This window comes from Moraxella ovis (genome assembly GCF_900453105.1).
Lineage (GTDB): Bacteria > Pseudomonadota > Gammaproteobacteria > Pseudomonadales > Moraxellaceae > Moraxella > Moraxella ovis.
Map to the genome: position 1 here is coordinate 749,127 of NZ_UGPW01000001.1, position 115,343 is coordinate 864,469.

Annotated in this window: 104 protein-coding genes, 2 tRNA genes and 2 riboswitches (1 of these 108 only partly in view); of the genes, 63 read left to right on the forward strand and 43 right to left on the reverse strand. The window is 46.0% G+C overall.

From position 1 onward, the window contains the following. The 6 genes from DYD54_RS03805 to DYD54_RS03830 all read left to right on the forward strand — a co-directional run. Positions 1-779: the 3' portion of an aminoglycoside phosphotransferase family protein gene (locus DYD54_RS03805; RefSeq protein ID WP_063513814.1), read on the forward strand. 232 nt of this gene lie to the left of the window's left edge; only the last 779 of its 1,011 coding nucleotides appear in the window; its start codon lies off the left edge, out of view; it ends in the stop codon at positions 777-779. A 68-nt stretch (positions 780-847) separates the two neighbouring features. Then, positions 848-1,537: an N-acetylmuramate alpha-1-phosphate uridylyltransferase MurU gene (murU, locus tag DYD54_RS03810; RefSeq protein WP_063513815.1), complete on the forward strand. Its 690-nt coding sequence runs from the start codon at positions 848-850 to the stop codon at positions 1,535-1,537. A 184-nt stretch (positions 1,538-1,721) separates the two neighbouring features. Next, a tRNA-Val gene (locus DYD54_RS03815) sits at positions 1,722-1,797 on the forward strand. Positions 1,798-1,802: 5 nt separating this feature from the next. Continuing rightward, positions 1,803-1,879, forward strand: a tRNA-Asp gene (locus tag DYD54_RS03820). 147 nt (positions 1,880-2,026) lie between these two features. Then, on the forward strand, positions 2,027-2,269 hold the full coding sequence (locus tag DYD54_RS03825) for a drug/metabolite transporter permease (RefSeq protein ID WP_084260597.1): 243 nt from the start codon (positions 2,027-2,029) through the stop codon (positions 2,267-2,269). A 39-nt stretch (positions 2,270-2,308) separates the two neighbouring features. Beyond that, on the forward strand, positions 2,309-2,695 hold the full coding sequence (locus DYD54_RS03830; protein WP_147285065.1) for a drug/metabolite transporter permease: 387 nt from the start codon (positions 2,309-2,311) through the stop codon (positions 2,693-2,695). A gap of 245 nt (positions 2,696-2,940) precedes the next feature. Here the strand turns inward: DYD54_RS03830 and metG are convergent, their stop codons facing one another. The 10 genes from metG to rsmD form a co-directional block, all read right to left on the reverse strand. Then, positions 2,941-5,010 carry a methionine--tRNA ligase gene (gene metG / locus DYD54_RS03840; protein ID WP_063513816.1) on the reverse strand — a complete coding sequence of 690 codons (2,070 nt, stop codon included), beginning with the start codon at positions 5,008-5,010 and terminating at the stop codon, positions 2,941-2,943. A 114-nt stretch (positions 5,011-5,124) separates the two neighbouring features. Further along, the gene (locus tag DYD54_RS03845) at positions 5,125-5,508 is read right to left on the reverse strand and encodes a stringent starvation protein B (protein ID WP_063513817.1); all 384 of its coding nucleotides are present in this window, start codon (positions 5,506-5,508) and stop codon (positions 5,125-5,127) included. 33 nt (positions 5,509-5,541) lie between these two features. Continuing rightward, positions 5,542-6,195: a glutathione S-transferase N-terminal domain-containing protein gene (locus DYD54_RS03850; RefSeq protein WP_063513818.1), complete on the reverse strand. Its 654-nt coding sequence runs from the start codon at positions 6,193-6,195 to the stop codon at positions 5,542-5,544. A gap of 285 nt (positions 6,196-6,480) precedes the next feature. Beyond that, positions 6,481-9,825 (reverse strand): autotransporter domain-containing protein, encoded by a 3,345-nt coding sequence (locus DYD54_RS03855; protein WP_115265731.1) that lies wholly within the window; start codon positions 9,823-9,825, stop codon positions 6,481-6,483. Between the two features lie 262 nt (positions 9,826-10,087). Continuing rightward, on the reverse strand, positions 10,088-10,810 hold the full coding sequence (locus tag DYD54_RS03860; RefSeq protein WP_063513820.1) for a cytochrome c1: 723 nt from the start codon (positions 10,808-10,810) through the stop codon (positions 10,088-10,090). Further along, positions 10,810-12,015, reverse strand: coding sequence for a cytochrome b (locus tag DYD54_RS03865; protein WP_172459602.1), 1,206 nt, complete (start codon positions 12,013-12,015; stop codon positions 10,810-10,812). The genes DYD54_RS03860 and DYD54_RS03865 overlap by 1 nt, the downstream gene beginning before the upstream one ends. Positions 12,016-12,038: 23 nt before the next feature. Beyond that, positions 12,039-12,623, reverse strand: a complete 585-nt coding sequence (petA, locus tag DYD54_RS03870; RefSeq protein ID WP_046696830.1) for a ubiquinol-cytochrome c reductase iron-sulfur subunit — start codon at positions 12,621-12,623, stop codon at positions 12,039-12,041. Positions 12,624-13,111: 488 nt separating this feature from the next. Next, positions 13,112-13,498: a 30S ribosomal protein S9 gene (gene rpsI / locus DYD54_RS03875; protein ID WP_036361945.1), complete on the reverse strand. Its 387-nt coding sequence runs from the start codon at positions 13,496-13,498 to the stop codon at positions 13,112-13,114. A 10-nt stretch (positions 13,499-13,508) separates the two neighbouring features. Then, complete coding sequence (gene rplM / locus DYD54_RS03880) at positions 13,509-13,940, reverse strand: 50S ribosomal protein L13 (protein ID WP_036361947.1); 432 nt, start codon at positions 13,938-13,940, stop codon at positions 13,509-13,511. A 214-nt stretch (positions 13,941-14,154) separates the two neighbouring features. Next, on the reverse strand, positions 14,155-14,772 hold the full coding sequence (gene rsmD / locus DYD54_RS03885; RefSeq protein WP_063513822.1) for a 16S rRNA (guanine(966)-N(2))-methyltransferase RsmD: 618 nt from the start codon (positions 14,770-14,772) through the stop codon (positions 14,155-14,157). Positions 14,773-14,989: 217 nt separating this feature from the next. Between rsmD and DYD54_RS03890 the strand changes: the two genes are divergently transcribed. The 6 genes from DYD54_RS03890 (at position 14,990) to adk (ending at position 21,681) form a co-directional block, all read left to right on the forward strand. Continuing rightward, positions 14,990-16,300 (forward strand): DUF445 domain-containing protein, encoded by a 1,311-nt coding sequence (locus tag DYD54_RS03890; RefSeq protein WP_063514956.1) that lies wholly within the window; start codon positions 14,990-14,992, stop codon positions 16,298-16,300. Between the two features lie 190 nt (positions 16,301-16,490). Further along, a complete protein-coding gene (locus DYD54_RS03895) occupies positions 16,491-18,518 on the forward strand; it encodes a heme lyase CcmF/NrfE family subunit (RefSeq protein WP_063513823.1) in 2,028 nt (675 codons plus the stop codon). Further along, positions 18,505-19,086: a DsbE family thiol:disulfide interchange protein gene (locus DYD54_RS03900; protein ID WP_063513824.1), complete on the forward strand. Its 582-nt coding sequence runs from the start codon at positions 18,505-18,507 to the stop codon at positions 19,084-19,086. The genes DYD54_RS03895 and DYD54_RS03900 overlap by 14 nt, the downstream gene beginning before the upstream one ends. A gap of 10 nt (positions 19,087-19,096) precedes the next feature. Further along, the gene (locus DYD54_RS03905) at positions 19,097-19,591 is read left to right on the forward strand and encodes a cytochrome c-type biogenesis protein (protein ID WP_370446590.1); all 495 of its coding nucleotides are present in this window, start codon (positions 19,097-19,099) and stop codon (positions 19,589-19,591) included. Further along, positions 19,588-20,847 carry a c-type cytochrome biogenesis protein CcmI gene (ccmI, locus tag DYD54_RS03910; protein WP_063513825.1) on the forward strand — a complete coding sequence of 420 codons (1,260 nt, stop codon included), beginning with the start codon at positions 19,588-19,590 and terminating at the stop codon, positions 20,845-20,847. The genes DYD54_RS03905 and ccmI overlap by 4 nt, the downstream gene beginning before the upstream one ends. A 177-nt stretch (positions 20,848-21,024) precedes the next feature. Continuing rightward, positions 21,025-21,681 (forward strand): adenylate kinase, encoded by a 657-nt coding sequence (gene adk / locus DYD54_RS03915; protein ID WP_046699814.1) that lies wholly within the window; start codon positions 21,025-21,027, stop codon positions 21,679-21,681. A gap of 87 nt (positions 21,682-21,768) precedes the next feature. Here adk and DYD54_RS03920 read toward each other — a convergent pair whose 3' ends face one another. Further along, complete coding sequence (locus DYD54_RS03920; protein WP_063513826.1) at positions 21,769-22,431, reverse strand: hypothetical protein; 663 nt, start codon at positions 22,429-22,431, stop codon at positions 21,769-21,771. A 136-nt stretch (positions 22,432-22,567) separates the two neighbouring features. Between DYD54_RS03920 and DYD54_RS03925 the strand changes: the two genes are divergently transcribed. Together DYD54_RS03925 and DYD54_RS03930 are read left to right on the forward strand one after the other, a co-directional pair. Beyond that, positions 22,568-22,990 carry an HIT family protein gene (locus DYD54_RS03925; RefSeq protein WP_063513827.1) on the forward strand — a complete coding sequence of 141 codons (423 nt, stop codon included), beginning with the start codon at positions 22,568-22,570 and terminating at the stop codon, positions 22,988-22,990. A gap of 6 nt (positions 22,991-22,996) precedes the next feature. Continuing rightward, positions 22,997-23,476, forward strand: a complete 480-nt coding sequence (locus tag DYD54_RS03930) for a pyrimidine dimer DNA glycosylase/endonuclease V (RefSeq protein WP_063513828.1) — start codon at positions 22,997-22,999, stop codon at positions 23,474-23,476. A 106-nt stretch (positions 23,477-23,582) separates the two neighbouring features. On the opposite strand, the gene DYD54_RS03935 is transcribed toward DYD54_RS03930, so the two are convergent. Further along, on the reverse strand, positions 23,583-24,356 hold the full coding sequence (locus DYD54_RS03935) for a ferredoxin--NADP reductase (protein ID WP_063513829.1): 774 nt from the start codon (positions 24,354-24,356) through the stop codon (positions 23,583-23,585). A 169-nt stretch (positions 24,357-24,525) separates the two neighbouring features. Here DYD54_RS03935 and tsaA point away from each other — a divergent pair, with 169 nt between their 5' ends. The 3 genes from tsaA (at position 24,526) to scpC (ending at position 28,119) form a co-directional block, all read left to right on the forward strand. Next, positions 24,526-25,236 (forward strand): tRNA (N6-threonylcarbamoyladenosine(37)-N6)-methyltransferase TrmO, encoded by a 711-nt coding sequence (tsaA, locus tag DYD54_RS03940; RefSeq protein ID WP_063513830.1) that lies wholly within the window; start codon positions 24,526-24,528, stop codon positions 25,234-25,236. 77 nt (positions 25,237-25,313) lie between these two features. Then, a protein-coding gene (gene prfB, locus DYD54_RS03945; protein WP_172459591.1) for a peptide chain release factor 2 occupies positions 25,314-26,409 on the forward strand; the annotation gives its coding sequence in 2 pieces (ribosomal slippage) (positions 25,314-25,385 and positions 25,387-26,409; 1,095 coding nt in all). A 183-nt stretch (positions 26,410-26,592) separates the two neighbouring features. Further along, positions 26,593-28,119, forward strand: coding sequence for a succinyl-CoA:acetate CoA-transferase ScpC (scpC, locus tag DYD54_RS03950; RefSeq protein WP_084260729.1), 1,527 nt, complete (start codon positions 26,593-26,595; stop codon positions 28,117-28,119). A gap of 76 nt (positions 28,120-28,195) precedes the next feature. Here the strand turns inward: scpC and DYD54_RS03955 are convergent, their stop codons facing one another. The 3 genes from DYD54_RS03955 to DYD54_RS03965 all read right to left on the reverse strand — a co-directional run bounded on the left by DYD54_RS03955 (position 28,196) and on the right by DYD54_RS03965 (position 32,006). Then, positions 28,196-28,708 (reverse strand): adenine phosphoribosyltransferase, encoded by a 513-nt coding sequence (locus DYD54_RS03955; protein WP_063513833.1) that lies wholly within the window; start codon positions 28,706-28,708, stop codon positions 28,196-28,198. A gap of 127 nt (positions 28,709-28,835) precedes the next feature. Beyond that, positions 28,836-30,434 (reverse strand): carbon starvation CstA family protein, encoded by a 1,599-nt coding sequence (locus DYD54_RS03960; protein ID WP_063513834.1) that lies wholly within the window; start codon positions 30,432-30,434, stop codon positions 28,836-28,838. Positions 30,435-30,719: 285 nt separating this feature from the next. Further along, positions 30,720-32,006, reverse strand: a complete 1,287-nt coding sequence (locus tag DYD54_RS03965; RefSeq protein WP_063513835.1) for an acetyl-CoA C-acetyltransferase — start codon at positions 32,004-32,006, stop codon at positions 30,720-30,722. A 241-nt stretch (positions 32,007-32,247) separates the two neighbouring features. Here DYD54_RS03965 and DYD54_RS03970 point away from each other — a divergent pair, with 241 nt between their 5' ends. The 4 genes from DYD54_RS03970 to hpt all read left to right on the forward strand — a co-directional run bounded on the left by DYD54_RS03970 (position 32,248) and on the right by hpt (position 36,499). Beyond that, the gene (locus DYD54_RS03970; RefSeq protein ID WP_063513836.1) at positions 32,248-33,609 is read left to right on the forward strand and encodes a 3-oxoacyl-ACP reductase; all 1,362 of its coding nucleotides are present in this window, start codon (positions 32,248-32,250) and stop codon (positions 33,607-33,609) included. A gap of 46 nt (positions 33,610-33,655) precedes the next feature. Then, complete coding sequence (locus tag DYD54_RS03975; protein ID WP_046699824.1) at positions 33,656-34,534, forward strand: MaoC/PaaZ C-terminal domain-containing protein; 879 nt, start codon at positions 33,656-33,658, stop codon at positions 34,532-34,534. A 103-nt stretch (positions 34,535-34,637) separates the two neighbouring features. After that, positions 34,638-35,891 carry a serine hydrolase domain-containing protein gene (locus DYD54_RS03980; RefSeq protein WP_063513837.1) on the forward strand — a complete coding sequence of 418 codons (1,254 nt, stop codon included), beginning with the start codon at positions 34,638-34,640 and terminating at the stop codon, positions 35,889-35,891. 89 nt (positions 35,892-35,980) lie between these two features. Continuing rightward, a complete protein-coding gene (hpt, locus tag DYD54_RS03985) occupies positions 35,981-36,499 on the forward strand; it encodes a hypoxanthine phosphoribosyltransferase (protein ID WP_370446608.1) in 519 nt (172 codons plus the stop codon). Positions 36,500-36,608: 109 nt separating this feature from the next. Here hpt and ilvD read toward each other — a convergent pair whose 3' ends face one another. Beyond that, on the reverse strand, positions 36,609-38,510 hold the full coding sequence (ilvD, locus tag DYD54_RS03990; RefSeq protein WP_063513839.1) for a dihydroxy-acid dehydratase: 1,902 nt from the start codon (positions 38,508-38,510) through the stop codon (positions 36,609-36,611). Positions 38,511-39,007: 497 nt separating this feature from the next. Between ilvD and DYD54_RS03995 the strand changes: the two genes are divergently transcribed. Further along, entirely contained in the window at positions 39,008-40,642 is a 1,635-nt protein-coding gene (locus DYD54_RS03995) for a BCCT family transporter (RefSeq protein WP_063514958.1), read from the forward strand. A gap of 117 nt (positions 40,643-40,759) precedes the next feature. Beyond that, complete coding sequence (locus tag DYD54_RS04000) at positions 40,760-41,911, forward strand: AI-2E family transporter (RefSeq protein ID WP_228703593.1); 1,152 nt, start codon at positions 40,760-40,762, stop codon at positions 41,909-41,911. A 124-nt stretch (positions 41,912-42,035) separates the two neighbouring features. Here DYD54_RS04000 and nth read toward each other — a convergent pair whose 3' ends face one another. Next, on the reverse strand, positions 42,036-42,680 hold the full coding sequence (gene nth, locus DYD54_RS04005) for an endonuclease III (RefSeq protein ID WP_063514959.1): 645 nt from the start codon (positions 42,678-42,680) through the stop codon (positions 42,036-42,038). 223 nt (positions 42,681-42,903) lie between these two features. Here nth and DYD54_RS04010 point away from each other — a divergent pair, with 223 nt between their 5' ends. Further along, positions 42,904-43,503: a 4'-phosphopantetheinyl transferase family protein gene (locus DYD54_RS04010; RefSeq protein ID WP_063513841.1), complete on the forward strand. Its 600-nt coding sequence runs from the start codon at positions 42,904-42,906 to the stop codon at positions 43,501-43,503. 111 nt (positions 43,504-43,614) lie between these two features. After that, positions 43,615-44,907 carry a branched-chain amino acid transport system II carrier protein gene (gene brnQ / locus DYD54_RS04015; RefSeq protein WP_063513842.1) on the forward strand — a complete coding sequence of 431 codons (1,293 nt, stop codon included), beginning with the start codon at positions 43,615-43,617 and terminating at the stop codon, positions 44,905-44,907. A 116-nt stretch (positions 44,908-45,023) separates the two neighbouring features. Here brnQ and gcvP read toward each other — a convergent pair whose 3' ends face one another. From gcvP to gcvT, 4 genes are all read right to left on the reverse strand, one after another. Next, the gene (gcvP, locus tag DYD54_RS04020; RefSeq protein ID WP_063513843.1) at positions 45,024-47,888 is read right to left on the reverse strand and encodes an aminomethyl-transferring glycine dehydrogenase; all 2,865 of its coding nucleotides are present in this window, start codon (positions 47,886-47,888) and stop codon (positions 45,024-45,026) included. 228 nt (positions 47,889-48,116) lie between these two features. Continuing rightward, the gene (gene gcvH, locus DYD54_RS04025; protein ID WP_063513844.1) at positions 48,117-48,497 is read right to left on the reverse strand and encodes a glycine cleavage system protein GcvH; all 381 of its coding nucleotides are present in this window, start codon (positions 48,495-48,497) and stop codon (positions 48,117-48,119) included. Between the two features lie 9 nt (positions 48,498-48,506). Further along, the gene (locus DYD54_RS04030) at positions 48,507-48,959 is read right to left on the reverse strand and encodes a hypothetical protein (RefSeq protein WP_063513845.1); all 453 of its coding nucleotides are present in this window, start codon (positions 48,957-48,959) and stop codon (positions 48,507-48,509) included. A 3-nt stretch (positions 48,960-48,962) separates the two neighbouring features. After that, a complete protein-coding gene (gene gcvT / locus DYD54_RS04035) occupies positions 48,963-50,057 on the reverse strand; it encodes a glycine cleavage system aminomethyltransferase GcvT (RefSeq protein WP_063513846.1) in 1,095 nt (364 codons plus the stop codon). Positions 50,058-50,197: 140 nt separating this feature from the next. Beyond that, a riboswitch (glycine riboswitch) is annotated at positions 50,198-50,301 on the reverse strand. Between the two features lie 19 nt (positions 50,302-50,320). Beyond that, a riboswitch (glycine riboswitch) is annotated at positions 50,321-50,456 on the reverse strand. 118 nt (positions 50,457-50,574) lie between these two features. Here gcvT and DYD54_RS04040 point away from each other — a divergent pair. From DYD54_RS04040 to rplI, 5 genes are all read left to right on the forward strand, one after another. Next, positions 50,575-50,895, forward strand: coding sequence for a YcgL domain-containing protein (locus tag DYD54_RS04040; RefSeq protein ID WP_063514960.1), 321 nt, complete (start codon positions 50,575-50,577; stop codon positions 50,893-50,895). Positions 50,896-51,043: 148 nt separating this feature from the next. Next, entirely contained in the window at positions 51,044-51,529 is a 486-nt protein-coding gene (locus DYD54_RS04045; RefSeq protein ID WP_063513847.1) for a hypothetical protein, read from the forward strand. 197 nt (positions 51,530-51,726) lie between these two features. Next, positions 51,727-52,128, forward strand: a complete 402-nt coding sequence (rpsF, locus tag DYD54_RS04050) for a 30S ribosomal protein S6 (protein WP_036362029.1) — start codon at positions 51,727-51,729, stop codon at positions 52,126-52,128. 16 nt (positions 52,129-52,144) lie between these two features. Beyond that, positions 52,145-52,372, forward strand: a complete 228-nt coding sequence (gene rpsR, locus DYD54_RS04055; protein WP_036362032.1) for a 30S ribosomal protein S18 — start codon at positions 52,145-52,147, stop codon at positions 52,370-52,372. A 16-nt stretch (positions 52,373-52,388) separates the two neighbouring features. Beyond that, positions 52,389-52,865: a 50S ribosomal protein L9 gene (rplI, locus tag DYD54_RS04060; protein WP_046698015.1), complete on the forward strand. Its 477-nt coding sequence runs from the start codon at positions 52,389-52,391 to the stop codon at positions 52,863-52,865. A gap of 41 nt (positions 52,866-52,906) precedes the next feature. On the opposite strand, the gene DYD54_RS11730 is transcribed toward rplI, so the two are convergent. From DYD54_RS11730 to DYD54_RS04075, 7 genes are all read right to left on the reverse strand, one after another. Beyond that, positions 52,907-53,293 carry a hypothetical protein gene (locus tag DYD54_RS11730; protein ID WP_063513848.1) on the reverse strand — a complete coding sequence of 129 codons (387 nt, stop codon included), beginning with the start codon at positions 53,291-53,293 and terminating at the stop codon, positions 52,907-52,909. A gap of 402 nt (positions 53,294-53,695) precedes the next feature. Further along, positions 53,696-53,866 carry a lipase family protein gene (locus DYD54_RS11735; RefSeq protein WP_256594026.1) on the reverse strand — a complete coding sequence of 57 codons (171 nt, stop codon included), beginning with the start codon at positions 53,864-53,866 and terminating at the stop codon, positions 53,696-53,698. Beyond that, the gene (locus DYD54_RS11740; RefSeq protein ID WP_063513849.1) at positions 53,863-54,531 is read right to left on the reverse strand and encodes a hypothetical protein; all 669 of its coding nucleotides are present in this window, start codon (positions 54,529-54,531) and stop codon (positions 53,863-53,865) included. Before DYD54_RS11740 ends, DYD54_RS11735 begins: the two co-directional genes overlap by 4 nt. A gap of 69 nt (positions 54,532-54,600) precedes the next feature. Continuing rightward, positions 54,601-55,035, reverse strand: a complete 435-nt coding sequence (locus tag DYD54_RS11745) for a hypothetical protein (RefSeq protein WP_063513850.1) — start codon at positions 55,033-55,035, stop codon at positions 54,601-54,603. Further along, the gene (locus DYD54_RS11750; protein ID WP_228703595.1) at positions 55,014-55,307 is read right to left on the reverse strand and encodes a hypothetical protein; all 294 of its coding nucleotides are present in this window, start codon (positions 55,305-55,307) and stop codon (positions 55,014-55,016) included. The genes DYD54_RS11745 and DYD54_RS11750 overlap by 22 nt, the downstream gene beginning before the upstream one ends. 168 nt (positions 55,308-55,475) lie before the next feature. Next, entirely contained in the window at positions 55,476-56,438 is a 963-nt protein-coding gene (locus DYD54_RS04070) for a tetratricopeptide repeat protein (protein WP_146740119.1), read from the reverse strand. Between the two features lie 148 nt (positions 56,439-56,586). Continuing rightward, a complete protein-coding gene (locus DYD54_RS04075) occupies positions 56,587-57,912 on the reverse strand; it encodes an MFS transporter (protein ID WP_063513853.1) in 1,326 nt (441 codons plus the stop codon). Positions 57,913-58,058: 146 nt separating this feature from the next. Between DYD54_RS04075 and DYD54_RS04080 the strand changes: the two genes are divergently transcribed. Both DYD54_RS04080 and DYD54_RS04085 read left to right on the forward strand, forming a co-directional pair. Beyond that, positions 58,059-60,902, forward strand: a complete 2,844-nt coding sequence (locus DYD54_RS04080; protein WP_256594027.1) for an autotransporter assembly complex protein TamA — start codon at positions 58,059-58,061, stop codon at positions 60,900-60,902. A 70-nt stretch (positions 60,903-60,972) separates the two neighbouring features. Next, positions 60,973-66,012, forward strand: a complete 5,040-nt coding sequence (locus DYD54_RS04085; protein WP_063514961.1) for a translocation/assembly module TamB domain-containing protein — start codon at positions 60,973-60,975, stop codon at positions 66,010-66,012. A 164-nt stretch (positions 66,013-66,176) separates the two neighbouring features. Here DYD54_RS04085 and hemP read toward each other — a convergent pair whose 3' ends face one another. Further along, positions 66,177-66,344 (reverse strand): hemin uptake protein HemP, encoded by a 168-nt coding sequence (gene hemP / locus DYD54_RS04090; protein ID WP_080702126.1) that lies wholly within the window; start codon positions 66,342-66,344, stop codon positions 66,177-66,179. Positions 66,345-66,619: 275 nt separating this feature from the next. On the opposite strand from hemP, the gene DYD54_RS04095 reads away from it, so the two are divergent. Both DYD54_RS04095 and DYD54_RS04100 read left to right on the forward strand, forming a co-directional pair. Continuing rightward, positions 66,620-67,648 (forward strand): NUDIX domain-containing protein, encoded by a 1,029-nt coding sequence (locus tag DYD54_RS04095; RefSeq protein ID WP_063513855.1) that lies wholly within the window; start codon positions 66,620-66,622, stop codon positions 67,646-67,648. 112 nt (positions 67,649-67,760) lie between these two features. Further along, positions 67,761-69,098: a glyceraldehyde-3-phosphate dehydrogenase gene (locus DYD54_RS04100; RefSeq protein WP_063513856.1), complete on the forward strand. Its 1,338-nt coding sequence runs from the start codon at positions 67,761-67,763 to the stop codon at positions 69,096-69,098. A 71-nt stretch (positions 69,099-69,169) separates the two neighbouring features. Here DYD54_RS04100 and DYD54_RS04105 read toward each other — a convergent pair whose 3' ends face one another. Next, positions 69,170-70,072 (reverse strand): LysR family transcriptional regulator, encoded by a 903-nt coding sequence (locus DYD54_RS04105; RefSeq protein ID WP_063513857.1) that lies wholly within the window; start codon positions 70,070-70,072, stop codon positions 69,170-69,172. Between the two features lie 146 nt (positions 70,073-70,218). On the opposite strand from DYD54_RS04105, the gene DYD54_RS04110 reads away from it, so the two are divergent. The 8 genes from DYD54_RS04110 (at position 70,219) to DYD54_RS04145 (ending at position 78,122) form a co-directional block, all read left to right on the forward strand. Beyond that, positions 70,219-71,379, forward strand: coding sequence for a M20 aminoacylase family protein (locus tag DYD54_RS04110; RefSeq protein WP_063513858.1), 1,161 nt, complete (start codon positions 70,219-70,221; stop codon positions 71,377-71,379). Positions 71,380-71,481: 102 nt separating this feature from the next. Further along, positions 71,482-72,537, forward strand: coding sequence for a DUF3100 domain-containing protein (locus DYD54_RS04115; protein WP_218563639.1), 1,056 nt, complete (start codon positions 71,482-71,484; stop codon positions 72,535-72,537). Then, positions 72,538-72,783, forward strand: coding sequence for a hypothetical protein (locus tag DYD54_RS04120; RefSeq protein WP_084260602.1), 246 nt, complete (start codon positions 72,538-72,540; stop codon positions 72,781-72,783). It abuts the gene before it with no gap. 132 nt (positions 72,784-72,915) lie between these two features. Beyond that, on the forward strand, positions 72,916-74,130 hold the full coding sequence (gene cgtA / locus DYD54_RS04125; RefSeq protein ID WP_063513859.1) for an Obg family GTPase CgtA: 1,215 nt from the start codon (positions 72,916-72,918) through the stop codon (positions 74,128-74,130). 25 nt (positions 74,131-74,155) lie between these two features. Further along, positions 74,156-75,271: a glutamate 5-kinase gene (gene proB / locus DYD54_RS04130; protein ID WP_063513860.1), complete on the forward strand. Its 1,116-nt coding sequence runs from the start codon at positions 74,156-74,158 to the stop codon at positions 75,269-75,271. A gap of 35 nt (positions 75,272-75,306) precedes the next feature. After that, entirely contained in the window at positions 75,307-76,374 is a 1,068-nt protein-coding gene (gene hemE, locus DYD54_RS04135; RefSeq protein ID WP_063513861.1) for a uroporphyrinogen decarboxylase, read from the forward strand. Positions 76,375-76,475: 101 nt separating this feature from the next. Continuing rightward, positions 76,476-77,297: an enoyl-ACP reductase FabI gene (locus tag DYD54_RS04140; RefSeq protein WP_063513862.1), complete on the forward strand. Its 822-nt coding sequence runs from the start codon at positions 76,476-76,478 to the stop codon at positions 77,295-77,297. Between the two features lie 99 nt (positions 77,298-77,396). Further along, on the forward strand, positions 77,397-78,122 hold the full coding sequence (locus DYD54_RS04145) for a YoaK family protein (protein ID WP_063513863.1): 726 nt from the start codon (positions 77,397-77,399) through the stop codon (positions 78,120-78,122). Here the strand turns inward: DYD54_RS04145 and DYD54_RS04150 are convergent. From DYD54_RS04150 to lipB, 3 genes are all read right to left on the reverse strand, one after another. Further along, on the reverse strand, positions 78,117-78,347 hold the full coding sequence (locus DYD54_RS04150; RefSeq protein ID WP_063513864.1) for a hypothetical protein: 231 nt from the start codon (positions 78,345-78,347) through the stop codon (positions 78,117-78,119). The two genes, DYD54_RS04145 and DYD54_RS04150, sit on opposite strands and share 6 nt — an antisense overlap. 126 nt (positions 78,348-78,473) lie before the next feature. Then, positions 78,474-79,004 carry an inorganic diphosphatase gene (locus tag DYD54_RS04155; RefSeq protein WP_046696791.1) on the reverse strand — a complete coding sequence of 177 codons (531 nt, stop codon included), beginning with the start codon at positions 79,002-79,004 and terminating at the stop codon, positions 78,474-78,476. Positions 79,005-79,058: 54 nt separating this feature from the next. Then, the gene (lipB, locus tag DYD54_RS04160; RefSeq protein ID WP_063513865.1) at positions 79,059-79,799 is read right to left on the reverse strand and encodes a lipoyl(octanoyl) transferase LipB; all 741 of its coding nucleotides are present in this window, start codon (positions 79,797-79,799) and stop codon (positions 79,059-79,061) included. Between the two features lie 205 nt (positions 79,800-80,004). On the opposite strand from lipB, the gene pncB reads away from it, so the two are divergent. Beyond that, positions 80,005-81,219: a nicotinate phosphoribosyltransferase gene (gene pncB / locus DYD54_RS04165; protein ID WP_063513866.1), complete on the forward strand. Its 1,215-nt coding sequence runs from the start codon at positions 80,005-80,007 to the stop codon at positions 81,217-81,219. Between the two features lie 66 nt (positions 81,220-81,285). Here pncB and xseB read toward each other — a convergent pair whose 3' ends face one another. The 3 genes from xseB to DYD54_RS04180 all read right to left on the reverse strand — a co-directional run bounded on the left by xseB (position 81,286) and on the right by DYD54_RS04180 (position 84,399). Next, the gene (gene xseB, locus DYD54_RS04170) at positions 81,286-81,489 is read right to left on the reverse strand and encodes an exodeoxyribonuclease VII small subunit (protein ID WP_063513867.1); all 204 of its coding nucleotides are present in this window, start codon (positions 81,487-81,489) and stop codon (positions 81,286-81,288) included. Positions 81,490-81,647: 158 nt separating this feature from the next. Then, entirely contained in the window at positions 81,648-83,105 is a 1,458-nt protein-coding gene (locus tag DYD54_RS04175; protein ID WP_063513868.1) for an NAD-dependent succinate-semialdehyde dehydrogenase, read from the reverse strand. A gap of 202 nt (positions 83,106-83,307) precedes the next feature. Then, complete coding sequence (locus DYD54_RS04180) at positions 83,308-84,399, reverse strand: endonuclease/exonuclease/phosphatase family protein (RefSeq protein ID WP_228703597.1); 1,092 nt, start codon at positions 84,397-84,399, stop codon at positions 83,308-83,310. A gap of 288 nt (positions 84,400-84,687) precedes the next feature. On the opposite strand from DYD54_RS04180, the gene DYD54_RS04185 reads away from it, so the two are divergent. The 14 genes from DYD54_RS04185 to DYD54_RS04250 all read left to right on the forward strand — a co-directional run bounded on the left by DYD54_RS04185 (position 84,688) and on the right by DYD54_RS04250 (position 99,537). Then, the gene (locus tag DYD54_RS04185) at positions 84,688-86,133 is read left to right on the forward strand and encodes an SLC13 family permease (RefSeq protein ID WP_063513870.1); all 1,446 of its coding nucleotides are present in this window, start codon (positions 84,688-84,690) and stop codon (positions 86,131-86,133) included. Positions 86,134-86,342: 209 nt separating this feature from the next. After that, entirely contained in the window at positions 86,343-86,660 is a 318-nt protein-coding gene (locus DYD54_RS04190) for a PepSY domain-containing protein (protein WP_147285066.1), read from the forward strand. Positions 86,661-86,836: 176 nt separating this feature from the next. Further along, complete coding sequence (gene pyrH / locus DYD54_RS04195; protein WP_036362078.1) at positions 86,837-87,562, forward strand: UMP kinase; 726 nt, start codon at positions 86,837-86,839, stop codon at positions 87,560-87,562. 36 nt (positions 87,563-87,598) lie between these two features. Beyond that, positions 87,599-88,153, forward strand: coding sequence for a ribosome recycling factor (gene frr, locus DYD54_RS04200; RefSeq protein ID WP_036362080.1), 555 nt, complete (start codon positions 87,599-87,601; stop codon positions 88,151-88,153). Positions 88,154-88,286: 133 nt separating this feature from the next. Beyond that, positions 88,287-89,051 carry a polyprenyl diphosphate synthase gene (gene uppS, locus DYD54_RS04205; protein WP_063513872.1) on the forward strand — a complete coding sequence of 255 codons (765 nt, stop codon included), beginning with the start codon at positions 88,287-88,289 and terminating at the stop codon, positions 89,049-89,051. A 2-nt stretch (positions 89,052-89,053) separates the two neighbouring features. Then, positions 89,054-89,902 carry a phosphatidate cytidylyltransferase gene (locus DYD54_RS04210; RefSeq protein ID WP_063513873.1) on the forward strand — a complete coding sequence of 283 codons (849 nt, stop codon included), beginning with the start codon at positions 89,054-89,056 and terminating at the stop codon, positions 89,900-89,902. Positions 89,903-89,965: 63 nt separating this feature from the next. After that, entirely contained in the window at positions 89,966-91,189 is a 1,224-nt protein-coding gene (gene dxr / locus DYD54_RS04215) for a 1-deoxy-D-xylulose-5-phosphate reductoisomerase (RefSeq protein WP_063513874.1), read from the forward strand. Next, positions 91,186-92,550: an RIP metalloprotease RseP gene (gene rseP, locus DYD54_RS04220; protein ID WP_063513875.1), complete on the forward strand. Its 1,365-nt coding sequence runs from the start codon at positions 91,186-91,188 to the stop codon at positions 92,548-92,550. Before dxr ends, rseP begins: the two co-directional genes overlap by 4 nt. A gap of 262 nt (positions 92,551-92,812) precedes the next feature. Then, entirely contained in the window at positions 92,813-95,251 is a 2,439-nt protein-coding gene (bamA, locus tag DYD54_RS04225) for an outer membrane protein assembly factor BamA (RefSeq protein ID WP_063513876.1), read from the forward strand. Then, positions 95,251-96,270 (forward strand): UDP-3-O-(3-hydroxymyristoyl)glucosamine N-acyltransferase, encoded by a 1,020-nt coding sequence (lpxD, locus tag DYD54_RS04230; RefSeq protein ID WP_063513877.1) that lies wholly within the window; start codon positions 95,251-95,253, stop codon positions 96,268-96,270. Before bamA ends, lpxD begins: the two co-directional genes overlap by 1 nt. A gap of 67 nt (positions 96,271-96,337) precedes the next feature. Continuing rightward, positions 96,338-96,862, forward strand: coding sequence for a 3-hydroxyacyl-ACP dehydratase FabZ (gene fabZ, locus DYD54_RS04235; RefSeq protein WP_063513878.1), 525 nt, complete (start codon positions 96,338-96,340; stop codon positions 96,860-96,862). A 57-nt stretch (positions 96,863-96,919) separates the two neighbouring features. Continuing rightward, positions 96,920-97,693 (forward strand): acyl-ACP--UDP-N-acetylglucosamine O-acyltransferase, encoded by a 774-nt coding sequence (gene lpxA, locus DYD54_RS04240; protein ID WP_046696774.1) that lies wholly within the window; start codon positions 96,920-96,922, stop codon positions 97,691-97,693. Positions 97,694-97,907: 214 nt separating this feature from the next. Further along, positions 97,908-99,416, forward strand: coding sequence for a sodium-dependent transporter (locus DYD54_RS04245; protein WP_063513879.1), 1,509 nt, complete (start codon positions 97,908-97,910; stop codon positions 99,414-99,416). After that, positions 99,409-99,537, forward strand: a complete 129-nt coding sequence (locus DYD54_RS04250) for a methionine/alanine import family NSS transporter small subunit (protein WP_080945975.1) — start codon at positions 99,409-99,411, stop codon at positions 99,535-99,537. Before DYD54_RS04245 ends, DYD54_RS04250 begins: the two co-directional genes overlap by 8 nt. An 83-nt stretch (positions 99,538-99,620) precedes the next feature. On the opposite strand, the gene tgt is transcribed toward DYD54_RS04250, so the two are convergent. The 3 genes from tgt to queA form a co-directional block, all read right to left on the reverse strand. After that, on the reverse strand, positions 99,621-100,754 hold the full coding sequence (gene tgt / locus DYD54_RS04255) for a tRNA guanosine(34) transglycosylase Tgt (RefSeq protein WP_063513880.1): 1,134 nt from the start codon (positions 100,752-100,754) through the stop codon (positions 99,621-99,623). 63 nt (positions 100,755-100,817) lie between these two features. Then, positions 100,818-102,389: a DUF389 domain-containing protein gene (locus DYD54_RS04260; protein WP_115265734.1), complete on the reverse strand. Its 1,572-nt coding sequence runs from the start codon at positions 102,387-102,389 to the stop codon at positions 100,818-100,820. 46 nt (positions 102,390-102,435) lie between these two features. Further along, complete coding sequence (gene queA, locus DYD54_RS04265) at positions 102,436-103,479, reverse strand: tRNA preQ1(34) S-adenosylmethionine ribosyltransferase-isomerase QueA (protein ID WP_063513881.1); 1,044 nt, start codon at positions 103,477-103,479, stop codon at positions 102,436-102,438. A 133-nt stretch (positions 103,480-103,612) separates the two neighbouring features. Here queA and DYD54_RS04270 point away from each other — a divergent pair, with 133 nt between their 5' ends. The 5 genes from DYD54_RS04270 to dacB all read left to right on the forward strand — a co-directional run bounded on the left by DYD54_RS04270 (position 103,613) and on the right by dacB (position 108,711). Next, complete coding sequence (locus DYD54_RS04270) at positions 103,613-104,860, forward strand: NnrS family protein (RefSeq protein ID WP_063513882.1); 1,248 nt, start codon at positions 103,613-103,615, stop codon at positions 104,858-104,860. 20 nt (positions 104,861-104,880) lie between these two features. Continuing rightward, on the forward strand, positions 104,881-106,032 hold the full coding sequence (locus DYD54_RS04275) for an Mrp/NBP35 family ATP-binding protein (RefSeq protein WP_063513883.1): 1,152 nt from the start codon (positions 104,881-104,883) through the stop codon (positions 106,030-106,032). A 79-nt stretch (positions 106,033-106,111) separates the two neighbouring features. After that, entirely contained in the window at positions 106,112-106,681 is a 570-nt protein-coding gene (gene dcd, locus DYD54_RS04280) for a dCTP deaminase (RefSeq protein ID WP_036362122.1), read from the forward strand. A gap of 105 nt (positions 106,682-106,786) precedes the next feature. Then, entirely contained in the window at positions 106,787-107,074 is a 288-nt protein-coding gene (locus DYD54_RS04285) for a polyhydroxyalkanoic acid system family protein (RefSeq protein ID WP_063513884.1), read from the forward strand. Positions 107,075-107,142: 68 nt separating this feature from the next. Further along, the gene (gene dacB, locus DYD54_RS04290; protein WP_063513885.1) at positions 107,143-108,711 is read left to right on the forward strand and encodes a D-alanyl-D-alanine carboxypeptidase/D-alanyl-D-alanine endopeptidase; all 1,569 of its coding nucleotides are present in this window, start codon (positions 107,143-107,145) and stop codon (positions 108,709-108,711) included. Positions 108,712-108,765: 54 nt separating this feature from the next. Here the strand turns inward: dacB and DYD54_RS04295 are convergent, their stop codons facing one another. Continuing rightward, a complete protein-coding gene (locus DYD54_RS04295) occupies positions 108,766-109,635 on the reverse strand; it encodes a M15 family metallopeptidase (RefSeq protein ID WP_063513886.1) in 870 nt (289 codons plus the stop codon). A gap of 118 nt (positions 109,636-109,753) precedes the next feature. Beyond that, positions 109,754-110,824: a tRNA pseudouridine(13) synthase TruD gene (gene truD / locus DYD54_RS04300; protein ID WP_063513887.1), complete on the reverse strand. Its 1,071-nt coding sequence runs from the start codon at positions 110,822-110,824 to the stop codon at positions 109,754-109,756. A 323-nt stretch (positions 110,825-111,147) separates the two neighbouring features. On the opposite strand from truD, the gene DYD54_RS04305 reads away from it, so the two are divergent. Beyond that, positions 111,148-112,917: an acyl-CoA dehydrogenase C-terminal domain-containing protein gene (locus DYD54_RS04305; protein WP_063513888.1), complete on the forward strand. Its 1,770-nt coding sequence runs from the start codon at positions 111,148-111,150 to the stop codon at positions 112,915-112,917. A 106-nt stretch (positions 112,918-113,023) separates the two neighbouring features. On the opposite strand, the gene DYD54_RS04310 is transcribed toward DYD54_RS04305, so the two are convergent. Together DYD54_RS04310 and DYD54_RS04315 are read right to left on the reverse strand one after the other, a co-directional pair. Then, positions 113,024-113,308, reverse strand: a complete 285-nt coding sequence (locus tag DYD54_RS04310) for a hypothetical protein (protein WP_063513889.1) — start codon at positions 113,306-113,308, stop codon at positions 113,024-113,026. A 148-nt stretch (positions 113,309-113,456) separates the two neighbouring features. Then, on the reverse strand, positions 113,457-115,289 hold the full coding sequence (locus DYD54_RS04315) for a phosphoenolpyruvate carboxykinase (GTP) (protein ID WP_063513890.1): 1,833 nt from the start codon (positions 115,287-115,289) through the stop codon (positions 113,457-113,459). Positions 115,290-115,343: the final 54 nt, after the last annotated feature.

Below are 115,343 nucleotides of genomic sequence, written 5' to 3' on the forward strand. Positions count from 1 at the left end.
CTGATATTATTGCGCGTGACATTGAGCGAGGGTTTTTGCTGTTACAAGATTTTGGTGCGGTGGAATTTGCACATCTAATTCGTGACGATGCGGACAATGTTAATGCATATTATACCAAGGCATTGCAGACTTTAGCGGACTTACAGACTTTACCTACCGATGTTAATTTGCCTGCTTACAGTGACGAGAAGCTGTGTGCTGAGATGGATTTATTCACCGAGTGGTTCCTGCCTTATGTGGGTGTGTCTTTGACAGAAGATGCAAAGAGCATGTGGCAGACATTTAAAGATGATCTTATTGAGCAAATCAAGCTGCAGCCAAAAGTCGTCGTCCACCGTGACTATCACAGTCGCAATCTCATGGCGGATAAAGGCAGTGATGCGCTTGGCGTGATTGACTTTCAAGATGCGGTCATCGGTGCGTACAGTTATGATTTGGTGAGTCTGGTGCGCGATGCTTATGTTGATTTTCATGAGACTTGGGTTAATGCTAGGATTGGCGAATTTCACGCCATCAAAGCGCTAAATATTAATTTGGATGACTTTATCAGGGACGTGAACATCATGGGCGTACAGCGCCATCTAAAAGTGCTTGGCATTTTTATTCGCCTCTCAGAACGCGATGGTAAACATCGATATCTAGAGGATATTCCAAAAGTGATGAAAGACTTGAATGCTGAGCTAGAATGGCTACAATCCCATGGTGAGCAGAGCATCGAGCCATTTTATGCGTGGCTAAAAGCGCATGTCTTGCCATCTTATCATGCTAATTTTAACTAAAAATACAAACACTAAAGGCGATATTTCGCCTTTTTTTCAAGCTCATCTATATTAAGAAGAAAGTACACATGATCACTCAAGCAATGATTCTAGCAGCGGGCAAGGGCACACGCATGCGTCCCTTAACGCTAACCACGCCTAAGCCACTTGTGCCTGTTGCGGGCAAGCCTTTGATTGTTTGGCATATTGAGCGTCTGCGCGCATCAGGCATTACTGACATCGCGATTAACGTGGGCTATTTGGGCGAGATCATCATTGATGCATTGAGTCAGATGAGTCTTGGGGTGAATCTACACATCTCCAACGAGAGCGTGCTAACCGAGCCGCTAGAGACCGCAGGGGGCATCAAACACGCCTTGGCGAATGGTTATCTGCGCGATGAGCCCTTCATTCTGGTGAATGGCGATGTTTGGACCGAGTATGATTTTAAGCGTTTGACGGATGTTGCACTTGGCGATCGCTTAGGGCATTTGGTATTAACGGTGAATCCCGATCACAACCCAGAGGGTGATTTTGCATTAGATGGCGACAAAGCGACCCTAAAGAGCGAATCTCTGCCCAATCACACTTTTACAGGGTTGAGTGTGTTATCACCTAAACTCGTTGAATCTGTAACCGCAGGCGAGATAGCGCCACTTGCACCATTTCTAAAAAATGCCATGCTAGAAGGGCGCATCACTGGCGAGCTGATGCAGGATAAGTGGGTTGATGTGGGCACGATGGAGCGACTCGCTCAAGTCAATGAATATGTCCATTAAAACTATTAACTGTAAAAAATAATCAATAAAATCATAAATTTATAAATTATTTTACATCTTTATGAAAAAAGTGTTTGACACTACGCCAGAAATCTATATAATACGCACCACAACGAACGAACACGGTAACGTAAAAACAGCTAAGCCTGTTAAGCTCTACTAAGTTCAGCAGTTCCTAGAACATGGGCGGTTAGCTCAGTTGGTAGAGCGTCTGCCTTACAAGCAGAGGGTCAGCGGTTCGAATCCGTTACCGCCCACCATGTTCGCAGCGGTAGTTCAGTTGGTTAGAATACCGGCCTGTCACGCCGGGGGTCGCGGGTTCGAGTCCCGTCCGCTGCGCCATTTTTTATAGTGAACTCTTTGTAGTTTCACTTTTTCCCCAAGTATCCCCTGTCTTGGGGATTTTTTTGTCCAAAATTTCTATTAAACTATTTCCTTTTATTTAAATGGTGGCAAGCCATAGATCAAAAGGCAGCAACTTTAATCGGCATGACATCCATCGTCTTATGGGCGTCGATGGTGGGCTTGATCAAGCAGGTATCGTCATTGCTGGGTGCGTCGCTCGGTGTTGCACTCGTCTATACTGTTAGCGCATTACTGCTATTGCTCATTTTTAAGATTCTCAAGATTCATCAAGTATCAAAGATTTTCTTATGGGTATCCGCCGCACTGTTCGTATCGTATGAGCTTTGCTTTTCGTTTGCTGTAGCACATGCTCGCACAGAGGCGTAGGTGATCGAGGTTAGCATCTTAAACTATCTACGGCCGTGCTTGACGATTATCGCGCTTGTGCTGGCAAAGGGGCTTAAGTTTAATGCTGTAGTGCTCATGGGGCTCATTGTGTGCTTATATGGCGTTGCTGTGATACAGATGGGGCTGTCGCTTGATATCGCGACGCTACTGCGTAATGCTGCCAGCAATCCTGTCAGCTATCTTCTAGCGACGGTGGGTGCGGTGATATGGGTGGTTTACTGTGTGATTATTAAGAAGATAAGTGGTGGTTATAATTTGATCGCGCTATATTTCGTCTTGACAGCGCTGATGATGTGGCTGAAATACATACTGTTTGATCGTAGTGTGCCAGATGAGATAAGTCTGATGTCTATCCTGTATGTGCTGGCGGCAGGTGCTGCGATTGGTCTTGGCTATGGCGCTTGAAATTTTGGTATCTTAAAGGAAATGCAACGGCGATGGTGGTTGTATCGTATTTTACGCCTGTACTGTCTTCTGTGATCGTGGCGATATTGCTGGGTGTATCTCTCGTCGTCGTTTTGGCTGGGTGTGGCATTGGTGTCAGGCGGCTCGTTGGTCTGCTATCTGGCGACCAGCAACTTAATAAGCCTCAAAAAATAATCACTCACGCAATAAAATAAGGGGTCATAGCCCCTTATTTTTTATGCTCATTAGGCTAGCGTCGCCCCCGCCACCATGCTATCAGGCAGTATTACAACGGTTAATTGTCCGTCTTTTTCAGCTGATAAAATCATGCCCTCACTGATACCAAATTTCATCTTACGGGGGGCAAGGTTGGTTACACAAATCACCGTTTTACCTTGTAGTTCTTCGGGCTTGTAAAACTTAGCAATACCGCTAAATACGTTGCGAGTTTGCTTTTCGCCTTGTTCATCAGTATCGCCTACATCAAGGGTAAATTGCAGTAATTTATCCGCCCCTTCAACGTGATTGCATTCTAGCACTTTGGCGACTTTCATTTCAACTTTGGCAAAATCATCAATGCTGATAAAGGTGTTTTGGTCGGTGGTTTCCATAGGCTTACTCTCTTTTTTGGATTTTTGGGCTTTTTTGGTGTCGGTGGGTTGTAGGTTTTCTTTTGAGTCATCAACCATGGCTTGCACTTTTTTGGGGTCAATGCGTTGCATAAGTGGCTTAAACTCATTGATAGAATGCGTTAGGACATGAAAGCGTTCATCAAAATTCATGCTCTCCACGTTCAAAAATTCTTTGGACTGTTCGGCAAGTGTCGGTAGCACAGGCGACAGATAAACCATGATTTTGTGGAATAGGTTTAGCCCCACAGAGCAGATGTCTTGCACGTCCTTACTGTTCGGGTTTTCTTTGGCAACCGCCCACGGCTTTTTGTCGTCAATGTACTGATTGGCAAGGTCGGCAAGTGCCATAATTTCACGAATGGCGGTACTAAATTCACGGCTTTCGTAGTGCTTGATGATACTGTCGCCAGCTTGGATAAATTTGTTTACCAATTTAGGCTCGGCACAAGTGGCGGACAATTTATTATCAAATTGGGTGTTGATAAATTTAGCACAGCGACTGGCGATGTTCACGACTTTACCAACAAGGTCGGAGTTGACTTTGGCGATAAAATCATCAAGATTAAGGTCGCTGTCTTCTACTTTATCGGACAATTTGGAGGCAAAATAATAACGCAAATATTCAGGATTTAGGTGGCTCAAATAGGTTTCGGCTTTGATGAATGTGCCACGAGATTTGCTCATTTTTTCGCCATTGACGGTCAAAAAGCCATTGACAAATAGGCTTGTTGGCGTGCGATAATTTGCCCCAGAGAGCATGGCAGGCCAAAATAAGGCGTGGAAATAGACAATGTCTTTACCAATAAAATGATACACTTCGGCGGTGCTGTCGGGACTCCAATAATCATCAAATGACACATCAGGGCGGTGGGCGGTCAAGTGGTTTTCAAAACTTGCCATATAGCCAATCGGAGCGTCCACCCACACATAAAAATATTTGTCGTCCGTGTCAGGGATTTTAAAGCCAAAATACGGAGCGTCTCGGCTGATGTCCCAGTCGACAAGCCCAGCCTCAAACCATTCGTCCAGTTTATTGGCGATAGAGATGGGCAGTCGTCCGTCATCTCGTGTCCATTTTTGCAAAAATTCGGTGAAGTTTGGCAATTTAAAAAAGTAATGGTCGGACGTTTTTTCCACAGGCGTTGTACCGCTTAGGGTGGAGCGTGGATTAATAAGTTCGGTGGCGTTGTAGGTCGTGCCACACACTTCGCATGAGTCGCCATATTGGTCGTCCGCTTTACATTTTGGGCAGGTGCCTTTGATAAACCGGTCGGATAGGAACATCTCTTTTTCAGGGTCGAATAGCTGAGTTACGGGCTTGACAGCAATGTTGCCTGCCTTGTGATTGGCAAGGTAAATCGCTTCGCTGTGCTTGCGGTTGGTCTCGCTATGCGTGCTATCATAATGGTCAAAGGACACGCCAAAACGGTCAAAATCTCGTTTATGCTCTACTTGCACGCCTTTAATTTGCTCTTCGGGCGTGATACCGTTTGCTTCGGCGCGGAGCATAATCGCCGTCCCGTGAGCGTCATCGGCACAGACATAAATCACGTCATGCCCCATAGACCGCATGGCACGCACCCAAATATCGGCTTGGATGTAGCCCAAAAGGTGCCCCATGTGGATAGAGCCGTTGGCGTAGGGTAGGGCGTTGGTAACAAGAATTTGGCGTTTGGCTGTCATGATGTACCTTATAAAGTTATATAATAAAATGGTTAATTCTACCGTAAATTGCCCACAAAATCACGTAAAAATCAAGCCAAGGAGAGCTTGGCTTGATCTAATAGGAGATTGAGTTTAATCAACGAATTTTAGACCTGAACGCGTTGGTGGCTCTGGGTCTGGTGTTGTGATGTTGGCATATTCGCTAGGGTCAAAGAAGAATCCTTCGCTGGGGTCTTCCTTGGCATAGATGCCAAGCACGGCCGCCATCGGGATCCAAACATCTTGAGATGCCCCACCAAAACGCGCTGCAAAAGAAATGGACTCATTATCGATGTGTAGGTCTTTGGTTGCTTGATAAGATGCTGCTAACACCAGACGACCTTCTTGGGCATAATCAAGTGGTGCAACCACGTCGCCATGCGTGGCATCAATCATGAGATAAGCGGTCAATTCGTTATCCTCAAGCCATTCGTGCATCGCTCGAATCAGGTAAGGGCGTTTTGGTGTGAAAGTCATGATGGCTCCGTCAGTTGATTTAAAGAGGTGATGTTAAATGAGTTGGTCTGATTTATCCAGAAAGTTTGGACGGCTCGTTAGGCTGTTTTTAAAACTTGGGCGTGAAAACAGCCGATCTTGGTAGGCTAACAGCGGCTTGCACAGCGTGCTTGGCAGCTCAATACCCATGCTCGGTAATCGCCAAAGTAAGGGGGCTAAGATGACATCGCACCAACCAAAGCTTTCGGACAAAAAATACTTATGCTTGACAAAAATGGGCGATAGAGTAGTCAAAGAGTCTGACAGCGATTTTTTGGCGATGAGGGCGGTTTGTGGGTTGAAGCTGTCTGGGTGAGTCAATAGCGTTCTACCCAGCGTCAGCCAGTCGGTCTGTAATCGCCATGCCAACTGCCTAACTATCGCCCGCTCTTTGGGTGTGTCGGGTAATAGTTTGCCTGCGCCGTGTCGCTCTTCTAGGTATTCAAAGATGGTATTGAGTTCATAAAGCGTGAGGTCTCGCCCAACCAAGATGGGAAGGGTGGCGTAAGGATTAAGCTCGGCAAGCTCGTCTGGGCGCTCGTCCTTGACCAAGGCAAGCTCGTAGGACAGTTGTTTTTCTTCCAATAGTAATCGTATCACATGGCTGTCATAGCCATCATCGCCATACAGGATGAATTGTGTCGGTAGAAGGTGAGAAAAGTCCGCCATACCATCAGGTGATATTATTAAATGAGTCTTAGTTTAGCAAATTTTTCTGCTCGTGTGTGGATTTTTCTGTGTTTTTCTCAGTGAGTGCCAAAAATCATTTATAAAAAATACCGACCAGTTGGTATGTTTTTTTTTGAGTATGATGATTCGACGCTCTGCTGATGTATTCAAAAAAATAAAGACTGAACTGCATGATGGAGTCCAGCCTTTTTAAGTTGTATTTAGTGCTAATTCTGGCAGGATTTCTGACAGCGCTTAGCACTGGGTGAATGGTGTGAGGTTGAATTAAAACTTCATCTCAAAGCCCAGTGCAACGCCTTGATTGTCGTAATTTTTACGCCATTGACCTTGGTAGTTTAAAGACAGCGTACTGTTGGCGGTGGGTTGATATGAAATACCAAGCCCTGCACCAGTGATGATCTTACCAACCTCATGACCTAGCACGCCAAAGCGCTGACCTTCAAAGCCTGCGAATGTGGCGCTGATGTCGCTACGGTGATCGCCATTATCCAAACCTACTGATGCCACTCCTGTGATGGCAAGTCGAGGTGTAATATTGGCAGATCCACGCACGCCGACTGTGCTGATTAGGCTTTCATAGGTGGCTTTATCTACGGTCAGACCATAAGCACCTGCACCCGTCTCGGTGTAGCCATCTGATTTAGCCTGAATAAAGTCGATTTTGGCAAAGGGGATGATGTGTCGTTCTGCCGTGCCGATTTGATGAGCCACGCCAAGACTTGCTGTGATGACATCAGCATCATAATTAGAATGAGCGATTTGGTTGTTAATAACATAACGCTTGCCCTCAATGCTGGCAACGCCTGCGCCAATATGAGCACGGGCAGTGGTTTTACCTGATGCACCTGCGACTGTATTGGCATAAATATACGCCATCTTGGTATCGATATCGGCATGATGATTGACAAAGCCTTGGTTATTCACATCATTTTGGCTGTATGCCAAAGCCAGACCGATATTGCCCCGATCAACCCGAGTGTCTGCGCCGACGATGACGCCCGCTTCACGACTGTCAAAGCCCGTCAGACCGCTGGCGTGCTGGTCAAGATTGCTTTGATTGCCGATGGCTTTTACCCAAACGGTCTTTTTCAGGTCAAAATCTCTGGTAGAGAGGATGCTGCCAAATGTGTTACCGCTGTCCGCCACAATACGATTGACCGAACCAGATAGTAGTGGCTGCAGGTTGATGGCCAGATTGGCAAGATCAGCTTGACCATAATTGATGGTGTCAGCAATGAGACTGTCCGCCAAGTCATTGGCATTGCCCAAGACTCTGTCTGCCACTGCACGATCTAAAATTTGTGCTAAATTTTGCATAGAATGTTGGGTTTGGCTATTGACAGCGTTTTCAAAAGCGCCGACAATGCCTGGCTCAGGCGTTGGCTCAGGCGTTGGCTCAGGCGTTGGCTCAGGCGTTGGCTCAGGCGTTGGCTCAGGCGTTGGCTCAGGCGTTGGCTCAGGCGTTGGCTCAGGCGTTGGCTCAGGCGTTGGCTCAGGCGTTGGCTCAGGCGTTGGCTCAGGCGTTGGCTCAGGCGTTGGCTCAGGCGTTGGCTCAGGCGTTGGCTCAGGCGTTGGCTCAGGCGTTGGCTCAGGCGTTGGCTCAGGCGTTGGCTCAGGCGTTGGCTCAGGCGTTGGCGTTGAGCCTTGCTGTGCCAATTTTAGATGTACTTTATTAGCATCACTATAATCTGCTTCAAAATCCACAAGTGGACTGTTGTCATCTAAGCTGACAAATTGACCATTTAGTGTACCTGCTGATACCACATCACGCCAAACGCTGTCTTTTGGAGAGTTTTTGATAAGATCTTCGACATATACTTTTAGGTTGCCGTTGGCAATGTCGGCAGTGCCTGTTACGACAAGTTTGCCATGTTCGTTTGTGGTATCTAGTACGCCATCTTCATTCCAATCTAAAATGCCAATAACAAGATTTTCACCATTCATGGTGTAATTGCCATTGATTTTTAGTACACCTTGTGTAACAGCAATGTCCCCTGTGAACTTTTTAGAATTTTCATTGATTTCAAGCGTGCCATCACCATATTTGCCAAAACTGCCCACTTCAGGATTATCAAAACTGAAGCTACCCACATCGCCTGTCAAGACAGCATTGGGGTTGATGACGACATGAGTTCCCGCTTGTTCTTTTCCAATTTGACGGGTTTCAAAGATAACGCCTTTATTACCAAGCTTAATTTTATTGTCTTTGGTAAAATTAGCAAATAGGTTGGGTTGGTCGGCAGTAATGCCGACCTCAGCACCGTTGATGTAGATGTCTGATTGCTGTGAGGCGGCATTGCGGCTGATTTGGTTGGTATACAGCCCTGTCAGATAGTCATCGGTATTTTCTGCTTCGAGGCGAAGTGTGCCACTGCCTGTGTTGCCAACAATAACTTCTTTGGTAACAAGCGTGCTGTCTGTTAGGGTGAGTGTGCCAGCGCCGCCTTGTACTTGCTCCATGTCGCTGCCACCAATATAGACTGTGCCTGCTTTGGTGTGTCCGATATGATAAGGGGAATTCTTATTGATGGTCAAATTGCCTGTACCGCCCCCACCAACAATCAAATTGTCAGCTTGCACAGATGAGATGCCATTAACAGTCATATCACCGTGACCGCCAGTAAGCTGCCCGATGATTAGCGTAGGCGTGCTTAGTAGATGACCATTTAGGGTAACGCTGTCTTGAGTGCTGTCAAAATTAAGTGAGCCTTTGCCACCACCGCCGACGCTGATTAGGCTACCGCTTCCTAGAGATGTGTTTTTTAGAGTGGCTGAGCCGACCGAGTTTGCTTTGTCTGCTATAACAAAATTTTGTTCTAGCTCAATTTTACTACCATCAGCATTCAAAGTGCCTTTGCCTGACAATCCTACTACCAAATCACTTCCCGTCAATTTACTGTCTGCCATTGTCATGGTGCCAACGCCAGTAGCACCACCACCTACACCAGTTTGCTTGGCAGTAATGTTGGCTTGATTTTTGACAGTCAGAACGCCTTTGCCAAGCTCGCCCACTCGGATGGTGCTGGTACCATTTGTATTGGGTGTAACAGTAAGAGTGGTTGTCGAACCATCAAGTTCTACTTCACCCACTCCCCCAAATTCATTACCAATACTCAATCTACCTTGAATGGCGATGCTTGCACCATTTTTACCAATTAGTTTGCCATTTGCACCCGATCGAACGCCAAGTGCGACCAGCCCACCACCTGATAAAGTGGCATCATCGACCGTGACGGTTGCATCATTGACTTCGCTGATGGCGGTTGATTGTTCAGCTTGTAGGATGGCTTTATTACTGATGATGGCGTTGGTGGTTTTGGGTGTGCTGCCATACGAAGTGCCAAAACCAGCTTGATCAGAGACGACTAATTTTGTATTCGGGTTGGTGATGATAACATCGCCGTTTAATCCTGCTGAGCCTGTAATGGTTGTTGTTTTGCCGTCTTTCAACTCAACATCCGCCGCCATTATCTCGCCACCCATGACAAGCGAAGTCGCTACAACCAACGCCTTGACCGACCTGGTTTTGCCTTTTGCTTTGGCAAACTCCGACACACATTGATACACGCCTGTGGCATGATTAAAGATAACTCGGTAGCTTTTATCCATAACAAAATCCTTAATATTTGTAAAATAATGAAACCATATGTTAATTTTTATACCATCACAAAATTCAAAAAAAAAAACGATTTTTTTTTCTAAAAACCTAAATAAGATCTGTCTTTAAAAGTGTATTTTTAAATGACTCTGATAATTTTAGAAGCTTGTCCTGTCTAAGCTTATGTGTTTTTGAGGTCTAACGAAGTAATCATATTCTTAAATAAAAATAAAAAAGCCAGTGTATTCACACTGGCTTTATAATCGCTTGGGATTATTTTACATCTTTCCAGAATTCTTTGTTGAGTAGATATACTGGAATCAGTAGGATAAGCAAGAACAAAATCACAAACGCGCCATAGATTTTACGATCATGACGGACAGGCTCTGCCATCCATGCCATGAAGTTAACAAGGTCACCAACACGTGCTTTATATTCTTCTTCACCAAGCTCTTGCTGTAGGTTATGAAGAACGTGTGGCATTGCTGCATTAGCAAGTACTAGGTTGTTCGCACCCCAAGGGCGGCTTGGATCTTCGTAGAATGATAGTAGGTAAGTATATACCCAATCATCACCACGCAGACGAGTCTCTAAAGATAGGTCTGGAGGTGCGGCACCGAACCAAGCACCTTGTAGTTCAGGATCGATGTTCGCAGTAACGTGATCACCGATCTGATCTGATGTTACCATCAAATACTTCTCAACAAGCTCTGGCGGCACGTCCAAATCCTGTGCGATACGAGAGTGACGTACGTACTGGGCTGAGTGACAGCCCACGCAGTAGTTCATGAACATGGCAGCACCACGTTGTAGTGAACCTTTGTTTGTAAGATCGATCGGAGCTTTGCTACATTCTAGAGTGGTGCTTGTACCATCAGCTTCGGTATATGTACCACAGCCGTGACCACCTGCAGCCATTGCGCTAGGGCTTGCCACCAAAGAAGCGCCCGCCAGCAGTAGACCTGCGCCTAGTGTTTTTAGGTTAAATGCTTTCATTAGTGACCTCCCGTAACACGTTCTGGTGGTTGTTTGCATTTTTCGATAGACGTATAGAACGGCATCAGAAGGAAATACAAGAAGTATAGAATGGTGCAAATACGACCAACAATGGTAGAAGTTGGGGTAGATGCTGTACCACCTAGGTAGCCTAGAATTAGGAAACTTACCACGAAGATTGCTAGGGCGATTTTCGATAGAATGCCTTTGTAGCGAATCGAGCGTACTGGTGAGCGGTCAAGCCAAGGCAATACGAACAACACGGCAATCGCTGCACCCATTGCGATAACACCACCTAGCTTACTAGGAACGGCACGCAAGATTGCATAGAATGGCATGTAGTACCATACAGGTGCGATGTGCTCAGGCGTCTTAAGAGAGTTCGCAACTTCAAAGTTTGGTTTCTCTAGGAAGTAACCACCACCTTCAGGTACGAAGAATACCACTGCAAAGAAGCAGATGAAGAATACCACGATACCAACCATGTCATGTACAGTGTAGTAAGGGTGGAAAGGTACTCCGTCTAGAGGTACGCCATTTTTATCTTTTAGTTTCTTGATGTCGATACCGTCTGGGTTGTTAGAGCCAACGTGGTGCAGTGCAACCAAGTGCATGAATACCAAACCTACTAGGATCAATGGAATTGCAACAACGTGTAGAGCGAAGAAGCGGTTTAGTGTGATGCCGGAGATTAGGTAGTCACCTTTAACCCATTCAGCAAGGCCGTCACCAATCACAGGAATGGCAGCAGGTAGGTTAAGAATAACCTGAGCACCCCAGAATGACATGTTACCCCAAGGTAGCAAGTAACCAAAGAAGCCTTCAGCCATCAAGCATAGGTAGATCGCCATGCCGATCAGCCATACCAGCTCACGCGGTTTTTGATATGAACCATATAGCAGACCACGGAACATGTGTAGATAGACAACAATGAAGAACGCTGAAGCACCAGTTGAGTGCATGTAGCGGATTAACCAGCCGCCTTTAACGTCACGCATGATGTATTCAAGCGAGGCAAATGCACCTTCAGCGCTAGGGTTGAACATCATGGTTAGCCAGATACCAGTAACTAACTGATTAACCAACACAACCATTGACAACACGCCAAAGAAGTACCAAAAGTTAAAGTTTTTTGGTGCATAGTACTTTGACATGTGGTATTCGTAAGTTTCGGTCGCAGGGTAGCGTGCATCTACCCAGCCCATAAATTTCTTAGCGATACTCATGATTACGCCTCCCCAACGGTCAAGATGCTGCCATCAATGCTGTATTCTGGAATAGGTAGGTTGGTAGGGGCAGGTACGCCACTATAAACACGTCCAGATAGGTCATACAAAGAACCGTGGCAAGGGCAGAAGAAACCACCAAACCAATCAGCACCACCTAAGTCAGCCGCACCTACTTCAGGACGGAAGGTTGGTGCACAGCCAAGATGCGTACAAACACCCTCAACCACCAATACCTCAGGTTGGATTGAGCGAGTTTCGTTTTTGCAGTATTCAGGCTGAATTGAAGCTTCTGAATCAGGATCGCTTAGTTTTGGGGTAACTTTGCTAAGGTTTGCCACCATTTCTTCGGTGCGTTTAACGACAAAGATTGGTTTGCCACGATATTTTACAGTGATCATTTGACCATTTTCGATGCCGCTGATGTCGGTAATAACAGCAGCGCCCGCGGCTTCGGCTTTGGCGCTTGGATACCAAGAACGCACAAATGGGGTGGCTATCGCGCCCACACCAACTGCACCGATGGCAGCGGTAGTCGCGATTAGGACTCTACGGCGTTTAATATTCACGCCTTCGGCATGGCTCATTAAAACTTCCTCCAGAATAAAGAATGGGAATCTATCCCATACTGGGTGTGTGGACATGATAAAACAGTTTTATCACAAATCCACATTTGCTGTGCCTATTTTACTAGTTTACTAAACATGACTATTTTAAGCTATTTTTGTCATAAAATAAATTGTTCTCTTGCGCTAATGTGAAAAAAAGTCGCAAAATTTTTAATGAATTGACAAAAAAGTGCAGTTTTTTGTAAAAACCCTGCAATATCCAAGTAGAGCGGTGGGCATTGGTAAGGTTATTAAATTAATAAAAATTAACCTTTAATTTATTTTTACTAAAAAATAAATTGGCTGTTTTTATTAATTTAGATCAATATTTTGAGCAATTATTACCACTTGATAATTGTTAATTTATTAAGAATTTATCTTTTGGACAAATTATTTTAATCGTGATTAGCAGGTATAAAAAAACTCTCGCAAAACGAGAGTTTTTTGTAAATTCGCAATCGTAAGAATTAACGTTTTGAGAATTGTGGACGACGACGTGCTTTGCGTAGACCCAATTTTTTACGTTCAACTTCACGAGCATCACGAGTAACGAAGCCAGCTGCTTTTAGAGCAGGTTTTAGGCTTTCGTCAGATTCGATAAGCGCACGAGTGATACCGTGACGGATTGCACCTGCTTGACCGCTTGCACCACCACCAGTAACGGTGATGTATAGGTCATAGCTGGTAGCTACGTCTAGTAGTTCTAGTGGCTGACGAACGACCATACGAGAAGTCTCACGACCAAAGTATTCGTCTAGTGATTTGCCGTTGATTACGATGTTGCCAGTGCCTTTAGACAAGAAAACACGGGCAGTAGAAGTCTTACGGCGACCTGTACCATAATTGCGTTCCATGTTTATCTCCTTAGATGTCTAAAACTTGTGGCTGCTGTGCTGCGTGTGGGTGTTCAGTACCCGCATACAGTTTTAGCTTTTTGATCATCGCATAGCCCAAAGGACCTTTTGGTAGCATACCTTTAACGGCTTTGTGCAATACGTCTTCTGGCTTGTGAGCAAGAAGCTTAGTGAAGTTAGTCTCTTTGATACCGCCTGGGTAGCCAGTGTGACGATAGTACTTCTTGTCTTCTGCTTTTTTGCCAGTAACGGCGATTTTGTCAGCGTTAATAACAACGATATAATCGCCAGTATCAACGTGTGGAGTGTACGATGGCTTGTGCTTGCCACGTAGACGAGAAGCAATCTCAGAAGCTAGACGACCTAGCGTTTTGCCTTCAGCGTCCACGACATACCAGTCATGTACAACTTCAGCGGGTTTGGCACTGATAGTAGTAGTCATATAAAACCTATTTAGTTGAGTTTGAGAGTTTACAAATAAAAAATCAGCCAAAAGGCTTTATTTTACTTGCTTTAAGAGTTGGGAAACGAAGGGCTCTCAAAAAACAGTTTCGGATTATACCAAATGATATCTAATCTGGCAAGTATTTTTGATAAAAACTGCTGTAATTGCTTTTGGGGTTTTGAGGGTAAATGCATTGTTAATCTGCTTTATATTATAAGATATTTAATTGAAAAATTCCTGCAAAAACTTGCCCGACTTTGGCGGATTTTACCCAATGAACATCGAAGCTGTTTAATAGCGGTTCCAGTGCCTGATCGCTTTCCACATAAAACAGTGTATCAACATGATATAACTTGTGTGTGATGATAGCATTAATAATATCATGCCATAGGTTCAGCGAGTACGGCGGATCGATAAATATGATGTCGTAAGATGAATCAAGGATGGGTAGGGCGTTTTGGGCGGTGTTATTGATAATCTGAACATCGGACTTGGTGAGCTTTAGGGTGTCGGCTGAATATTTTAATTGGCTAGCCTGTGCGGCATTTGTCTCAATCAATGTCGCAAAAGACGCGCCACGAGACAGGCATTCAAATGCCAGCGCGCCCGAACCTGCACAAACATCCAAGACTCGAGCATCCTGAAGCTCACCCATGAGCCAATTAAAAATCGTCTCGCGTAGGCGGTCGGGGGTAGGGCGAAGACCCTCAGCATCGATAAAGCAGATGTTACGACGCTTGAACTGCCCGCCGATGATACGAACTTGATTGGTGGGTGTATTGGATTTATTTGGTTTGTTATTCTTTAGGGTTCTGGCGCTACGATTCATACTTGATATGATGGTGATTAAGATGATGCTTATTATAGCATTTATTCGATTGTGATGATGGAAAAATGGGCAAGTCTTTATATAAAATCCGTACAAGTCTTTAGCGCTTGTGGGTTGGTTTATCTTATCAGAATGTGCTGATTTATCAATCAGGAAAATCTGACAGTTCGATGAAATTGTGATAAAATACCAAAAGCTTTTATTTGATTTTACTGATATGTTTACGTCCATTTGGCAAGCTCTCGCCGAACATCCTGAATTTATAGCAATGCTAACCATTCCTCCCGTCACGGCATTCGTGACTTGGGCGCATGTTTGGATGGCGCTAGAGATGCTGTTTCGCCCGATTAAGTTTTGGGGTATTCCCATTAATGGCATACCTTTTGGCTTAAAGGGCTTGGGCTGGCAGGGCATCGTGCCGGCTAAGGCTGGCAAAATCTCAGGTGTGATTGTCGATCAGACTTTGTCGAAGCTGGGCAAACTTGATGAATTTTTTCAGGCGATGGAGCCTGAAGAGATGGCGGATTTTATCACCAGTACGGTTGATAAAAATCTTGAGCAGCTGATTGATGAGATTATGCTAGAGCGCCATCAGGGAATCTGGAATAACATGCCGTATGCGATTCGCCGCCGCATCTATGCGCATGCACATAAAGAGCTTTCGACGGTGATGAAATCCTTGGTGCTGGATCTGACTTATAATGTCGAGAGCCTAGTGGACATGCGTCAGATGATCGTCCGCAAGATGGAAAGCGATCGCAAGCTGATGGTTGATATGTTCCTAAGGGTGGGCAAAAAAGAAATTAACTTTATCTGGAAAATCAGTGCCTTGATTGGTTTTGGGTTTGGTATTATTCAGATGGGGATTTTTTATTTTGTACCGCAGCATTGGACAGTGCCATTTTTTGCGGCGATTTGGGGTGCGTTGACGAATTGGATTGCCATTTGGATGGTGTTTAATCCTATTGAACCGCGCTATATTCCCTTTATTCGCATATTCCGCCGTGATGAAGAGGGTGTGCATCTGATGCTGCCGCACATTCATCGTTATTCTTGGCAGGGGGGTTTTATGAAGCGCCAAGATGAAGTGTCCAGTGTGTTCGCTGAGATTGTGGTAAATGAGCTGGTCACGCTAGAAAATATCATGCATGAGATGATGTATGGCGCCAAGGCAGATGAAACTCGCACCCTAATGAAAAAGCACCTGTATGATCTGCTGGAATCACCTGTGGTTGCCACAACCCTAAAAATGGGCATGACAAGCCGTGAGCTTGATGAATTTAAAGATACAATCATTGATAAATCAATCGATGCGACCATGGTGCCAATTCGCAGTCCTGAATTGAACACATCGCGAGCAAGCAAGATATTTGGATTGTTTGAGAGTCGTATTCGTGCGCTGTCACCCCAAGAATTTCAGAATTTATTAAGACCTGCCTTTAAAGAAGACGAGATGACGCTTGTCGTATTGGGCGCGATCACGGGTCTATTGGCAGGATGGCTGCATTTGGTGGCAGTGTTTTTTTAAAGCGCATTTTGATTTAAAGGTGTGCAATGGGGCTGTGGCTTGGTTTTTATTTGATTTTATGAACAACTATAACAAGGCTGTTGGTGATGAGATTTCATTGACTGATGGCTTTGTTTTTTTGTGTTAATTTTGACAAAAAGCCAGCATTTGCAAGCTCGTTGTTATTAATACCAAAAAGAAGGTATGTACTATGTTAATCACAGAATTGGGCTACTTTGCGCTGATTTTGGCGTTGGTGCTTGCGTTATTGCAAGCAATTTTGCCCACCGTTGGGGTCATAAAAAACCAAGTGCAGTGGCAGCGCCTTGCGCCAAGTCTCTCGGTGGCGCAGTTCTTGACGATGATGATTTCGTTTTGTGCGCTCGTAGCAGGTTTTATTTATAATGATTTTAGTCTGGTGTATGTGGCCAGTCATTCTAATAGCTTGCTGCCTTGGTATTATAAGATATCAGCGACTTGGGGTGGTCATGAGGGGTCACTGCTGCTGTGGCTGACGATTCTTGCGACTTGGTGTATGCTGGTGGCGGTGTTTAGCCGTGCCTTGCCTTTGGATATGCGTGCTCGCGTGCTGTCTGTATTGGCGATGGTACAGGTGATGATGCTGCTTATGCTGATTTTTACCTCAAATCCATTTGATCGTACATTACCAAATATTCCTGTGGACGGTACAGATCTAAATCCACTACTTCAAGACCTTGGGTTGATTTTCCATCCGCCGATGCTGTATATGGGCTATGTAGGTCTAGCGGTGCCATTTGCCTTCTGTATGGCGGCGCTGTGGGCAGGGCGACTAGATGCAGTGTGGACGCGTTGGTCTCGCCCGTGGACGGTGGCTGCTTGGGGCTTTTTGACATTGGGTATCGCGATCGGTTCTTGGTGGGCATATTATGAGCTTGGCTGGGGTGGCTGGTGGTTCTGGGACCCTGTGGAGAATGCTTCCTTGATGCCTTGGATTGCGGTAACGGCTCTCATGCACTCCTTGGCAGTGACTGAGAAGCGTGGTGTGTTCAAGGCATGGACGATGATGTTGGCGATTTTCTCGTTTGCATTATCGCTTCTAGGTACTTTCTTGGTGCGTTCGGGTGTGATTACTTCAGTGCATTCCTTCGCGGCAGACCCTACACGTGGTCTTGCGATTTTGGCAATTTTGGGCGTGGTGATCGGTGTGGGTTTGTTGATGTTTGCTTTACGCGGATGGCGATTGACGGTTGAGAGTACTTACCAGCTCAAATCTCGTGAGACGGTATTGGTGATTAATAACATCATCCTGCTCGTGGCGACGCTCGTGGTGCTGTTAGGTACGCTCTATCCGATGCTGGCAGATGCCTTTAAATGGGGTCAGGTGTCGGTGGGCCCTCCGTATTTTAATGCGCTATTTGTACCATTGACGTGGATTTTGCTTGCCTTTATGGGCATTGGCTCAAACCTACGCTATAAATACGACAGCCGTCCACTATTAATGACCGTCATGACCTGTGCAGTGAGCGCACTTGTGCTTGGTGCTGTTGTGACCTATATGATGAGCATGCTAGAAGAATATGCGCATTTTGATTATGGTGCATATATCACAGCGGCGCTTTGTGTGTGGGTACTTGCCTTTATGGTGGTGGACATCAAGGATAAGACACGTCATGCTAAGAATCTTGGTGAAGGCTTAAGAAAGCTTACACCAAGCTACTATGGCATGCAGCTTGCTCACATCGGTGTGTTGGTCACTGCGCTTGGGGTGGCTGGCGTATCAGCGATGAGCCTAGAAAAGGACGTCGCCATGACCGTGGGCGATAGTGTGCATGTTCAGGGTTATGATTTTTATCTACAAGAATTTGATGAAGTTAAAGGGCTAAACTACGATGCCATACGAGCAACCGTACAAGTCAAAAAAGACGACAAGCTCATCACTACGTTATACCCTGAGAAGCGCAATTATGTCGTATCAATGATGCCGATGACAGAAGTTGGCATCCGTCCAAGCTTATTGAACGAGCTGTACATCGCATTAGGTGAGCCGATTGTCGATGCTGCAGGTAATGCCAGCGATGACACTTGGGCTGTTCGTGTGTATGTTAAGCCAATGGTGCGCTGGCTATGGCTTGGGGCGATATTAATGGCACTCAGCGGACTGATCGCCATGTTCGATAAGCGTTATCGTATTAAGAAACTTGATAAATCTCTCATCCAATTTCGCTCGACCACAGGAGGCGATCATGGCAGCATCTAACAAACGCGCTTGGATTTTTATTTTGCCGCTTTTGATTTTTATTTTGGCAATGGTAATGTTTTATTTCCGGCTTGGTAAAGAGACGGATGTGAAGATCACTACCGCGATGAATAAGCCTTTGCCGCAATTTAGCCTGCCTTTATTGTCTGATACCACGCGCACGATGACGAATGCAGACCTACCAAAGACGCCATTTTTGCTGAATGCTTGGGGTTCATGGTGTCCGACTTGCCTTGTAGAGCATCCTTTTTTGATGCAGTTGCACGCTCAAGGTGTGCCCATGATTGGCATGAATTATAAAGACGAGCTGCCTGATGCGTTAGGCTATCTCAATGAGCACAAAGATCCGTTCATCTATTCGATACAAGACTTAGATGGTAGCTACGGTCTTGATTTGGGATTGACGGGTGCGCCTGAGACTTTCGTTGTGGATGGGCGTGGCATCGTGTTCAAGCACGTCACAGGCGAGATTAATCAAGAGAATTGGAAAGCTCAGATTGAGCCGTGCATGATCGCACTTGCTGATGATAAGCTGACCGATGATGCTAAAATCAACACGTGCAACTAGGAGGCTGACAATGAAAAAAATCATGATGGCGACTCTATTTATGGGCGTGATGATGCAAGCGTCGGCAGGTATTGAAGTGTATGAGTTTAAGACCTCCGAAGATGAGACGCGTTACCGAGCGCTTATCGAAGAGCTTAGATGTCCTAAGTGTCAAAACCAAAACTTAGCAGGTTCTGATGCGCCGATCGCTCTAGATTTAAAGCAAAAAACCTACGAGATGATTAATGACGGTCGCAGCGATACCGAGATTCGTGGTTATATGTTTGAGCGCTATGGTGACTTTATTAGTTATAAGCCGCCTGTACGCCCATCGACGTGGATTTTATGGTTCTTTCCGCCGATTCTGCTTGTTTTATTGGTCATCGGCTGGCTTTATAAAGCCAAAAAAGGCCGCACGCCTGTTATTCAAGGCGCGCCCAATCAGCTAAGTAAAAGCGAAGAAGAGCAGCTTAATAAGCTTCTAAATAACCATCAACACAACAAAACGCCAGAGGATAAATCATGACGCCCAGTTTATTGTTATTTTTTACATTGTGCGCTCTGTTGTGTGTGCTGATTGCACTTGTAGTGATCTACCCTTGGTTAAAAGGACGCGTGGTTAATGACAACCGCCTGATGTCAGTCAATGTCGAGGTGTTCAATAGTCGCATCGCTGAACTTAATGCCGATAAAGCCGCAGGGGCGATTGATGAAGTTTATTATGAAGCCCAGTCCACTGAGCTAAAGCGCCAACTATTGGCAGCACAAGCCCAATCACAAAGTTATGCGCCTGTTGGCTTTAAGTCGCGTCTGATTGTGATGGTGTGGATTCCGCTGTTGGCAGCGTTGGCGTATTTGACCACGTCTGATCGCACTTCTGTGTATAAGCTATGGGAGGCCAAAGACTCGGTAGGGCAGGTGGCTGATGATCTATTGACGGGTAAGATTGACGTGCCACCAGAGTGGGCAACCAAGGACAGTGCTGCGCTGATCTCCGCCATGCAGACCAATGTTCATGCCAATGCCTTTGATGCCAATCGTTGGATGCGTCTGTCTGAGCTGTTTACGGCGCTAGAGGCGAAACCGCAGGCATTAGAAGCCTTGTCGCGTGCGCATCGCCTAGACCCTGATAATATTGAGATTGCCATGACTTATGCGCAGTCTAGTTTTTTTGCCAATAATGGCACGCTTGATACGACAGCGCGCAATGTCTTGATTGACATTCTGCGTAAGAATCCCGATCATGAAGGCGCGCAGATGCTGATGGCGATGGGCGAGACACGTGCGGGTAATTTTACCAATGCTAAGGCGTGGGTGCATAAACTTCGCTCAAAAATCGCCGCTTCTTCGGGTAATAGAAGCGAGGCATTGGCAAGCTTGGATGAGCTATTGGCGAACATCGAATCCCAAGAAGCCAAAGCAACCCAAGGCGTTAATGTGACGGTATCGGTATCGGATCAGATGCTGCCACAGATTAAAGAATCAGATGCGTTATTCGTATCCATCTCTTCTGTTAATGGTGGCGCGCCTTATGCGGTGAAACGCCTGCCAGTAAGTAGCATTCGAGGTGGAAGTGCGGTCGTGTCGCTAAGCGATCTGGATGCCATGATGCCAACCCGCACGCTAACACTAGGGCGAGAAAGCGATGAACTGGTGGTGAATGCGCGCATCAGCCATTCTGGTGGTGCGGTCTCTGAGTCAGGCGACATGGCTGCCAACCCCGTGGTGCTTAATAAGACCCAAAATGCAGTTAATCTGACCATCTCGCAAATCGTACCATAACCCAATAAAAAAACAGCGTTAAATGACGCTGTTTTTTTATTGTCTGTTTGCTATTGCCTAGCCTAAAGGCGAAAAATAGACAACTTATCAAAAAGCACTTGAACAATCTTAATGGGTGGTTTATAGTGTAACACTGTATTGGCGGTGAGCCGTTTTTTAATTATTTGGAGAAAGAGCATGCTTCGTATCATCTTATTAGGACCACCAGGCGCAGGTAAAGGCACACAGGCGCAACTGATTTCAAAAGAATTCGGCATCCCGCAAATTTCAACTGGTGACATGCTACGCGCTGCCATCAAAGAGGGTACTGAGCTTGGCAAACTTGCTAAAAGCGTCATGGATGCAGGTCAGCTGGTGTCTGATGAACTAATCATCAACTTGGTTAAAGAGCGTATCGCACAGCCTGACTGTGCTAATGGATGTATCTTTGATGGCTTCCCGCGCACCATCGCTCAGGCAGAAGCTCTGGCAGAAGCTGGCGTGGATATTAATCACGTGATTGAGATCAGTGTTCCTGATGATGAGATCGTAAGCCGTATGTCAGGTCGACGTGCGCACTTGGCATCAGGTCGTACTTATCACATCATTCACAATCCACCAAAGGTCGAGGGCAAGGATGATGTTACCGGCGAAGACTTGGTTCAGCGTGATGATGACAAAGAAGAAGTAGTGCGCGATCGCCTAGGTGTGTACCATGCTCAGACTGCTGCCTTGATCGGTCACTACCAATCGGTTGCAAAATCAGGCGAAAATGCCCCAGAATACCACGACTTTGACGGTACTAAAGACATCAACACCGTGCGTGATGAGATCTTCGCTGTACTAAAAGGCTAATCGCAAGCTGATAAAAAGACCTTGTAAATGCAAGGTCTTTTTTGTGGGCGGTTATTTTAATTTACCAATGCATAGCCTAAGACTAAATTAAATGCCAAACTGATCGTGATAATGCGACATGATTTTATCTTGGATGGATTGTTGTAGATATGACAGGGTTTGAGGGGAGTTGTCTTTTAGGGTATTGAGTGTGTGCGTGGTAGATAGTGCGTGCGCATTGGGCAGGCGCGTGTAGCCATCACTGGGCTCGATAATGTACTCTTCTTCGCTAAAATCTACACTGGTGAGTGTCTTGGCGGTGCTCTTGTGCAGAACATTGACGTTGCCAGCAAACACAAAATTGCCAGCTTCAGCGTTTAGTGATTGATCGATGTCTGAATGGTAGGTCGCTTGTGACTCTTTGGCGGTATTGGTGAATGATAAATGCAGCGCCAATGGGAAGTCATCACAGACGATGACGGTTGTGCCACTAATTTTTATGTGGGTGGCGGCTTGGATCGTGCCTGTGGGCAATTCTAAAATCCGGCAGGCTTCTTGGGCGGTAACTTTCTCGTTCATCATCTTTAATAAAGACAGATCAAGCGGTTTTTGTGTCTTGATGTCATCGGGTAGGCTGTCATAATGCGCCAAAAACATCATGGGAAGATTTTTTTGGATGATGAATTTATCAATTTTAACGTTATGTGTGCGAAAGATAAAATCAGGCTTGGTTAATATGTCTTGTAAGATAAAAGAAGGCGTGTCGTTCATAAATAAATACTCAAAAATCTGTTTTTACTATATCATAAAACCAAAGAATTGGTGGTAAAAGTTCTCAAAAATTTCTCAAGCGAAATTTAAAATAATTATGCTACAATGCTAAAACCAGCCCTATAGGAGAGATAAAATGAGCTATGATACCAATAATATTTTCGCCAAAATCCTGCGTGGCGAAATCCCTTGCCATAAGGTTTATGAAGATGACAAAACCCTTGCCTTTATGGACGTCATGCCACAGGCAACGGGTCATGTGCTGGTCATTCCAAAATGTGAAGCGGTGGAGCTGTCTGATTTGCCGTGCGAGTATGCCTGTGCGGTATTCAAAACCGCCCAAAAAGTCATCACTGCCCAACGCAAAGCCCTGGGTGTGGACGGTATTGTGCAGATGCAACTTAATCACGCGGGTGCAGGGCAAAGCGTGTTCCACTATCACATGCACCTAATCCCAACGCACGTCCACGAGCTGGGCAAGCACGAGAGCGTCATGGCGGACCAAAATGAGCTGGCAGAATTGGCGACCAAAATCCGTGAAGTTATTGACGGCAAGTAGGGCATTTTGAACATTTTCTACCTTGACCCTGACCCGATACGCTGTGCCATTTTTCATGGTAATAAGCATGTGGTCAAGATGATATTGGAATACTCACAGCTCCTTTGCGCTGCTCATCATCTGTGTGACAACGTCCTTTGCGATGATGAGCGGGCGGTGCTGTATAAATGCACGCACCAAAACCACCCATGTGCGGTGTGGGTGCGTGGCTCAAAGTCGCATTATGACTGGCTTTATCGGCTGTTTATCGCCCTGTGCGATGAGTACACGCACCGCTATGGCAAGGTTCATCTGACCGACCAAAAGCTCCGCCACATCCTGCTAAACTGCCCCATCTCGACCGACACGCCTTTTATCGCACCCCCACAGGTCATGCCCGATGAGTATCAAGGCGATGATACCGTTGATGCCTATCGTACCTATTATCGCTGTGGTAAGGCGGATATTTTGGCGTACACCAACCGTCCAACTCCTGATTGGTTGTGAGTGCTTAAGTATTGGAATAAAATTCAATCACAATGCTGTGAATAAAAAGCAAAAAAGACGTGCTCAACATGGCGCGTCTTTTTAATTGGCACTGCAAAGCGATGGATCAGCCTACAAATGCACGCTCTAGCACATAGTCAGCAGGTACGCCCATGCGTGGCGATACTGTTAGACCAAAATCATCTAGAATAGCAGCGGTTTCGGCATTCATCGCCATACTGCCGCAAAGCATCATGCGATCATCGTCTTTATTGATCGGTGGTAGTCCGATGTCCTCGAACAGTTTGCCTGATTTTAATAGATCGGTCACACGACCTTGGTTTTTGAATTCGTCACGCGTTACAGTAGGATAGTAGATGAACTTCTCACGTACCCATTCGCCAAAGATTTGATCATTTGGCAGCTCATTTTCAAAGAAATCACGATAAGCAAGATCTTCGACATGGCGCACACCATGCACCAAGATCACTTTCTCGAAGCGCTCATAAACTTCTGGCTCACGCACCAACGACAAGAATGGTGCTAAGCCTGTGCCCGTGGCGAGCATGTATAAGTGCTTACCAGGTAGTAGATCATCTAATACTAGAGTACCCGTGGGTTTTCTGCTGACTAGTAGTTCATCGCCAACTTTGATGTGCTGTAGGCGTGATGTCAAAGGACCATCTTGAACTTTAATGGAATAAAATTCAAGCTCTTCTGCCCATGCAGGACTGGCGATGGAGTAGGCACGCACCAATGGCTTACCGTCCACCATTAAGCCGATCATGGCAAATTCGCCGCTGCGAAAACGCAAGCTGTCGCTGCGGGTGGTTTTGATGGTGAATAAGGTGTCTGTCCAGTGGTGAACATAGGTCACGGTTTCGCTGATGAATTTTGACATGAGGATTTCCAGAATGTATAAATGAAAATGAGTTTGATTTAAAGATAAAGTTTAGCACAAAATTGGGCTAACACAAAATTTGTGCTATGATAGCGATTTTTGCCATGGACTGTTATTAACTTTTTGGCATAAGGAACTTATATTTTATCATAAACCGCCCAAAAACACCATGAACGCACACCATACTCTCCCCGTCATCGGCCATCATCATTCGCCCTTAACTCAGAAATTTGGCATCCCGCGCCAGCCGAATTTGGTCGCCATAAAAAGCTATATTCGTTTTGTTGCACCTTTTAATAATCCAGATGCTTTTGTGGGCATTGAGAATTATAGCCATCTTTGGATTTTGTGGCAGTTTCACCATAATAAAGAGCAGGTGAATTTCCGCCCGCAAGTGCGTCCGCCAAGGCTAGGTGGCAATGATAAAATTGGCGTATTTGCCACGCGTAGCATGTATCGCCCAAGCCAAATCGGTCTGTCGGTGGTGCAGCTTGATAGGGTGGAGGTTGTTGATAATCAAGCGATTCTGCACATCATTGGGGCGGACATGGCGGATGGTACACCCATCTTTGATATTAAGCCATATCTGCCGTATGTGGATGGCGTGCACGAAGCGATGGGATTTGACAAGCCAAGTGTTCGCGATGTGAAGATAAGTGAGCGGGCGGAGGGTGATTTTGAGGTGTTAATATTAAATAATACCCTACAAAACGACGACAAAGACATTATTCTAAGCCTTATCGCTCAAGATCCACGGCCCGCCTATCGCCAAAATGAAACGGGCGTGATGTGCAGCATGAGATATAAGACGGTCGATGTTGATTTTATAAGGGCTGAAGATATGCTGGTGATCGAGCACATCAGGCGGGTCAAACCTTAAAAATGCATTCTCAAAATCGCCAAGATTTGATATAATTTCTTGTTATTTATTAATTTTTTAAGCTTAAGGTAATCATCATGGAAATCGCCCCATATCAAGAACAAATTAAAGACCTAACCGAGCGTGGTCAAGACCTTCGGAGGTATCTTTGACTTCGAAAGCAAAAAAGAACGCCTAGAAGAAGTCAATCTAGAACTAGAAAACCCCGACATCTGGAACGACCCTGAGCTCGCCACTAAGATCAGCAAAGAAAAATCCGTCCTAGATAGCATCATTGGTGTTATCGAGGGGCTGGATACTGCACTAGAAGATGCAGCCGCCATGCTTGAGCTTGCGGTTGAAGAAGATGACGAAAGCCTACTGGCAGATGTGCAAGCCGAGCTTGATGACGCGAATGCTAAAGTCGAAGACTTAGAATTTAAGCGTATGTTTAGCGGCGAGATGGATGCTAATAACTGCTACCTAGACATCCAAGCAGGCTCTGGCGGTACCGAAGCCCAAGACTGGTCAGAGATGCTGCTGCGTATGTATCTGCGCTGGTGTGAGTCGCACGGTTTTAAGGCGGAAGTTTTGGAGGTGTCTGATGGTGGTGTGGCAGGCATTAAGTCAGCGACCATTTCGGTTAAGGGCGATTATGCCTTTGGCTGGCTTCGCACTGAGATTGGCGTTCATCGTCTGGTGCGTAAGTCGCCATTTGACAGTAATAACGGTCGTCACACGTCATTCTCAGCGGTGTTCGTCTCTCCTGAGATTGATGACAATGTAGAGATTGATATTAATCCAGCTGACCTGCGTATCGATACTTACCGTTCAAGCGGGGCGGGTGGTCAGCACGTTAACACCACCGACTCTGCCGTGCGTATCACGCACCAGCCTACAGGTGTGGTTGTCGCGTGCCAAAACGAGCGTTCACAGCACGCCAACAAAGACACCGCCATGAAAATGCTCCGTGCCAAGCTTTATGAGCTTGAAATGCAAAAGCGCATGGAAAAACAGCAAGCCTTAGAAGACAGCAAGTCCGACATCGGTTGGGGGTCACAAATCCGCTCCTATGTGCTTGATGATTCACGTATTAAGGACTTGCGCACAGGTGTTGAGACGTCCAACACTCAAGCGGTGCTAAATGGCGATTTGGATAAATTTATCGTGGCAAGTCTGAAGGCGGGATTGTAATTTATATGCATTTATGCATTAGTTATCAATATTAATGATTGATTTTTCTGATTGAAAATCGGTACAAATGTTGTAGCGAGCTATTTATTTTATTGCCATCTAATGCTAAAATCATCATAATTTACAGTATTTGTAAATTTATCGCCATTTTATTGGAAAATTATTATCAAGAGGACAATGATTATGTCAATCGATCGTATTCGTCACGCGGGTCTGCGTGAGAAAGTAATGAGCGCTGATCAAGCGGCTGAATTTGTTAAAGACGGTATGATGCTTGCCGTCACAGGCTTCACAGGGGCGGGCTACCCTAAGGCGCTACCAACTGCCATCGCCAACAAAGCAAAAGCGGCACATGCCAAAGGCGACAAGTTCAGCATCGGCATGGTGACAGGTGCATCTACCGCGCCTGAATGCGATGGCGTATTGGCTGAAGCGAACGCGGTACATTTCCGCTCCCCATTCCAATCTGATCCAACGCTTCGTAATGGCATTAACGCTGGTAACGTAGCTTATCAAGACATGCATCTATCGCATGTTGAACAGCAAATGCGTCAAGGTTTCTATGGCGAATTTGACATCGCCATCATCGAGGCGGCAGGCATCACCGAAGATGGCAAAATTATCTTTGCCATGGGTATCGGTCACGGCGTAGAAGCAGTTAAGAACGCCAAGAAAGTCATCATCGAGATCAACGCTGCACTAAGCGAAGGCCTAGAAGGCATGCACGACATCTATGGCGATGTTGGTCTGCCACCTCATCGCAAGCCAATCCCTATCGTGGGTGCTTTTGACCGTGTCGGTACGCCAGCACTGGAGTGCGATGCTGATAAGATTCTTGGTATTGTATTGACCAATGCAGGCGACCGTAACTCTAAGTTTGCAGAGCCTGATGATGTGTCTAAGCGCATCGCTGCCCAAGTAATCGACTTCCTGGATTATGAAGTGAAAGCAGGCCGTCTACCTAAGAGCCTACTACCACTTCAATCAGGCGTGGGTAACGTAGCAAATGCGGTAATGGCAGGTCTGCTAGATGCGCCATTTGAAGATTTGATCGGATATACGGAAGTGCTACAAGACGGTATGCTTGATCTGATCTTGGCTAAGAAGATGAAAACCGCTTCGGCGACCGCTTTGTCATTTAGCCCAGATGCGCTAGCTCGCTTCAACGAGAACATCGAATTCCTAAAAGACAAAATCATCCTACGTCCAATGGAAATCAGCAACAACCCAGAGCTTATCCGCCGCTTAGGTGTGATCGGCATGAACTCAATGATCGAAGCTGACATCTATGGTAACGTGAACTCTACCCACGTCATGGGTACTCGTATGATGAATGGCATCGGTGGTTCGGGTGACTTTACTCGTAACGGTTTCTTTAGTTTCTATGTCAGCCCATCTACTGCTAAGGGCGGTGCAATCTCTGCGATCGTGCCAATGGTGTCGCATCATGACCACACTGAGCATGACGTGATGTTCATCGTGACCGAACAAGGCATGGCTGACCTACGTGGTAAGTCTCCACGTCAGCGTGCGAAGCTAATCATCGAGAACTGCTCACATCCTGACTATCGCGACATGCTGCGTGATTACTATGATCGAGCTGAAGTGGCAAGCAAAAAGGCAGGCGGTATCCACACGCCACACTTATTGCTAGAAGCGCTATCATGGCATCAACGTTTCATCGAAACTGGTGACATGCGCATCAAATAAGCCATCTGTTTAACCAATAAAAACACCCAAGTTATCGCTCGGGTGTTTTTATTTGGTGTGCTGATAAGATAAGGGGTTAGTTGTGCATCACTCGATAGACAGGCATGCCGATGTCGTCATGAAGTGCGGTTAAGTCCAATAGAACCAATGCGCCGAGCACTTCATGACCTGCTTTTTGGCACAGAGTCTTACTTGCCTTTAATGTGCCGCCAGTAGCTAACACGTCATCAACCAGTAACACTTTAGAGGCTGGTAAATCTGCCTTAATCTCTAGCGTATCATTGCCGTATTCTAGTCCGTAACTTTCGCTAAATAAAGGTGGTGGTAGTTTGCCTTGTTTGCGAATTAGTATGAGTGACTTACCTGTGCGCCCTGATAATAAGCTACCTATCACAAAACCACGAGCTTCTGTAGCAGCGAAGCATTCGACGGTGTTCATTAAGTCGTTGGGCAAAGCCTTTAATAATTCGTCAATCAGTGCATCCACATGACTGTATAGCAGTGGCGTGATGTCATAAAAATCAATACCGTCTTTTGGGAAATTAGGAATTGTTTGAATAAACTGCCAAAATGGATGATTGTTTGTCATAAAAGTACCAAAGATCAAGCATTAAAACCGCTGATTATACCAAAATTCTGTCATGAATTTATAGAGTTATATGAGCAAGCAATAAAAAATGCAGACCTTGAAATCTGCATTTTTATGAAGGGGCTAACTAAGCTTTTGATGCGATCGGTTGATCATTCACCAGTGCATCAGGGTCGCCTGCGATGCTTTCGCGTTTCACGAACAAGAAGAACGCAGCGGTCGTCAGGACAGTCAAGCCAATACCGATATACAGTGACAGCGTGTAATCAAGACCGAAGCCGATTTTGTTGTAGGCGAGGAATGTATAGCATGCAGCGCTCATGAAGATGGCTGGTAGCGTACACACCCAATGCAACTTGCGATAGCGATACAGATAGCCTGCCGCTGTCCATAGCATCACCACAGCAACGGTTTGGTTTGCCCAGCTGAAGTAGCGCCATAGGATTTGGAAGTCTACTTTAGAGATGACAAAGCCAATCACAAATAGCGGAATCGCGATCCAAAGACGCTTCATTAGCGTGCGTTGTTCCATGTTTAGGAATTCAGAGATGATCAGACGTGCCGCACGGAATGCTGTGTCACCCGAGGTGATTGGTAGAATAACCACGCCAAGCACCGCAAATACACCACCAATCGCACCTAGGTAGCCGATAGAGCTGTCATAGACGACTTTAGAAGGTGAGCCTGCAGAGATGGCTTCTTGTAGTGATACTAGATCAGGGTAGAATGACAAACCAACTGCACACCAAATAAGGGCGATTACGCCTTCAGCAATCATCGCGCCATAGAAGATGAAGCGACCTTCGGATTCGTTCATTGCACAGCGTGCCATAAGTGGCGTCTGCGTAGCGTGGAAGCCTGACAGCGCACCACAAGTAATGGTTAGGAATAATAAAGGCCAGATTGGCAGATCGCCTTTAGGTTGGAAGTTTTGGAAGAAACTCTCTACCGTCAGACCGCCCATGCTATTAAAGAAATAGCTCTCAGCGCTACCAAGCTCGTTAGCGACCAGACCGTAAGTCATACCAAGTGACATGAACAGCAATAGACCGCCAAAGAATGGATAAACACGACCGATGATTTTGTCGATTGGTAGCAAAGTTGCAATGATGTAATATAAGAAGATGATTGCTGTCCAAGCTACGATGATACCGTCTTTGGTTAGGCCAAAGGCGGTATTGGCAACATCGCCTGCAGCCGCTGCCATACTTTCTGCATTATTGATAGATACCGTGCCTGTGGCTTGGGTGCCGAACATATCTAGCGTGATTGAGCTTAATAGCTGAGCTGGGCTGGCAACGAATACTACGCCAACCAGAATCAGCAGAACCACCGCAAGCAGGTTAATGAAATGCTTAACCGGTGCGCCTAAGTATTTGCCCGTCAGATAAGGCATACTGGCGCCACCGTTACGCACAGATAACATGCCGCACATATAATCGTGTACCGCACCGGCAAAAATACAGCCGAGAACAATCCACAGCATCGCCACCGGTCCATAAAGCGCACCTAGAATTGGGCCGAAGATTGGGCCTGTGCCAGCGATGTTTAATAATTGAATAAGCCAAATTTTACCTTTTGACATCGGAACGTAATCCACGCCGTCAGCCATTGTGTAGGCGGGCGTGTTTTTGTTTGGGTTGATGACAAAGATTTTTTCGATGATTTTACCGTAAACGAAGTAACCGATGACCAGTACGGCAACACAAAAAAAGAACCATAACATGAGTGTTATTCCTAAAGATCTATGACGATTGTCACAATAGATAACTGCTTTATCAGCGCAGTTTAATCATTGGCTAAAATAACTAAATTTTATACAATTGTAAAGCAAAAATTAACCAAAACATAACAATTTAATTAAATAATTTTTAGACTGTCTAAATTTTAGGCAAGCTCATGATATTTATCAAAATTCATGATTCAAACCGTTTGATACGAATTCGGTGATTGGATTGTCAAAATAAAAACACACACTATATTTAGTGCGTGTTTTTGGGTGAAGCATAAATCAGCGTTCTAAGATACAAGTAACGCCTTGACCGCTTGCGGCACAGATGGATATTAGTGCGCGGCCTGAGCCTTTTTGGGCAAGTAGTTTGGCGGCGGTCGCAAGGATGCGTCCACCAGTGGCAGCAAAGGGATGTCCTGCTGCCAGGCTTGAGCCATTAACGTTAAGCTTCCTGCGGTCAATCGAACCAAGTGGCGCATCTAGACCTAGGCGGTTTTGGCAGAACTTTTCGTCCTCCCAGGCTGCTAGGGTTGATAACACCTGAGAGGCGAAAGCTTCATGAATCTCATAAAAATCAAAATCTTGAAGGGTTAGGCCAGCACGCTCTAGCATCTTTGGCACGGCATAGGCAGGTGCCATGAGTAGACCTTCAGTGAGGCCTTGCTTGCCCACAAAATCAACCGCTGCCGTCTGCTGGTGTGTGATATAGGCAAGTGGTTCAAAGCCATGCTCTACTGCCCATTCTTCGCTAGATAGCAGTACGCAAGAGGCACCGTCAGTCAGAGGCGTGGAGTTTGCGGCGGTCATGGTGGGGTTGGCGTTCTTTTTGCCAAATACAGGTTTTAAGCTGGCAAGTTTATCAAGAGTGGTATCAGCTCGTAAGTTATTATCACGGCTTAGACCCTTGTAGGGACTGATGAGATCATCAAAAAAACCTTCATCATAAGCACGAGCCAAATTCTGATGGCTGGCATAAGCCAAGGCGTCTTGGTCGGCGCGATTGATGTCCCACTCTAGTGCGGTGATGGCTTGGTGTTCACCCATGGATAGGTGTGTGCGCGGTTCGCCATTTTGAGGGAAGGCGAGTAGATTTTTTGGGTTGATGCTGCTGAGTGCAGACAGACGAGATTTGGCATCTTTGGCATTGTTAAGGCGCAGTAGGGGCTTTCTGATGCCATCGCCAAGCGCGATCGGTGCGTCCGAAGTGGTGTCTGTACCGCCTGCGATGCCGCTGTCGATATGACCTAAGGCGATTTTGTTTGCAACGGCAAATGCTGCCTGCAATCCCGTTCCGCAAGCTTGCGAGATGTCGTAGGCAGGCGTGGTCGGTGCCAGAGTGGTATTTAATAGGGCTTCACGAGTAAGGTTAAGATCACGGCTGTGCTTTAGAACCGTGCCTGCTACCACTTCACCGATGTCTTTATCAGATAGTTCAAATCGGCTAACCAGCCCTTCAAGAGCAGCGCTTAGCATGTCGATGTTGCTTGCGTCAGCATAGGCGCCATTCGAACGAGCGAAAGGAATGCGATTGCCGCCTAGGATGGCGACTTTCTTAATAGTGGTCATGAATTTCTCCTTAAAATTATCATGTCGATTCTGTTCCAAATCTGCCTTAGATTAGCATTATTTTTTATAAAATGGCATATTTGACTTATTTTGTAACAATAATTTTAGCAATTTACGCTAAATGATAAATTTTAGTTTATAAAAATGTGATTCTATATGGGTGGCATTGGTGAATTTTTGTGTTAGAATGGGATACTTTCAGGTTAAATAAAGACATTAAAAACAGATAAGGATTCATGCCATGAGTGATCGTTACGGTGAATTGGTACAATCGCCACTGGGTAAAAAAGTCGCTAAAAATCTGGGTTTGCCACTACCGACCAGACTGGACCGCTACGAGGTGGGACAGCCCATCATTCGTGGCGAGGTGGTGCTTGGCGTGGCGGCAGGCGAGGATGCTTCGGTTGGTGATGCGATTCGTGAGACATTGACCGCCCTAGATGCTAAGATCACCATACAAGACAAGCTTGAAGCCAAGCTTAGCGATGAGAATGCACGATTTAAGGTGGCGATCTTTGATGCGAGCAACATCAAGGACGTGGATGGCCTAAAGCAAGTCTATGAGTTCTTTCATGTGATTGCACGTCGTATCAAGCCATCAGGGCGTATTATTATCGTTGCACGTCCTGATTGCTGTACTGGTGATGATATTGGTTTTGCATTGGCTCAGCGTGCGCTGCTTGGCTTTGCCAAATCGGTTGCCAAAGAATTCAAAAAAGGCATCACAGCGAACGTCCTATATACACAGGTTGGTGCTGAAGCGCATTTAGATCACGCTCTAAAATTCTTCATGTCTGCCAAGTCCGCCTACGTGTCAGGTCAGCCAATCTATATCAAGACAGGCGGTGTCATTAATGCAGGTGAATCCAGCGATGCTAAGCCACTACTGGGTAGAAAAATCCTAGTGACGGGCGCATCTCGTGGCATCGGTGCTTCTGTGGCAGAAGTGTTGGCGCGCGATGGGGCGGAGTTGTACTGCCTAGACGTGCCACAGAGTCTGGCTGATCTTCAGGTCGTCGCAGGTAACTTGGGTGCGCGTGCGCTACCATTAGACATCACCGCTGATAATGCCGCAAGTGAGATCTTAAGTGAGTGTGGTGTGCTAGATGGCATCGTGCATAATGCAGGTGTGACGCGTGATAAGACCTTGGCGAACATGAGCGAAGATAAGTGGGATCTGGTGCTAAACATCAACCTAAAAGCAATCCATGACATCAATGAATATCTGATCGCTAATAATGGTCTTGGTGATGATGCGCGCATGGTATGTGTGTCGTCAATCTCAGGCATTGCGGGCAACCTTGGGCAGACCAACTATGCCATGAGTAAGGCGGGTGTGATCGGACTGGTTGAAGCAACCGCCAAAACCTTTAAAGACACCAACAAAACAATCAACGCTGTCGCTCCTGGATTCATCGAGACGAAGATGACAAGCTTGATGCCATTTGCCATCAGAGAGGCAGGGCGCCGTATGAACTCAATGAGTCAAGGCGGTGAACCTATCGACGTGGCAGAGACCATCTCTTGGCTGTTATCTCCAAAGGCTGCAGGGCTTAATGGCAACATCGTACGCGTCTGTGGACAAAGCGTGCTTGGTGCGTAACGCTTACTAAATACTTTATAAATATTGGAAATTAAATAGGTAACCCATGGCAGAACAACATTTTAAAGAATTGCCAAAAATGCACACCACTTATGCCAATGTCATCAAAAGCCTGATCCCTATTGGCGATAATAAGGCGACGACATTACCAGAATCGGTGTATCAGGTGGACAGCCTTGCTATTGATGAGCATAACTTAAAGGAATATCGCAAGATCTGTGGCTTTATTAATGATGGACGTGTGCCGCCGACTTATTTTGCGGTGCTGTCTCAGACGTTGCAGATGAATATGATGGCTAAGCCCGATTTTCCTTTTGCGATGCTTGGTCTTGTGCATATCGAGAACAGTGTTACGCAGCATCGTATCATCTATGACAGCGAGACCGTCGCACTTACCGTTCGTCTTGACAACCTAAAGGCGCACGACAAAGGACAACAGTTCGACTTCATCACGACGGTGACCATCGATGATGAGCTGGTCTGGGAAGGGGTATCGACTTATCTGTCACGCCAAAAAAAGACCGCCGAAGAGCGTGCCCGAGCCAAATCCATCGAAGAGCCGCAGCCACGACTAGAAGCTGATGAGAATCATTGGGCGGAGCTCATTAACATCCCAGAAGACATCGGGCGCCGCTATGCTTTCGTGTCAGGCGATTTTAATTTGATTCATCTTCATCCGTTGTCAGCGCGTGCGTTCGGCTTCCCCAGAGCGATTGCGCATGGCATGTGGTCGAAGGCGGCGAGCATTGCTCAGTTCCATGATCTGCCTAAGGCTTATCGTGTGGATGTGTCTTTTAAGACGCCAATTTTCTTGCCATCTAAGATTGACTTCGTGGCACGCGCAGAGACCGATGGCCGTCAGTTTGCACTGTATGCTGCTGGCACGGACAAGCCGCACTTATTAGGTCGCATTACATTCTTATAATGTTCTGCCACCACCTCAAAAACTGGAGCTACTCCAGTTTTTGTGTTTTTGATGATTTAATAATCATTATTCATTATCCATAAAGATTCATAAAGAGTAAGCTATGACAGATTGGCAAGATTTTTCTGATGTTTTGAAGAGTTTGCGGTTCAATGATGCACCTGTGGGCGGTGCGCTTGTGATTTATCAAGATGGTGACGAAGTTGTAAACACCGCTGTTGGACAAGCGCTGCCAGGTCAGTCATGGTCCGATACCACGTTGTCAGTGAACTTTTCGATTGGAAAAGGGGTCATGGCGACATTAGTGGCGATCTTGGTGTCTAAGGGTTTGCTTGATTATGATGTGCCGATCGCTCGTTATTGGGAGGAATTTGGCGCTAATGGTAAACAAAACATCACGCTGCGCCACATATTAACGCACACGTCAGGGCTGTTTAATATCACAACACTCACGCAGTCGCTTGATGATTTACTTGATTGGCAAGCGATGGGTGAGCTTGTGGCAAGCATGACTATAGATACCCCGCGCGGTCAAGAGGTGCATAATTATTCCAGCGCCTACAGCGCTCTTGTCTCAGGGTGGGTGCTTGGTCATGTGGTGGAATGCGTGACGAATCTTAGCTTGCAAGAAGCGCTTGATGAATATCTGGCAGTACCGCTGGGCATTCAAGGACAGTTGTATTATGGTGCGCCCAGCGATAAAGTGGGGCAGGTCGCTAAGCCGGTACGTTATTTTGATGGCGCACCAAGTGCCAAAAGAAAACCCACTTTAAAGCCTGATACGCCCTTGATACTAGAGACATTAGCAAATCTACCCGTCTCGCCACTGTGGCAAAATGCGCTGGGCGATACACCAGTCGGGACGGCAAGTGTTAATAAGCTGTATTTTGATACTTCAAAAATGAACTTGGCAAATTACAAAAACGCACTCATGCCAAACGGGCGAGATGGTGTGGAATATCATCATCCTGATGTGTTGCAAGCCATCATTCCTGCAGCGAATGGCATCTCGACGGCGCGGGCATTGGCAACCATCTATGCCATGCATGCCAATGGCGGCAAGTGGCAGGGTGATGCGTTGATCACGCCCGAGGTGATGAGAGACTTGCGCGTGATTCGAGTGGATGGCTTCGATGCGGTGATGCCCGCCAACATGCTGTGGCGTACGGGCTTTCATCGGGTATTTAGCCTGCAAAATGCACCGAACGCTTATGGGCACATGGGTTATAATGGCTCGGTGGCGTTCTGCGACCCTGATCGCAAGCTGGCTTTTGCATTCATTCATAATTTTGACACCACGATGCTAAATGACGTGCGCCAGTTTGCTCTGTCAGAGATGGCGATAGGCTTGGCTTGATTTGCCATTAAAATGCTTGCCAATGTTTTTGGCATGCGTTAAAATATTCGTTTTTATTTTAAAAAAGAGTCCTTATGAGTAAACCTGTCATGAACGTGATGATTTCACAAGAAGAAATCGCAAATAAAGTCAAAGAACTGGGCGCGGCGATTGATGCACACTATGCTAACAGCGACCGAGAGTTGGTGTTGGTCGGCCTGCTACGCGGTTCGGTGATTTTTATGGCGGATCTTTGCCGTGCCATCGATAAGCCGCATGAGCTTGATTTCATGACAGTATCCAGCTACATCAATAAGACCACGGTGTCATCAGGTGATGTCAAAATCGTCAAGGATCTAGACAGTGAGATCAAGGGCAAGGACGTGCTGATCGTCGAAGACATCATAGATTCGGGTCGTACACTGTCTAAGGTGGTCGAGATTCTAAAGACTCGCGAGCCCAATTCTATTGAGCTGTGCACATTGGTAAGCAAGCCATCGCGCCGCGAGATTCAGATGGATGTTGGATTCTTAGGCTTTGAAGTGGAAGATAAATTTATCGTGGGCTACGGTCTAGATTACGACCAAAAATACCGCCACGTACCTTTTATTGGTGAGATCGGTCTGTAATTATAAATAAAAAACCAGCCAGTGATTGAGGCTGGTTTTTTGATGGCTTTATCATTAAAAACCCTGCTAATATACGATTAGCAGGGTTTTTCTGATGGATTGATAATAATCAGCGTTCGACTTGGCTGACATCACGCACTGCGCCTGTGTCAGCACTGGTTGCCATCGCGGCATAGGCGCGTAGGGCTTGAGAGACGTGGCGTTCACGATTGACAGGCTTCCATGCTTGACTGCCACGCTCATTCATGGCGGCACGACGACGCGCAAGCTCCTCATCTGATACATCTAGATGAATGCTGCGATTTGGAATGTCGATCTGAATGACGTCAAACTCTTCCACCAGTCCAATCGCACCGCCTTCGGCAGCTTCAGGGCTGGCGTGACCGATAGACAGACCAGATGTGCCACCTGAGAAGCGACCATCTGTCAGTAGTGCACAGGCTTTACCAAGACCTTTTGATTTTAGGTAGCTGGTTGGATAAAGCATCTCTTGCATGCCAGGCCCACCTTTTGGACCTTCGTAGCGGATGATGACGATGTCGCCTGCGACGATTTGATCAGCAAGTATGGCTTCTACAGCAGAATCTTGACTTTCAAAGATTCGTGCACGCCCTGTGAATTTAAGAATGCTCTCATCCACGCCGGCGGTCTTAACCACACAGCCGCGTTCAGCGATATTGCCAAATAATACCGCCAGACCACCGTCCTGTGAATACGCAAATTCTTTGGCGCGGATACAGCCGGATTCGCGGTTAAGGTCAAGATTGCCCCATTCTCTGTTTTGACTAAAGGCTTGAGTGGTGCGCACGCCACCAGGGGCAGCGATATAAAGATCGCGAGCGGTCTGATTGTCAGCATTCATGACATCCCATTTGCTAAGGGCGTCTGCCAATGTTGGGCTGTGTACGGTCGGAACATTGGTCTTGAGTAGTCCTGCGCGGTCAAGCTCCGCCAAAATACCAATCACGCCACCTGCGCGGTGTACGTCTTCCATGTGGTATTTTTGGGTGGCGGGAGCGACTTTAGATAGGCATGGTACTTGACGAGACAGACGATCAATATCCGCCATCTTAAAGTCAACACCTGCTTCATTGGCTGCTGCCAAAAGGTGTAGAATCGTATTGGTGCTACCACCCATGGCAATATCAAGGCTCATGGCATTTTCAAAGGCCTCTTTGGTGGCGATGCTTCTTGGCAGTACAGAATAGTCGTCTTGTTCGTAATGGCGCTTGGCAAGCTCAACGATCAGGCGGCCTGCTTCTAAGAACAGCTCTTTACGCTTGGCGTGCGTCGCTAGTAGTGAACCGTTACCAGGCAAAGATAGGCCAAGCGCTTCGGTTAGGCAGTTCATGGAGTTTGCGGTGAACATGCCAGAGCAAGAACCGCATGTCGGGCAAGCAGAACGCTCAACATTTGCCACGTCTTCGTCGCTGATCAGATCATCCGCCGCATCAATCATCGCATCGACCAGATCAAGCTTGCGGATTTTTTGACCGCTGTCGTCGGTAACGGTCTCATGCACCATGTGACCATCATGCGTATCGTTTGCCAATACCTTACCAGCCTCCATCGGACCGCCTGACACAAACACCACAGGGATGTTTAGTCGCATGGCAGCCATCAGCATACCTGGGGTGATTTTGTCACAGTTTGAGATACATACTAGGGCGTCTGCACAGTGTGCGTTCACCATGTATTCTACGCTGTCCGCGATCAAATCACGGCTAGGCAAGCTATACAGCATGCCGCCATGGCCCATCGCAATACCGTCATCGACCGCGATGGTGTTGAATTCTTTGGCGATGCCGCCGGCTTTTTCGATCTCGCGGGCGACAAGCTGACCCATATCTTTAAGGTGGACGTGACCAGGAACGAATTGAGTGAATGAGTTGGCGATAGCGATGATTGGCTTATTAAAATCGCCGTCTGTCATGCCTGTGGCGCGCCATAAAGCACGTGCGCCTGCCATGTTGCGACCTGATGTGGAGGTTTTTGAACGATAAACTGGCATAATACTTATCCTTTTAATTCAATAGCGATGGCTGTCTTAACGATCTAAAATTTTATCAATAAAATAAAAATTATTAAGAAAATAACCTATTTTACCACCAAACATCATATTGTTTTATAAAAATTTCTTACTTCCATAAAAACCAGTTATTCACTTATCTAAATATATTAAAAAACTTTATAAATAGCCATGGGTAAATTTTTAGAATTAACCTTTTTGAAGATTGTTACAGAATAATTAAATATTAAAAATATTATATTAGTCAATGATTTAAATAAAAATTTTATCTAAATCATATTGGCAATGATGATATAAATTTGCAAAAGTTTGGCTATTTTGTTAAGGTTTTCTTGCTTATTTTTAACTTTTTGCGATGAGTATTGGGTAGTTTTAATACAGATTTTAAGCGCAGTGGATTAACAAGGAGAAAAATAATGAGTGAAAAAGAGCATAAACTGCCCAAGCGGCAAGACAGGGCGCGGGCAGATAGACAGACGATGGCGGATGGATTGGATATTCAGCGGTTTTTGGTTTTTCCAAAGGTAAGCCGCCCTGTATTTATTGTATCGATGCTATTGATTGTCTTATTTATTGTATTTGGTACGCTGTTTACTGAGCTTGCTGGGCAGATATTTGGTGATTTGCAGGCATTTATTACCGAGCGCTTTGGGTTCATGTTTATTATTTTGATGAATGCAGCGCTCGTTTTTTGTGTGTATGTGGCACTAAGTCGATATGGTGACATTCGACTTGGGCAGCAGACTGAGATGCCTGAGTATGGCTTTGGCTCATGGATTGGCATGCTGTTCTCGGCGGGCATCGGCATTGGACTTCTGTACTGGGGTACGGCTGAGCCTTTGTATCATTTCGTGCAGCCGCCGACCGCAGAGCCTAGCACGATTGAGAGCGCCAAAGAAGCGATGCAGGTGTCATTCTTGCATTGGGGGCTGCATGCGTGGGCGGTATATGCGGTGGTCGCGCTGTCGCTTGCGTATTTTCACTATCGCCGTGGGTTGCCATTGTCGATACGCTCTGTGCTCTTTCCGATCATCGGTAAGAACATCTATGGCAAGTGGGGTCATGCGGTGGATATCTTGGCGGTGTTTGGTACGATGTTTGGTGTGGTGACGTCGCTGGGTCTTGGGGTGATGCAGCTTGAGACGGGACTTGGTTTGTTATTTGGTATTGAGCCAAGTTTGGTGTTTAAGATTGCGCTGATTGCAGCGATCACCGCTTGTGCTGCGTTCTCTGTGATGGCGGGTCTGGATAAAGGCGTAAAGCGTCTTAGTGACATCACCATCATCGGCACGATCATCATGCTTGTCTTTATGATGGTCGCAGGACCGACACAGTTCATTTTGGATAGTTTTGTTGAGAATATCGGTAACTATGCTGGCAATCTGATTACGCTTGGACTTTGGAACGAAGCGTTCGTGGCTACCAATTGGCAGGCGTCATGGACGATTTTCTATTGGGCTTGGTGGGTGAGTTGGTCACCATTTGTGGGGATTTTTATCGCTCGCATCAGTCGTGGCCGTACGATTCGTGAGTTTGTCTTTGGGGTGTTGTTTGTGCCGATGCTACTATTGTTCTTATGGTTTACGACCTTTGGCGGCGTGGCGATCAGCATGGAGCTCTCAGGTGGCTACGGCCTATCAACAGCGGTGCTGGCCGATACAGGCAGCGCGATTTTTAAATTCATTGAATACTATCCATTCACCCAAGGTCTGGTGGTGGTGATATTGACGATGATCGTTCTGTGGTTCGTTACCAGTGCTGACAGTGCAAGCTTGGTCGTTGATATGCTGACGGCAGGCGGTAATACCAACCCGCCAAAGATTCAGCGATTATTCTGGGTGACTTCTGAAGGTATCATCGCGGCGATTTTGTTGGCGGCAGGGGGTTTATCTGCCCTACAAGCAGCTGCGATCGTTGCAGGCTTACCGTTTGCTTTGGTGATTTTTGTGATGATGTATTGTCTGATTCGCGGGCTTGGTCGTGACCGATTGACCTTGTATCGTAACACACAATGGTACATCACCGAGGAGTCAGCCGAGCATAACAGTGCCAATGAAATGGTGGATGAGCATCTATTGCCAACCCACCCGCCTTCAAAAGTAGATAATGACTGAACTGATAAAATGCCCACCTAAGTGTGGGCATTTTTTATGATGAAAATTGATGAGTGATTACTGGTTTTGTGTTATTCTTTGGGTTTGTGATTATGATTTAATAAATAAGGAAATCGTGTGATTAAGGCGCATAGAATAAATATCTTCATGGTATTTGCGGTTATTTTTTTGGCGATGAGTCTGTATTTTTTGACTCGAGTGTGGCTCATGGTGTTCGGTGCGATATTGGTGGCGGTGCTGCTGCTTGGACTGTCGGATTATCTTAAACGTGCGCCAAAGATAGGTAAATTCATGCGCAAACTTCCCCATGCCTTATCGGTGGGGTTGGTGGCGTTGATGCTCTTGTTGGTCGTATCGGGATTCTTGGCGATGTTTGGCTCGGATCTGGTAAATCAGTTCGAAGATCTTAAAAACATGACCCCCAGAGCCATGCAGAGTATCAATGACTACCTAAAAAGCTACCCTGTCATCTATGATTGGGTCGCCCAGAGCAAGTGGATGCAGGAGTTTATCGCTGATCCAGCGGAATTCTTATCACAATACACAGGCGATGTGCTGGGCATCGTGCCTGTGATGGTGTCAGGCTTATTCGGTGGGATCGGCTCGTTTTTGATTATTTTGTTGGTGGGGCTGTTCTTGGCGCTAACGCCGGACGTCTATACCAAGAGCTTCGTGACATTGGTGCCAAAACAGCACCGAGATAAAGCAAGATACCTCCTAAAAAGCAGCTATCAAGCACTGCGCCGCTGGTTAGTCGGTCAGTTTGCGGTGATGGCTTTTGTGGGCGTGGCGACAGTGATTGCGCTGTGGCTCATGGGTATTCCGTTTGCGCTGGCGCTTGGGGTGATTGCCTTTGTGTTTGATTTTGTGCCGGTGCTTGGACCATGGTTATCCGCGGTGCCGATTCTGCTTGTGACCTTGATTGTTGCGCCTGATATGCTGCTTTGGGCGCTGTTGATGATTATCGTGGTGCAGCAGCTTGAGAGCTATGTTGTTGCGCCTGTGGTGCAGCAGAGATTGATTGATTTACCGCCTGTGGCGCTGCTGCTGTCGCAGATCATCATGGGCTCGCTGACGGGCATTCTTGGGGTGGCGTTGGCGATGCCATTGATAGTTGGGCTGATCGTCTGGGTGCAGATTCTGTATGTCAAATTCACCCTAAAAGACTACAGTATTAAAGTCATGGGACAAAACGAAGAAGATCTCGAACGTGATCCTTATTACACACCTAAGGATGATCAGCAGTTATCATTATTAAAAGATGACTGATAAGGCGGGCGGCGAATCGGGTGGTTGTTAACTGCTAATATGCTTCTGCCCAATTAACAACCAATAATAAAAAACGCAAGCGAATGTCTTGCGTTCTTTGTTTGACGTATTTAGCATGAACCAATCAAAGTCCCGCCCATTTTTCTTTGTCTTTGAACATGCATTCATCAAACACCACACACGCACCGCACTTGGGGCTGCGCGCCATGCAGGTATAGCGCCCGTGCAGGATGAGATAGTGGTGAGCATCGACCAGGAATTGGGTGGGGATGCGACTCATCAGTGCTTTTTCGACCGCTAGGACGGTCTTGCCAGTGGCAAGCCCTGTGCGGTTACCCACTCGAAAAATATGCGTATCCACTGCCATCACAGGCTCGCCAAAGGCGGTATTTAGCACGACATTGGCTGTTTTACGACCGACGCCTGCCAAAGCTTCAAGCTCCGCTCTGGTGCGTGGCACTTGTCCGTTGTGTTTATCCAGTAGGTCTTGACAGGTCTTGATGATGTTGACCGCCTTGGAATTATAAAGCCCGATTGAGTTGATGTAGCTTTTTAGTCCATCGACGCCCAGATCTAAGATTGCCTTGGGTGTGTTGGCTACCTTGAACAGCTTGTTGGTTGCGATATTTACGCTCTTGTCGGTGGCTTGGGCGGACAGCATGACCGCGATGAGTAGCTCAAAATCCGAGGAATAATTCAGCTCAGTCACAGGTTCTTTGATGTGTTCGGACAATTTTTCAAAAAAAGCTTCGCGTTTCGGTGCTGACATCGGGCGCGATGGCGGTGTATCGGCCGTCTTGGCGGTGGAGAGTTTATTGGTTTTAGGTTTTTTGGTGGTTTTGGTCTTTTGGATTTTAATGATGGAATCTGTAGAAGTCATGGCTGTTTGGCGGTCGAATAAGTCGAATAATAAGAAAAACAATAAATGGCTAGACAATCAAAAGCTGATATTATAGCATGAAATCTCTATATGAATTAAGGCGGTGCTAACAATGATTTATCTGCATCATGCGCCACTGACGCGCATCCTAAGCTTGGTCCCTAGACGCTTGTCTTTAGATGACACAAAGGCCATCAGAAGCTATCGACATGAATTATTAAGTCAATTTTGCAAGCTTAATGACGCGCCTGTGCCTGCATATGGCAGGGATGAATTGGGTAAGCCAATCTGTATCAACATCCCAAATCTGTCATTTAACCACAGTCAATGCCCTACCGATTATGCGCTGGCTTATAGCCTTGATTTGCCGAACGTTGGTGTGGACATTGAGCATACCAGCAGGGTGCTGAACTTTGAACCTCTAGCCAGACGTTTTTATCACCCGGATGAGATGGCAAGATGGCTAAACAGTGGAGATATCACGGAGTGGTTTCGTATTTGGACGATTAAGGAAGCCGTGCTCAAGGCATGCGGGCTTGGCATGCGTATGACGCTGAGCGAATTAAACGCGCAATTCATCAATGATCATCAGGGTGTAGTCAGTCATGAGCGAATCGGTGCGTATCGCTTCGAGTGCGTACAGGTGGATGGTGCGATGATTACGGTGGCATACCCAAGCGAATATGGCACGCAGGATTGGCAATGGGCTTAAAAGTTTGCTATTTTTAATATTTATAAAAAATTATTATAATAAAAATAACCGATGTGTTTTATGGGTAAACATTGCTAAAATAATGCGTTTTTATTAATTTAGATGTGCGTTATGAACAAAAATACCCTAATCATCGGCTTTATGCTCTTTGCCTTTTTCTTTGGCTCGGGCAATTTGATTTTTCCGCCCAAATTAGGCTTTGAGAGCGGGCAGTTTTTCACCCCTGCCATTTTGGGCTTTATCCTAGCGGGTGTGGGCTTGCCGTTGGTGGGCTTGATGATTGGCTCAAAATATGAGGGTGGTTATCAATCTGCTCTTGCCAAGATTCATCCTTGGTTTTCAGTGGCGTTGCTATCGGCGATTTATTTGACCATTGCTCCGTTTTTTGTCATTCCACGCACAGGGGCGGTGGCGTATGAGATGGCGATTGTACCGTTTGTGGATGCGCCAAGCTGGACAAATCTACTCATCTTCACCGTGATCTATTATGCCATCTCGCTGTGGCTATCAATTAGCCCTAATAAGCTTGTTGACCGTATCGGCTCGGTGTTAACGCCTGTGCTACTCGTTACGGTGCTGGCTCTTATCGTGATGTCTTTTGTAAAATTAGGCGGTAATCCTGCCAGCATTGCCACAGACGGCTACCAAGGTAAGGTGTTCTTTGCTGGATTCTTGGAGGGGTATAATACCATGGACATGATTGCGTCTGTAGCGTTCTCGGTGGTCGTGATGAGTGCCATCAGCCAAAAAGCAGGCAAGGGGGCAAATCTATTCGCTGAGACCACAAAGGCAGGTCTGATCGCCACGTCTGCGTTGGCACTCATCTATCTGTCGCTAGGCTGGATTGGTAATCATTTGCCCATATCGGCAGATGAGCTGACGCAAGTCGCGGACAAAGGGCAGAACATCGGTACGTTTATTTTGAATAAATCGGCAGTACTAGGCTTTGGTTCGGCAGGTGGCGTGGTGCTTGGATTGATTGCCTCTTTGGCGTGTCTGACCACGACTGTGGGGCTGACGGTGTCAGCGTCTGAATATTTCCATGAGACTTTCCCTAAGATTGGTGGCATCAACCTATCCTATAAGGCTTATGTTATTATCTTTACTCTGATTGGTTTTGTGCTTGCCAATCAAGGCTTGAGTGCGGTCATTAGCAAATCCATCCCTGTGCTATTGGTGCTGTATCCGATTACCATGACAGCGCTAATTCTATTGGGTCTAAACATCATCAAGCCCTTACCCATCATCGCCAAGCGAGTCAGCTTAGCGCTAGTTACGGTCGTGTCAGTATTGTCGGTGGCAGGCGTAAGTATTCCTTTAAAAGAATACTCTATGGAATGGCTTCCTTTTGCCATTGTAGGTTTGATTGTTGGTTTGGTGTTTGATAAATTAATGAAAAGATAAGTCAAACTAAAAAACACCCAAAGTGATCTGGGTGTTTTTTTTATTGCTAAATTACTAACAGTACCACAAGAAAATACCGCCCAAAAGAGCGGTATTTTTGATTTGATGATTAACAATCAATCTTCATAATTATCAATACTCGGACAAGAACAAATCAAATTCTTATCCCCATACACATCATCCACACGCCCCACGCTCGGCCAGAATTTATGAGCCTTGATATAGGGCAGGGGGAACACCGCTTCTTCACGGCTGTATGGGTGCGTCCATTCGCCTTCCGTTACCACAAAGGCGGTGTGTGGGGCATTGACGAGCGGGTTGTCGTCCGCCGTCCAACCGTCTGTTCCTGCCTTGACTTTTAGGGCTTCTTGTTTGATTTGCTTCAATGCCGAGACAAAGCGGTCAAGCTCGTCCACGCTTTCGGACTCGGTTGGCTCAATCATGAGCGTACCTGCCACAGGGAATGACATGGTCGGAGCGTGAAAGCCATAGTCCATCAAGCGTTTGGCAATGTCGGTTTCGCTAATTCCTGTCTCTTCTTTTAGTGGGCGAATGTCCACGATACATTCGTGAGCGACAAAGCCATTTTTGTCCGTGTACAAAATCGGATAGTCATTTTCTAGTGATTTGGCGACATAGTTGGCGTTCAATAAGGCACGTTTTGTCGCTGATAGCAGACCGTCCGCCCCCATCATCGTGATATACATCCACGAGATTGGCAAAATGCTTGCCGAACCATAAGCGGATGATGACACCGAGCCTTGACCGTCAGGGGCATTCATCACGCCTGTTACGCTGTGGCTTGGCATGAATGGGGCAAGGTGCGATTTTAGACCGATTGGACCCATACCAGGACCACCGCCACCATGTGGGATACAGAAGGTTTTGTGCAGGTTCATGTGTAGCACGTCCGCCCCCACGTCCGCAGGTTGCATAATCGCCACTTGGGCGTTCATGTTCGCCCCGTCCATGTACACCTGTCCGCCATGCTTGTGGATAAGTTCGCAAATATCACGAATGCCTTCTTCATACACGCCATGCGTGGACGGATAGGTAATCATCAAGGCACCCAAACGCTCGCTGTACTCTTCACATTTGGCTTGTAAATCCGCCACGTCCACGTTGCCTTTGTCATCGGTTCCCACCACCACGACTTTCATGCCAAGCATTTGGGCGGTTGCAGGGTTGGTGCCATGTGCCGAGCGTGGGATTAGGCAGACATCACGTCCGCTCTCGCCACGGCTTTCATGATAACGGCGAATGAGCAACAGCCCTGCATACTCGCCAGACGCACCAGAGTTGGCTTGCATACTAATCTCATCAAAGCCTGTGATTGCTCGCAGTTGGGCTTGTAGGCTTTCAATCATCTCATGATAGCCTGTTACTTGCCCTTTTGGGGCAAATGGGTGAACATTTGCAAACTCATTCCAGGTAATCGGCAACATCTCGCTTGTGGCGTTTAATTTCATTGTGCAAGAACCGAGTGAAATCATAGAACGGTTCATCGCCAAATCCTTATCTTCTAAGGATTTAAGATAGCGGAGCATTTCGTGTTCGGTGTGATAGCTGTTAAAAGTTGGGTGCGTGAGAATGTCATCTGTGCGAAGTAGTTCGCCCAAAATCACTTCTGCTTTGTCAAGCTCGCCTGTCGCCCCAAAAATTTTGCACAATTCATCAAATTCATCTCTTTCGGTCAATTCATGAAATGACACAGAAATGCCGTGATTGTCATGCTTCCAGAGATTATAGCCTTTTTTGCTGGCAAGGGCGTACAGCTTGTCGGCTTGTTCTTGATTGTCAAAATCCACAAGCACAGTATCAAAAAACACGTCATGACGTACGTTTAGCCCTGCCGATTTTACCGCCTTGGCAAAAGCGACCGCTAGGGCGTGAATGCGTGCGGCAATGCGTTTTAGACCGCTCGCCCCGTGATACACCGCATACATACCTGCTAGGTTGGCAAGCAACACTTGGCTTGTACAAATGTTTGAGTTGGCTTTTTCACGGCGGATATGTTGCTCTCGGGTTTGCAGTGCCATGCGCAGGGCGGTGTTGCCTTGTGCGTCTTTTGACACGCCGATGATACGACCAGGGGCAGAGCGTTTGTCTTTGTCTTTAAAGGCAAAATAGGCAGCGTGCGGGCCCCCAAAACCCATTGGCACGCCAAAACGCTGAGTGCTACCAAGGGCAATGTCCGCCCCCATGTCGGCAGGGGATTTAAGCAGTACAAGGCTCATGATATCGCTTGCGACAATGGAATATGCCCCTTTTTCTTTGACGTTTGCGATAATATCGGTCAAGTCCACCACGTCGCCGTCTTTACCAACGTATTGGAAAAACGCCCCAAAAAACTCGCCATTTTTGGCAACGTCAAAATCGCCCACCACCACATCAAAACCAAAATATTTGGCACGAGTACGAATGACATCAAGGGTCTGCGGATAGGTACGCTCGTCCACAAAAAAGGCATTGGATTTTGATTTGCTCACACGTTTTGCCATTGCCATGGCTTCGGCACTCGCAGTTGCTTCATCAAGCAGACTTGCCCCAGCAAGCTCCATGCCCGTTAGGTCAATGCACACTTGTTGGAAATTTAGCAGGGCTTCTAGGCGACCTTGGGCAATCTCGGCTTGATAAGGGGTGTAGGCGGTGTACCAGCCAGGGTTTTCTAGCACATTTCGCTGAATCACCGCAGGCAGGCGAGTGGGCGAGTAGCCTTGTCCGATATAGCTTTTGGCAACCGTGATTTTGTCCGCCATACCACGCAGTTTGGCAAGGGCTTCATGCTCGGTTGTGGCACTTGGCAAATCAAGCGGACGGTTAATGCGTACCGACTGGGGAACGACCGCATCAATAAAGGCATCAAGATTTTCAAAACCAACGGTTTTTAGAAGTTTGGTTTCATCGTCTTGTTTGTTGCCCAAATGACGCTCCACAAAGGCGTTTTGGTTAAACAAATCATTAAAGGTGTTTAAGGTCATGATAGAATCCTTATAATCAAGGTTGGGAATTTAATAAAAAATAGCACTTTGCAATGAGATTTTTTATTAAATTGGGCTTGAAAAGAGTGCATATCACACACCTGTTCTGAAAATTACCTCAAAACGGTGTGTTATACGCATTCTACTTTTGCAAGCTGTTTTTAAATTTGTAAAATCCAAAAACAAATCCAAGCATAAATCATCATGACTTACACTTGGATTTTTTACTTACAGGCTGTTTTCGTACTCGTCCGCAGTCATCAAGCCGTCATAATCAGCAGCGTTAGTAGGCTTGACTTTAAAGAACCACGCTTTGCCGTATGGGTCTTCGTTGGCAAGCTCTGGTGCATCTACAAGCTCTTCGTTGATTTCTACGATTTCGCCTGCGATTGGGGCATAGACATCACTTGCTGCTTTGACCGATTCAACAACAGCGATTTCTTGGTCGGCTTCTACAACAGCACCCACTTCTGGCAATTCTACAAATACCACATCGCCAAGCAAATCTTGGGCATGGTCGGTAATGCCAACGGTGATGATACCGTCATCTTCTAGCTTTAGCCATTCGTGGCTGGCGACATATTTTAGTTCGCTTGGGATATTGCTCATAAAAAACTCCTAATTTTGGGGGGTTAATAAAAAACTTAAACAACAACCAAATATAAAATAAGAAATCCAAATAATTGAGTACATTATAATTATATGTTGATTATCTGAAATAAATCCAACAACAATACCTAATGTACCAATAGAACTTGACAATAAATATAGGGTCTTTGGTATTTCAATCAATGTTTTATCAATTGCTTTTTCAAGAAAAGGAAGGCCTTCATTCATATTTTTAAATATTCTATCGAATAGAGTTAACAATCCTGCAATAATAATTACAGCAAAACAGGTAAACATAAACTCTTTTAACGTAAGATTATTTATTTTTGAGAATATGAAACTTTCTAAACCTTTCTCGTCTTGAAAAAAATTACTTATAAATACACTAATAAGAAAGAATATTGCAGATTGTACCAAGCAAGTGAACAGTTCGACTGCAATAAAACTTACTTTATTTTTCATATATCAATCAAACTGCTTTTTACCATTTCTCACAAACGGCAATTTTAATACACGCACGTCCACTTCTTTGCCACGCATGATGACTTTGGCAGTCTCGCCCTTAAAGTCGGCAGGGACACGAGCGATTGCGATAGATTGGTTAAGACTTGGGGAGAATACGCCACTTGTGGTCATGCCATTGCCATTATCGGTAACAACTTCCATACCTGCACGCAGTACACCGCCTTTGGCAAGCAATAGACCGACTTGGCGGACTTTAACACCGTCATTTTTTAGGGCGACAAGGGCGGATTTACCAACAAAATCACGGTTTTCATCTTTTAAATCCACCGTCCACGCCATACCTGCTTCAAGGGGGCTGACATCGTCCGTCATATCGTTGCCGTATAGGTTCATACCTGCTTCCATTCTTAGGGTGTCTCTTGCCCCAAGTCCGCATGGGGCGACACCTGCTTTGACAAGCTCATCAAAAAATCCAACCGCTTCATCTGCTGGCATGACCACTTCCACACCGTCTTCGCCTGTGTAGCCTGTGCGAGCGACAAACCAATCACCGCCTAAGTCCACACCGACAAAGGGTTTTAGAGTGTTTACTTTCTCCGCCCATTCAGGCTTAACGGTCAGTAGCTTGGCAATGGCGTTTCGCCCTTGTACAGCAAGCATGGCGACATCATAGCGGGGGGCGAGCGTTACGCCAAAGTCATTACCAATTTTGGCAAAGTGAGTAGAGTCTTTTTCACGGGTTGCCCCGTTTGAGACGATGCGATAAGCGGTCTCGTCTTCGTTCATGCGATAGACGATTAGGTCATCGATGACGCCGCCTTTGTCGTTTAGCATGCCAGAATATAAAGCCTTGCCGACAAAGGACAATTTAGCAACATCGTTGGCGAGCAGTTTTTGTAAAAAGGCTTTGGCGTTGTCGCCCGTTACGTCTGTAACTAGCATGTGAGAGACGTCAAACATCCCTGCGTCTGTCCGCACGGCGTTGTGTTCGTCAATTTGTGAGCCATAATTGACAGGCAATTCCCAACCGCCAAAATCCACAAGTTTGCCATTATGGGCGGTGTGAGCGTCAAATAGGGGGGTGCGCTGTGTCATGAGTGTGTTTCCTTATTTATAAAATTAACCGATGTAAATTAACTTTTGGGATTAAGATGATAATCACAAAAGTTAATTTACCCAGCAACTTCAAAATTCCTGTAAAATTCATTCCATTCATGCGATAAAACGAATTTCAACACACCCCATCTGTCCTGATACCTGAGATTTTCGTAATTCAAAAATTACTTCTTCCCTTCGGTGTTGCCACTTAAAAAATGGCAAGCTCTCCAGAGTGGTTAGCTTGTCTTTAGATAGATAAACTAAGTTTTTCAGTCCTTTTACCTGAGCGATTATAGGGGTTTTAAGATTGCTTTTGCAATTTTCAACATTACGCCTTCGGTGATTATGCGCCGATGCTTGCGATAAGCTGCGATAATTCTCTCCTGAAAAACACCTTTATTATGAAAAATAATGCTACAATTTACAAGTAAAATTTTTGGCTTTTTGTAAAATAATTCCGCAAAAGCCAAAATCGGTGAATTTTCTTTAATTGTATCAAGACGTGAGTGACGTTATGCATTGTGATGTTTATAAATTTGCAAAAAATGAAGACTGGTACGTTTATATTGCTCGCCCAGATTATCCTAATGACACCGATGAGATCAAGGATTGGTTAGGCGTGCTGCCCGCCGATATTCGTAAGAAATTAGGCTTGGGAACTTTTGTCATGCATTTGGATCTAAGCGCTCGCGATAAGTTAGCCCGAGCTGATATCAATGAAGTAAAGGCAAAGCTTGCCGAACAGGGTTATTATGTCCAAGCGCCACCTGCCGATATTTTGGTAGCGCAAGCCATGGCAAAAGCCAAAGCACTACAAGATAAAAAATACGATTAATATCAATTAGTTGCAATAATTTTCGTGGCAGAATTATGGGCAGGTAAGGCATCTGTTTTGTGGTGATTTTGTTAGCTATTGTTGTCGGAAGATAATTTTTTGGCAAAATTGTGGTAAAATAACAGTAGTTTTTTAAGAAGTTATTTGTATGGAATGGATTAAAAACCTGCCTTTAGACTCAATCAGTGAGAGTTTGGCGACTTTTTTGATTTGGTGGACGAAGCTCGTTGATGGCGTGCCTGATGCACAGTTGCCTCTATTAGTTTATGTTATCGCATCCTTGATTGTATTGTTGCTTTGGATGTTGTTTGCGCGTATTTTGCCGCGTGGCATTCGTGGTATTAGCCTAGCATTCGTGGCGGCGGTGTTGTTGGCACCTGGTAGTGCAGAAGGTGAGTCGGGTGCGCTTGCCCCTGCGATTGTGGGTGTGTTCTATGCTTTATTAATGAAAGACTTTGCGGGCATGGTGTCAGCCAGTTTGCCGATTCTTGCAACCTTTGCGGCATTTTTGGTGATTGGTGCGATTTGGCAGATGCTACGCAGCGTCATCGAAAGTGACGCCGCCAAAAAAGAAGAATTAGCACGTATCGAAGCCCAAAAGCAGCTCATGGCTGATTCTGAGCAGGTGAATTAATTCGTGAATACATAAAAAAGTCGCAATGTCGGCTTTTTTATTTAGTGATGTATCTATAAATATTCGGCTGTAGCGCATATTTAGCTTGAAAATTTTAAATTTTTGTGTATAATATGCGCCTTGTGATTTTTATTCAAACTCACATCTCCTTGCTATCATCATAAGATGGTGGCTGTTTTAATCCGTAGGGAGTCCTTATGAGACATTATGAAGTGGTGCTACTGGTTCATCCAGATCAAAGCAACCAAGTTGCCGACATGGTAACTAAATACCGTACACTAGTAGAAGAAAATGGTGGTTCTAACCATCGTTTAGAAGACTGGGGTCGCCGTCAATTGGCTTACCCAATCAATAAAATCCACAAAGCACACTACGTGCTACTGAATATCGAATGTGATGAAGCAACTCTAGCACAGCTAGAAGAGCTATTCAAATACAACGATGCGATCATCCGTAGCCTAGTTATCCGCCGTGACAGCGCCATCACTGAACAATCGCCACTGGCGAAAGAAGCAGAAGACAAGCGCACTCGCAAAGCCAACCGTCGTAACGACGTTCGCACTACTGAAAGTGAGAACGGCGCTGCTGACAGCGAATAATTTAAGGAGATAACTCATGGCACGTTTCTATCGTCGTCGTAAATTCTGCCGTTTCACAGCTGAAGGCATCACTCACATCGATTTCAAAGATGTAGAACTTCTAAAGCAATACATCAGCGAAAATGGTAAAATCGTTCCTAGTCGTATCACTGGTACTTCTAACAAATACCAACGTCAGCTAGCCGTTGCCATCAAACAAGCTCGTTACTTGGCACTATTGCCATACACCGACAATCACAAGTAATTAACGGAGAAAAATCATGCAAGTTATTCTATTACAGCGTGTCGTTAATCTTGGTAAACTTGGCGAGACTGTTGAAGTAAAAGCGGGTTATGGTCGTAACTACCTAATCCCACAAGGCAAAGCGCTACCTGCAAACGAAGCGAACATCGCTAAATTCGAAGCACGTCGTGCAGAGCTAGAAGCTCAAGAAGCTAAAGAGCTACAAGAAGCTCAAAAACGTGCTGACGCTCTAGCAGATGTTAACGTCATCATGCGCGCTAAGTCTGGCGACGAAGGTAAGCTATTTGGCTCTATCGGTACTCGCGACATCGCAGACGCATTGACTAAGTCTGGTCTAGAAGTTGACCGCGTTGAAGTTAAACTGCCTGAAGGTCCATTCCGTCAAGTAGGTGAGTACAAAGTTACCATCCAACTTCACCACGACATCTCTGCAGAGATCTTGGTTACCATCCTATCTGAAGATGCACCAGCTGCTGAAGAAGATGATGAATAATCATTGATTAATAAAAAAACCCCGAGAATCTCGGGGTTTTTTTATTCTATCGTAAGCGAATCTTGTAAAAGCTCTGTAACTTCCTCTGAAATTTCCAAATCTTTCAAAGCTTCCGAATTTTCTAAACCATTTAGGCTTTCTGATTCATTTAAAATATCTAATCTTCCTGATTCTTTTGTAATTTCCAATTCTTCTAGATCATCCATATTCTGCTCGGCAGGTGCTAAGCTGTCTTTTGGTGATTCAGGCTTATTTGCATTAGGTCTGGGTGTATCAATCTCTTCGTGTGGAATTTTGCGCAGTTGTAGGATGGTTTTTGGGTTTTCGTGAATATTGTGTCTGCCTGTGATGATGGTCTCGCTATTGACATTTTCAAGATGCGAGCTGGTATAAGGCACGATACCATCCGACAGATCTCCAGTGCGCACAGTAGCGTCATCGTTCGATGCCAGACCTTGATGATCACCAACGATGGTGTGATAACGAATACCATCTTTGATGTTGATATAGGCGGTTAATTTAACAAAGGCAGAGCGATCAGAAAGCTGATCGGCACCGTTTTGTAGGTACAGCGATCCTAATAGGCTGTTTTCGATATTGTCTTCTACGCCGATGTTTGCAATGGTTTCGGTGATGCTTTTGGTCAGATTAAGCGGCAGGCGAATGACATGACGTGCTGCACGGGTAAACCATCGGTCGGCATAATCCGTTCCGCGAAATGGCGCTGAGATAAATACAGCAGTACCGACCTGTGGCAGAGATCTTAGCGTGAATCTCTCGCTTAACTCATCGTTATAGGCCTTGGTGAGCAGTCTAGAAGCGGCGAGATTTTATTTGTGGCTCATCGCTAATTCATCGGTGTCGGTTGCAGCTTTGACGGTGTCTTCGATGATTTCGCTGTCGGACGGGTCTCTATTTTCTAATGTGCTAAGTTTTGGCAAAAGCTCATCATCGGACAGCAGCATCCTTGAGATAACACCGCCCATGCTGTGTCCAATCAATATCGCGTTCTGGCTGGCAGGATTGGTGCCCGTTGGATCAGTGTTACTGAAACTTTGATTAATGAGCTTATGGATTTGATAGCGGTTTTCGAGGATGGGTAAGTTCTTCGCATAAAAGACCTGCTACACTGATAATTGTCACGCAGAATAGGATCTGCAAGCAGATTGTTGGTTAGATTCACCCAAGTGGTAGGACTGAAGGCGAGCTCATGAATTATGATGATAACTTTTTGATTTGGGTTGTGTGGTGATAACATGAACAGCTCAGGCATCTTCGCGCTATCTTTTTTGGCGATCATGTTTAATAGACTGGCACGTTGTAGGTTATTCTCTGACAGCCATGTCGCATAGGTGGATGAGAAGCTGGTAGAAAGTGGATAGCTCTTACCCAGAATGTTCACTTCCTTAGTGGCATAAGGGTCAAAAAAATACGCATCAAATTCATCAGCGAGCAAGGCATCCTTTAATGTATTGCCCTTTGGGGTGATGATGGCGGTCAGTAGCAGATGACCCATCGGGTGAATTTGTGATTTGATGTCGTCATTATCCGCGTCCGCACTGGTGGTTAGACTGCTTAATGTCGGCGCGCTGTATCGATCTTGTAGTGAACCAACAAAGCCAACACCAATACCTGAGCGCGTACTATTCACCTGTAAATCTGTCAAGCGATAATCATAAATTGAAATAAGATCTGACAGTGCACCGACCTTGGAATTCTGTAGGTCGTGCAGCTCTTAGTGTTCTTTGGCGATATTTAGGTTGAGTGTTTGAGTGCCGCCATCTTTACTCTGAGTGGTAAGCGTAGAGATGTTGATTTGATTGAATGTTGGATTGTGCTGGTTTTTGTTTTGTTGATCGGCGTCGCCAAAAGCACCATCTTGCTGCTTATAGACCTCTTGGATGAGTGCGTTTACTGAGACGTGGTAGAGGTCTTGGGCGCGTATGTTGCTGTCAGTGATGATGGGTGGTTTTTGGGTGTTTTGGTTGGTGAAGCTATCAAAGAATAGATAGCCATAGCTAAAAGCGATGGTTTTGTACAATGCATCGCGATAGCCTTCAAGGCAGTCTTTGCGTGCTTTGGCTTGAGCCTGCTTGGCCTCTTCGTCAATGGGTGCATTGGCGTAATAGTCATCGATGGGCGGTCGATTTAAGGCAGGTTTGCACTCCATTTTTCGGTCAAATGCAATGCTTGCGTGTAGTGTAATTCTGCCAATAGTACCAATCCTTCACGGTCAAATTGATCACCAAAGAAAGCTGAACCTAAATCGTTCAAACAAGAATCAAAGTCCGCCATGTAGCTGTCTTGGGTCAGACCCGAAACTAATAATATTGAATTAGATAAGCTACTAACCCTAGGCGTGGTCGTGATGTTATTACGTGTGGTCTCAATGATGCGCGCTTGCATCTGCTTGGGTGAGGTAAGGCTTGCACACCCTGTCATGATAAGGGCGCCCAAGCTAAGTGTTAATGCTGATTTGGCGAGTTGTTTTTCATAAATTTTAATAAAAACCGATTGGCCGGTTTGTGTGTTTTGTAAAATAAAAAATCCGTCTTCGGTATGATACCCAAAGACGGATTGGTGTGTAAAGTATTATTTACTGCTACACGTTTATTCTTGGCTGACTGGCTTGATGTTCAACGGCGTTTTGTCGTTAGAGCGCCAGATATAATAGCCGCCTTCTTCGATGATGCGGAGTTGCTCAGCGATTTGGGTGTTGTCAGGGTGCTGTGCTTGTAGTTGTCTTAGGCGGTTTAGTGCGCCTTCTTTGTTGTCGGTCAGTAGGTCAGACTGAGCAAGGCTTTGCTCTGCTTCGGTGTAACCTAATGAGGCTGCTTTTTCTAGGTATTTTTTACCTTCATTAAAGCCGCCTGCCTCACTGATCATCATGCCAAGTAGGAAGTTGGCTTCAGGGTGCTCTGGGTTTAGGCGCAGGGCTTTTTGCATGTGATTAGATGCGCGAACAGAGTATTCTGCGCCGACGTTTAGGTTGCGAGCGATGCCGTTAAGTTTGGCTGCACGCAGTACCACATCAAACGAAGCGTCAGGCGCGCTGGCATAGGGCTCAATCCAATCAGCCAAGTGCTTCACGTTCTGAGTAGATAGATATTCAGTGGTTGGATTTGGGAAGCTTGGCGGATAGTGGCGTGCATTCGGCGATACCACAGTAATGAATTCATCCATGAGTGTGGTGTCTAGCAGAATCGTACCCGCTTTGTTGGCAGGGGTGTGAACGGTTGGAACGTTCTCAACGCCGCTTACCGATACGGCAGGTGTTGGCAGACCTTTGATGGGTGATGTCAGTAGGTCAGCGGCGTTATTATTAACGATCTTGGTTGTGATCTCGCTGCGCATCTTTGGGCTTTGAGGAGTGCTGACACCTGCGGTCAATTGCTCAACAGTTGGCGTATCTTCTGATACAGCTGGTGCTTCAGCTTTGGGCGCTGCTTTTTTTGCCGGTGTCTTAGCGGTTTTGGTGGTTTTTGCCTTGGTGTTTTTGGCTTGGGCGTGAGCCTGTGCACTGCCAAAGCCTAATAAAGTTAGACTTAGAGCCAGAACGGTAAGTTTTTTCATGTTGATGTCCTTAATAAACGCTAAATAATAAATTTTGCCAATCATAACAGATTTATCTTAATAAGTTCATAAATTTTTTCACAGTTTTTGGTGGCAAAATGTTGCTTAGTTGTAACTTTAAAACATGATCCACTAAGCAGATCGATACTCATAATGGCAAATCGTTATTACTTGGGGTCATGGTGTTTAGGTATTTTTTAAGTTTTTTGTATAAAAAAATTCCAAAGATGGCATTTAGAACGCCTGTGATCAAAAATAGCTGCGGCAAGCTTAATTTTAACATTGTCAAAATGATGATCGAAAATACCGCCGAGCCTACCATAAAGATGGCGTTAAAGATGTTATTCGCGCCAACGACACGCGAACGGTGGCTGACCGGTGCGTAAGCTTGCATGAACGCATACATGGGGACGATGTACACGCCACCGGCAAAGCCCAAAAAGAACAAATCAGCAAACACACGCCAAGTGCCATCCATGTCCATTAGCGCACTGATGCCGTAAGGGGTGCTTGGTGCTTGAATGGTGATGCTTGATAATGACAGATATAGGTCGATGGCAAATACGCTAAGACCTAGAATACCGATGGGTAGCAGCTTTAGGCTGACTTGGTTTTTGGTTAGGGTTTTGCATAGCAGTGAACCCAATGCCGTGCCCATCGAGAACAGCGTGAGCAATAAGATAACCACTGACTCATCGCCATGAAGGATGACTTTGCTAAATTCAGGCGTCTGAGTTAAGAAGGTTGCACCATAAAACCAAAACCAACTATTACTAATAATCACAAAGAACAGCAAGGGCAAGCTGTATAAATATTTAATAATATCAAAGCTGGTACTAAAGATGTTCCAATTAATCGCTAAGTCTTTGGCTTGCGGGGTAGTCTTTGGTAGGTGTCGTGAGGCGATGTAACCAAGGATTGCCACAAAGAGTGTCGATACGATGAGCCATAAGGTTGAATGATCAAGCTGCGTTAGCACGCCGGCCGCCATCATACCGGTTAAGATGGCAAGGCTGGTACCGGTTTGGAATAAGCCATTGGCGCCGACCAGCTCATCTTTGCGCATGGCTTCTGGCAGATAGCCGTATTTGATGGGCCCAAAAAAAGTCGATTGTGTTCCCATCAGGAATAACGCCACGAATAACAACCAATAAAGCTCAAACCAAAACCCAATCGCCGCCAACGCCATGATGCAGATTTCTAGCAGTTTGACGCCTTGAGTGAGTTTGGATTTTTCATATTTGTCCGCAATTTGTCCCGCCAACGCCGAGAATAGGAAGTATGGCAAAATAAACAGCAATGCCGCCAAATTATTCAGCAGGCTAATCTCCATGCCCATCTTGGCAGCCGCGACATAAGTCAAAATTAAAATCAATGCCTGCTTAAAAACGTTATCGTTAAATGCGCCCAAAAACTGCGTAAAAAACATGGCGCTAAAACGGCGATGCTTAAATAGAGAAAATTGCGAAGCCATAGAATAAATGGTTGTTAATATTGATTGGTTTGTTATAATAGCAGGTATCTTTATTTTAAGCTTTAATTTTTAAGAAATTTTTACATCTTTTTGATGTCTATGGCGACAATAAAAAACCACGATTTCAAAATCAAAAGGGCTACATGATGGCGATGGCAAACATCGGACGACCGAGCGTGAACCGCATAAAATCTGTGCGTACGGCAATATCTGTGTCAGTACTGATGGCATTGTCGTCTTATGCGTCGGCACAAGTTGCCATCCTCGAACAACCAGCCAATCCAAATCAGGGCGCGAATACTAATGGTGTAGCAGTTAATGCATCAGATGAGCAATTGGGCAATCAATCCAATGACAAGTCTGCCGCACCGACTCTCATCGATCAAAAAACCATCGAATCTGCACAGCTTATCGCAGAAGTGCCACTCTATACACCCGCGCAAATTGAGGCAAGATTACAAGAGGCCAACCAGCAAAACACCCTGATGGTGCGGTCGTCAAATGTCGATCTGATCTCAAGAATTGATCAAGAAAGTACGCCAATGGGGCTTGATGTCACTGCCATCACTAAGATTCCAACGCCTGATACGCTGCGGACGCTAGGCATTAACGAGGAGGGTGAGCGCACCGGAGGCATCGACCCAACGGCATACATCCCAGAATATGAATATGTCGAGAGCGATGGTGCTACCGAGGTGGTGGTTGAAGAGGAAGAAATCAAGCGCCCGAATGTCGCCAAACGTCTGTATAATCGACTGTTTAATGACGGCGTAGAAGCAGTAGCACGAGTAGAGGCTGAGTTTTATCAAAATAATACGCCCATCATCAGCAATACTGAATCGCGTGCCAAAGTCACCAAAATTAACAAGTCTACTCTAAAGCAAGAACCCTTTGCCAACATCAAGGCTGCACTAGAGGACATCACTGCTGAGAGTATTACAGACTTTAATAGCGCATTGCCGCGACTTCGTCAGACGGCGGATTCGGCAGCGCGTGCGGTAGGTTATTATGATGTGGACATGCAGATTACCAAGGTTGGTGCTGGCAAAGTTAATGTGATTATTAACGACATTGGCGAGCCTGTACGTGTCGCAACTCAAGTGCTTGAAGTGCGCGGAGAGGGTGCTGATAACCCATCTTACCAAAAGGCGATGAACGATGCCAAGCTAAACCAAGATGAGATATTCCATCATGGTAATTACGAAGCGGCAAAATCGAGCGTCCTTGATGTGAGTGCTGAAGAGGGTTATTTTGATGGTAAATGGCTGAATAATTCAGTCGATGTCATCTTGCCTGATAGCGTTGCCGATGTCAGCTTGGTCTATGACAGCGGCAAGCAATATGAATTTGACGAGGTGGTGTTTTTTACCTTTGATGATGAGACGGGTAAGCTGACCACTGATCCTGCCAAATTGCCCGTTAAATCAGAGCTACTAAAAAAACTTGTCACCTTTAATATGGGTGATGCCTATAACCGCACCGCTGTCCGTAATTTAAGTAATAATCTGCTCGCGACAGGATATTTTAATGCGGTGAATACTGAGCTGGTGCTGCCAAGCCCTGAACCTGCTAGTAACGAGGTCGCTTTTGAGAGTGCGGCGAGCAATTCTGACGATGCTGGTGAGATTGTCGATCTGGGCGATGGTGTAAGCATGGAAGTGACGCCGATTGAATTTACCACTTCTGAGGTCATTCAAGATAAGCTTGCGCGCGTCACCCAAAAGGCTCAAAGGCTATACAGCATGCCCAATGATCGCCTGCTGGTGACTGACACCCGCAAAAAATCGCGCAGCATTCTAGGGCGCATCAGTGATGCGGTGAGTAGTGTGGCGAAGATGATTTTGCCTGATGAATCGGCGGATGAATTAAACATTCCTGAAGATGTAGAATTGCCAGTGTTAGAAGGACGTAAGTCTCGGCAGGATGTCTATGCTGATAAGAAAGTGCCACTGTATATATTCGTGATGTCAGATAAACCAAGAGATGCGCAGATCGGTATGGGTTGGGGTTCTGATAGCGGTGTGCGACTCATTACCAAATTTGAGCATAATCTCATCAATAAAAGCGGCTACCAAGCAGGTGCAGACGTTCGTTTCTCGGAAAATAAAAAAGGTCTAAGCTTATACGCCACGAAGCCAATGAGCCATCCTTTAAATGATAAATTGCGGGCCTTTTTGAGTTATGACCAAGAGAAGATTGGCGGCACCTTGGGCTTTGATCTAAGCACAAGAACGCTGCAACATGGCATCAGCCGCAATATCATCAGAGAATCAGGCTGGAACAGAAGCTATTCATTGCGTTATCGCTTGGATGAGCTTGAGACGGGCGCACCTGTTGAATCTTGGGAAGATTTGCCGGTGCGATTCATTGATGGTAAGCCAACCCAAGAAGCGCTGCTGGCGGGCTTTGCGATCAATAAAACAGTTGCGGATAATCTGGTAAATCCGATGCGAGGTTATCGTCAGAATTATTCGCTTGAGGTCGGTGCCAAAGGCGTGATCAGCGATACGAACATGGCAATCTTGCGCGCAGGCGTGGGCGGTGTCTATAGCTTTGGTGATAATGCTTATGGTAAGGATCGCGCCCATCAAGTGATTGGTAGTCTCAATGCTGGCTATCTGTGGTCGGATAATTTTGATGATGTGCCATATAAGCTGCGTTTCTTCGCTGGCGGCGATCAGAGCATTCGCGGCTATAATTATGAAAGTCTATCCCCCATCTCAGATAAAGGCTATCTGACAGGCGGGCAGGCACTGGCTGTGGTAAGTGGTGAATATAACTACGAGGTACTCAATGGACTGCGTGTGGCAGCATTCGCGGATGTGGGTAACGCCTACGATAAAAACTTCAAGAACGAAACCAAAATCGGCGCAGGTCTTGGCATTCGATGGGCGTCACCGGTTGGGCAAGTGCGGGTTGATGTGGCGACAGGCGTCAAGGAAGAAGGGCGCCCGATTAAGCTGAATTTCTTTATCGGAACGCCATTTTGATGCATGGTTGAAAAACTAGGCGTCTTATGGTTTAATGGCGCGTTATTTTGACATTTTTGATGATTTTGATATGACTGACAAATCCAATCACAGCCCTGATGATCATAACGCCCAGCGCGCGCATGTGGCGGATTTGTCCACACCTAAAGAACCCGTCAGCGTGCTAGCACCAAAATCACCCAAGCCGCCAAAAAAACGCAGCTGGCTAGCGTATCTGTTTTATCTTGTTTTAACGCTTCTCGTCGTGCTTGCGTTATTGCTGGTATTGCTATTTTATGCGATGGGCACGCAAGGGGGCACCAAGTTTTTATTAGAAAAAATCGCCTTAGAAACCGGCACACAGCTCAAATACTCAGAAGGGAATCTAAGAGACGGCGTGTGGGTATCAGATGTCAAAATCGCCCAAGGCGAGAACATTGAGATCCAAGTCGATAAGGCGTATGTGCAGCTTGGTTGGCGCGCGGTGTTGGCGCGTCAAGTGCATCTGGTCAACAGCCAAATTGATACTTTAAACATCATCAATAAAAAACCACCCACTGGCGAGCCTTTTGATTATGCGACGATCGATTTGCCAGTGACGCTAAAGCTTGATAACATCAGTGCTAAGCAGATCATCTATAGCCAAGTCACCAAAAGCCCCATCTATCTGCACGACATCCATGTGCAAGATGGCACTTGGGCTGGCACGAAGATTAAGCTAAATGACGCCAAAATTCGATATGATGATGACGTTGCTGTCAGTCGCATCCATGGCGAAATCAATCTAACAGGCGACTATCCGCTCAATGCGACCGCCGATGTGGAAGTAACCGCTATCAAAAAAGCCTATTTCGGCGTGCTGCATGCCCAAGCATCAGGCACGCTAAAGCGTACATTCGGTACATTAACTTCAAAGTATAACGAACGCGACATTCAGGGCGAATTTATCGCACAAGGATTGGATGAAAATTCACCGTTTAGCGCAAGGCTCAATTTCGATGAAGTGGTGCTACCCTATGCCGACGAGCAGAACATCACCCTAAAAGACGGTACCATTACCGCTGATGGTGTGGTGAGTAATATCGAACTTCGCATTAACACAGACCTTATCGCCAAAGACATCCCTTCGGGCAGATATCGCGGTCGTGGGGTGGTACGCGATGGTGGCATGGACATTCCGTATTTGCGTGCGGACACGCCAAGCGGTGCCTTGACCGCCAAAGGCCGCATGGAGTGGTCGGATGAATTTGAGCTGCATGCGACATTAAGCGGTAATGGCTATAAAGTTCGTGAAGTCTTGCCGATTGAGTATCAAGATTACCAAGCGTACTTGCCTAAGACATTAACGGGCGATCTGGGCGTCACTTATTATTATCTAGATGATGACAATCACACGCGCTTTGAATTTGACCTGAATCAAAAAGACGGCGAAGAGATCCGCGCAACGCTGTCGCAATCACAGGATAATCCTAACTCGCCTTGGCTGATTCATGCTGATTGGCGCAATATTATTCGTGCTAATGTTCCGAATATAGATAATATTCATTCCACTCACGGCACGGCTGACATTCGCCTAGAAGAGGGGAGCACCTCCATCGATGCACGCGGTCACATTAAGCAGCTGTCTGTTGCACCGCAAGGTGATTATGTGGTGCAAGCGAACATCGAAAAAGGCGAGCGCATTCATCTAACTGACTTTAAATATGATGGCGTACTGGGTGATCTGTCGGGTGTGGGGCGTATTGATTTGGCAACTGCTCAAAAACCTTTGGCGTGGCAATTTGACCTTACGACCAATAGGTTTATTCCGAATGCGTATTTTGACACACCTGACAAAACCCCATTTCAGGCGATCTCAGGGCATGTTACTGCCATGGGTAGAATGCGCAGCAATCGTTCAAATCGCAAGCTAAACATTCACGACATCGACCTAAAACACACCGACCTGACAGCGACATTAGCGGATAACGAGACAGCATCTATCAAAGGCTTGGGCAATGCGCAAGTGCACTTGATGGGTAGTGATGTTAAATATTTTGATGCCAAATTCGACGGTGATGTCAATCAGAGCATGCTGCCACAAGTAGGGCTCGCCAAGGTGGATATCGAGGCGTCAGGTGATCTGAATCTAGTGACGATCAGTCGCTTGAATGTGGACACGACTTCTGGCAAGGCATTGGCGACTGGCAAGATTGATTTGACCCAAGGCATTGGATGGGATGTGCGCGCTCGTCTTGATGAGATTGATACGAAGAATTTTGTCGGGGATAACGCCAACCTTATTGCTGTGATTACGGGCGACTTGGTCACCAAAGGTCGCTATGACAATCAAAAACTATCAGATGTGACGGCGCAATTTGATGGCGAAGTCATCCATGATAAGCTGCCAAAAGGCGCGTTGTCTTTTGATGTGGTAGGTCAAGATGAGCGGTATGATGTGCGTTCATTTGACTACAAGGGCGATGCTGGGGGACTTCACGCAAACGGCTTTATAGACATCTCACAAGGCTATACATGGGATGCGTCTGCCACCATGAACCGCTTTAATGTCGGTGCTTTTGTGCAGGATATGCCAAGCGACTTGACGGGCGGTTTTAGAGTGCGCGGGGATTGGCGTAAGCAGTCTCAGGCGGTAAATATAGATCAGCTGGATCTTAAAGGTACGCTTCGTGGTCAGTCATTTAGTGCAGAAGGTTCGCTGATTGCAGATTTGGCATTACCAAGCGATTTGAAAGCCTACATGAATCAAATCACTGCTCAAGCCCCGACCAATGTCGATGAATTGCTGGCTCTGCGCGGACAAATTGACAATAGCGCCCGTCAAACTCAAAGCATCATCAAAAAGCTTAGTGCTGATAATTTAAACATCCGCTTAGGCGATAATGCCTTGGCGATTAATGGCGATAAATCAGAGCTGACCACCAGTGTGTCCATCACAGACCTAAGTCAAATCCTGCCAAATGCGCAAGGCGCGATTAAAGGCGGCGTGATCTTGATGGATGATGGTAATTCGCTGCCGACATTGTATGTGGATGTGGCAGCCGGTGGTGTTCGTATGGCTGATTTTGTCGCTCAGGAGGTGCGCGCCCTTGGTAAGATTGTCAATCTTGGCAATTCAGACAGTCAGCTGCTTGTTGATGTCAAAGACATCATCGCTCTGGGTCGTGTGATCCATTCAGCGCGTTTGGACTTCCGTGGTACAGAACAAAGCCATATCATGACCATCGACACGCAATCGCCTGATAATGCGGTGAATGCCAAGGTAGAGGGTGGTCTTGATCGGGCCAATGGTCGCTATCGTGGCATCCTTAGTGATGGCGCACTGCAGAGCGAGTTCGGCCTGCTTACCCAGCGTCAGCCGACAGAGTTTAGTTACGGCATTAGTGATAATAGCATTGCTTTGGCGGCGCATTGTTGGACAGCGACAGGGATGGATAATGCTGAACAAGGGTCACTTTGTCTACAAGACACCTTGCGCTATTCGGCTAATGGCGGTAATGTTAACTTGAGCGTTCAGAACCTAGACACGTCGGTATTCTCGGCGGTGTTACCTGATGACATTCATTGGCAATCTACCTTAAATGGCAGGGTGCAGGCGAATTGGCAGCAGGGCACAAACCCCACTGTTAATGCGGTGCTGTATTCGGATAATGGTCGCGTGGGATTGGATCAAGACGGCGCCTATGTTGAGATGCCTTATGAGCGTGTCTCTGTCATCGCCCAAAGCGTTACCGAGGGGCTAAAACTACGCGCAGACATCGCAGGTTCAGCAGCGCGTGGTTATGCTGATGTGGTAATCGATGCATTTCAGGAGAATCAAAAGCCAATCTCAGGCGCATTGTTAATTAATGACATTAATCTTGCGGTATTAAGACCGTTTTTCCCGAATTTCCAAACCCTAACAGGTACGGCTAATATCGCAGGCGGTCTGGGCGGCACATTAAGCCGGCCGCTATTTTATGGTAATGCCGACCTAAATAATGGTGTTCTTGCGGTGGCAGGCGCGCCGATTAACCTAAGTAACATTAATGCTAACGCTCAGATTCGTGGCACAAATGCTGTCTTGACGGGTGATTTTACCGCAGGTCAGGGCGATGGCGAGCTGTCGGGCGAGTTTGATTGGTCTCAGACGTTGCAGGCGCGCCTTCGCATCTTTGGTGAGGATTTGGACGTGAGTCAGCCGCCACTAGTAACGGCTAAGATGACGCCTGATATTGAAGTGATCGTTCGTCCTTTCGAAAAATATATTGACATCCAAGGCGTCATCTCTGTACCAAGCGCCATCATTCGCCCACCTGAAGCGACGGCAGACATCGTGAGTGAGTCTGACGATGTTACGGTGTTGGATCGCCGTGCTGCAGGCAACATCGAGCAAGTATTGGCGGTAACCGCGCCTTGGAGTATTAATGCAGACATCGGTCTTGACTTGGGTGATGATGTGACTTTCCGTGGGCTAGGCGCGCGCCTACCATTGGCAGGCGCTCTTCATATTACTCAGGCTGATCAAGGGGTGATGCAAGGATTGGGCGTGGTACAGGTGTCAGAGCGTACTACTATTGATGGCATTGGGCAGAATCTTGAGCTGAATTATGCGCAGATTCGTTTTAATGGCGATATTGCGAATCCTAGATTATCCATCGAAGCAGAAAAAGAAATCGAGAGTCAGACGGTCGGTGTGCGCATCAAGGGCACAGCCAATAATCCTGACATTACTGTATTTAATGATGCAGGCTTAACAGAGCATCAGGCCATGAACGCCATTGTGACAGGGCGCATCACCGAGTCGGCTGATAGTCAGATTTCAGAACAGGGATTCCGCTCGCAGGTCACCAATAACCTCGCTGCTGCAGGCTTGAATCTAGGCTTATCGGGTACTCGTAATATCACTAATCAGATCGGTCAGGCATTTGGTTTGGAGGGGCTTACCATCGATGCATCGGGTAATTCTGATGATACGAGCGTGAGCGTGACGGGATATATCAGCCCCGATCTATACATCCGCTATGGCGTGGGTCTGTTCAATGCTGAATCTGAATTGTCCATGCGCTACCAGCTGACACGACGCATCTATATTGAGGCGGCGAGTGCGACTGAGAATACTGTCGATATGATTTATCGATGGAAGTTTTGATATAAAATAATCGCACGGATTGACTCAATCCAAAAACCAATAGCACCGCAAAATCTGCGGTGCTATTGGTTTGGAGAAATGCTCTTACTGTTTTTTGAATCCATTGCACCAAATGGCTGCGCAACGGATCATTATCTATTATTAAGTGTTAAACGATTACTGTATTATTTGGTTAAAATGAGGCGATTGTTACGTGTCAGGCGCAGACGATATTCCTCACCTTGATGCTCAATGCGCACTTCCTTGGTCAGCGCGAACAGGTTCTGAGAGTGTAGGGTTGGAAGTCGAGTGGTTTCGCGGTTACTGAAGTAGCGAGCGATTGTCGTAGTCATGGCGGTTTTCCTTTTGGTTGGTGGGTTGCGGGTTTTTTCCCGAGCCACTTTTGGCTTAAACTGTGGACATAAAGCGCTTGATTAATTAAAATTAAATACTTAAACAGCGCAAAATGATAATTCATATAAGTTGTTTTAAACTTGCATCTGTTATTTATTTTTAAATAACAATAATTATCATTTGTTCTAATAATAGCAAATTTTTCAAAGATTGCAAATACTAATTGCAAAATTTGAGAATTTTTATCATATTTCTGACAAACGGTATAAAAATAATGACAAACGGTAATTTTAAAGTTAATCTGGATCTAGATTCAAAAAAAACCACTCATGTCGCAGTGGCTGTATTTAGGTATGGCGATGAATTTTTGCTTGCTAGGCGACATACACATCAGCATCAGGGCGGGAAATTGGAATTCGTCGGGGGAAAAATAGAGCAATCCGAATCACCGATATCTGCTCTGATTCGAGAAGTGGATGAAGAGTTGGGCTTGGATATTAATGATAATATCATCACAAAGATGGGTCGTATTTGGCATGACTATGGTGACAAGGTGGTATGTCTGCACGTATATCAAGTGTTATTAACAGATGGTCAATATGTGGACTTTCGTGATCGGAAGATTGGCTGTGATGGGCAAGAGATTGGATTTTTTAAAAAAGATGTCGTGGTTGGGCAAAAAGAGAATTTTCCTGCGGCGAATGCTGCTATTTTAGCTTGGCTGACGTTGCCAGATACCATCACCATCAGTCATGAGTTAAGATATTTTAATAATAAAACCGACTGGTTGGATTGTTACAAAAATCTGCCCAAAAATAGCACGCTTCTTGTGCGTACTAAAAATACCGTTAACGAAGATCTGTTAAGGTCGTTGATGGCGTTGCGTACGGATTTAAGGTTGGTTATCTCATTGGAGGATTGGCTAAAGATTAAGGATAATCGAGGTATTGATCTTGATCAAATAGTAGCCATTCGATTGACGCATCATGAGCTGATGAATATTGATTTATCTGAATTGAATTTAGCGCATCTGCCCATCATAGCCAGCTGCCATGATTTGAATAGCCTGACCAAGGTCAATGAATTAGCAAAATCACACCCTGTTATGGCGGTGCTGTTATCACCAGTTAAGCCAACTGCGACGCACCCTGATGCGCCTGCATTAGGCTGGAAAGTGTTTGAGGAGCTGGCTGAAGTGTCGGACGTGCCTGTGATTGGACTTGGTGGATTAAGCCCTGATGACTTGTCAGATGCACATAATCACGGCGCGGTTGCGGTTGCAGGGATCAGAGAATTTTTATAAAAAATAGCCATATTTCAAGATGAAATAAACCTTGTCAAAGCACCCAAATTCATTTAAAATTCAGGTGTTTTGTTATAACTAATATTCCATTCATTTATAAAAGGATATTGCCATGAGCATCTATCAAGACCATCTAACCAAGCGCCAAACCCAAGAAACCCAAGCGACTGAGCTACTTGTCGCCCTTGCTAAACTTGCTAGTCAAAACGCAAATGTTCTGTTTTTTGGTGATCGTGTGACTCTGTCGGTATCGGACATCTTGGCAAAACACGCCAAAGCAGGTCTTGACGTGGCGGATACTCTTGCCCTAGCCAAAGACATCACAGCGATTAACACCACTGTTGATTTGGGACAGGCGGTTAAAGCAGGCAAAAAAGCCAGCGATTTTGCAAACGGTGCAGAGGTATCTGCCACGGACGTGGTGCTATACGGCTTTGGGCGTATTGGACGCATCTTGGCACGTCTACTTATGAGTCGCCCTGCCTCTGATAAGGGCTTGCAACTAAAGGCCATCGTGGTACGCCCTGCTGGTGATGGCGACCTTGATAAGCGTGGCTCACTACTAGAACGTGATAGTGTGCATGGTTGGTTTGACGGTTCGGTGGAGATTGACAACGCCAATAGCGGTATCATCGTGAACGGTCGCTTTATTAAATTCATCTACGCCTCTGACCCTAGCGAGATTGACTACACCGCCCACGGCATTGATAACGCCATCGTGATTGACAATACTGGCAAATGGAAAGATGAAGCAGGGCTTGGTAAGCACCTAGCAAGCAAAGGCGTGAAAAAAGTGCTACTGACCGCCCCTGCCAAAGGCGACATTAAAAACGTGGTCTATGGCGTAAACCATGACACCATCGGTGGCGACACCATCGTATCTGCAGCGTCTTGCACCACCAACGCCATCACGCCAACGCTAAAAGTGTTACACGACACTTACGGTATCGTAAACGGACACATGGAAACGGTTCACGCTTTTACCAATGACCAAAACTTGGTGGACAACCACCACAAATCCGACCGCCGTGGTCGTGCCGCCCCCTTGAACATGGTAATGACTTCAACGGGTGCTGCGTCTGCCGTATCAAAAGCCATTCCTGAATTAAAAGGCAAACTCACAGGCAATGCCATTCGTGTGCCAACGCCAAACGTCTCTCTTGCGATTTTAAACCTAAACTTTGACAAAGCGGTTGGTTCTGCCGATGAGCTAAATGCCTTTATGAAGGCAAAATCACAAAGTGAACAATGGCAAGAGCAAATCGACTATTCGGACAGTCCTGAAGCGGTATCAACCGACTTCGTTGGTTCTGAAAAAGTGGCAATCTTTGACGCCAAAGCAACCATCGCAGCAGACAATCGTGCGACACTTTATGTGTGGTATGACAACGAGATGGGATACAGCACGCAGGTGATTCGTGTTGCTGAGGTGATGGCTAATAACGGCTAAATAGCTTTTGTGTGATAAAAAAACACGCTCTTGGTGGGCGTGTTTTTTTGTTGGTTGGTTTTTTAAATCAATCATCTGGTTTGTTTTAGGGTTTTGATCATCTGTTGAAGCATGGCTTGGGTGGCAATGCTGGTGTGTCTACCATGCCTTGTGATGATTTGTGTGTTGTCATGTGTGCCATTATCAATAGATGCAGGCAGAATTAAAGGAATGCTGATTAAATCGTGATCGCTTTGATAGAGTAATAGTTCAGGCAAAATGGCAATGCCGCCAGCTGCTGCATAGCGTTTTAAAAGATGCATATCGTTACATAATAAGGCGGTAGGTAAGATGATGCCTAAGATTGCTTCGGCTTGTGCGACCACTTGACGAATGCCGTAACTGTGATCAGTAAAGGCGATTTTTTGATCAATAAGCTCGTGTAATTTGATGGTGGATTTATGTGCCAAAGCGTGATTAGGGTTCATAAAAACATGCAGTTTATGCACTGCTCGAAAATGACTTTTAAGCTGTGGGTGATTGATGGAATTATACAAAAGTCCAATATCTGTCTCCCCATCAATGATTTTTCTGATGATTTCAGTACTGCTATGAATGCCGATTTCTATGGCGATGTTGGGATAATTGTTGGAAAATTCATTCACCATTTGTGAGACATGATTTAGGTAGCCTACGCCTGTGCTGATATGTACTTTACCTGTTTTTAAGCCTTGTAAGTGATTGAGTTCTTGTTGTAGGTGTTCTTCTTGCTCATGGATTTGTTTGTAGTGCGATAAGACCTTTTCGCCCATTGGTGTTAAGATTGCTCCTTTGGTGTGGCGTTCTAGCAAGATAACACCCAAAGATTTTTCCAAACTGGCAATTTGCCGACTGATGGCAGAAGGGGTGATGTTTAGCACATCGGCAGCAGCTCGTATACCACCTTGTCGCACCACTTGGTAAAAATAATATGCCCGCTTATCAATCAAGCTCATGACTACTCCTTGTGATTAGGTAGGGTGTCAGCATAGCAAAAGTGTTGCCAAAAAAGCAACAAAATTTTTAAAAATAGAACTTGTTGTTTTATTTTATCGTTTTTATACTTAAAACAGTGCTAATGAATGATTATGAGAGGGGATTGATGAATATTCCAGCGTCTTTACTAGAAGAGGTGATCGGTTGGCGACATTATCTTCACCAAAATCCTGAATTGGGTTTTGAAGAGTACGATACTTCAAGACTGGTGACAGAAGTATTGACAAATCTGGGCATCAAGGTGCATACAGGCCTGGCCAAAACTGGTGTGATTGGTATCTTAAAAAAGGGCAATGGTACTCGCAGCATTGGCATTCGTGCTGACATGGATGCACTGCCAATTCAAGAGCTTGGCAGTGCTGATTATGCATCTTGTCAGGCGGGTAAAATGCACGCTTGTGGGCATGATGGACATACGGCGATTTTGCTTGGGGCAGCGACTTATTTGGCAAAGTATGGCAGCTTTGATGGTACGGTATATTTTATTTTTCAGCCTGCCGAGGAGAATCTGGGTGGTGGCGTGGCAATGGTGGAAGATGGCTTGTTTGAGCAATTTGCCATTGATGAAATCTATGGACTGCACAACTGGCCGGGGCGACCACTTGGTGAGATTTGTGTGAATGATGGCTCGATGATGGCATCGTTTGATATTTTTGACATTACATTGCAAGGCGTTGGTACGCACGCTGCCATGCCTGAATATGGCAAAGATCCGATTGTGGCGGCAGCAGGATTGATTGCGGCTGTGCAATCCATTGTGTCCAGGGAGGTTGCTTCGTTAAAGTCGGCGGTTTTGAGTATTACGCAGATTCAAGGTGGTGATACTTACAACATCATTCCAGAGTATGTAACTTTAAAAGGTACGGTCAGAGCATTAGATGAAAAAACTCGCCTGATGGTAAAAGATCGCTTATTAGAATATGTAGAAAAATTGCCAGCTTTATATGGTGTTACAGGCAGCATCGACTATCAAGAACGCTATCCTGCCACAATCAATAACAGTGAGTGTGCCGCCCATATTCGCCGCATTGCCAGTGAGGTTTTTGGCAAGGATAAAGTGCTTGAAAATGTACCGCCAACGATGGCATCTGAGGATTTTTCAGTCATGCTTAATGCCAAAAAAGGGGCGTATCTGTGGCTGGGTGTTGATGAACCAAGCAGACCGTCAACACCTTTGCATAACCCTTATTTTGATTTTAATGATAATGTCATTGCTATTGGTATTCATCTATGGGTAAGTTTGGTGGAAAAAACCTTAGTTGCTTGATTTGAGCCGTTGGCGGACTGTCTTGCAGGTTAATTTTTTGTCTTGCAAGCTAATCAAGCTGCTAATATTCGTTGTTGCTATGAAACAATCAAAAGGATGTGTATGATGAGTCTTTCTTTAAAAGCGTTGCTAGATTTTCGTTTGCATTTGTTGGTGCTGACTATTGCTTGTATTTCTGAGCTAATCGGCATTGCTAAGTTTGATATTGGTATTGGCACGGTGGTGTTATTGCCACTGCTGTATGCTTTTGTGATTGCGGCATTTTTTAATAAAAATATCATACCAGCCGCCAGTAAAGTCTTTGATGATAAAACCAATCTGGTGGCAAGTCAGTGGATTTTAATCTGTTTAATGCCATTTATTGCTAAATTTGCTGTCGGTATTGGTCCTAAAATTAACGACATCATTGCCGCAGGACCTGCTCTTATTTTCCAAGAAATTGGTAATGTTGCAACCGTATTGTTTGCCTTACCGATTGCGGTGCTTGTGTTTGGCATGGGGCGTGAAGCCATCGGTGCAACGCATTCGATTGCCAGAGAGCCAAACATTGCTTTGATCGCTGATAAATTCGGACTAAAAACACCAGAAGGTATTGGTGTGATGGGTGTGTATGTCATGGGGACACTGTTTGGGGCGATTTATTTTTCGCTAATGGCAGGCGTGGTGGCTTCGTGGGGTATTTTTGATGTTCGATCACTGGCGATGGCGTGCGGCGTTGGCTCTGGCAGCATGATGGGTGCGTGCTCGACTGCTTTGGCGGAGATATTGCCTGAACATAAGGATGATATTGTTGCTTTTGCTGCCAGTAGCAATCTTTTGACTTATGCGACAGGTCTGTTCGTGTCTGTATTTGTCGCTTTACCCTTTGCTGAATGGCTATATAAAGTATTGTCAAAATTTAGAAAAACCAAGCAGCAAAATACTGCTCATCTTGATGATAAGGTGATTGCAGATGACCATGAGGAAGCAAGTGTCAGCACAACTGTATTGATCCAAGCACTTGCTTTTGTGTGCGGGCTGCTTCTGCTGGTAAACTGGGTGGGTACAAAAAACGATCCTTTGACTGCCTTAGCAGGCATGACAATCTTATTTGTTTGTTGCGTGCTGGGTATTTTGATTAAAAAGGTCGTTCCGCTTGGTGTGCCAAGCATTGCCTAGGTGTCTATTGTTGCCATCATTGCCGCTTCGCCAATCATGCCGATGGCGGATTATGTGCTGTCTGCTACGGATAAGCTGGGGCTGTTGCCATTGATTACGCCGACCCTAGTCTATGCAGGCATTGCCATCTCTCGGTCGGAAGTTGCCTTATTTAAAAAGTCAGGCGTAAAAATTGCCATCATTGCTTTATTGACCTTTACGGGTACTTATCTGGGGTCGGTGGTGATTGCAGATTTCATGCTTTGATTGATGTGGCTGAAAATAACCCAAAATATATATTTTGGGTTATTTTTTTGAACAATGGGTTGATGGATAAATAAAAATTAACTAAAAACTATGCTACAATAGTCAGTTAATCTAAAAAATATTAGAGATATTATGCGTTTTATTGATGAAGCTGTAATCAGCGTAAAAGCAGGCGATGGCGGTAATGGTATCGTGAGCTTTCGCCGTGAAAAATTCGTCCCAAAAGGCGGGCCAGACGGCGGAGACGGTGGCAAGGGTGGCGATGTTTATGTGATTGCCGATGACAACACCAACACGCTCGTGGACTTTCGCTATACCCGTAAATTTGAAGCCAAACGAGGCGAAAACGGTCGCTCAAAAAACTGTTCGGGCAAGGGGGCGGACGATGTCTATCTAAAAGTGCCTGTGGGAACGACCATTATTGATACCGACCTTGATGTGGTGATTGGCGATTTGACCGAAGTGGGGCAAGTCGTGCTGGTTGCCAAAGGCGGAGACGGTGGGTTTGGTAATACCCGCTTTAAGACTTCTACAAATCAAGCTCCCCGTAAGGCTATCCCCGGCTTCCCCGGCGAAGCCAAAAATTTAAAATTGGAGCTAAAAGTCGTGGCGGACGTGGGGCTGATTGGCTTGCCAAATGCAGGTAAATCCACCTTTATCCGTCAAGTGTCATCCGCTCGCCCAAAGGTGGCGGATTATCCTTTTACCACCCTTGTGCCGAACCTAGGTGTGGTGGACGTGGGGACGCACCAATCCTTTGTTATGGCGGACATTCCGGGTTTGATTGAAGGGGCGTCAGACGGGGCAGGGCTTGGCATTCGCTTTTTAAAGCACGTTGCCCGTACTCGCAGATTACTTCATATCGTGGACGTAAAACCCATTGATGAGTCAAATCCTGTGGACAATGCACGGATTATCCTAAATGAGCTTGAAAAATTCTCTGCTGAATTGTCCAAATTGCCCCAAATTTTGGTATTAAACAAAATTGACCAATTAGAAGATGATGAGATTGATGAAGTTTGTAATAGTATCATCAAAGAGCTAGACTGGCAAGGCGAGGTATTTCGCACGTCTACCATTAGCGGACAAGGCGTGGATGAGATTAAATATCATCTGATGAACGAAATTGAAGAAGAACAAGAGCGTGAAGCGGACGATGAAGAGTTTGCCAAAGAAAGAGCCGAGCGGTTTGCTCGTCTAGAAGAAGAAGTTCGCCATAACACTGAAATCCAAAAAGAAGCCTACCGTGCCCGCCGTAAAGCCGAGCGTGAAGGGCTATCGGACGATGACGATGATGATTGGAATGATGATGACTACGATGTGGCAGTGGAATACGCTCCGTACTGATGATGAGCTGATATAAGGAAATAGTATGGATAATTCGCCAAAACGTATCGTGGTAAAAATCGGCTCATCGCTTTTGACCAACAACGGTCGGGGGCTTGACCGCACCGCCATTTATGAATGGGCAAGACAAATCGCCATGTTGCACGCTCGTGGGATTGAAGTGGTATTAGTGTCGAGTGGGGCGATTGCCGAAGGGGTGGTTCGTATGAACTTGCCCGAACGCCCAAAAAAGCTCCCTGCTTTGCAAGCCTGTGCGTCCATTGGACAAATGGGGCTGATTGAGACATGGTGGCAAGCATTAATCCAAAAAGGCGTGCAGTCATCACAAATTCTACTTACTCATGACGATCTAGCCCACCGCTCACGCTATCTTAACATCAGCCAGACCATTAATCAGCTGGTAGATTGGCGTGTCGTACCTGTGATTAACGAAAATGACACCGTCAGCTATGGCGAGATAAAATTTGGCGATAATGACACGCTTGGAGCGATGAGCGCGACCATGGTGGGTGCTGATTTGTACATCATCCTAACCGACCAAGACGGTGTATTTACCGACAACCCACGCACCAATCCCAATGCCAAGCTCATCATCAGCGAGCGAGCCATGGCGGATTATCTGTTCGATGTGGCGGGTGATGGCGGTAAATGGGGATCGGGTGGTATGCTCACCAAAATCCGTGCAGGGCGCTTGGCGGCAATGGCGAACTGCCCGACCATCATTGCTAATGGTAAAGTTGAGAACATCATTACTCGTCTGGCGGATGGCGAGGCGATAGGCACACGATTGACAACTGACCATGCTGACCGCTTGATCGCCAAAAAGCAATGGCTGGCGACACACATTCGCATGGCAGGCTCGCTCGTCGTTGATGAAGGTGCCGCCGACGCCATCACCAAGCAAGGTAAATCATTACTCCCTGTCGGTGTGATGGAGGTTCAGGGCGACTTTGATGCAGGCGATGTGGTGGAGATTGTCAATCAGCAAAAAGTGCGTTTGGCGGTGGGGCAAGCGGCTTTTAACAGTGAGCAAGCCAAAAAAATCACCCAAAAACACACCGATGAAGTCCTACAAATTTTAAAATTAAACGACAACGACAAAATCATCATGGTGCACCGTGATGACATGGCAGTTCTGTAATTTTGTTAATAACTTATTAAATATTGGAAAAGATCATGACTCAAAATTTCCCAGTATTAAAGAATGACCGTCTACTGCGCGCCTTGCGTTTTGAGCCTGTGGATACGACGCCTGTGTGGATGATGCGACAAGCGGGGCGTTATTTACCAGAATATAAAGCGACCCGCGCCGAGGCTGGTGATTTTTTGAGCCTGTGTAAAGATACGGCTCGCGCTACTGAAGTTACCCTGCAGCCGCTACGCCGTTTTGAGCTTGATGCGGCGATTTTGTTCAGTGACATTCTGACGGTGCCTGATGCCTTGGATTTGGGATTGTATTTTGAGACAGGCGAGGGTCCAAAATTTCAAAGAACCGTCCGCACAGAATCAGAGATTGCTAATCTGCCCAAGCTCAACATGAGCGACCTGTCTTATGTGACCGATGCGGTAACGAGCATCCGCCATGCGCTGGGCGGTCAGGTGCCACTGTTTGGGTTTAGTGGCAGTCCGTGGACGCTGGCGACTTATATGATTGAAGGTGGTTCAAGTCGTGAGTATCGCCACGCCAAAGAGATGATGTACGCGCGTCCTGAGCTGCTGCATGCGCTGCTTGCCAAAATTACTGAAGCGGTGACAGAATATCTGGATGCCCAGATTGTCGCAGGTGCGAACCTTGTGCAGATTTTTGACAGTTGGGGTGGAGCATTGGGTCATCGCCAGTTCGCTGAATTTAGCCATGCCTATAACCGTCAAATCATCGCTAGTCTTAAAGCTAAACATCCTGATGTACCCGTGGTGATGTTCACCAAAGGTGGCGGTCTATGGGTGGATACTCAAGCTGACAGTCAGGCAGATGCGCTGGGCTTTGATTGGACAATGCCACTAGATAAAGCCCGAGCGGCATTGGGTAGGGATAAAGCAATTCAGGGCAACCTAGATCCCGCCACCCTATACGGCATGCCTGACAATATCCGCCAAGCTGTCAAGCAAATGCTAGGCGATGTCTATGGCGGAGGTATCCACACCGGTTATGTGGCGAACTTTGGACATGGCATCACGCAGTGGGCGAATCCTGATCATGCCAAGATCTTCGTTGATGCGGTGCATGAATTTAAATTGGGATAAACCATCGATAAGCTAAAAGTTTACAGATGTACTATTTTTTAGCTATTTTTAAAAAATCATGCTATAATTTGGCAAACCCATCCATTTGTTAAGGATTTTTTATGTTGTTAAAAGGCCAGCGTTTTGTGGTAACGGGCATCGCCAGTAAGCTTTCTATCGCTTGGGCGATCGCTGAGAGTTTGCATCGTGAAGGTGCTGAGCTGATCTTGACCTACCCAAATGACAAAATCAAAAAACGTGTTGACATGGCGGCAGAAGCCTTCGGTGCAACTGCGGTAATCGAGTGTGACGTAGGTTCTGATGCATCTATCGAAGCATGTTTTAATGAAATTAATCAGCTTTGGGGTCAGGGTGAAGATAGGGGTGTAAACGGCATCGTGCATGCGATTGGTTTTGCTCCTGCTGATCAGCTGGATGGTGATTTTACCAATGCTACCACGCGTGAAGGCTCTAGCATTGCGCACGACATCTCAAGCTATAGCTTTGTGGCACTTGCCAAAGCGGGTCGTGAACTACTGGCTGCACGCCAAGGTTCGCTACTAACCCTAACTTATGAAGGTAGTATCTCTGTACTACCAAACTATAATGTCATGGGCATGGCGAAGGCAAGTTTGGAGGCGTCTGTGCGCTATCTAGCAAGCTCGTTGGGTGGTGAGGGCATCCGTGTGAACGCCATCAGTGCAGGTCCGATTCGCACATTGGCAGCCAGCGGTATCAAATCATTCCGTCGCATGCTAGACGTAAGCGAAAAAATCGCTCCGTTACAACGCAACGTCAGCCAAGAAGAAGTGGGTAATGCCGCACTATTCTTATTGTCTCCTTGGGCGAGCGGTGTGACAGGTGAGATTTTATTCGTGGATGCGGGCTTTAATACCGTCGCCATCAGCGAACAAATCATGGCAATGGCAGGAGATGACGAATAACATTTTCTAAGTCATTCTGGGCGCAGAACTTATTATGGTTTTGCGCTTTTATTTTTGGCAAAAAATGATTAGAATAAGAATTTTTGCTGCTTTATTATCATGATTGATAAACTTCCGACATGGGTGCGGTGCGGTGCGGTGGTGCTTGCTTTTTGTGCTGGCGTGCTGAACACCACAGCCCTCATGGGTTTTACACACGTCTCAGCCTCGCATGTGACTGGCAACGTCAGCTCGCTGTCAGTGACGATATTGGCAGGCGACTGGGCGAACATGAAGCTGTTTTTGATATCTATTGCGTCTTTTTGGATGGGGTCGGTATTAAGCGGTGTGATTATTGGCGGCAGTGAGTTTAATATTCATCGCAACTATGGCTATGCGATGTATCTGGAAGTGGCGCTACTTGTGGCAAGTCTGCTACTGTATATGAATGATAGCTATTTTGGCCAGATGATGATTGCGATGGCATGCGGCCTACAAAACTCCATGGTGGCAACCTATCACGGCACAGTGGTGCGGACGACACACTTGACGGGTACGACATCTGACTTAGGTTCCATCGTGGGTAATTGGCTTGTTGGTCGCCGAGTTAAACTATCACGCGCTTTATTGTTAAGTGCGCTGTGGTGGAGCTTCTTTATTGGTGGCTTCGTGGCGGTGATGATGTACCGAGCCTTTGGTTACTTATCCATGCTGCTGCCCATCATCATTGTCTTGTTCGCAGCGATCAGTTATCAACGCATGGAAGTGTGGTTTAGAAGTTCCGAGCGTCTCATTCGATTACAAGTCATTAAAAACAAAAGAAAAAAACGCACCAAATCCCTATAACAGCTCATCATCAGCATATTCATCCGCCTGTAGAATCTCACCAAGTCCTGATGCGATGCGCTGGACATAATTGATGTCATTAAGCAGTGATGATGCCTGAACATCGATGAGTTTGCCTTGCCGTACCCGCTCAAAAATTATCCCGTGAAAATCTGACTCCTGCTCCGTACGTTCAATAAAGCTTTTGATGGCAGCAGGGCTATTTGTTTTGCCAAAGCTTAGCAAGTAATCCTGAGACGGTTGGTTTTTGAGTGGACATAATCATGCTTCAAAGGCCATCCACTTATTGTATAAAAAACCCACAAAAAAACAAGGGTCATTGCCCTTGTTTTTTTGATAATCTGCCAAAGATTATTTTTCAGTCCAGCGTTTTTGACTTTCAACGATGACTTTCTTGGCTTCGGCAGCATCGAAGAATCCTTCAACTTTGGTGGTGCCAGCTTTTTTAAGGTCTTTGTAGTGATTGAAGTGGAATTCTAGCTGTTTGATGAATTGCGCAGGTAGGTCTTCGATGCTGTTATAAGCATTGCCATTGTTGCGATCATCAGCTGGTACGACGATGACTTTATCGTCCACTTCGCCATCATCAACGAACTTCATCACGCCAAGCACTTTGGCTTTTAGGAAGATTCCCGTTGGCAGAGGTTGTTCGGTGAAGATTAGCGCATCTAGCTCATCGCCATCTTCATCTAGGGTTTGTGGAATGAAGCCGTAGTTGCAAGGCTTGGCAAATGCAATCGGTTCAACACGGTCAAGCTCAAAGCAAGCCAATTCTCGGTTCCATTCGATTTTGTGGTTAGAGCCTGCTGGAATCTCAACGACCACGTTGATAACGCCGCCATCAACATCGCCTGCGTCTAGAATTTGGTTAAAGTCTGCCATGGTGCACTCCAATAATATGAATGAATAAGAATGAAAAACCTTGCTATTGTAATATCAAATGGCGCGAAGTGCAATTGCTCCTTTATGCCGCTTTTGAATATTTTTGATGAATTCGCGCATAAATTCTGGCGTGTCATTAGCATCAAATTTGCCAAAGCTTGCCAATTTCACCATGCTCATGCCAGCATAACCGCAAGGGTTGATGGCATTAAAAGCTGATAAGTCATTGGTCAGATTAATTGCAATGCCGTGATAGCTGTGACCTTGCTTGATTTTAAAGCCCAGTGAGGCGATTTTACCAAGCATGTCATTGGTCTGGTTATAGATGTAGACCCCAGGCGCATCACGGCGGGCGCGTGCGATGAGCTCATCAGGTAGGTATTCGTTTACCACGTCTTCGATCGCTTGCTCGGCATGACTGACCAAATCTCGCACGCCCATGCCAAGCGCGTGCAAATCCCACAGCCAATATACCACAAGCTGACCTGTGCCGTGCCAAGTGACTTGTCCGCCTCGGTCGGTCTTGATGATGGGTGTGTCAGTCTTATATAGGATGTGTTCTTCTTTGCCTGCTTGACCTAGCGTATACACGTCTTGATGTTCAACGATCCACAATTCATCAGCGGTCTGACTGCCATTTTTTTTGGCATTGATGCGAGCTAGGGTGCGTTCTAGCATGGCGTCGTGCGTGGTATTGTATTCGGCATCTGGATGGGTAGAGATGGTTAGAGTATCAGATTGTAATTCTTGGGTGCTAAAGCTAGGCAAGCCCAAAGAGATGGCTGAGGTATTCATAGTTTAATTGGTGAAAATAAAATGTATTGTACTCTCATTCTTGGAATTTTTTAAGATGAACTTTAAAAAATCTGGTGAAATTTTGGGTTAAAAAGATTTTTTGAGAAAAATTCTCATAATTTTGTAACATTTTGCCCAAAAACGATGCAAATGAGCGGCTTTTTAGGTATGATAGCCGATATTTTGGGATTTATTTTGGAAAGCCATGAAAAGCACCGAGCCGATCATTACTTCATTGTTGGATAATGACCTTTATAAATTCACCATGCTCCAAGCGATGCTGCATCAATTCCCGCAGACGCACGGCGTGTATCGTTTTCGCTGCCGCAATAACGAAGATACGGCTTATCCTTTGAGTCAGATTAAGGATGATCTGGAGGCTCAGCTTGACCTATTGTGTCAGCTTTCATTTAGTCAAGATGAGCTTGATTATCTGCGTGGGTTGAGATTTATCAAGTCTGATTTTGTGGATTATTTGGAGCTGTTTAAACTTAAACGCCGCTTTATCAAAGTGTCAATCGATGATGAAAATCGTCTGAACATCGACATTGAAGGTCCGATGATTCAGGCGATGTTTTTTGAGATTTTTGTACTTTGTATCGTCAATCAGCTGTATTATGAGCGTTTGAACGATCCTAATGCGCTAGCGCAAGGTCAGAAGCTGTTGGATGAAAAGGTGCAAACCTTAAAGCATTTTGAGATGCTTCAACAATCTGACCTTCGGAATCCGCCGTTCATCGTGGCAGACTTCGGCACGCGTCGCCGCTATTCCAAAGACTGGCATTACCATGTTGTGCGTACGCTGTCTAAGGAATCTCCGTCGATCTTTCGCGGCACATCTAACGTGTATCTTGCTAAGGAGCTTGGCATTACTCCGATTGGCACGATGGCGCATGAGTTCATGCAGGCGTTTCAGGCGCTGGATGTGCGTCTGCGCGACAGCCAAAAAGCCGCGCTGGAGGCGTGGGTGCGTGAATATCGTGGGGATTTGGGCATTGCCTTGACCGATGTGGTGGGGATGGATGCGTTTTTGGAAGATTTTGATTTGTATTTTGCCAAGCTGTTCGATGGTCTGCGTCATGATTCGGGCGACCCTTATGAATGGGGTGACAAGGCAATCGCGCATTATGAGATGCTAAAAATTGACCCAAAAACCAAAAGCTTGACTTTTAGTGATGGCTTAACGCTTCAGAAGGCTTGGGATCTACATCAGTATTTCAAAGAGCGCATTAAGACAGGCTTTGGTATCGGCACGAATCTAACCAATGATATGGGTTTAAATCAGTTAAACATCGTCCTAAAATTGGTGGAATGTAATGGTCAGCCTGTTGCTAAGCTCTCTGACAGCCCGGGTAAGACGATGATTCAAGACGATACTTATCTGGCCTACCTAAGACAGGTATTTGGTGTTAAAGAATAACGGATATTAGATAAATCAAAACACCACGCTCGGCAATCGGGCGTGGTGTTTTATTGTGGGAAAGGGTTATTTTTCTGATTCATCATCGAACGCTTCTGCCAATGCTTTTTCGACCGCAAGGATGCGCTCTTGGCAAATTTTATAGGCTTTGATGGATTCTTCGACAGTGTTGACTAGATTGTCAATATCCAGATCGTCTGTTTTTTCTAATTGCTCAGCGTTGGTTTTTAGGGTTTGGTAAGCATCTTTAAAGGTTGGTTTTTTTGCCATGAGTATTCTCTGTGTTTGGATGTCTTATTGTAATGGATAATTGGTGCTTTGTTAAGGACGTCCTTATTTAGTGGAGTGATTAAATACCTGTCAAAGATTAAATGATTGCAATTATATGCAACCCTTAGCAAGAATAAAACTTGCCAAGGGTTAATCAATTAACTGACATCTACACACCAGTATTTGGTACTGATGTATTCATCCATGCCGTATTTTGAGCCTTCGCGACCAAAACCTGACTGCTTCACACCACCGAAAGGTGCAACCTCTGTGGATAGCAGACCTGTGTTTTGGGCGACCATGCCATATTCTAGACCTTCGGAGACTCGCCAGGCGCGTGCATGATTCTTAGTATAAAAATATGCTGCCAAGCCATAGATGGTGTCATTGGCTTGCTTGATGACTTCTTGTTCATCATCAAAGACAAAGATGGGCGCGATGGGCGCAAAAATCTCCTCGTGAGCGATGTCCATGTCATCGGTGATGTCTGTGATGACGGTGGGCAAGAAACAAGTGTCATGCGTAGGATGGGAGGTGCCACCCGTGATGATGGTTGCGCCTTTGTCTGTGGCGTCTTTGAGGAGGTTTTGAGTTTTTTCTAGGGCGCTTTGGTTGATTAGACAGCCAACATCTGTACTGGCATCAAGACCATTACCAACGGTTAAGCTTTCTACTTGAGCTTTGAATTTCTTGATGAATTCATCTTTGATGTTGCGGTGGACATAGATGCGGTTTGCACACACGCAGGTTTGTCCCGCATTGCGGTATTTGGAGGCGATGACACCATCTACTGCCTTATCGATATCGGCATCATCAAAGACGATGAACGGGGCGTTACCGCCAAGCTCCAGCGAGAGTTTCTTGATGGTGCTGGCGCATTGCTCCATCAGAATGCGACCAACTTCACTAGAGCCGGTAAAGGAGAGTTTCTTGATGCGCTCGTCTTGGGTTAGGACTTTGCCGATTTCGCTGGATTTGCCTGTGATGATGGAAAGCACACCATCAGGAATGCCAGCTTGTTTGGCAAGGTGTGCTAAGGCTAGAGCAGAAAAAGGCGTCTCTGTGGCAGGTCTAACCACCATCGTACAGCCTGCTGCCAGTGCCGGCGCGACTTTGCGAGTGATCATCGCTGATGGGAAGTTCCAAGGCGTGATGGCAGCGCAGACGCCGATGGGTTGTTTTAGCACCACGTAGCGCAGGCTTTTGTTGGCGCTTGGAATGACATCGCCATAGACACGCTTGGCTTCATCGGCGAACCAGCGTATGAAGCTGTTGGCGTAATTAATCTCACCACGTGCTTCTTTTAGGGGTTTGCCCTGTTCTGTGGTCATGATGATGGCGAGATCATCAGCGTTGTCATCGATCAGATCAGCCCAGCGATGCAGAATGGTTGCGCGTTCGCTTGCGGTTTTGGCTGACCAGTCGGCGAGCGCCAGCTCCGACAGTCGAACAGATTCTTTGGTCTCGTCGGCGCTTAAACTAGGCACAGAACCGATACGCTCACCTGTAAATGGGTTCTTGATTTCTAAGGTCTTGCCAGAGCTGGCAGACTGCCAGATGCCTGCGACAAATGCCTCTTGGCGAAATAGTTTGGGGTTTTTTAATAATTTATTCATTACGACACCTGTTAGTTTTAAGTGTATTTAATTGGCGTTTTGCTTTTTTGATATGCACGCTACAACACAACTTAGCACCGTTTTTTGTTTTATACAAGTGCTTTATTGCTTTTATATTCCGTTGTACATGCGATGATTGGTGCAAATATAATGATTATTTAAAATGATATTAATGCAAGAAAACCTTTACATGGCGGACTGATCAATACTTCTCTTTAACGATTTGTTTGATCGGTTCGCTTTTATCAATCTTATTTAGCGCTTCTTGAATCTCATCGCTGTCAGCGTTAGGTTCTTCTTGGGTTAGGACTGCTTTGGGATGGTATTGAAATTTACCATAGACAGGGAAATGATCCGAGCCAACACTGGGCAGAACTTTAATCGTGTGCATCATAAAGTCATGACTATGGAAGATGTGATCAAGCGGCCAACGAAATAGGGGGTATTTGGCATGAAATGTATTAAAAAATCCACGTCCTTTACGCGGGTCAAGCAGTCCGCTAATCTCTTGAAATAGCTGCGATGTGGATGACCATGCCACATCATTAAGATCCCCAAACACCAAAACAGGCTCATCCATGAACTCAATCTCACGCCCCACCAATAACAGCTCAGCATCCCTGTCCGTGGCAGTGGCTGACTCGGTTGGGCTTGGCGGCATGGGATGCAGGCAGTAGATGTGTAAATATTCGCCCGATCTAAGCTTTACTTTCGCCTTGATGGATGGGATGTCTTCGGTGACCCAATGGCGCACTTCGACATCTTCTAGGGTGAGCCTGCTGTATAGATGCATGCCATATAAGTTATCCAGCGGAATCTTGGCAGTGTGCTCATAGCCATCTTGTTCTAGCACGTCCATTTGGCTTTGCCACCAGGCGTCGCTCTCAAGAGTCAGCACGATGTCTGGCTGATGATCGTGAATCTGTGCTAATAATAGGTGGGATTTTTTGTTGGAGGTTAGAACATTACAAATCAGCACAGATAGAGTTCTATCGTCTTCATTACCTTGATAAATCTGCACTTGTGGGCGAGTCAGCGGGGTGTAGGCGATGATTTGCGCTGTCTGATAAATTAAGCAGATGACATTAGCAATGGCAAGCGCCCAAAACGCAGAGCCAATGTGACTGGCAAATAATAGATTTAAAGGAATGCTGATTGGGCTGACGATCGCGATCTGCAGGCGTGGAAAATCAAAAATACGAAACACCCAATGATCGTGTTTAATCAATGGCAAAATCGTTGTGATGATTGGCACAAACATCACGCTTGTTAATATCCAGTCTGCTGCACTCAAGGTCGTCTCCAAATTAGTTTTTTAGTATAAACAAAGTTCTTGTGTTGGTAAAGCTAAATTAAGACGAGAAGTGCACCAAAACCATCAGTAACCTTACTTTAATTAGTCTGTCTAAATTAAATTGTCACAGTAACAATAAATTATTTTGCCAATTGTAACCTTTATGTTATTATAGCGTAATTATGTGCGTATGGAACTGTTTGCGCGTAAGCATTTTGCATTGTTTAAGTGAATTTGCATAGAGCCGTGGACGAATTTCGCCCATGGTTATTTTTTTAAGGAATGAATATGGTTCAATCAACTCAAGAAAAAGAGACTGATTTTTCGCTTAGAACCGACTATCAGCATAACGACGACCAAACACCGCCATCTGGCAAGGTTCGTTCTGATGCGGTAAAAGGCATCGTCATTACGGCAATCGCTGCGATCATCGCATACTTTTTGGCAACGAGTATTTTGCCGTTTGAGCCATTGGTAAATAAAGGTCTGGCGCTTGCTACCTTTATTGGTATTTTGTGGCTAACAGAAGCCATCCACATCACCGCAACGGCAATCTTAGTGCCAATGCTTGCCATCTTTATCGGCATTCCAGAATATGACACCAAAAAAGCATTAACCAGCTTTGCTGATCCGATTATTTTTGTATTCTTTGGTGGTTTTGCGCTTGCTGCTGCCATGCACGTTCAGAAGCTTGACCGCAAGATCGCCTTTGGTCTTGTGGGCTTGGCGGGTGGTCATCTTGATCGTGCGATTGTGATGATTTTTGCGGTAACTGCATTTTTGTCAATGTGGATCAGTAATACAGCAACTGCTGCGATGATGCTGCCGTTGGCAATTGGTCTATTGAGCCATGTTGACGTGAGCAAAGATCGCAATACCTTTATCTTTGTACTTTTGGGTATTGCATACTCAGCGTCTATCGGCGGTATTGGTGCACTGGTTGGTTCACCGCCTAACGGCATCGCTGCCAAAGAGCTTGGTCTTGACTTCATGGGCTGGATGAAATTTGGTGTGCCAGTTATGCTGGTATCTTTGCCAGTTTTACTGGCTGTGATGTACTTGATTCTACGTCCAAACCTTAGCCATAAAGTTGGCCTTGTGTACGAAGACATTCCTTGGACGATGCCACGTGTGATGACCATTGTTGTCTTTGTCATTACTGCGATTTCGTGGATTTTTGGTAAGCAGCTGGGCGAGATGTTCGGCTTTAAATCACCAGATACAGTGATTGCGCTGTTTGCTGCTGTGGCTGTACTGATGCTAGGTCTGGTAAGCTGGAAGCAAGTGTCTGATAACACTGACTGGGGCGTACTCATGTTGTTTGGTGGTGGTATTGCGCTATCAGGTATTATGAGAGACACAGGTGCGTCAGCAGTATTGGCTGAGCAGATTTCTGGTGGTCTCGCAGGAGCATCAGCGTTCATCGTGATTCTAGTGGTGGCTGCATTCATCATCTTCTTGACGGAGTTTACCACAAACACCGCATCTGCTGCACTACTTGTGCCACTGTTCGCACCTATTGGTACTGCACTTGGCTTGCCGCCAGAGATTCTTGTGATGGTGATTGGTATTGGTGCATCGTGTGCATTCATGATGCCTGTTGCGACCCCGCCGAACGCGATTGTTATGGGTACAGGTCATATCAAGCAGGGCGACATGATGAAAGTCGGATTCTTCTTGAACTCGGCTGCTGTCGCTATCGTAACCATCATGGCGTATTTGCTTTGGATGTAATATCATTCAAACTCAAAAGACATCCCAAATGGGGTGTCTTTTTTATTGCTTGTTAGCCTTTGGTTGCTTTTGTGTAACAATGTATATCAAAGCGTAAGCTTGACTGATTTATCTGGGCTGTCGTGATATACTATGTCAACTATTTTTGGAACTTACGCTTTATTTTATTGTGATATTTATTCTCAAAATACCCATCTCGTGAGTAGCCTGTGCAAAAAATACTAGCAATATTCCTAGCGATGTGCATACCGATGTTTTCAATGTTCGGTGCACCTGTGTGGGCGAATACCACTAACGATGATGCCGATAGTCTTCTACAAGCGTACGATCGTGCCGAATTTACGCAAACTCGTGCCAAAGCCATCCGAAAACTTCAGGAGCGTGGCTATCAAGTTCACAGTATCGAACTGCAAACACACTATGGCAAACCCGCCTTTGTCAATTACACCTCAAAAAACGGCGTGCGTTATACTGTCACCTTAACCTACCCGAATCTAAAAATCGTCCAAGAGCGTCGCGCTAATTAAGAATTTATCTAAAAATACGACTCGATTTTTCTTGTAAAGCTCAATCAAACACCTGTCTGTCACATTTAGTTTTCATCAAAAGAAAATTATCCAAACCGCCCAAAATGTGTTAAAATTATGACAATTTGTCTAGTAGCTTTAAGACAATTTATTGTTTAATATCAATCGGGGTCGGTATGTCTGATAAAAATCCAAAATTCTCTCGCATTCTCTTAAAATTGTCTGGTGAGGCCTTAGCGGGCGGCCGCGACATGGGGATTGATGCATCTATCCTGGATCAAATGAGCCTATCAATCGCGCACCTGCGTGGGCTTGGTGTGCAAGTGGGTATCGTTGTTGGTGGCGGTAACCTATACCGCGGCAGCACCCTTCAAAAAGAAGGCTTGGTAGGTCGTGTTACTGGCGATCAGATGGGCATGCTGGCGACTGTTATGAATGGTCTTGCCATGCGTGATGCACTGGTACGCCGTAACATCAAGACACGCCTGATGTCTGCACTGTCTATCTCGACCATCGGAGAGCCTTATTCTAGCCGTGAGGCGATTCGTCACCTTAATAATGGCGAGGTGTGTATTTTCGTCGCGGGCACAGGCAACCCATTTTTTACCACTGATACGGCGGCTTGCTTACGTGGTATTGAGATCGAAGCCGGTCTAATTCTAAAAGCAACCAAAGTCGATGGCGTATATGACAAAGACCCAAGCGTGCACGAAGATGCAGTCAAGTATGACAGCCTGTCATTCGATGAGGTGCTTGAGCGTAAATTAGGCGTGATGGATCTGACTGCGATCGCACTTTGTCGTGAGCACAATGTTCCTCTTCAAGTCTTTGACATGAATAAGCCAAATGCGCTGCTTAATGTCGTCATGGGTGAAGCTGAAGGCACGCGCGTTTATCACTAATTAGGTTTTGAGTATTGTTAATTTAAGGAAATTTATATGTTAGATGACATCAAAAAAGACGGTGAAAGCCGTATGCAAAAATCACTAGAATCATTGGAAAATGCCTTTGCAAAACTGCGCACAGGACGCGCTCACCCAGGCGTTCTATCAGGTGTGATGGTAAGCTATTATGGTTCTGACATGCCGCTCAACCAAGTGGCGAGCATCAACGTTGAAGACAGTCGCACATTATTGGTTCAGCCGTTCGATCGTTCAATGGTACAAGCTGTAGATAAGGCGATCCGTGAGGCAGATTTGGGTCTTAACCCAATGACTGCAGACGTGATTCGTGTGCCAATGCCTGCACTGACCGAAGAGACTCGTAAAGACATGCAAAAAATCGCTCGTGCTGATGCCGAGTCTGCTCGTGTGTCTGTACGTAACATCCGCCGTGATATGCTGGGCGACATCAAAAACTTGGTCAAAGACAAAGAAATCTCAGAAGATGATGAGCGCCGCGCTGCTGACGTTATCCAAAAACTAACCGATGATTTCGTTAAAACCATTGATACGCGCTTGGCCAAAAAAGAAAGCGAGTTGATGGAAGTTTGATAATTTTGGCTTAATTTTATACCAATAAAATTAAGCCGCAAGACTTATGCAAGTTATGATGATCGGCTTGGCTGATTTGATATAATATTGTGTAAGTCTTTGTTTTTATTATTTATCATAAAAAAGTGTGATTATGTCTGATACCCATTTACCGCCGCTTAGCATCACCCCAAAGCACATCGCCATCATCATGGATGGCAATAACCGCTATGGCAAGTCCCAAAACTTAGCCACTGGGCAGGGTCATGTCAAGGGCAAAGACGCACTTGATCCGATCGTGGAGCATTGTCTGCAGCGTGGTGTGCAGGTATTGACGGTATTTGCCTTTTCGTCGGAGAATTGGGCAAGACCTAAGGCGGAGGTGGATCTGCTGATGGATCTGTTGGCGCAGACCATTCATGAGCAGATGCCTAGAATGCATAAATATCGCATTCGTCTAAAATTCATCGGTGAGCGTGAGCATTTAAGTGATAAGCTGGCTACACTGATGGCAGATGCTGAGCGTGAGACCGCGCAATTTGATGCGATGACATTGGTGATCGCCATCAGCTATGGCGGTCAATGGGATATTGCTAATGCTGCAAAAATCTTGGCGAAAGATGCTATTGATGGCAAGATTAATATTGATCAAATTGATGCTGACGCTCTTGGTAATCACATCCAATTATCAGACTATCCACCAGTGGATATGTTGATTCGCACAGGTGGCGATTATCGCATTTCTAACTTTCTTTTGTGGCAGATCGCCTACGCTGAGTTGTTTTTTACCCCGACGCTTTGGCCGGAATTTGGCTGTGATGAGCTTGATGAGATGATGCAGGCATTCGCCAATCGTGAACGTCGATTTGGCAAAACAAGCGAACAAATCGCCAATGATGGACAACATACAAGGAGCTGACCGTGTGGCAACGTATTAAAACTGCCATTGTTTTGGTGTTGATTGTGGGTTTTGCATTATTCGCAAGCTCAAAGCCTATTTTTGTCATTCCTTTGTTGTCGGTCGGTGTGCTCATCGCTGCGCACGAATGGACGAAACTCATGCCAAAGTGGAAGCAGCCAATGCTGTTCGTGCTGATCGCATTGATCGTGACGATGGTGTCGATTTTTGTGCCGCAGACTTGGGCATTCTGGTGGGGTGCGTCGCTCATTATCTGGACGATGGCGTTACTGTGGGTGAAGCAGTACCCGAATAAAGAAAAATGGTATGGACGTCGCTTGGTCTATATGGGCGGCGTGATACTGACTGCAGCGATCACGGCCATGTATGGGCTTTGGCAGATGTCGCCTTGGTGGCTCATGTATGTGTTCTTATTGGTGTGGTGTGCTGACAGTGGTGCGTACTTTGTGGGACGTAAATTTGGTAAACGCAAGCTTGCACCTAATGTCTCTCCGAATAAGAGTGTTGAGGGTCTGATCGGAGGGCTTGTGACATCAGGTGTTGTCGCAGCCATTGTGGGTCAGTATTTGCAGTTATCTGGTGGTGCTTTGGCGTGGTTCTTGGCATTATCTGCGGTGACGGTAGCAGCGAGCGTGCTTGGCGATCTGTTTGAATCGATGTTAAAACGACGTGCTGGCATTAAAGACTCAGGCAATATCCTGCCAGGTCATGGTGGTGTCTTGGATCGTATTGATTCGTTATTGTCCGCTACGCCTGTGTTTGCGCTGAGTTTTTGGTCACTGCTTGAGATGGGTGTATTCACTGAAGTTTGGATAAAAATGCACATGGCGAGCTTATCGCAGATTTTATAATTTACTGCTTGCCGATATTATTTACAATTATAATAAAGAAAATTAGCTAATATGAATCAGCCAATGAATACAACACGAGAAAATCTTGCTGTGCTGGGTGCAACCGGCTCCATCGGTGACAGCACGCTTGAGCTTGCACGCTTGCATCGTGACAGATATCGTGTCTATGCCTTATCAGGATTTAGTCAGATTGATAAATTGTTGTCGCTTTGTCAAGAGCTTCAGCCAGAATTCGTGTGTGTCGCGGCTGAATATGTGGATGAATTTCACCAAAAATTGAACCAGTATGATCTAACTACGACCGTGCTGTCAGGTGATGAAGGCTTGATTCGTATTGCATCAGAAGAAGCGGTGGATACTGTGGTTGCAGCGATCGTGGGTGCGGCAGGGTTGTCTTCAACGCTTGCGGCGGCGCGTTCAGGTAAGCGCATCTTATTGGCGAATAAAGAATCTTTGGTCATGGCAGGTCACTTGGTGATGACGGCGGCTAGAGAGTCAGGGGCGGTGATTTTACCGATTGATAGTGAGCATAACGCCATTTATCAATGCTTGCCCGCAGTGATTCAGATGGATAATCGTGCCATTCATGAGGATTGCCATGGCATAAAAAAACTATGGCTTACCGCATCAGGTGGTGGATTTTTGCGTAAATCCATGGATCAGATGCGTCAGGCGAGTGTTCAAGATGCCGTTAAGCACCCGAATTGGTCAATGGGACAAAAGATATCCATTGATAGCGCCACCATGATGAATAAGGGGCTTGAGTTGATTGAGGCTTGTCACTTATTTAACCTGCCTGAGGATCGCATCAGCATCGTCATACACCCTGATAGCGTGGTGCATTCACTGGTAGAGTATGTTGACGGTTCATTTTTGGCGCAGCTTAGCAATCCCGACATGAAGACGCCGATCGCGCACGCGCTTGCTTATCCTAATCGCATGAATGCCAACGTTAAGAGTCTTGATCTGTATGATCTGTCTGCGCTGACGTTCATCAAGCCTGATGAAGAGAAATTTGTCAGCTTGGCACTAGCGCGTTTCGCTGCCAAGCGTGGTGTGGGCGCTTGCATCACATTAAATGCCGCCAATGAAGTTGCGGTTGCGGCATTTTTGGATGAGAAAATTCGCCTAACCGACATTGCAGCCGTTGTACATCAGTGTTTAGAGGACTTAACATTATCGAGTCATTTTGATGATAGGTTTGAGAATTTGGATGAAATTTTAAATATGGATCATAAAGTGCGTCAGACGGCTGCACGTTATATAGATAAAGGCGTGACAGCATGACAGTCATATGGATGTTCTTGGCGGCGGTATGCGTATTGGGTCCGCTCATCGCACTACATGAGTGGGGTCATTACATCGTGGCGCGATTGTGCGGTGTGAAAGTTTTGACGTATTCCATTGGCTTTGGTCCCAAATTATTCGGCTGGACAAGCAAAAAATCAGGCATTGATTATCGCATTTCTGCCATTCCATTGGGTGGCTATGTTAAGATGTTGGATGAGCGCGAAGGCAATGTGGATGTGCATGAGCGGCACTTAGCCTTTAATAATCAGCATCCGTTAAAGAAAATCGCCATTGTCGCAGCGGGCCCCTTGATGAATTTTATCATCGCGATTGGACTGTTTTTTGTGCTTTTTTTGCAGCCGAGCGAGCAGCTAAATACGCGCATTGGCAAGATTCTGCCTGATTCGCCAGCGTCTAGTGCGCTTGTGGTCGGCGAAAAAATAACCGCCATTGACGGTAAAGACATCACCACATGGGAAGAGGTGAACTATGCCTTGGCTCATCGCATGGGTGAGACGGGTCAGCTTGACATCCATACCGAACAGGGTGGTAAATACACCCAAAAAATCGTCCCAATTACCACATTCATGCAAGGCGATCAAAAGGGGCAGGACGCCATCACAAGCTTAGGTGCGCTGCCTTATCAGCCCGTGATTGAACCTGTCTTATCAGAGATAGTGCCACAGAGTGCCGCAGCGCTCATGGGGCTGCAGGTGGGTGATAAAGTCGTCGCCATTGATGATAAGCCCATTACTAATTGGCTAGATGCCACGAACATCATCCGTGATAATCCCGAGAAAATGCTGAATTTTGCCATCATCAGAGATGGCACGCCCATGAATGTCAAAGTTATGCCAAAAGGCGTCAAATCTGGCAATAAGATCATCGGGCAAATCGGTGTCAAGGTCGCTTATGATGGCAAAAGTAGCATTCCAAGCGACTATCGCACGACGATACACCACACACCATCAGAGGCGATTGCTAAGTCATTCACGAAGACCTATGATCTTGCTAAGATGACGGTTGATGCCTTAGGCAAGATGGTTACAGGGCTGATCGGCATTGAGAACATCTCAGGACCAATCACCATCGCTGAGGTGTCAAAGACGAGCTTTGAAATTGGTTGGCAGCAGGTGTTATCAACGGCAGCGATCATCAGCTTATCATTGGCGGTGATGAATCTTTTGCCGATTCCTGTGCTAGATGGCGGTCATTTGGTGTTCTATACTTATGAATTATTACGTGGCAAACCGATGAGTGAAAAGGTGCAAATGGCAGGTTTGCGAGTTGGCATGACCTTGCTTTTATGTTTCATGGTGCTTGCAATTGGTAACGATATCATGCGTTTATTTGGCTGATTGGTTAAAAATTGACATACCAATGCCTAAATTGCATTATTTTTCATAAAAAGTGCGAATAAATCTCTTTTAGGACTTGCCAAAATTGCTTTTTTCGCTTAATTTAGCACAATTATTTACACGCTTATCAAAAAATCATGGCGGTTTTTGCCAAATACGAATGTTTTTTGGTGGCGTCTTATTTAAAGCTTTATTTTAAAAATTTCCAAAATTTTGGAATTTATAAATTCAATATTTTAATTGTTTTACGTGGATATGGTTTATGCGTATGTCTAATTTTACTGGTTTTGCGACCACTTCGATCACTGCGGCAGTCATCATGGCAATGAGTGCCTATGCTCATGCAGAAACTTTTATTGCCAATGACATTGCCATTGATGGGTTGCAGCGTGTGACTGTAGAGAGTTTGCAGACCACTTTGCCAATCCGTATCGGTCAGAGCGTTACCGATGAGCTGCTTGCAGACAGTATTCGTGCGCTGTACGCAACCGGGCATTTCTCGAACGTACAGGCTGATGTGCAGGGCGATCGCGTGGTATTCTATGTAACCGAACGTCCTGTAATCGCTGAGCTTAACTTTGAAGGTAATAAACTCATCCCAAAAGCAGGCCTTGAAGAGGGTCTAAAAATCACGGGTCTGATGGTTGGTAATGTGCTTAAGCAGTCAACCGTAAACTCTATCGAAAATGAGCTAAAAAACCAATACATCTCACAAGGTTATTACAATAGCGACATCAAGGTTAAGCAGACTCAGCTTGATGGTAACCGTGTTAAATTGGACGTCGAATTCATTGAAGGTAAAGCAGCTCGCGTTGTCGATGTGAATATCATCGGCAATCAGCATTTTAGCGATGAGACCATCAAGGATGAATTCGCACTAAAAGACAAAAAATGGAATCCGCTGTCAAAGTCTGATCGCTATAGCCAAGAGAAACTAAATGCCAGCCTAGAAGCGCTACAGGCATTGTATATGAATGAGGGCTTTGTTCGTTTTAAAGTAGATAATTCTACGCTAAACATTGACGAAGAGAAAAATAAAGTCTTCGTTGAAGTTGCCTTAACCGAAGGTCAGCAGTATAGCTTTGGTAAGACGCAGTTCTTGGGTAATGTGACTTATGACGTCGCTGAGCTTAATGAATTGGTAAATTTCAAAGAAGGCGAAACATTCTCACAAGCTAAGCTTGAAGAAGTGACCGCCAGCGTCGCCAGCAAGTTCGGTGATGACGGTTATTATTACGCTCAAATCCGCCCAATCACGCGCATCAATGACGAAACGCGCACCGTTGATATTGACTACTATATTGACCCTGTGCGTCCTGTGTATGTTCGCCGCATTAATTTTAGTGGTAACATGAAAACCAAGGATGAAGTTCTACGCCGTGAGATGCGCCAATTAGAAGGTGCACTGGCTTCAAATTCTAAGATCCAGCTGTCGCGCGCTCGTCTGATGCGTACGGGATTCTTCAAAAACGTGACAGTAGACGTGCGTCCTGTGCCGAACACTCCTGATCAGGTGGACATTAACTATGTTGTTGAAGAGCAGCCGTCAGGCTCATCGACGATTGCCGCTGGTTATAGTCAGTCGGGCGGTCTGACCTTCCAGTTTGAGCTGTCGCAATCTAACTTTATGGGTACGGGCAATCGCGTCAATGCGTCATTTGCCCGCTCTGAGACACGGGATGTGTATAGCTTTGGGCTTACCGATCCTTATTTCACCGAAAACGGTGTGTCTCAAAGCCTAAATGCTTATTATCGTAAAACCAAATACGACAGCAAAAACATTCGTGGCTATGTCCTAGACTCTTACGGTGCCAACCTACGCTATGGCTACCCCATCAATGAAAACCAACGCATCATCGCTGGTCTGAATTTTGACAACACCTCAGTAAAAGGCGGCAGCCGCATGGCGGTCAGCAATGTCAAGCAGCTGATTGAGGACGGTGGTAACATCACGCCTTATCGCAACGACAAAGGTGAGATAGCAAACACAGGTTTTAACAAAGACTACACCTCATACAGTGCGACACTCGGTTGGAGCTATTCAAGCTTAGATAGACCTGTATTCCCCACCAAAGGCATGAGTCATGATGTGGACCTGACCTTAGGCTTTGGCGATAGAACCTATCAAAAGGCGGTCTATAACGGTAATATCTATATCCCATTCTGGAAAGGCAGCACGCTACGCGGTTATACACGTCTAGGCTATGGTAATGATTTACCGTTTTATGAGAATTTCTATGCCGGTGGTTATGGCTCGGTACGTGGCTATGATTCATCTAGCTTAGGTCCTCGCTCGCAACCTTATGAAGTGGCAAGTGTTGATAAGCGTTATGCGCTTGGGGAGAACGTAGGTGGTAATGCACTGGCTACCTTCGGTACTGAGTTGATTTTACCAATGCCGTTCAAGGGGGATTGGGCGGATCAGGTTCGTCCTGTGATTTTCTTTGAGGGTGGTCAGGTGTTTGATACGACAGGCATGGATAAAGAGACGGTTAACCTTAATGAACTTACCAATGGTGCAGCCACCTCAACCAGCTACCCATTGCTTAAACAAGACAAAGATCTGCGTTATAGTGCGGGTGTTGGTGCAACATGGTACACACCGATTGGTCCATTATCTATCAGCTATGCCAAACCAATTGGCAGCAAAGACGGTGATAAGACAGAGAAAGTTCAATTCCAAATCGGCAGCGTGTTCTAATGGCGAACATCGCTCAACTGATTGATATCATAGAACAAGTGCAGCCTGTCATCAATAAGGCTGCACTTAGTGCTAGTGAAGCATCTAAAGACATCACAGGTGTGGCGAATCTATTGGGTGCTGGTGCTGATGAAGTGGCATTTTTATCCAGCGCCAAATATATTGATCATCTTACAAACACACGCGCAGGCATGGTGCTGATCAATGAAAAATTTATGAATCATGCGCCTACAGGTGTGACTACTGTCATTGTCAAAGACGCATATTTGGCATATGCGACCATCAGTGGTCTGTTTGCTTATAAGAACATCGTTAAGCAAGCCGTTCATCCCACCGCCATCATCGCAGACAGCGCCATCATTGCAGACGGTGTTGAGATCGGTGCGTATTGTGTCATCGGAGAGCGTGTGCAGATAGGCACAGGAACGATCATTGGTCAGTCTGTGAGCATCGAAGACCACACAGTGCTTGGTGAAGACTGTCATATCGCACATCATGTGAGCATCGCACATCATAGTCAGTTAGGCCATCGTGTTCGCATCCATGCAAATTCAAGCATTGGCTCAGAAGGTTTTGGCTTTGCGCCAAATCCCACCGCTCAAGGTCTAAAATGGCAGCGCATCGCACAGCTTGGTCGAGTGATTATCGGTGATGACGTACGCATTGGTAGTAATACTTGTATCGATCGTGGTGCGGTTGGTGATACCGTCATTGGCAATCATGTCATCATTGATAATCTGGTGCAGATCGCCCATAATGTCCATATTGGCGACAGTACAGCCATCGCTGCTAAGGTTGGCATCGCCGGTTCGACGCATATTGGACGTAATTGTATCATTGGAGGTGCTAGCGGTATATCTGGTCATCTGGTGATTGCAGATGGTGTGACTTTGACGGGCATGTCAATGGTCACGGGTAATATCAAAGAATCTGGCAGTTATTCATCAGGCACGGGACTTCTACCGTCAATGCAATGGCGACGCGCGGCGGTGAGATTCCGCCAATCTGGTGAAAAGTAACCAGAGAATTGTCCATCAGCCACCCAAAACTTATTAGTAATCATACTTAATATCTTAGGAAAAAACCATGTCAAACACCCATCTTGATGTCGATTTACTTAGCCAAGAAGATCTAGACGCGCTGTCAGAGCGCGGTGTTACTTTGCCACTGAAATACGACCAAATTAAGCATTATCTGCCGCATCGCTATCCGTTCATGCTCATTGATCGTGTTACAGCCTGCTCGCCGAATAACTGGATTACAGGTTATAAGAACATTACCATCAATGAAGAGCTGTTCAATGGGCATTTCCCTGACAACCCAATCATGCCAGGCGTTCTCATGGTTGAGGCGATGGCACAGATTTCTGGGATTTTGGGCTTTATTAGCGCAGGACAAACTTCTAAAAGTGGTTATCTGTATCTGTTCGCAGGTGTGGATAAAGTCCGCTTCAAAAGAATGGTCAGCACGGGCGATACATTAGTGATCCGCTCAAAGGCGACCAGAAGCATGCGTGACATTTATAAATTTGAATGTACCGCGCATGTTGATGGTGAGCTGGCTTGTAGTGCTGAGATTATGATTGCTCGTCAAAAAGTGGCTGACTTATAAGTCATTTGGTATTACAATAATGACATATAAGAACGTTAATAAAGTTTTGGGATAAGCATGAATATTCACCCAACCGCCATCATTGATGACTCTTCCATCATTGATGACACCGCTGTGATTGGTGCGTATTGCATCATCGGCAAGAACAGTAAGATTGGCGCGCACAGCGTCCTAAGAAGTCATGTTATCGTTGGTGAGAATACGACGATCGGTCAGTATAATGAGATTTATCAATTTGCCAGCGTTGGTGAGAATCCTCAAGATCTAAAATACGCAGGCGAAGAAACTTATCTTGAAATAGGCGACCATAACCGCATTCGAGAGTCTTGTACACTGCACCGAGGTACTGTACAGGATAATGCATTAACTAAGATCGGCAGTCATAACCTGCTGATGGTTAATACGCATATTGCCCATGACTGCATGGTCGGCGATCATAACGTACTGGCCAACAATGTGGGTGTGGCAGGGCATAGCCATATTGGCAACTATGTAATCATCGGCGGTCAGTCTGGCATTCATCAATTTTGCAAGATAGATGATTACAGCATGATTGGCGGTGCCAGCCTTATCCTAAAAGATGTGGCTGCATTCACCATGGTATCGGGCAATCCTGCCAAAGTGCACGGCATTAATAAAGAAGGTATGCGCCGCAAAGGTTGGAGTGGCGACACCATCAAAGCGCTTGATGAAGCATATCGCGTGATTTTCCGTTCTGGGATGATTCGCGATCAAGCGCTGACCGAGCTTGAAAAAATGCTACCTGCAGAGCCTAAGGTTCAGTTATTCATCGATTCATTAAAGAATAGCGGGCGAGGATTAACGCGTTAGGCTGATTTTAACGCGCCGTCACACACAAAAACCCATAACTCGACGTTATGGGTTTTTGTATTTTATTTCTCTTGACTTTTTTGCGTTAATAAATCAAACTACACTAGCAACATTATGGCAATGTTATGTACAGAAAGCATTGTCTTGTATAGAAGTGGTATCGTTGGGCTGGAATGCTGGCGATGGAAGATGGATAAAAATTAAGGAGGGGCTTATGTCGGCACAACGCGAGAGTTGGTCAGCACGCTCTGGTTTTATTTTGGCTGCCATTGGTTCGGCAGTCGGTTTGGGAAATATCTGGCGTTTTCCATATGTGTCTTATGAGAATGGTGGCGGCGCTTTTTTTATTCCCTATTTGGTTGCTTTGCTGACAGCAGGCTTCCCACTCTTGTTTCTAGACTACGTCACGGGTCAAAAATACCGCGGCGCACCACCAACGGCCTATCGTCGCATGGTGAGATCTGCTGAAGGCGTGGGCTGGTGGCAGGTGCTTGTATGTACGGTGATCGGCATCTACTATGCAAGCGTACTTAGCTGGGCGGGCCAATATACGCTGTATTCATTCAGTCAGGCGTGGGGCGAAGACACGGAAGGGTTCTTCTTTAATCATTATCTACAAAATGGTTCTGGCCTGGATTTCACGTTCGTACCAAGTCTGTTCGTTGGTATCTTGATCGTGTGGGCTGTGGTGCTGTTCATCATGTATGGTGGTATCCGTAAGGGTGTTGAGCTAGCCAATAAGATCTTTATCCCGCTCTTGGTGGTGATGTTCGTGATCATGGTGATTCAAGCAGTGCGCTTGCCTGGTGCTGTGGAAGGTCTAAATACATTCTTCACACCGAACTGGACAGCCATGGCACACCCGAAAGTATGGCTGGCTGCTTATGGACACGTATTCTTCTCGATGTCGATCGGTTTTGGTATCATGGTAACCTATTCATCCTACCTAAAGCGCAATGCCAACCTAACAGGTTCTGGCTTGGTGGTGGGCTTTGCTAACTCATCTTTTGAGATTTTGGCAGGTATTGGTATCTTCTCGGTGCTTGGCTTTATGGCGGTAGCATCAGGCAAGCCAGTAGCAGAAGTGGTATCGGGCGGTATTGGCCTGGCATTCGTAGCCTTCCCTAAAATCATCTCTAGCATGGGCGAGGCAGGTACGATCATTGGTGTGCTGTTCTTTGCTTCGCTATTCGTGGCGGGCTTGACGTCGATGGCAAGTATCATCCAAGTGCCAATCTCTGCAATTGAAGATAAATTTGGCTGGTCTCATAAGAAAGCCGTTACCGTAGTTGGTGGTATCTCTGCATTGATTTCTTTGGCGCTATTCTCAACCAAAACCGCGATCACTTTCGTTGACGTGATTGACCACTTCGCTAATAACATCGGCGTTGTATTTGGTGCAGTGCTGTCCATCATCTGGGTAACATGGCTAAACCGTGGCCTACTTGATAAGCTAATCCGTCATATCAATGGCATCTCAAGCATCAAAATTGGCAAAGGCTGGGCGTTCATGCTAACCGTCATCACGCCGATTTCATTGATTATCGCACTTCTTTTAAGTGTTAAATCACTACTGACTGAAGGTTATGGTGGTTATGACTTTGTGACCCAAGCAGTATTTGGCTGGGGTGTCGTGGCTGTGTTTGCCCTTGGTGCACTGCTATTGACAAAAACTAAAGGTCACAGCTCACATGATGCACAAAAAGGAGATTATCATGAATAGTACAGCATTGATGATTATGATTGTTGCTTTGTCAGCGATTTGGGGTGGGTTGATTCTATCGGCCATCCATCTGGTAAAAAATCCTGACATTGATATGGATAAAGTGCCAAACGATCAGTAATTAAAATCAAAAAAACACACGTCCAATTGAGCGTGTGTTTTTTTATTGTGGGTGGATTGTAAGATGATAATAAGCTAAATGATTTATTTTAATGAAAGGGCAGGTGCTTCTAAACCTTGCTTGGCATAAAATGTCGCCACAAACTCATCAAACGTCCCATTTTCTAGGCTTTCACGAATGCCTTTCATAAGATTTTGATAATAACGCAAATTATGAATGGTGTTTAGCTGGGCTGAGAGCATTTCGCCACATTTATGCAAATGGTGCAAATAGGCACGGCTAAAATTCTGGCAAGTGTAGCAGTCGCACTCGCTATCTAATGGGTTTTTGTCATGGCGATGAACGGCATTTTTTATCTTAACCGCCCCTGTACTGGTAAACAGGTGTCCATTACGGGCGTTACGGGTCGGCATGACACAGTCAAACATATCCACGCCCCGTCTTACCGCCTCCACGATGTCGGACGGTGTCCCCACGCCCATCAGATAGCGTGGCTTATCAGACGGCATACGGTTTGGCAGGTAGTCTAATACCTTTATCATCTCGTCTTTTGGCTCACCCACCGACAGTCCGCCAATGGCATAGCCGTCAAAGGGCATGTCGGTCAAGGCGGTCAAGGACTGCATCCGCAAATCTTCGTACATACTGCCTTGCACGATACCGAACAGAGCGTTTTTGTTGCCCAGTTTGTGATGTTCATCAAGACAGCGTTGCCCCCAACGGAGTGATAATTCAAGCGATTTTTGGGCCTCTTTGTACGTGGCAGGATAGGGCGTGCATTCGTCAAACTGCATGACGATGTCGGAGTTTAGGGAGTTTTGGATTTGCATGGAAATCTCAGGCGACAAAAACACCTTGGAGCCGTCCACAGGCGAACGAAAATGCACACCTTCTTCGGTGATTTTTCTCATCGCACCTAGGCTGAACACCTGAAAACCGCCCGAATCGGTCAAAATCGGCTTATCCCAACCGATAAACTCATGCAATCCGCCAAACTCATCAATCACGCTTGTGGTCGGGCGTAGCCACAGATGAAAGGTGTTGCCCAAAATAATATCCGCCCCAATGGCGTGAATGTCTCGTGGGAGCATGCCCTTGACCGTGCCATACGTCCCCACAGGCATAAAGGCAGGGGTTTGAACTTCGCCATGAGCTAGGTGCACCGTGCCACGGCGAGCTCGGGTTTTTGTGTCGGTTTTATGTAGTGTGAATTTCATGAATATCCGAATAATTAATTTTCAAAACTGGCTATTATAGCATAATTTGACATTGAAATAATGCTAGGGTATGCTGCTTTCTCGCTGTTTGATGTCATCAGAGCTAAGCTTGACATCATGGCGATTCACTCCATCAGATTCGATGATGATCTGCGGGATGAAGCGAACTTGTAGGCTGATGGCTTTACCGTCTTTGAATCTGTGGTTAGCGATGTCTTGAATTTGTTGTTCAAGCTGTTTGACCTGCGCCTGTGTTGGCGGTGTGGTACCTTCTAGCACTAAGCGAACGGTTCGAGTGTCCTTATTTTGAGAGAAATTTTGGGACATGAGATGGTTTGGTTGATTTTGAAGGTTTTCTTCGATCAGTGCGATGCTTTGGCGTTCAAAGTTTTGCTCATTTAAGGTTTGCTTTAGGTTCATCGACAGATAGCCGCCAATGAGCACAAGTGCAAGAAGTACTGCGCTGTTTCGTTTTAGGAATAATCCAATTTGACCAAGCTTACTGACATCCTTATCATCAAGGGTGCGGCGAAATCCTGCAAACCACAGAACAAGCGCGTTGGTGAATTGGATGGCGAGCATGTTGGTAATGGCAAGTATCAGCGCGCCCATGGCAAGCCTTGCTTCGCCCGCTGATAGGAGGATGCCGCTTGCTGTCAGTGGCGGAACTAGGGCGGTCGCTACCGCAACGCCAACGACTGCCACCGATAGATTAGGGGATATCATGGCGTACGCACCTGCCGCGCCACCAGCTAAGGCCACTATTAGATCCATCGTTGTTGGTGCGGTTCGAGATAGAATCTCGGACGTCATCACGTTGTCAGGGTATAACAGTCCAAGCACCATGCCAACAGCATAAATGACAAACACGCCGCCGAATAACGTCATTAGGGAGGTTTTTAATAATGACAGTCGCGCATCAATCGCGGCAAGGGCGGCACTGGTGATGGGCGATAGCATCATGGCGACCAGCATGGCGCCAATCACCACCGCGGGTGAATTGGCAAGAAGCCCATAGCCTGCGATGATGGCGGATAGACCATTCATGATAAAGAACATCTTGGTTGGTAGGGCGCCAGCCTCGATATTAATGCGTACGCTCTTGTGGTCTACGGTTTTTTCGCTGTGTTTTTTGGCAAGCATGGTGCGGACGATGTCAACTTGTTTTTGCTTGTCATCGTCGCTTTCGTTCTCGCTATCAGATGTTTTGGTAGAGTCGCCTTTGTCTTTGGTGTTGTCTGCAACGTTTGAGATTTTGGGTGGTTTATCAGCAGTCTTATTTGTCGTTGTTGCTGATTCTGTGGACTGCTTTTCGCTAAGTGTCGCTGCTTTATCGCCTTTACTGTCTTTGTCGTCAGTTTTACTCTTTTTCTTAGGTTTGTGTTTAATTTCAAAGAAATTAATCGCGACATAGGCCGACATCAATGGTGTGCCATCTGCATGATAAGGGGTGAAATCCATCTTATCATAGGTGGTATAAGCCTCTTTGGCGTTGGCGTTGTCAGACAGTGCTTTATTGACTGATTTGACGATGTCATCAAGCTCATCGTCATCGATGCCTTGTTTTTTGAGCTCTTCAAGCTCGTCTTGACTAAACTCAATCTCATCGTCTTGGGTGTCTTTGTTGTCGCTCATGATGTGTTGTTGTTTTTTTAAATGGGTAATGGTTAAAAAAGAGTTATCAAGACTTATCCAAAATCATCGCATCGCCATAACTAAAAAAGCGGTATTTCTTATCAATCGCATGAGCATAGGCGTGTTTGATGTTATCCGTGCCTGCAAAGGCGGATACGAGCATCAGAAGCGTGGATTTTGGCAAATGAAAATTGGTAATCAGCCTATCCACCACACCAAAATCATAAGGCGGATAAATAAAAATCTGCGTATCGCCAGCGAACTCGGTAAGCTGTCCGTCCACACGGTGCAAATGGGCAGTTTCAAGCGTGCGAGTTACGGTCGTCCCCACGGCGATGACTTGTCCGCCTTGTGCCTTGGTGGTGTTGATTTTGTCGGCAGTCACCTGTGGCAGGTGGGCGTATTCGGCGTGCATGATGTGGTCAGTCAAATCGTCTGCCTTGACAGGGGCGAACGTACCTGCCCCCACGTGCAAGGTTACAAAGGCAATCTCTACCCCTTTATCGGTAAGACATGCTAAGGTCTCATCATCAAAATGTAAACTGGCGGTCGGGGCGGCAACGCTTGCCTGCTTGGCAGGGTCGTGAAATACCGTCTGATAACGGGTGTCATCCGTGTCATCTGCTGTGCGTTCAAAATAAGGCGGAATCGGCATTTGTCCATAACGTTCTAAATCCGCCAAAATCGGTGCATCAAATTGCAGGATAAACAAATTTTCCGCCCGTCCGTACATGGTCGCCGTCATGCCTCCGTCTGCCAGACTCACCGTTTGCCCTACCTTTAACGCACGGCTAGAGCGTACATGACAATGGGCGATGTGATTGCCGTGGTCGGTAATGCGTTCTATCAGTACTTCCACCGATCCGCCTGTGTCCTTGACCCCAAATAGACGGGCTTTCATGACTTTGGTATCGTTAAGGACGAGCAAATCGCCTTTGTTTAATAAATCAGGCAAATCGGTAAAATTCAAGTCGGTAAGCGTGTCGCCTTGCACGTGCAACAGGCGAGAACTTGACCGTACGGCAAGCGGATAACGGGCGATGAGTTCATCAGGCAAATGGTAGTCAAAGTCAGCGGTAAGAAGTGGCATGTCTATTCTTCATGATAAAACTGTATATTTTATCAAAAAATCAGTGCACCGCCTACCGCTTTTGGATAATTTGAAAATGCCATATAAAAGGCGTATCATATAAAAATAAAACTGCAAACATAAGGCGCTCGCCATGCTCATGAATATCCAAAATACCGCCAAACGTCCCACGTCGCCTCACCCGATTTTAAATCTTGGATTTAGGATTTTCTTTGTGGGGTCGGCGCTATTTGCAGTGGTTGCCATGCTGTTATGGCTTGCGATCTTACAAGGATTTGCGCCATTTAAAGGTGTAATAAATCCTTTTTATTGGCATGGTCATGAGATGGTGTTTGGCTATGCTTTGGCGGTGATTGCAGGATTTCTACTGACGGCGGTCAAGACATGGACGAATCAGCCCATGCCTTATGGTTGGAAGCTTTTTGCGATATTTTTGCCGTGGGCACTGGCGCGTATTATGTGGATGGGCGCGCATGCTGTACCAAGCAATGCCATGCTTGTGGTGGCCTTTGTGCTTGATATGCTGTTTTGGGGATTGACTTCGTTTGCTGTGATTAGAGCAGTCTGGGCAGCGCGCCAAAAGCGCCAAATTGGCATTGTTGCCAAGCTAACCTTGCTATACATCGCGCAGTTGGCATTTTATGTGGGTGTATTTACCAATCATCTGAGCATGCAGCAGGTATCTCTATATGCGGCGTTATACTTGGTGATTGGGGTGGTTTTCACCATCGGTCGTCGTGTTTTGCCATTTTTTATTGTTAAGGGCATCAGTGTTAATAACGATGGTAAGCCGAACGGCATCAATGTGGAACAAAAAAATTCTGCGCTGCTAGACAGGGCGAATCTCGTGGGACTGTTTGGCTTTATTGTGTTTGATTTATTTGTCGTCATGCCGAAGGTTGCAGCGATTTTTGCTTTAATTTGCTTCATTGTCAATGCGCTTCGCCTCAAAAACTGGTATCATGCAGGCATCTGGCAAAAACCCTTGTTGTGGTCACTCGTCATTGCATTTGCAGGTATGACGGTGAGTATGTTGATTTTTGTGGTGTATCCGTTCATTGATAGCAGCATGAATCTGCATGCCTTGGGGCTGCATGGACTGGCGCTGTTCGGTGTGGGGCTGATGACGGTTGCCATGATGGCACGAGTGGCGTTGGGGCACACTGGGCGCAACATTCATCAGCCACCCAAGACAGTGGGCGCGATCTTTGTATTGATGATCGTGTCAGCGCTCTGCCGAGTGCTGCTGCCGATGTTTGGCGGTGATTACATGACTTGGGTGCTGGTGTCGCAAGTGGCTTGGGTGTTGTCGTTCATGTTGTTCTGTGTGTCTTATGTGGGCATTTTATCTAAGGCGCGCACTGATGGATTGTTTGGTTAATCATTATAATAAGGCAAATCATGTTTAATATTTTTAAGAAAAATAAGTTCTCTCAGGCGGATGTGGATGAGAGCATAGCTGAATTTAACCTATACGGACAGCCGCTCAATCATCATGTGATAAGCAGCAAAATCGTCGGCGATGTGGTGAATTTATCACTAAAAATCCACAAAGATGCAGATCAAAAGCAGCTCGAAAACGTCTATCACGCGCTTCGCACACGTCTGCACACGATCGGTGTTGAGGAAGTTAATCTAAATGTCGTACTGTCTGATACTGTGCCAGCCTCTAGAGATGGGGCGGCTCAGACCTATATTCCAACCGAGTCCAAAGAAGCAGAACCTGCCCCCGTCAAGCGTGCACCCACCCAAAGCGACATCGCGCCGCATCCACGCATTCGTCACATCATCGCTGTGGCATCAGGCAAAGGCGGTGTGGGTAAGTCCACCACGACGGTGAGCATCGCCCTTGCGCTTCAAAGACTTGGTAAAAAAGTTGGCATCTTGGATGCTGACATCTATGGACCATCCATTCCTGATATGCTTGGCATGGCAGGGGTAAAACCCAATGTTGAAAATGACCAATTCGTACCAATCGAGGCGGACGGACTTGCCATGCTGTCAATTGGTAATCTGATTGAGACGGACAATACACCGATCGCTTGGCGCGGCGTTAAGGCGACAGGCGCGCTGATGCAGATGTACAATCAGACCAATTGGCCAAATCTGGATTATCTGATCATCGACATGCCACCTGGCACAGGTGACATTACACTGACTTTGGCGCAGCGCATTCCTGTCACGGGTGCGGTCGTAGTGACTACACCGCAGCATATTGCGTTACTCGATGCCAAAAAAGGCGTTGAGATGCTCCATAAAGTTAACATTCCCATACTTGGTATTGTTGAGAATATGGCGCTGCATGTATGTAGCCAGTGCGGGCATGTCGATCATATCTTTGGCGCGGATGGTGGTAAGAATATGGCGACCATGTACGACGTACCACTGTTAGGGCAGCTGCCCGTTAATGCGCACATCCGTGAGCAGATGGATAATGGCACACCAAAGCTCATCAGTTCTAGCATTGCGCACATCTATGATGACATCGCTAAGAACATCGATGAAGGCATTGGCAAATTCGCCAGAAGTCGCAAAGATGGTCGTATATTTTAACTGATGGCTGCATTGAATAACTTAAGCTTATCCATTATAATGACGGCAAATTAATGACAAATTCATACTGGGAAATAATATGTCCATTAAATCCGACCGTTGGATTCGCCAAATGGCAGCTGAGCATGACATGATCTCGCCATTTGAGCCGAATCAAGTGCGACACAACGAAAGTGGCGATAAGATCGTAAGCTATGGTACCTCAAGCTATGGCTATGATGTGCGCTGCGCCAATGAATTCAAAGTATTCACCAATGTACACTCTGCCATTGTCGATCCTAAGAACTTTGATGAGCGCAGTTTCATTGATGTGGTGGGTGATGAATGCATCATTCCACCAAACTCATTCGCTTTGGCGCGTACGGTTGAATACTTTAAGATTCCACGTGATGTATTGACCATCTGCTTGGGCAAATCCACCTACGCACGCTGCGGCATTATTGTTAATGTGACCCCACTTGAGCCTGAATGGGAAGGACATGTGACACTAGAGTTTAGTAATACCACAAACCTACCTGCGCGCATCTATGCAGGCGAGGGTGTGGCTCAGATGCTATTTTTCCAAAGCGATGAAGTGTGTGAGACTTCCTACAAAGACCGTGGCGGAAAATACCAAGGTCAAACAGGTGTTACTCTACCAAAGACCTAATGGCAACCTTAAGATTATAATGTTTACATATTTTATATCGTAATTGCCAAAAGATTGTTCTACAATGAGCAATCTTTTTTATTGTGTTTATTTATTGGAGAGATTATGCCTGGCATTCGCATCGAGAAACGCCACAATTTTGACTTAGAAACTGCGCGCACTCAAGCCAAAAAATGGCTGGAGGAGGCCAAGGCGACTTTTGGGGTAGATGCCACCTACGAGCAGGGCATTGATACGGATACTGTCGCCATCAAAAAATCAGGTGTGGACGGGCGTGCTTTTTTGGATGCGGATAAGGTTATTTTTGAGGCGGATTTAGCATTTTTGGCGAAGCCATTAAAGGGTGTGATCAGTTCAGGCATCCAAGAAGGCTTGGATCGTTATTTTGCTTAAAGTATTTGAGCTTATAATCTGAATGATGATTAGGCTCACTATGTATCATAAACGTGTGCGGAGTATTTATGTATCGATGGCTGATGGCGGCTTTTGGTGTTATGGCGACAACGTCATGGGCGAATGAGCCGAGTTCTAATGTGGTCGATGATCCTAGGGCGACTGTTGTCACCTATGATTTGCCCGCGGCCACACTCCCACAAAGCATCCGTGAAAAGATGGCGGTTGCAGGGCTGTCTGATGATGAGGTGAGCTTTTGGGTTGAGCCATTAGATGGTGATCTTTCTAATACTGCCAATGCCAACACCAGACTCGAACCCATCATTCGTCATCGTGCTGATAAGCTGCGCACACCTGCCTCCACCCAAAAACTTGTCACGACATTCATCGCCTTGCACACATTGGGGGAGAACCATCGCTGGATAACGCGCGTTCATCCTAAAGGTGTGGTTATGAATGGCACGCTGTACGGTGACCTTGTGATTCAAGGGTTTGGCGATCCTGCCATGACGCATGATCGTCTGCGCGCCATGTTAAGACAGGTTGAGGCGAGGGGTATTCGCCACATTCAAGGCGACATCGTCATCGATAACTCTGCATTCCAGGATGTTAAATTTAACATTAATGCCTTTGATGGGCAGGGAATGCGTGCTTATAATGCTGCGCCGAATGCTTTTTTGGTGAATTTTGGCACAGTTGAGATTGATGTGTTGCCATCAGGGCGTGATGAGATTATTCAGATGCCAACAGGTCAGACAACCAAGTTTGTCCCAAGCGATCATCAAAGTGCTGCCTTGCAGGTGCTGCCACCATTGGCAGATTTTAGTGCACCAAGTCAGATCTCTGCCAATGATACACGCTGCTTAAGCGAAAATAAATTTCACCTAAATGATGAGAAGCTGACCGTATTTGGTGGTACGCGTGCTGACTGTGGTCGTCAATCGTATTGGTTGACGTTCAGCGATGCTGATACTTTGGCAATCAAGGCGGTAAAAGGAATATGGCAGTCGATTGATGAGAGGTTCGCAGGGCGGGTGCGTATTGATGATGTTGTAAGCCCTGGTATTGCTTGGTTAATTTATCCTTCCAAGCCTTTAAGCGAGCAGATCTATCTCATCAACCAATACTCTAACAACGTGATGACCGAGCAAGTGGCGCTGTCTTTGCCATTATCAATGGGGGTGGCAGGAGTGAGTGACCCAGTCTCTGACTATCCGAGTGCGCTTAACTTTATTAGCAAATGGTGGCAGGCGCACCTAAGTAGCCAGCCGCCCATGATGAGCCGAGCATCGGGACTGTGCCGAGACTGTGCGATAACGCCAGCAGCGATGGCTGAACTACTTGCTTTCGCTTATCAGCAGCCGAATTTTGAAGTGTTTAAGGCTTCTCTACCAATCGCTGGTCAATCTGGCACGATGATGTCGCTATCGGAGCGAGATCCTGAGCATCCTGCCATTGGGCATGCGCATATTAAGACGGGTACGCTTAATAATGTTAAGAGTCTGGCAGGCTACGTTATGGACACCCAAGGCAGGTGGTATGTGTTTATTGGCATGATTAATGCCCCTGGTGCGGGATATAGTGATCATGCCACTGCGGTTTTGGATGAAGCGCTGTCTTATGTTGCGAAGCTTTAATAAAAAATCCAACCTTATAATTTAATGGTTGGATTTTTATTGCCTATTTGACTTTTACTGCTTCGACGAAGTTTCTTTGTTTTTTGGATTTTCTTTACTGTCCTCGATTGTCTCATCTAGTGTATCAGCTTCATCAGTCTCTACCTCTATAGCTTGGCATTCTCTGGGTGCGAAGATCGTTTGACCGTGCTCATCACCAACGTATCGCCAGTGCCACGACTCTTCAGATACGCCGCTTTTTTCGCTATATTCCTTGGTAAAGGTCTGCTCCCAACCGTATTCATGGGCGTGCTCCATCAGCCATTTATAACCCTTACCTTTGGCGAATTTGGCATCAATCGGCGCAAAATCCACCGCATAGCCTGTGTGATGCTCAGAGTAGCCTGCAGGCGATGACGTGTGATAGATGGTCTTGGGCGGTTGTTTTTGACGAATTTTGCGTTTAATGATGGTGTCTTGCAGTCTCACTGAGCGGAAAATTGAGCTGGGATATAGCGCAACTTTATCTTTAGCGGCAGCCTTGACCAGAGCTTGCAGTGGCTCTTTGACGTCTTTGTGGATTAGTTTGTTTTCTTCATTCTTACCGCCGTAGCCACTCCACACCAAATCCTCAGCAAAAATCTCATCATAAGAAAAATGCTGAATGCCTACCGCCAGCGCGTCAGGTGAGCAGATCGGACGTTCTGGTTTTTCATCGTTGTCTTTGGCATCTTGGCTGTCTTGATTGTCTGTATTTTCTAAATCTGACGCATCAAATTCTGATTCATCAGAGCGGCTTTCGTCCAGATCATCATTGTTGTTTTTGACAAGTTTGTCTGGTGTGGCTTTGTCATTATCGGTTGTTGGCGTGACTTTTTTGCCATCTGTAATAACAAAAGCGTGCGCACTGCCTTGAATGACAAAACAAATCGACAGTGTAAGCAAGGAGAGTTTCTTTGACATATTAAGTTATGAATTATCTATGATTAAATAAAATAAATACACCTATTATAGTGGGTGAATCTGTATATTGCGTGACAATTTGTTTATAAAATGTGATAAATCACACCTGTCTGCGATCGGGCTCTTTTAAATTCTGCGCAAGGGCATAAAGCACCACCGTGGCAAATGCACCTTTGGGTAGTTCAAAATTTAGCCCTAGATTGCCATCGATCCATTGCCAATTCATATCACTGATTAATAATCGTGTGGCGCGTCTTGATGCTTTTACACCTACCTTTTGTAGGCCTTGGATGAGCGTGTTGTATTTGACATCGTTAAATACTTGATTTTCAAGAGCGAGCGCATCGTCAGTGGCTTTATTATCACCTATGCCATATAGCGAGATGGTAGGGTGAATGTCTTTGGCGTCAAGGCGGGCTCGTACCTCATCATCGAGCTGGGCGGTGAATACCGAGCCTGTACCGTTCAGGTTAAATACATCGCCTGTCACGCCTTTGTCCCATGTGTGATTGGCGACCCTCAATGCCAAAATTTCATTAAACAAATGGCTGCGCGTAGCAGAGATGAGCATGCCATGACGTTCTAGGTCTTTTTTGCGGGGTTTATAGGGTTTGGCACTGTTTATGATTTTATCAAAAAAATCCTGCGACTTGGTTAGATTACCGCCATCATGCCCAAATCGCTGTTCTCCAAAGTAATTTGGCACCCCGTGAGCTGCGATGTCTGATAGCTGGGCCTCGATATCATCTACCTTGCCTTGCACGTCTCTTAAAGTAATCGTGAAGTAGTTGGATTTATGCGTGCCGCGATTTAATTTTCTGCCATGCCAATGACTTTGCAGAATCTCAATCTTCTCATCTTGTTGTAATTTATCAGCAATAAAATCGTCAAAATCCACACTGGGCGCAGTTTTCTTGGGCAAGCGCAGACTGTACCATTGATAAGTCTCGGCGTGACGGTCTTTTAGCCCAGAATAGCCCACATCGCGCACAGGAATCTGTGCCCATTCAGACAGCAGGCGTGCGACGAAGACGGTATTCATGTTAATCTTTTTAATATTCAGCCACAGATGCTCACCCGTACCATCAAAATCAATGTCCATACGTTCGGTGACGATAAAATCGGCAGGTGATTGTTTAAAAGTGGCGCTGATGATGATGGGTGTTTTCATGGGCGGCTTGATGATTAAAATTTATTATTTGGAATAATGGTTTATTAAAGTGGCTATTAAAGCATGAAATGATTTATTTGCCAAATTTTTACTCCTTAAAAGCGCATTTTGGGAAATAAAAAATGGAAATCAGCAAACCTATTGGCAAGCGCATAAAATGACTGCTGAGTCTGTCTAAGCGATTGCAAGTTTAAACCCTTTCTTTTAGAGTAAATAATTAGTAAGTGATTCAGACAGTTGCCCGTCGAATCTTTATCTTGACCGAGACATTAAAATATGTTTCTATAAAGGATAAAGAACGGCTTTAAAAAAGGAAGTTTATTATGACGTTAAATTATTCAGCACCGCTAGATGAGATGCGTTTTACCCTAAAAGACGTGTTCGATGCCCCGACGTTTTGGAAAAATACACCCAGCCTGTCGCACATGGATACAGATACGGTGGACATGATTTTAGATGAGATGGCAAAATTTAGCCGTGACGTATTATTACCACTGAATCAGTCAGGTGATGATGAGAGTGCAAAATATCTAGGCGACGGCAAGGTCTCTACACCGAGTGGCTTTCAAGACGCATTCAAGCAGTACAGCGACATGGGCTGGATTGGCTTAGGCGGTGATCCAGACTTTGGCGGGCAGGGCATGCCAAAGATGGTGACCATACTCACCGAGGAGATGATGTTCTCTACCAATCAGGCGTTTGCGCTGTATCCGAACCTGACAGTCGGGGCGACGCTATGCTTATTGGCTAACGGCAGTGATGAGCAAAAGGCGCTATACCTGCCAAAACTATACTCAGGAGAATGGTCTGGTACGATGTGTCTGACAGAAGCGCATGCAGGCACGGATCTTGGCATCATCAAGACGCGAGCCACGCCGAATGATGATGGCTCCTATGCGATCACAGGCACCAAAATTTTCATCACAGGCGGTGAGCATGATTTGACGGATAATATCGTGCATCTGGTGCTTGCTAAGACGCCGAATGCACCTGCTGGTTCTAAGGGTATTTCGCTTTTTATTGTGCCAAAATTCCTAGTGAATGACGATGGTACATTAGGCGAGCGTAACGGCGTAGCAGCTGGATCGATTGAGCATAAGATGGGCATCAAGGCATCAGCAACCTGCGTGATGAATTTCGATAATGCCAAAGGCTATATGGTCGGCGCTGAGAACACGGGACTTGCCACGATGTTCGTCATGATGAACTATGAGCGCGTCACGATGGGACTTCAGGGTCTGGGTGCAAGCGTTTTGGCTTATCAAAATGCCGCTGCCTATGCCAAAGATCGCCTACAAGGCAGGCATGATGATGGCATCAAAAATACCGACAAAGCCGCTGATCCGATCATCGGGTTTGGTGATGTGCGTCGCATGCTCCTAAATGCCAAGACCAATAGCGTCGCCTCACGAACATTTGCCATGTATGTGGCACGAGAGCTAGACATTGCCAAATTCAGCGACGATGCGCAGGCGAAATCAGCTGCCGCTGCCAAGGTTGCATTATTAACCCCAATTGCCAAGGCATTTTTGACAGACATGGCGTTCAACGCCACCATCGACTGTCAGCAGGTATTTGGTGGTCATGGTTACATCAAAGAATGGGGCATGGAGCAGATCGTGCGTGACACACGCATCAGTCAGATCTATGAAGGCACGAATGGTATCCAAGCTTTGGACTTATTGGGCCGTAAGGTGGTTAAAAATAATGCGGTAGCGATCTTTGCGCTGATTGATGAGATTAATGAAGCTTGTCAAGATATTGATCACGCCATCAAGGATGCGACCATCTCGGCCGCCAAGCGTGTTAAATCCTTGACTGAGCAGCTACTGGATACTGCCAAGACAGACGCTCATGCCATCAATGCCTCAGCTGTGGATTATCTGCATGCCGTGGGTTATCTGTGCTATGCTTATATGTATGTGCTTATCGTTCGGGCATGCCAAGGCAAGCCAGGTGAGTTTTATGAAGAGCGCCTAAAACTCGCGGAATACTTTATCCAAAGAATCTTGCCGAAACTTTATGCGCATGCCGACATGGCGCAGGCAGGCTCATCAAGCATCATGGCATTTGAAGATGAGTTTTTTGCTTGATTGAATAAACTTAACAAAAAGGCAGAGCGATCTGCCTTTTTGTTTTGGATGCTTGATGATTATTTATGTTCACAAGTTAAAGGTTTTAGTTCACCATCAACCAAATCTACCAGCATCGGTTTACCGTCTTTATCAACCTGTTGATGAGCATAAGTTGCCTGTGCATAACATTCTGCCAAGCCTTCAGCGAACAGAAGCTACCGGCAGCAGGGTAGAGCAAGGTGATGTAATTGTGTGAATTTTTGAGAATCAATGGTTGAAGATTGGCTTGTTCTGTATGTGAAAATTCTGCCTTAGTAAAGGCGGATTTGACCAATCTGTCCTGTTTGTCCTTTAGTATCCAAACTTTCACGCTGCTCTTATTATGGTATTTATCCTGATGAATATTCATAAGCATCCCATCATATCGGCTTATTGTGAGGCGTTATTATGTTATTGTATCATGATTTAAGGTTGACCGTTTTTTTTGATATTTTATGATGATGAATCTATAGACGAAAAAAACGCCCCGATTTACGGAGCGTTTTTTAGATCAGCAATTATAGAGCTTGCACGTCATTTAGCAGTTTGGCTTGATGATTGATCAGAGCCTGTGGCATGCGCTCGCCTAGTTTATTGAATAGGTCTTTGTGATCTTGCAGTTCTTTAACCCATGCGGCCTTATCTTGGCTAGTTACTAGGTTGAACTGCTGTTCGCTGAAGTCTGATTCTGCCCAGTTGATGTCGTTGTAGGTAGGAACGAGACCGATCGGGGTAACAACAGCATTAGCCTTGCCTTCGCAGCGGTTGATGATCCATTCTAGAACACGCATGTTCTGACCGAAACCAGGCCAGACGAAATCACCATTCTCGTCACGACGGAACCAGTTCACTTTGAACATTTTTGGCATTTGAGTGCCGTGTTCAGCGGTTAGTTTTTCAAGTTTTTCGCCCATTTCTAACCAGTTGGTGAAGTAGTCTGCCATGTTGTAACCAGCGAATGGTAGCATCGCAAATGGATCGCGACGAACCACGCCTTGAGCGCCTGTAGCGGCAGCAGTGGTTTCAGAACCCATGGTTGCGGCTTTATATACGCCGTCCACCCAGTCAAAGGCTTCAGATACCAATGGCACAGTGTCAGCGCGACGACCACCAAAGATAAAGGCAGAGATGGGCACGCCTTCAGGGTTTTCCCATTGTGGGTCGATAGATGGGCACTGAGCAGCAGATACGGTAAAGCGTGCGTTTGAGTGAGAAGCTTTCTCTGCGCCTGTGTGTTTTTCACGTTTCCAGTTGATTAGATTTTCTGGTGCTTCTTTGGTTTTGCCTTCCCACCATACTTCACCATCTTCAGTCATGGCAACGTTGGTATAGATAACGTCTGAACCTAGAGTGCTCATGCAGTTTGAGTTGGTCTTGGTGTTTGTTCCTGGTGCTACGCCAAAAAATCCTGCTTCTGGGTTGATGGCGTAAAGTTTGCCATCTGCTGATGGCTTGATCCAAGCGATGTCATCGCCTACGGTTTCTACTTTCCATCCCTCATAACCTGCTGGCGGAATGAGCATGGCAAAGTTAGTCTTACCACACGCTGATGGGAAAGCGGCAGCGATGTAGTGTTTTTTGCCTTCTGGGTTAGTAACGCCTAGGATTAGCATGTGTTCAGCCAGCCAGCCTTGTTCACGACCCATCACAGAGGCGATGCGAAGGGCTAGGCATTTTTTGCCAAGTAGGGCATTACCACCATAGCCTGAGCCATACGACCAGATTTCACGAGTCTCAGGAAAATGGACGATGTACTTGTCATCATTGCACGGCCATGCCACATCTTTCTCGCCATCGCTTAATGGCTTACCAACAGAATGCACGCATGGTACAAATTCACCATCTGTGCCTAGTACATCATAGACAGCCTTGCCCATGCGAGCCATCTTACGCATACTGACGACAACATAAGGGCTGTCGGTGATTTCAACACCGATGTGGGCAATGTGGCTACCCAGCGGACCCATGCTAAACGGCACAACATACATGGTGCGACCCGCCATGCAGCCATCAAATAGACCTTCAAGCTTAGCACGCATCTCGTCTGGGTGCTGCCAGTTGTTGGTTGCGCCAGCATCGATTTCTTGCTCTGAGCAGATGAAAGTGCGGTCTTCAACACGCGCTACGTCTGATGGATCTGAGAAGGCCAAATAAGAATTGGGGTGTTTTTCTTGGTTTAGTTTCACCATGGTGCCGTTATCAATCATTAGATTGATTAGGCGTTTGTATTCTTCGTCTGAACCGTCACACCATTCGATGGCAGCAGGCTTAGTAAGCTGCGCAATCTCGTTGACCCAGTTTACTAGGGCTTGATGACGGACAAATTCTGCAGCATTAACGATGGTAGTCATGTGATATCTCATGAAAAATAAAGAATTAACCAACCAAAAAAAGGCGGGTTTAAA

Bases quoted from the DNA above. Each gene is read 5' to 3' on its own strand.
- adk (WP_046699814.1), top strand. From the start codon at position 21,025: ATGCTTCGTATCATCTTATTAGGACCACCAGGCGCAGGTAAAGGCACA.
- DYD54_RS04250 (WP_080945975.1), top strand. From the start codon at position 99,409: ATGAATAGTACAGCATTGATGATTATGATTGTTGCTTTGTCAGCGATT.
- DYD54_RS04145 (WP_063513863.1), top strand. From the start codon at position 77,397: ATGATTGATAAACTTCCGACATGGGTGCGGTGCGGTGCGGTGGTGCTT.
- DYD54_RS04045 (WP_063513847.1), top strand. From the start codon at position 51,044: ATGGAATGGATTAAAAACCTGCCTTTAGACTCAATCAGTGAGAGTTTG.
- DYD54_RS03890 (WP_063514956.1), top strand. From the start codon at position 14,990: ATGTTTACGTCCATTTGGCAAGCTCTCGCCGAACATCCTGAATTTATA.
- cgtA (WP_063513859.1), top strand. From the start codon at position 72,916: ATGCGTTTTATTGATGAAGCTGTAATCAGCGTAAAAGCAGGCGATGGC.
- DYD54_RS04100 (WP_063513856.1), top strand. From the start codon at position 67,761: ATGAGCATCTATCAAGACCATCTAACCAAGCGCCAAACCCAAGAAACC.
- DYD54_RS03995 (WP_063514958.1), top strand. From the start codon at position 39,008: ATGGCGGATGGATTGGATATTCAGCGGTTTTTGGTTTTTCCAAAGGTA.
- gcvT (WP_063513846.1), bottom strand. From the start codon at position 50,057: ATGACACAGCGCACCCCCCTATTTGACGCTCACACCGCCCATAATGGC.
- DYD54_RS03825 (WP_084260597.1), top strand. From the start codon at position 2,027: ATGACATCCATCGTCTTATGGGCGTCGATGGTGGGCTTGATCAAGCAG.
- murU (WP_063513815.1), top strand. From the start codon at position 848: ATGATCACTCAAGCAATGATTCTAGCAGCGGGCAAGGGCACACGCATG.
- frr (WP_036362080.1), top strand. From the start codon at position 87,599: ATGTTAGATGACATCAAAAAAGACGGTGAAAGCCGTATGCAAAAATCA.
- DYD54_RS03955 (WP_063513833.1), bottom strand. From the start codon at position 28,708: ATGACAAACAATCATCCATTTTGGCAGTTTATTCAAACAATTCCTAAT.
- scpC (WP_084260729.1), top strand. From the start codon at position 26,593: ATGTCAATCGATCGTATTCGTCACGCGGGTCTGCGTGAGAAAGTAATG.
- DYD54_RS04110 (WP_063513858.1), top strand. From the start codon at position 70,219: ATGAATATTCCAGCGTCTTTACTAGAAGAGGTGATCGGTTGGCGACAT.
- DYD54_RS03975 (WP_046699824.1), top strand. From the start codon at position 33,656: ATGGCAGAACAACATTTTAAAGAATTGCCAAAAATGCACACCACTTAT.
- rplM (WP_036361947.1), bottom strand. From the start codon at position 13,940: ATGACTACTACTATCAGTGCCAAACCCGCTGAAGTTGTACATGACTGG.
- dxr (WP_063513874.1), top strand. From the start codon at position 89,966: ATGAATACAACACGAGAAAATCTTGCTGTGCTGGGTGCAACCGGCTCC.
- rplI (WP_046698015.1), top strand. From the start codon at position 52,389: ATGCAAGTTATTCTATTACAGCGTGTCGTTAATCTTGGTAAACTTGGC.
- DYD54_RS04285 (WP_063513884.1), top strand. From the start codon at position 106,787: ATGCCTGGCATTCGCATCGAGAAACGCCACAATTTTGACTTAGAAACT.
- bamA (WP_063513876.1), top strand. From the start codon at position 92,813: ATGCGTATGTCTAATTTTACTGGTTTTGCGACCACTTCGATCACTGCG.
- DYD54_RS03935 (WP_063513829.1), bottom strand. From the start codon at position 24,356: ATGTCAAAATTCATCAGCGAAACCGTGACCTATGTTCACCACTGGACA.
- DYD54_RS04260 (WP_115265734.1), bottom strand. From the start codon at position 102,389: ATGAGCGACAACAAAGACACCCAAGACGATGAGATTGAGTTTAGTCAA.
- dcd (WP_036362122.1), top strand. From the start codon at position 106,112: ATGTCCATTAAATCCGACCGTTGGATTCGCCAAATGGCAGCTGAGCAT.
- tgt (WP_063513880.1), bottom strand. From the start codon at position 100,754: ATGAAATTCACACTACATAAAACCGACACAAAAACCCGAGCTCGCCGT.
- fabZ (WP_063513878.1), top strand. From the start codon at position 96,338: ATGTCAAACACCCATCTTGATGTCGATTTACTTAGCCAAGAAGATCTA.
- uppS (WP_063513872.1), top strand. From the start codon at position 88,287: ATGTCTGATACCCATTTACCGCCGCTTAGCATCACCCCAAAGCACATC.
- DYD54_RS11745 (WP_063513850.1), bottom strand. From the start codon at position 55,035: ATGGAGTGCAAACCTGCCTTAAATCGACCGCCCATCGATGACTATTAC.
- DYD54_RS04275 (WP_063513883.1), top strand. From the start codon at position 104,881: ATGTTTAATATTTTTAAGAAAAATAAGTTCTCTCAGGCGGATGTGGAT.
- DYD54_RS04070 (WP_146740119.1), bottom strand. From the start codon at position 56,438: ATGAAAAAACTTACCGTTCTGGCTCTAAGTCTAACTTTATTAGGCTTT.
- hemE (WP_063513861.1), top strand. From the start codon at position 75,307: ATGACTCAAAATTTCCCAGTATTAAAGAATGACCGTCTACTGCGCGCC.
- DYD54_RS04310 (WP_063513889.1), bottom strand. From the start codon at position 113,308: ATGAATATTCATCAGGATAAATACCATAATAAGAGCAGCGTGAAAGTT.
- lipB (WP_063513865.1), bottom strand. From the start codon at position 79,799: ATGAATACCTCAGCCATCTCTTTGGGCTTGCCTAGCTTTAGCACCCAA.
- hemP (WP_080702126.1), bottom strand. From the start codon at position 66,344: ATGACTACGACAATCGCTCGCTACTTCAGTAACCGCGAAACCACTCGA.
- queA (WP_063513881.1), bottom strand. From the start codon at position 103,479: ATGCCACTTCTTACCGCTGACTTTGACTACCATTTGCCTGATGAACTC.
- DYD54_RS04030 (WP_063513845.1), bottom strand. From the start codon at position 48,959: ATGAAAAATAAAGTAAGTTTTATTGCAGTCGAACTGTTCACTTGCTTG.
- rpsF (WP_036362029.1), top strand. From the start codon at position 51,727: ATGAGACATTATGAAGTGGTGCTACTGGTTCATCCAGATCAAAGCAAC.
- DYD54_RS04075 (WP_063513853.1), bottom strand. From the start codon at position 57,912: ATGGCTTCGCAATTTTCTCTATTTAAGCATCGCCGTTTTAGCGCCATG.
- DYD54_RS03960 (WP_063513834.1), bottom strand. From the start codon at position 30,434: ATGTTATGGTTCTTTTTTTGTGTTGCCGTACTGGTCATCGGTTACTTC.
- metG (WP_063513816.1), bottom strand. From the start codon at position 5,010: ATGACAGCCAAACGCCAAATTCTTGTTACCAACGCCCTACCCTACGCC.
- DYD54_RS04095 (WP_063513855.1), top strand. From the start codon at position 66,620: ATGACAAACGGTAATTTTAAAGTTAATCTGGATCTAGATTCAAAAAAA.
- dacB (WP_063513885.1), top strand. From the start codon at position 107,143: ATGTATCGATGGCTGATGGCGGCTTTTGGTGTTATGGCGACAACGTCA.
- ilvD (WP_063513839.1), bottom strand. From the start codon at position 38,510: ATGCCAGTTTATCGTTCAAAAACCTCCACATCAGGTCGCAACATGGCA.
- petA (WP_046696830.1), bottom strand. From the start codon at position 12,623: ATGAGCCATGCCGAAGGCGTGAATATTAAACGCCGTAGAGTCCTAATC.
- lpxA (WP_046696774.1), top strand. From the start codon at position 96,920: ATGAATATTCACCCAACCGCCATCATTGATGACTCTTCCATCATTGAT.
- DYD54_RS04245 (WP_063513879.1), top strand. From the start codon at position 97,908: ATGTCGGCACAACGCGAGAGTTGGTCAGCACGCTCTGGTTTTATTTTG.
- DYD54_RS04315 (WP_063513890.1), bottom strand. From the start codon at position 115,289: ATGACTACCATCGTTAATGCTGCAGAATTTGTCCGTCATCAAGCCCTA.
- DYD54_RS11750 (WP_228703595.1), bottom strand. From the start codon at position 55,307: ATGACAGGGTGTGCAAGCCTTACCTCACCCAAGCAGATGCAAGCGCGC.
- DYD54_RS03980 (WP_063513837.1), top strand. From the start codon at position 34,638: ATGACAGATTGGCAAGATTTTTCTGATGTTTTGAAGAGTTTGCGGTTC.
- DYD54_RS04140 (WP_063513862.1), top strand. From the start codon at position 76,476: ATGTTGTTAAAAGGCCAGCGTTTTGTGGTAACGGGCATCGCCAGTAAG.
- proB (WP_063513860.1), top strand. From the start codon at position 74,156: ATGGATAATTCGCCAAAACGTATCGTGGTAAAAATCGGCTCATCGCTT.
- rpsI (WP_036361945.1), bottom strand. From the start codon at position 13,498: ATGGAACGCAATTATGGTACAGGTCGCCGTAAGACTTCTACTGCCCGT.
- xseB (WP_063513867.1), bottom strand. From the start codon at position 81,489: ATGGCAAAAAAACCAACCTTTAAAGATGCTTACCAAACCCTAAAAACC.
- ccmI (WP_063513825.1), top strand. From the start codon at position 19,588: ATGACGCCCAGTTTATTGTTATTTTTTACATTGTGCGCTCTGTTGTGT.
- DYD54_RS03860 (WP_063513820.1), bottom strand. From the start codon at position 10,810: ATGAAAGCATTTAACCTAAAAACACTAGGCGCAGGTCTACTGCTGGCG.
- DYD54_RS04080 (WP_256594027.1), top strand. From the start codon at position 58,059: ATGGCGATGGCAAACATCGGACGACCGAGCGTGAACCGCATAAAATCT.
- nth (WP_063514959.1), bottom strand. From the start codon at position 42,680: ATGTCAGCACCGAAACGCGAAGCTTTTTTTGAAAAATTGTCCGAACAC.
- DYD54_RS03895 (WP_063513823.1), top strand. From the start codon at position 16,491: ATGTTAATCACAGAATTGGGCTACTTTGCGCTGATTTTGGCGTTGGTG.
- DYD54_RS04185 (WP_063513870.1), top strand. From the start codon at position 84,688: ATGGTTCAATCAACTCAAGAAAAAGAGACTGATTTTTCGCTTAGAACC.
- DYD54_RS03965 (WP_063513835.1), bottom strand. From the start codon at position 32,006: ATGACCACTATTAAGAAAGTCGCCATCCTAGGCGGCAATCGCATTCCT.
- DYD54_RS03905 (WP_370446590.1), top strand. From the start codon at position 19,097: ATGAAAAAAATCATGATGGCGACTCTATTTATGGGCGTGATGATGCAA.
- DYD54_RS04040 (WP_063514960.1), top strand. From the start codon at position 50,575: ATGCATTGTGATGTTTATAAATTTGCAAAAAATGAAGACTGGTACGTT.
- DYD54_RS03920 (WP_063513826.1), bottom strand. From the start codon at position 22,431: ATGAACGACACGCCTTCTTTTATCTTACAAGACATATTAACCAAGCCT.
- hpt (WP_370446608.1), top strand. From the start codon at position 35,981: ATGAACGTGATGATTTCACAAGAAGAAATCGCAAATAAAGTCAAAGAA.
- DYD54_RS04175 (WP_063513868.1), bottom strand. From the start codon at position 83,105: ATGAATAAATTATTAAAAAACCCCAAACTATTTCGCCAAGAGGCATTT.
- brnQ (WP_063513842.1), top strand. From the start codon at position 43,615: ATGAACAAAAATACCCTAATCATCGGCTTTATGCTCTTTGCCTTTTTC.
- tsaA (WP_063513830.1), top strand. From the start codon at position 24,526: ATGAACGCACACCATACTCTCCCCGTCATCGGCCATCATCATTCGCCC.
- DYD54_RS04010 (WP_063513841.1), top strand. From the start codon at position 42,904: ATGATTTATCTGCATCATGCGCCACTGACGCGCATCCTAAGCTTGGTC.
- DYD54_RS03850 (WP_063513818.1), bottom strand. From the start codon at position 6,195: ATGGCGGACTTTTCTCACCTTCTACCGACACAATTCATCCTGTATGGC.
- DYD54_RS04305 (WP_063513888.1), top strand. From the start codon at position 111,148: ATGACGTTAAATTATTCAGCACCGCTAGATGAGATGCGTTTTACCCTA.
- gcvH (WP_063513844.1), bottom strand. From the start codon at position 48,497: ATGAGCAATATCCCAAGCGAACTAAAATATGTCGCCAGCCACGAATGG.
- pncB (WP_063513866.1), top strand. From the start codon at position 80,005: ATGAAAAGCACCGAGCCGATCATTACTTCATTGTTGGATAATGACCTT.
- gcvP (WP_063513843.1), bottom strand. From the start codon at position 47,888: ATGACCTTAAACACCTTTAATGATTTGTTTAACCAAAACGCCTTTGTG.
- DYD54_RS04115 (WP_218563639.1), top strand. From the start codon at position 71,482: ATGATGAGTCTTTCTTTAAAAGCGTTGCTAGATTTTCGTTTGCATTTG.
- lpxD (WP_063513877.1), top strand. From the start codon at position 95,251: ATGGCGAACATCGCTCAACTGATTGATATCATAGAACAAGTGCAGCCT.
- DYD54_RS04155 (WP_046696791.1), bottom strand. From the start codon at position 79,004: ATGGCAGACTTTAACCAAATTCTAGACGCAGGCGATGTTGATGGCGGC.
- DYD54_RS04270 (WP_063513882.1), top strand. From the start codon at position 103,613: ATGCTCATGAATATCCAAAATACCGCCAAACGTCCCACGTCGCCTCAC.
- rseP (WP_063513875.1), top strand. From the start codon at position 91,186: ATGACAGTCATATGGATGTTCTTGGCGGCGGTATGCGTATTGGGTCCG.
- rsmD (WP_063513822.1), bottom strand. From the start codon at position 14,772: ATGAATCGTAGCGCCAGAACCCTAAAGAATAACAAACCAAATAAATCC.
- pyrH (WP_036362078.1), top strand. From the start codon at position 86,837: ATGTCTGATAAAAATCCAAAATTCTCTCGCATTCTCTTAAAATTGTCT.
- rpsR (WP_036362032.1), top strand. From the start codon at position 52,145: ATGGCACGTTTCTATCGTCGTCGTAAATTCTGCCGTTTCACAGCTGAA.
- DYD54_RS04085 (WP_063514961.1), top strand. From the start codon at position 60,973: ATGACTGACAAATCCAATCACAGCCCTGATGATCATAACGCCCAGCGC.
- DYD54_RS03925 (WP_063513827.1), top strand. From the start codon at position 22,568: ATGAGCTATGATACCAATAATATTTTCGCCAAAATCCTGCGTGGCGAA.
- DYD54_RS03970 (WP_063513836.1), top strand. From the start codon at position 32,248: ATGAGTGATCGTTACGGTGAATTGGTACAATCGCCACTGGGTAAAAAA.
- DYD54_RS03865 (WP_172459602.1), bottom strand. From the start codon at position 12,015: ATGGGCTGGGTAGATGCACGCTACCCTGCGACCGAAACTTACGAATAC.
- DYD54_RS04105 (WP_063513857.1), bottom strand. From the start codon at position 70,072: ATGAGCTTGATTGATAAGCGGGCATATTATTTTTACCAAGTGGTGCGA.
- DYD54_RS03855 (WP_115265731.1), bottom strand. From the start codon at position 9,825: ATGGATAAAAGCTACCGAGTTATCTTTAATCATGCCACAGGCGTGTAT.
- DYD54_RS03900 (WP_063513824.1), top strand. From the start codon at position 18,505: ATGGCAGCATCTAACAAACGCGCTTGGATTTTTATTTTGCCGCTTTTG.
- truD (WP_063513887.1), bottom strand. From the start codon at position 110,824: ATGAAAACACCCATCATCATCAGCGCCACTTTTAAACAATCACCTGCC.
- DYD54_RS03845 (WP_063513817.1), bottom strand. From the start codon at position 5,508: ATGACTTTCACACCAAAACGCCCTTACCTGATTCGAGCGATGCACGAA.